This is a genomic window from Curtobacterium sp. MCLR17_039, from assembly GCF_003234745.1.
Classification (GTDB): domain Bacteria; phylum Actinomycetota; class Actinomycetes; order Actinomycetales; family Microbacteriaceae; genus Curtobacterium; species Curtobacterium flaccumfaciens.
The window spans coordinates 228,015-328,788 of sequence record NZ_QKTF01000005.1; the positions used below are offsets into that span (position 1 = coordinate 228,015).

At 70.3% G+C, this 100,774-nt stretch carries 86 protein-coding genes, 1 tRNA gene and 1 riboswitch; of the genes, 60 read left to right on the forward strand and 27 right to left on the reverse strand.

Translation table 11 applies throughout. The annotated features are described in order from the left end of the window. The first annotated feature begins 141 nt into the window (after window positions 1-141). On the forward strand, window positions 142-597 hold the full coding sequence (locus tag DEJ00_RS08415) for a hypothetical protein (protein ID WP_146247911.1): 456 nt from the start codon (window positions 142-144) through the stop codon (window positions 595-597). A 61-nt stretch (window positions 598-658) separates the two neighbouring features. On the opposite strand, the gene DEJ00_RS08420 is transcribed toward DEJ00_RS08415, so the two are convergent. Next, on the reverse strand, window positions 659-1,168 hold the full coding sequence (locus DEJ00_RS08420; protein ID WP_146247912.1) for a hypothetical protein: 510 nt from the start codon (window positions 1,166-1,168) through the stop codon (window positions 659-661). A gap of 22 nt (window positions 1,169-1,190) precedes the next feature. After that, entirely contained in the window at window positions 1,191-1,712 is a 522-nt protein-coding gene (locus DEJ00_RS08425; protein ID WP_146247913.1) for a hypothetical protein, read from the reverse strand. 69 nt (window positions 1,713-1,781) lie between these two features. Between DEJ00_RS08425 and DEJ00_RS08430 the strand changes: the two genes are divergently transcribed. The 4 genes from DEJ00_RS08430 (at window position 1,782) to DEJ00_RS08450 (ending at window position 9,275) form a co-directional block, all read left to right on the forward strand. Further along, on the forward strand, window positions 1,782-2,528 hold the full coding sequence (locus DEJ00_RS08430) for a DUF6414 family protein (RefSeq protein ID WP_111057084.1): 747 nt from the start codon (window positions 1,782-1,784) through the stop codon (window positions 2,526-2,528). Then, window positions 2,518-3,675: an AAA family ATPase gene (locus tag DEJ00_RS08435; protein WP_111057016.1), complete on the forward strand. Its 1,158-nt coding sequence runs from the start codon at window positions 2,518-2,520 to the stop codon at window positions 3,673-3,675. Before DEJ00_RS08430 ends, DEJ00_RS08435 begins: the two co-directional genes overlap by 11 nt. 451 nt (window positions 3,676-4,126) lie before the next feature. Then, a complete protein-coding gene (locus DEJ00_RS08445) occupies window positions 4,127-4,975 on the forward strand; it encodes a hypothetical protein (protein ID WP_146247914.1) in 849 nt (282 codons plus the stop codon). A gap of 610 nt (window positions 4,976-5,585) precedes the next feature. Continuing rightward, window positions 5,586-9,275 carry a hypothetical protein gene (locus tag DEJ00_RS08450; protein WP_146247915.1) on the forward strand — a complete coding sequence of 1,230 codons (3,690 nt, stop codon included), beginning with the start codon at window positions 5,586-5,588 and terminating at the stop codon, window positions 9,273-9,275. A gap of 96 nt (window positions 9,276-9,371) precedes the next feature. Here the strand turns inward: DEJ00_RS08450 and DEJ00_RS18930 are convergent, their stop codons facing one another. Next, window positions 9,372-9,635: a helix-turn-helix domain-containing protein gene (locus tag DEJ00_RS18930; protein WP_111057020.1), complete on the reverse strand. Its 264-nt coding sequence runs from the start codon at window positions 9,633-9,635 to the stop codon at window positions 9,372-9,374. A gap of 197 nt (window positions 9,636-9,832) precedes the next feature. Here DEJ00_RS18930 and DEJ00_RS08460 point away from each other — a divergent pair, with 197 nt between their 5' ends. The 4 genes from DEJ00_RS08460 (at window position 9,833) to DEJ00_RS08470 (ending at window position 12,422) form a co-directional block, all read left to right on the forward strand. Beyond that, window positions 9,833-10,120: a hypothetical protein gene (locus DEJ00_RS08460; protein WP_146247916.1), complete on the forward strand. Its 288-nt coding sequence runs from the start codon at window positions 9,833-9,835 to the stop codon at window positions 10,118-10,120. A 44-nt stretch (window positions 10,121-10,164) separates the two neighbouring features. After that, on the forward strand, window positions 10,165-10,353 hold the full coding sequence (locus DEJ00_RS18245; protein ID WP_146247917.1) for a hypothetical protein: 189 nt from the start codon (window positions 10,165-10,167) through the stop codon (window positions 10,351-10,353). Continuing rightward, window positions 10,334-10,936, forward strand: a complete 603-nt coding sequence (locus tag DEJ00_RS08465) for a JmjC domain-containing protein (protein WP_111057022.1) — start codon at window positions 10,334-10,336, stop codon at window positions 10,934-10,936. Before DEJ00_RS18245 ends, DEJ00_RS08465 begins: the two co-directional genes overlap by 20 nt. Window positions 10,937-11,282: 346 nt before the next feature. Then, window positions 11,283-12,422 carry a Shedu immune nuclease family protein gene (locus DEJ00_RS08470; protein WP_181440126.1) on the forward strand — a complete coding sequence of 380 codons (1,140 nt, stop codon included), beginning with the start codon at window positions 11,283-11,285 and terminating at the stop codon, window positions 12,420-12,422. A gap of 423 nt (window positions 12,423-12,845) precedes the next feature. On the opposite strand, the gene DEJ00_RS18935 is transcribed toward DEJ00_RS08470, so the two are convergent. Continuing rightward, a complete protein-coding gene (locus DEJ00_RS18935) occupies window positions 12,846-13,103 on the reverse strand; it encodes a helix-turn-helix domain-containing protein (protein ID WP_111057024.1) in 258 nt (85 codons plus the stop codon). 219 nt (window positions 13,104-13,322) lie between these two features. Between DEJ00_RS18935 and DEJ00_RS08480 the strand changes: the two genes are divergently transcribed. Beyond that, entirely contained in the window at window positions 13,323-14,162 is an 840-nt protein-coding gene (locus DEJ00_RS08480; protein ID WP_111057025.1) for a carbon-nitrogen hydrolase family protein, read from the forward strand. A 49-nt stretch (window positions 14,163-14,211) separates the two neighbouring features. On the opposite strand, the gene DEJ00_RS08485 is transcribed toward DEJ00_RS08480, so the two are convergent. Further along, window positions 14,212-15,420, reverse strand: a complete 1,209-nt coding sequence (locus tag DEJ00_RS08485; RefSeq protein ID WP_111057026.1) for an aminotransferase class I/II-fold pyridoxal phosphate-dependent enzyme — start codon at window positions 15,418-15,420, stop codon at window positions 14,212-14,214. Between the two features lie 191 nt (window positions 15,421-15,611). On the opposite strand from DEJ00_RS08485, the gene DEJ00_RS18770 reads away from it, so the two are divergent. The 5 genes from DEJ00_RS18770 to DEJ00_RS08510 all read left to right on the forward strand — a co-directional run bounded on the left by DEJ00_RS18770 (window position 15,612) and on the right by DEJ00_RS08510 (window position 21,819). Then, entirely contained in the window at window positions 15,612-17,570 is a 1,959-nt protein-coding gene (locus DEJ00_RS18770) for a S1C family serine protease (protein ID WP_258373596.1), read from the forward strand. 184 nt (window positions 17,571-17,754) lie between these two features. Further along, window positions 17,755-18,798: a glycosyltransferase family 2 protein gene (locus DEJ00_RS08495; protein ID WP_027464590.1), complete on the forward strand. Its 1,044-nt coding sequence runs from the start codon at window positions 17,755-17,757 to the stop codon at window positions 18,796-18,798. A gap of 4 nt (window positions 18,799-18,802) precedes the next feature. Further along, window positions 18,803-19,624 (forward strand): CDP-alcohol phosphatidyltransferase family protein, encoded by an 822-nt coding sequence (locus DEJ00_RS08500; RefSeq protein ID WP_027464591.1) that lies wholly within the window; start codon window positions 18,803-18,805, stop codon window positions 19,622-19,624. Window positions 19,625-19,668: 44 nt separating this feature from the next. After that, window positions 19,669-20,544, forward strand: a complete 876-nt coding sequence (locus tag DEJ00_RS08505; RefSeq protein WP_181440135.1) for a glycosyltransferase family 2 protein — start codon at window positions 19,669-19,671, stop codon at window positions 20,542-20,544. Window positions 20,545-20,586: 42 nt separating this feature from the next. Then, the gene (locus DEJ00_RS08510) at window positions 20,587-21,819 is read left to right on the forward strand and encodes a CDP-glycerol glycerophosphotransferase family protein (protein ID WP_111057027.1); all 1,233 of its coding nucleotides are present in this window, start codon (window positions 20,587-20,589) and stop codon (window positions 21,817-21,819) included. 47 nt (window positions 21,820-21,866) lie between these two features. Here DEJ00_RS08510 and DEJ00_RS08515 read toward each other — a convergent pair whose 3' ends face one another. The 4 genes from DEJ00_RS08515 to DEJ00_RS08530 form a co-directional block, all read right to left on the reverse strand. Next, window positions 21,867-22,169 (reverse strand): hypothetical protein, encoded by a 303-nt coding sequence (locus DEJ00_RS08515; protein WP_111057028.1) that lies wholly within the window; start codon window positions 22,167-22,169, stop codon window positions 21,867-21,869. A 116-nt stretch (window positions 22,170-22,285) separates the two neighbouring features. Further along, entirely contained in the window at window positions 22,286-23,056 is a 771-nt protein-coding gene (locus tag DEJ00_RS08520) for an ABC transporter ATP-binding protein (protein ID WP_051596509.1), read from the reverse strand. After that, window positions 23,056-23,880: an ABC transporter permease gene (locus DEJ00_RS08525; RefSeq protein ID WP_232536603.1), complete on the reverse strand. Its 825-nt coding sequence runs from the start codon at window positions 23,878-23,880 to the stop codon at window positions 23,056-23,058. The genes DEJ00_RS08520 and DEJ00_RS08525 overlap by 1 nt, the downstream gene beginning before the upstream one ends. A gap of 43 nt (window positions 23,881-23,923) precedes the next feature. Beyond that, window positions 23,924-24,619: an NTP transferase domain-containing protein gene (locus DEJ00_RS08530; RefSeq protein WP_111057030.1), complete on the reverse strand. Its 696-nt coding sequence runs from the start codon at window positions 24,617-24,619 to the stop codon at window positions 23,924-23,926. A gap of 297 nt (window positions 24,620-24,916) precedes the next feature. Here DEJ00_RS08530 and DEJ00_RS08535 point away from each other — a divergent pair, with 297 nt between their 5' ends. From DEJ00_RS08535 to DEJ00_RS08545, 3 genes are all read left to right on the forward strand, one after another. Then, a complete protein-coding gene (locus DEJ00_RS08535; protein ID WP_258373598.1) occupies window positions 24,917-26,173 on the forward strand; it encodes an ABC transporter ATP-binding protein in 1,257 nt (418 codons plus the stop codon). Continuing rightward, complete coding sequence (locus DEJ00_RS08540; RefSeq protein WP_111057031.1) at window positions 26,149-27,720, forward strand: ABC transporter permease; 1,572 nt, start codon at window positions 26,149-26,151, stop codon at window positions 27,718-27,720. The genes DEJ00_RS08535 and DEJ00_RS08540 overlap by 25 nt, the downstream gene beginning before the upstream one ends. A 76-nt stretch (window positions 27,721-27,796) precedes the next feature. Continuing rightward, a complete protein-coding gene (locus tag DEJ00_RS08545; RefSeq protein WP_111057032.1) occupies window positions 27,797-28,057 on the forward strand; it encodes a DUF3039 domain-containing protein in 261 nt (86 codons plus the stop codon). Window positions 28,058-28,262: 205 nt separating this feature from the next. Here DEJ00_RS08545 and DEJ00_RS08550 read toward each other — a convergent pair whose 3' ends face one another. Then, complete coding sequence (locus DEJ00_RS08550) at window positions 28,263-29,552, reverse strand: nicotinate phosphoribosyltransferase (protein WP_027464599.1); 1,290 nt, start codon at window positions 29,550-29,552, stop codon at window positions 28,263-28,265. A 194-nt stretch (window positions 29,553-29,746) separates the two neighbouring features. Between DEJ00_RS08550 and murI the strand changes: the two genes are divergently transcribed. From murI to rdgB, 3 genes are read left to right on the forward strand one after another with little or no spacing between them, the layout of a single operon-like run. After that, a complete protein-coding gene (murI, locus tag DEJ00_RS08555) occupies window positions 29,747-30,592 on the forward strand; it encodes a glutamate racemase (protein WP_027464600.1) in 846 nt (281 codons plus the stop codon). Beyond that, window positions 30,589-31,326, forward strand: a complete 738-nt coding sequence (gene rph, locus DEJ00_RS08560; RefSeq protein WP_027464601.1) for a ribonuclease PH — start codon at window positions 30,589-30,591, stop codon at window positions 31,324-31,326. Before murI ends, rph begins: the two co-directional genes overlap by 4 nt. Continuing rightward, entirely contained in the window at window positions 31,323-31,916 is a 594-nt protein-coding gene (gene rdgB / locus DEJ00_RS08565) for an RdgB/HAM1 family non-canonical purine NTP pyrophosphatase (RefSeq protein ID WP_111057033.1), read from the forward strand. Before rph ends, rdgB begins: the two co-directional genes overlap by 4 nt. Before the next feature lie 124 nt (window positions 31,917-32,040). Here the strand turns inward: rdgB and DEJ00_RS08570 are convergent, their stop codons facing one another. The 3 genes from DEJ00_RS08570 to DEJ00_RS08580 all read right to left on the reverse strand — a co-directional run bounded on the left by DEJ00_RS08570 (window position 32,041) and on the right by DEJ00_RS08580 (window position 34,496). Then, a complete protein-coding gene (locus tag DEJ00_RS08570) occupies window positions 32,041-32,748 on the reverse strand; it encodes a DedA family protein (protein WP_027464603.1) in 708 nt (235 codons plus the stop codon). Window positions 32,749-32,893: 145 nt separating this feature from the next. Continuing rightward, window positions 32,894-32,974, reverse strand: a tRNA-Leu gene (locus DEJ00_RS08575). A gap of 214 nt (window positions 32,975-33,188) precedes the next feature. Then, on the reverse strand, window positions 33,189-34,496 hold the full coding sequence (locus DEJ00_RS08580) for an MFS transporter (RefSeq protein ID WP_111057034.1): 1,308 nt from the start codon (window positions 34,494-34,496) through the stop codon (window positions 33,189-33,191). 56 nt (window positions 34,497-34,552) lie between these two features. On the opposite strand from DEJ00_RS08580, the gene mnmA reads away from it, so the two are divergent. From mnmA to DEJ00_RS08625, 9 genes are all read left to right on the forward strand, one after another. Beyond that, on the forward strand, window positions 34,553-35,659 hold the full coding sequence (gene mnmA / locus DEJ00_RS08585; RefSeq protein ID WP_111057035.1) for a tRNA 2-thiouridine(34) synthase MnmA: 1,107 nt from the start codon (window positions 34,553-34,555) through the stop codon (window positions 35,657-35,659). Window positions 35,660-35,725: 66 nt separating this feature from the next. Further along, window positions 35,726-38,056, forward strand: coding sequence for an NAD-dependent DNA ligase LigA (gene ligA, locus DEJ00_RS08590; protein ID WP_111057036.1), 2,331 nt, complete (start codon window positions 35,726-35,728; stop codon window positions 38,054-38,056). 193 nt (window positions 38,057-38,249) lie between these two features. Beyond that, window positions 38,250-39,671 carry an alpha/beta hydrolase gene (locus DEJ00_RS08595; RefSeq protein WP_111057037.1) on the forward strand — a complete coding sequence of 474 codons (1,422 nt, stop codon included), beginning with the start codon at window positions 38,250-38,252 and terminating at the stop codon, window positions 39,669-39,671. A 247-nt stretch (window positions 39,672-39,918) separates the two neighbouring features. After that, window positions 39,919-42,234: a transglycosylase domain-containing protein gene (locus DEJ00_RS08600; protein ID WP_111057038.1), complete on the forward strand. Its 2,316-nt coding sequence runs from the start codon at window positions 39,919-39,921 to the stop codon at window positions 42,232-42,234. A gap of 98 nt (window positions 42,235-42,332) precedes the next feature. After that, window positions 42,333-42,632, forward strand: coding sequence for an Asp-tRNA(Asn)/Glu-tRNA(Gln) amidotransferase subunit GatC (gene gatC, locus DEJ00_RS08605; protein WP_017887005.1), 300 nt, complete (start codon window positions 42,333-42,335; stop codon window positions 42,630-42,632). An 11-nt stretch (window positions 42,633-42,643) separates the two neighbouring features. Then, window positions 42,644-44,191, forward strand: a complete 1,548-nt coding sequence (gatA, locus tag DEJ00_RS08610; RefSeq protein ID WP_027464607.1) for an Asp-tRNA(Asn)/Glu-tRNA(Gln) amidotransferase subunit GatA — start codon at window positions 42,644-42,646, stop codon at window positions 44,189-44,191. Beyond that, complete coding sequence (gene gatB, locus DEJ00_RS08615; protein WP_035807593.1) at window positions 44,191-45,696, forward strand: Asp-tRNA(Asn)/Glu-tRNA(Gln) amidotransferase subunit GatB; 1,506 nt, start codon at window positions 44,191-44,193, stop codon at window positions 45,694-45,696. Before gatA ends, gatB begins: the two co-directional genes overlap by 1 nt. 110 nt (window positions 45,697-45,806) lie before the next feature. After that, window positions 45,807-46,982: a type III polyketide synthase gene (locus DEJ00_RS08620; protein ID WP_111057039.1), complete on the forward strand. Its 1,176-nt coding sequence runs from the start codon at window positions 45,807-45,809 to the stop codon at window positions 46,980-46,982. Then, window positions 46,979-47,701 (forward strand): methyltransferase domain-containing protein, encoded by a 723-nt coding sequence (locus DEJ00_RS08625; protein WP_111057040.1) that lies wholly within the window; start codon window positions 46,979-46,981, stop codon window positions 47,699-47,701. The genes DEJ00_RS08620 and DEJ00_RS08625 overlap by 4 nt, the downstream gene beginning before the upstream one ends. Window positions 47,702-47,866: 165 nt before the next feature. Here DEJ00_RS08625 and DEJ00_RS08630 read toward each other — a convergent pair whose 3' ends face one another. Next, window positions 47,867-48,916: a zinc-dependent alcohol dehydrogenase family protein gene (locus DEJ00_RS08630; protein ID WP_111046337.1), complete on the reverse strand. Its 1,050-nt coding sequence runs from the start codon at window positions 48,914-48,916 to the stop codon at window positions 47,867-47,869. Window positions 48,917-48,996: 80 nt separating this feature from the next. Between DEJ00_RS08630 and DEJ00_RS08635 the strand changes: the two genes are divergently transcribed. Together DEJ00_RS08635 and DEJ00_RS08640 are read left to right on the forward strand one after the other, a co-directional pair. Continuing rightward, the gene (locus tag DEJ00_RS08635; protein WP_111057041.1) at window positions 48,997-49,941 is read left to right on the forward strand and encodes a DUF3097 domain-containing protein; all 945 of its coding nucleotides are present in this window, start codon (window positions 48,997-48,999) and stop codon (window positions 49,939-49,941) included. Between the two features lie 70 nt (window positions 49,942-50,011). Continuing rightward, window positions 50,012-50,665 (forward strand): hypothetical protein, encoded by a 654-nt coding sequence (locus DEJ00_RS08640; RefSeq protein WP_017886998.1) that lies wholly within the window; start codon window positions 50,012-50,014, stop codon window positions 50,663-50,665. A 166-nt stretch (window positions 50,666-50,831) separates the two neighbouring features. On the opposite strand, the gene DEJ00_RS08645 is transcribed toward DEJ00_RS08640, so the two are convergent. Together DEJ00_RS08645 and DEJ00_RS08650 are read right to left on the reverse strand one after the other, a co-directional pair. Then, window positions 50,832-51,845, reverse strand: a complete 1,014-nt coding sequence (locus DEJ00_RS08645; RefSeq protein WP_027464613.1) for a LacI family DNA-binding transcriptional regulator — start codon at window positions 51,843-51,845, stop codon at window positions 50,832-50,834. Then, window positions 51,842-52,264: a DUF3054 domain-containing protein gene (locus tag DEJ00_RS08650; RefSeq protein WP_220038853.1), complete on the reverse strand. Its 423-nt coding sequence runs from the start codon at window positions 52,262-52,264 to the stop codon at window positions 51,842-51,844. The genes DEJ00_RS08645 and DEJ00_RS08650 overlap by 4 nt, the downstream gene beginning before the upstream one ends. A 263-nt stretch (window positions 52,265-52,527) precedes the next feature. On the opposite strand from DEJ00_RS08650, the gene DEJ00_RS08655 reads away from it, so the two are divergent. The 9 genes from DEJ00_RS08655 (at window position 52,528) to DEJ00_RS08695 (ending at window position 62,344) form a co-directional block, all read left to right on the forward strand. Continuing rightward, on the forward strand, window positions 52,528-53,340 hold the full coding sequence (locus DEJ00_RS08655; RefSeq protein ID WP_146247918.1) for a hypothetical protein: 813 nt from the start codon (window positions 52,528-52,530) through the stop codon (window positions 53,338-53,340). Window positions 53,341-53,759: 419 nt separating this feature from the next. Next, complete coding sequence (locus tag DEJ00_RS08660) at window positions 53,760-54,914, forward strand: extracellular solute-binding protein (RefSeq protein WP_111057044.1); 1,155 nt, start codon at window positions 53,760-53,762, stop codon at window positions 54,912-54,914. Then, the gene (locus DEJ00_RS08665) at window positions 54,911-55,945 is read left to right on the forward strand and encodes an ABC transporter permease (protein WP_111057045.1); all 1,035 of its coding nucleotides are present in this window, start codon (window positions 54,911-54,913) and stop codon (window positions 55,943-55,945) included. Before DEJ00_RS08660 ends, DEJ00_RS08665 begins: the two co-directional genes overlap by 4 nt. Then, window positions 55,942-56,754, forward strand: a complete 813-nt coding sequence (locus DEJ00_RS08670) for an ABC transporter permease (protein WP_017886992.1) — start codon at window positions 55,942-55,944, stop codon at window positions 56,752-56,754. The genes DEJ00_RS08665 and DEJ00_RS08670 overlap by 4 nt, the downstream gene beginning before the upstream one ends. After that, window positions 56,751-57,857, forward strand: coding sequence for an ABC transporter ATP-binding protein (locus DEJ00_RS08675; protein ID WP_027464618.1), 1,107 nt, complete (start codon window positions 56,751-56,753; stop codon window positions 57,855-57,857). The genes DEJ00_RS08670 and DEJ00_RS08675 overlap by 4 nt, the downstream gene beginning before the upstream one ends. 107 nt (window positions 57,858-57,964) lie before the next feature. Then, window positions 57,965-59,485 (forward strand): inositol monophosphatase family protein, encoded by a 1,521-nt coding sequence (locus DEJ00_RS08680; RefSeq protein ID WP_181440128.1) that lies wholly within the window; start codon window positions 57,965-57,967, stop codon window positions 59,483-59,485. A 161-nt stretch (window positions 59,486-59,646) separates the two neighbouring features. Continuing rightward, window positions 59,647-60,438, forward strand: coding sequence for a hypothetical protein (locus DEJ00_RS08685; protein ID WP_071246581.1), 792 nt, complete (start codon window positions 59,647-59,649; stop codon window positions 60,436-60,438). 59 nt (window positions 60,439-60,497) lie between these two features. Next, the gene (locus tag DEJ00_RS08690; RefSeq protein ID WP_111057047.1) at window positions 60,498-61,499 is read left to right on the forward strand and encodes an ATP-binding cassette domain-containing protein; all 1,002 of its coding nucleotides are present in this window, start codon (window positions 60,498-60,500) and stop codon (window positions 61,497-61,499) included. Beyond that, a complete protein-coding gene (locus tag DEJ00_RS08695; RefSeq protein WP_051596514.1) occupies window positions 61,496-62,344 on the forward strand; it encodes an ABC transporter permease in 849 nt (282 codons plus the stop codon). The genes DEJ00_RS08690 and DEJ00_RS08695 overlap by 4 nt, the downstream gene beginning before the upstream one ends. A 24-nt stretch (window positions 62,345-62,368) precedes the next feature. On the opposite strand, the gene DEJ00_RS08700 is transcribed toward DEJ00_RS08695, so the two are convergent. Both DEJ00_RS08700 and DEJ00_RS08705 read right to left on the reverse strand, forming a co-directional pair. Next, window positions 62,369-63,031 carry a response regulator transcription factor gene (locus DEJ00_RS08700; protein WP_111057048.1) on the reverse strand — a complete coding sequence of 221 codons (663 nt, stop codon included), beginning with the start codon at window positions 63,029-63,031 and terminating at the stop codon, window positions 62,369-62,371. After that, complete coding sequence (locus DEJ00_RS08705) at window positions 63,028-64,263, reverse strand: ATP-binding protein (protein ID WP_111057049.1); 1,236 nt, start codon at window positions 64,261-64,263, stop codon at window positions 63,028-63,030. Before DEJ00_RS08705 ends, DEJ00_RS08700 begins: the two co-directional genes overlap by 4 nt. 114 nt (window positions 64,264-64,377) lie before the next feature. Here DEJ00_RS08705 and DEJ00_RS08710 point away from each other — a divergent pair, with 114 nt between their 5' ends. The 4 genes from DEJ00_RS08710 to DEJ00_RS08725 all read left to right on the forward strand — a co-directional run bounded on the left by DEJ00_RS08710 (window position 64,378) and on the right by DEJ00_RS08725 (window position 69,167). After that, the gene (locus tag DEJ00_RS08710) at window positions 64,378-65,772 is read left to right on the forward strand and encodes a PspC domain-containing protein (RefSeq protein ID WP_181440129.1); all 1,395 of its coding nucleotides are present in this window, start codon (window positions 64,378-64,380) and stop codon (window positions 65,770-65,772) included. An 11-nt stretch (window positions 65,773-65,783) separates the two neighbouring features. Further along, window positions 65,784-66,107, forward strand: coding sequence for a hypothetical protein (locus DEJ00_RS08715; RefSeq protein WP_111057051.1), 324 nt, complete (start codon window positions 65,784-65,786; stop codon window positions 66,105-66,107). Between the two features lie 154 nt (window positions 66,108-66,261). Next, a complete protein-coding gene (locus DEJ00_RS08720; RefSeq protein WP_231495623.1) occupies window positions 66,262-68,163 on the forward strand; it encodes an amino acid transporter in 1,902 nt (633 codons plus the stop codon). Then, window positions 68,160-69,167, forward strand: a complete 1,008-nt coding sequence (locus tag DEJ00_RS08725; RefSeq protein WP_111057052.1) for a DMT family transporter — start codon at window positions 68,160-68,162, stop codon at window positions 69,165-69,167. The genes DEJ00_RS08720 and DEJ00_RS08725 overlap by 4 nt, the downstream gene beginning before the upstream one ends. An 86-nt stretch (window positions 69,168-69,253) precedes the next feature. On the opposite strand, the gene DEJ00_RS08730 is transcribed toward DEJ00_RS08725, so the two are convergent. Next, window positions 69,254-70,936, reverse strand: a complete 1,683-nt coding sequence (locus tag DEJ00_RS08730) for a long-chain-fatty-acid--CoA ligase (RefSeq protein ID WP_071246596.1) — start codon at window positions 70,934-70,936, stop codon at window positions 69,254-69,256. A 95-nt stretch (window positions 70,937-71,031) separates the two neighbouring features. Here DEJ00_RS08730 and DEJ00_RS08735 point away from each other — a divergent pair, with 95 nt between their 5' ends. Further along, window positions 71,032-71,958 (forward strand): oxygenase MpaB family protein, encoded by a 927-nt coding sequence (locus DEJ00_RS08735; protein ID WP_110864492.1) that lies wholly within the window; start codon window positions 71,032-71,034, stop codon window positions 71,956-71,958. Between the two features lie 82 nt (window positions 71,959-72,040). Here DEJ00_RS08735 and DEJ00_RS08740 read toward each other — a convergent pair whose 3' ends face one another. The 4 genes from DEJ00_RS08740 to DEJ00_RS18250 all read right to left on the reverse strand — a co-directional run bounded on the left by DEJ00_RS08740 (window position 72,041) and on the right by DEJ00_RS18250 (window position 75,869). After that, window positions 72,041-73,030 (reverse strand): aldo/keto reductase, encoded by a 990-nt coding sequence (locus DEJ00_RS08740; RefSeq protein WP_027464628.1) that lies wholly within the window; start codon window positions 73,028-73,030, stop codon window positions 72,041-72,043. Further along, window positions 73,027-73,593 (reverse strand): TIGR03086 family metal-binding protein, encoded by a 567-nt coding sequence (locus DEJ00_RS08745; RefSeq protein ID WP_111057053.1) that lies wholly within the window; start codon window positions 73,591-73,593, stop codon window positions 73,027-73,029. Before DEJ00_RS08745 ends, DEJ00_RS08740 begins: the two co-directional genes overlap by 4 nt. Before the next feature lie 697 nt (window positions 73,594-74,290). Next, the gene (locus DEJ00_RS08755; protein ID WP_027464630.1) at window positions 74,291-74,851 is read right to left on the reverse strand and encodes a YceI family protein; all 561 of its coding nucleotides are present in this window, start codon (window positions 74,849-74,851) and stop codon (window positions 74,291-74,293) included. A gap of 109 nt (window positions 74,852-74,960) precedes the next feature. Continuing rightward, window positions 74,961-75,869 carry a hypothetical protein gene (locus tag DEJ00_RS18250; protein ID WP_146247919.1) on the reverse strand — a complete coding sequence of 303 codons (909 nt, stop codon included), beginning with the start codon at window positions 75,867-75,869 and terminating at the stop codon, window positions 74,961-74,963. A gap of 417 nt (window positions 75,870-76,286) precedes the next feature. On the opposite strand from DEJ00_RS18250, the gene DEJ00_RS08770 reads away from it, so the two are divergent. From DEJ00_RS08770 to DEJ00_RS08805, 8 genes are all read left to right on the forward strand, one after another. Beyond that, window positions 76,287-77,291, forward strand: coding sequence for an aldo/keto reductase family protein (locus tag DEJ00_RS08770; protein WP_111057056.1), 1,005 nt, complete (start codon window positions 76,287-76,289; stop codon window positions 77,289-77,291). Between the two features lie 216 nt (window positions 77,292-77,507). After that, window positions 77,508-78,005 (forward strand): GtrA family protein, encoded by a 498-nt coding sequence (locus DEJ00_RS08775; protein WP_231495612.1) that lies wholly within the window; start codon window positions 77,508-77,510, stop codon window positions 78,003-78,005. Beyond that, on the forward strand, window positions 78,002-79,525 hold the full coding sequence (locus DEJ00_RS08780) for a glycosyltransferase (protein ID WP_111057057.1): 1,524 nt from the start codon (window positions 78,002-78,004) through the stop codon (window positions 79,523-79,525). Before DEJ00_RS08775 ends, DEJ00_RS08780 begins: the two co-directional genes overlap by 4 nt. Further along, window positions 79,522-81,510 carry a glycosyltransferase family 39 protein gene (locus DEJ00_RS08785; RefSeq protein WP_071246609.1) on the forward strand — a complete coding sequence of 663 codons (1,989 nt, stop codon included), beginning with the start codon at window positions 79,522-79,524 and terminating at the stop codon, window positions 81,508-81,510. Before DEJ00_RS08780 ends, DEJ00_RS08785 begins: the two co-directional genes overlap by 4 nt. 307 nt (window positions 81,511-81,817) lie before the next feature. After that, entirely contained in the window at window positions 81,818-82,642 is an 825-nt protein-coding gene (locus DEJ00_RS08790; protein WP_181440130.1) for a DUF4397 domain-containing protein, read from the forward strand. Between the two features lie 99 nt (window positions 82,643-82,741). Then, entirely contained in the window at window positions 82,742-83,896 is a 1,155-nt protein-coding gene (locus DEJ00_RS08795; protein WP_111057059.1) for a glycosyl hydrolase family 8, read from the forward strand. Further along, window positions 83,893-84,588, forward strand: coding sequence for a class F sortase (locus DEJ00_RS08800; protein ID WP_181440131.1), 696 nt, complete (start codon window positions 83,893-83,895; stop codon window positions 84,586-84,588). Before DEJ00_RS08795 ends, DEJ00_RS08800 begins: the two co-directional genes overlap by 4 nt. A 45-nt stretch (window positions 84,589-84,633) precedes the next feature. Next, the gene (locus tag DEJ00_RS08805; RefSeq protein WP_111057060.1) at window positions 84,634-85,428 is read left to right on the forward strand and encodes a polyprenol monophosphomannose synthase; all 795 of its coding nucleotides are present in this window, start codon (window positions 84,634-84,636) and stop codon (window positions 85,426-85,428) included. Between the two features lie 120 nt (window positions 85,429-85,548). On the opposite strand, the gene treZ is transcribed toward DEJ00_RS08805, so the two are convergent. Genes treZ through glgX form a run of 3 tightly spaced genes read right to left on the reverse strand, consistent with a single transcriptional unit; the run spans window position 85,549 to window position 92,029 of the window. Next, a complete protein-coding gene (gene treZ / locus DEJ00_RS08810; protein ID WP_111057061.1) occupies window positions 85,549-87,303 on the reverse strand; it encodes a malto-oligosyltrehalose trehalohydrolase in 1,755 nt (584 codons plus the stop codon). Then, the gene (gene treY / locus DEJ00_RS08815) at window positions 87,300-89,801 is read right to left on the reverse strand and encodes a malto-oligosyltrehalose synthase (protein WP_111057062.1); all 2,502 of its coding nucleotides are present in this window, start codon (window positions 89,799-89,801) and stop codon (window positions 87,300-87,302) included. Before treY ends, treZ begins: the two co-directional genes overlap by 4 nt. Beyond that, window positions 89,798-92,029: a glycogen debranching protein GlgX gene (gene glgX / locus DEJ00_RS08820; RefSeq protein WP_111057063.1), complete on the reverse strand. Its 2,232-nt coding sequence runs from the start codon at window positions 92,027-92,029 to the stop codon at window positions 89,798-89,800. The genes treY and glgX overlap by 4 nt, the downstream gene beginning before the upstream one ends. 128 nt (window positions 92,030-92,157) lie before the next feature. Between glgX and DEJ00_RS08825 the strand changes: the two genes are divergently transcribed. The 4 genes from DEJ00_RS08825 (at window position 92,158) to DEJ00_RS08840 (ending at window position 96,543) form a co-directional block, all read left to right on the forward strand. Further along, window positions 92,158-92,478: a hypothetical protein gene (locus tag DEJ00_RS08825; RefSeq protein ID WP_111057064.1), complete on the forward strand. Its 321-nt coding sequence runs from the start codon at window positions 92,158-92,160 to the stop codon at window positions 92,476-92,478. Between the two features lie 83 nt (window positions 92,479-92,561). Next, a riboswitch (TPP riboswitch) is annotated at window positions 92,562-92,673 on the forward strand. Further along, window positions 92,668-93,306 (forward strand): ECF transporter S component, encoded by a 639-nt coding sequence (locus DEJ00_RS08830; RefSeq protein WP_111057089.1) that lies wholly within the window; start codon window positions 92,668-92,670, stop codon window positions 93,304-93,306. Its footprint overlaps the riboswitch before it by 6 nt. Before the next feature lie 62 nt (window positions 93,307-93,368). Beyond that, complete coding sequence (locus tag DEJ00_RS18900; RefSeq protein WP_309148138.1) at window positions 93,369-95,966, forward strand: ATP-binding cassette domain-containing protein; 2,598 nt, start codon at window positions 93,369-93,371, stop codon at window positions 95,964-95,966. Next, window positions 95,959-96,543 carry an ATP-binding protein gene (locus tag DEJ00_RS08840; protein ID WP_258373604.1) on the forward strand — a complete coding sequence of 195 codons (585 nt, stop codon included), beginning with the start codon at window positions 95,959-95,961 and terminating at the stop codon, window positions 96,541-96,543. The genes DEJ00_RS18900 and DEJ00_RS08840 overlap by 8 nt, the downstream gene beginning before the upstream one ends. 56 nt (window positions 96,544-96,599) lie before the next feature. Here DEJ00_RS08840 and DEJ00_RS08845 read toward each other — a convergent pair whose 3' ends face one another. Beyond that, entirely contained in the window at window positions 96,600-97,985 is a 1,386-nt protein-coding gene (locus DEJ00_RS08845) for an MFS transporter (protein WP_111057066.1), read from the reverse strand. A gap of 102 nt (window positions 97,986-98,087) precedes the next feature. On the opposite strand from DEJ00_RS08845, the gene DEJ00_RS08850 reads away from it, so the two are divergent. Both DEJ00_RS08850 and DEJ00_RS08855 read left to right on the forward strand, forming a co-directional pair. Next, a complete protein-coding gene (locus DEJ00_RS08850) occupies window positions 98,088-99,539 on the forward strand; it encodes an LLM class flavin-dependent oxidoreductase (RefSeq protein ID WP_220038854.1) in 1,452 nt (483 codons plus the stop codon). Continuing rightward, window positions 99,536-100,774 (forward strand): acyl-CoA dehydrogenase family protein (locus DEJ00_RS08855; protein WP_111057067.1); only part of this gene is annotated, 1,239 nt, incomplete at its 3' end. The genes DEJ00_RS08850 and DEJ00_RS08855, both read left to right, overlap by 4 nt.

A 100,774-nucleotide genomic window follows, 5' to 3' on the forward strand; every position in this document is an offset into this window, starting at 1 on the left:
TTAGCTTCAACGTTAATTCAAGCGGCTCAGAGGGAAATAATGGACTGCATGGAATCTCGACGACAAGCCGAATCGAACAGCTGGACGCTTGCGTCAGAAGAGCTTCGCGTGTCGGCGATTGTCGACGCGCTAGGCATGCCCATGGACGAGAAGATCGTCCATCTCGTTTCCCTCTTGCGCCACCTCGGATGGGATACCACCGCTTCGTGCTCGGGACACGCGACGAGGGCGACGGCCGGGCCGTACGTGATCATCAGGTCGCCCGCCGCCCATTGGCATTACGCGAGCACCGATCCCCGCGACGAAAACCGGATGAGGGAATCTACGAACGTGACCATGAGGCAGGCGGCTCCGCTCTTGAAGATCGTCGAGTCGCACAACGCGTCGGCCCCGGCGGGCGCGCCCCTGCTGGAACTCCGCCACGTCGGCCACGCCCACGTCGGCCTGTGCTTCGTCAACTGCGACTTCGACAGGCTGCGGAGCGAATCCGAGATGAGGAAGGTCCTGGAGCAGCGGCGTGCCGAAATCGACCGTCTCGCCGCCGCCTTGGAGCGCATCGCTCTCTCGAGCGTCCCGCTGATCCCGGAACGTCGGTAAATTGCTGAAACGAAAGACCCCTCGGTGCCATACGGCGCCGAGGGGTCTTTCGTCGTTCGAACTACATGCAGTGGATGCCGCCGTCAGGGCTGAACGCGTGCAGCTTGCCGGAGGTCGTCGGCCCGCTGATGATTACGCCGGTGTCCCGGTAGGTGGTCGAGCGGATGTTGTACGAGAACGCGGTGCCGTTCGGATACGCGCTCCACCGCTCGCCCTTCTTCAGCTTGGGAGAGGTGCAGGAGACGGAGATCGCCACCGATGAGGATGCGCTGATGTTGAGCTTCCCCGCGACCTCGCTGCGGGTGATGCCGAGGTCGACGGCGATGGAACGCGTCGCGGTCGTCGACTTGCTGACGGTGCAGGTTGCCCCCGTGCGGCTCACGTCGCAGTAGCTCAGACGGTCCTTCTTGTTGTAGGCGTGCTTGCTGGTCTTGTTGATTACCGTGCGCTGCGTGTACGTCCCGATGTCGGAATCGGTGTGAACGGGAACGGCGGATGCCGTCTGCGCTCCCGTCAGCGCCAGCCCGACGGCCAGGGCCGCCCCCATCAGCGCCGCTACTGCCTTCTTCATGAAATCTCCCCAGTTTATTAAGTTACTTGCTCTTCTTGCCGCATTCCGAAAGGAATGAGTCGTAACCGTGATCGCGCATCTTCTTCTTCACTGAAGCCGTCACGTCGCCGGAGGGCACCACGCCGATCCCGATGCCGTTCGAAGCGGTGCAGTTTACTATCACGGTAAATCCGCCGTCGTTGCCGTTGTCGCTGTAGGTCGGTTCCTTGCCGAGGGCAGGCTTGCTGAGGTCGTACACGAGGGCGCGGTCCTGATCGACCCGGTCCTTTGCGAAAGCCAGCGTCTTGCCGACGTACGCGTTCGCGGCCGGAGACTCCTCGGCCTTGGGCTGCGAAGAACATCCGGCGACCGCGACCAGCGTCGCGGCCGCTGCGGTCAGCGCCAGAATTGACTTCTTCAAATGAACCCCTCTTCGAATGAAGCGATGGCGGAAAGCTACCAGGCGGCCACGGTCCGGAGGAAGAACCCTGTGCGATTCCACAGTGCGGTGAGCAGCCCCGAAAGATACCCGCTCGTCGTCTGCACGGATCGTCGAGATGATCACGTATAGGCACTATGCGATAACATGGAGCCGCAGTCCGTCGGTTTCTTACTGCGCAACGAGAGGGGTCGCATGGCGCTGGTCAAGGTCGTTTACTTCGACGAGGAATCGGCTTCCGACATGCTCGACATCGCAGCGGGCGGAAAAGAAGTCGCTTCCACGGAACAGTCGAGAGAGCGTATGGCGGCGATCGAGGCTGAAGCCGGCGCAAAAGCCGCCGCCAAATTCAACTGGCTGCCGTTTTTCGGCGGCTCGGCGGAACTCGGCGCTGCCGCGAGCGCGTCCGCCGTCGGGCGGAGCATCCTCAACAAGACGCTATCCAACACGATTTTGACGGACTACCTCCGGAAGCTCGACGCGCTTGGCGGCATTGAGCGGATCGACGCGCTGTCCGTGTCGGCTCCGCCGGACTCCGCGGCTTACGTGAAGATGTTCACGCCGTATCTGGCCATGCTGCGGCTCGACGATCTTCCCATCAACCTGGCGGAGATCGACAGCGCGCTGATGTCCGCGAAGGGCTACTACGAGATGGTCGGACGCAAGGGCGACGCGGCCGATTGCATCCTCCGGTTCAACATCGAAGCTTTCCGGAACAACTACGGCTTGGCCGACCTCGCACGCATGGACCTCGTCTTCCATGGGATCCGCGTCGGAAGCGCGTACGAGACCAGCCTGACCATGTCCGCGGAAATGAACGGCGGACAGCCGGAGCCCGCGGACGTCAGCGGACTCGACATAGTCGACGGCTCGGAGGAACCGACAGGGGACATGCTCGACGTCTACGACGTGGTGCTGGCCGGAGTCGAACATGCGGAGTGAGACGAAAGTCACCCTGTACTACGGGCCTACGTCCTGGTTCACGGAAGCGCTCGGCAAGGGCGCACGTACCTACCTCCTGGACGCGGTGAACGAACGCGACGAGGCGAGGCGGCGGCACCGCCATACCGTTGACGGGCAGGAAAAGCCATTCGAAGAGGAGCCGGCCGCCCGGCCGAAGCGGCTGGTCGCGATGTCGAACGATTATGCCAGCGTAAGCGAGCACGCGATCACCAACTTCGTGGGGCTGGTGCGGGAGATCGACCCGAAGCGGCTCGTACTCCACAACCCGCCGGAGCTCGTCCACGCCCAACTCGAACGCGCATTCCCGACGCAGACGGTGCGCTACGACTACCCCGTTCTGACGCGCGAAGCGCTGAGGGCGTTCCGAGACGGATTCGCAGATCGCATGGTTGGACAGACGGCGGTCCGGAACAGGATGCTCGCCGCGCTGTACCCCCTCACCACGACCCGGCGCGCCAAGCCGGTGGTCGTGATGTTTTACGGCCCTTCGGGCGTCGGCAAGACCGAGACCGCGCAATTCGTGAACGGGCTCATCGGCGGAAGGCTGCTCCGCAAGCAGTTCTCGATGTTCCACAGCGAGAAGTTCGCTTCGTACGTGTTCGGAGGCGAGTACTCCGAGGCGTCGTTCGCCCGGGACCTGCTCGACCGGTCTTCCAGCGTCATCCTCATAGACGAGTTCGACAAGGCGGCATCCGTCTTCCACAGCGCGTTCTATGAGACCTTCGACGAAGGCGTGTTCGAGGACAAGAACTACCGGGTGAGCCTCGGGCCGGCCCTGATAATCTGCACGTCCAACTACTCGTCCGAGGAAGAAATCCGCGGCGCTCTCGGCGAAGCCCTGTATTCGCGGTTCGACGCGCTCATCGCTTTCGAGGCGTTGTCGTCCGAAGAAATCAGCAGGGTGATCGACCGACTGGTCGACGCCCGCGTCGAGGCGCTCCCGACGGAAGAGTCAAAGGTTCTGAACGCGGCCGAAATCAAGGACCGCTTGAAATCGCGGGCCGGCAAGATCGGAAACGTCCGCAAGCTCGGAAAGCTGGTGGACGAAGTGATTTCTCTGAAGCTCGTCCGCGCGACGCTCGACGGGCCGGAAGGATCCGGATCGCCCGGCGGCGAAGTCCAGTAGGCGGCCGGCGAACGCTACTGCTGGAGCGAATACCAGACCGCGACTGCGATAGCGAGGACGCCGATCGCACCGGCCCCCCAGACCGCGCCGTCGTCCCTCCGGCGCTGGTCGTGGTGGGTGGAGCAGTAACCGCCCCGCGGCGTCGGTTTTTGGCAGAGCCTGTTGGGGCCGCGAGACCTGTTTGGCGCGAGACAAGAAAGGGCCGGTTCCCGATACGCGTGGCGGAACCGGGCATTCAGGTACGCCGATCCGGCGAACGCGACCGCGGCCGCTGCGACGATGAGCACGAGCATGGTTCCTCCGGACCTGCCTATCGGGTCGATCCCGGAAAGCGTTAGGGCGCCTCACCGCCGACTTTGGGGAAGCCGCCGACGCCATTGTCCCGGCGCGCGAAAGCGAGCGACTGTCAGCTGCCCGTGCGAGGATCGTCCCGACGACTGAGGGGACCGAGATGCGCGCCATACACGTGCCGACGGGGACGGCTTACAGCGCCAACAACGTGCCAGACGACCGCCGCGCCGGTCCGTGGAAGTGCGCTGCAGTCAGCTGCGGGGTTCCGGTGTTCCACGCGCGCGCGGGACGACGGCGCAACCCGTCGGGCGGAGATCCGATCGCCGTGTCCGCTAAGTTCTCGTGTTTCCACGGCCGGAAGCACGACACGAGCGTCCTGCACGACGCCCCCGCGCAACGTCCTCGACACGCCAGCCGGACCGAGGACGAACGGCGGCGGCACACCCATCTGCTGACGGACCTTCCGGTGGCCGATCGGCCCGTGACCGAGCCCAAGCCCCGAGGCGTTCGCGGACACGAGCGCGCGACGTACGAGTACGGCGAGCCCGTCCGCGGCGTCGCGGGCCTCGCCCGACTGTCCGTCGCGATCCGGCGGAACCCCGCGATCGCGACGGAGGAGCAGTTTCGCCACGACGGCGTTGACTACTGGTGGGATGAACTGGCGTACATGTCAGACTCCAACGATTACGACAAGCTGGACCGGCGCATCCGGGCCCAGTTCAACGTTTCCGCCCGAGCATATTACGTCGAAGGCGTAGCGAAATACCGCGCATTCCCGACCGACCTCGGCGGACGCTTGCAGATCCACCTGATGTCAGCGCTCGAGCCCGATGCCCGTGAGATACACGTCTTCATGCCCGACGAGGCCGAGTTTCGAGACGCGGTCGTAGGCATCAGGCGCGGCACTAACCTGGTGCTGTTCTCCCGCTCACCCAGCGTGCTCTCGAAGACCGACGAGCCCGCGCTCAGCATCGAAAGCGCTGACCAGCTGATGGCGTGGGAGGGGTGAACGCGTCGCGCTGCTCCGCCGTCGGGGGGACAGCGGATCGCGAATCCGCGGAGGCGCATGAGCATGCGGCTACCACTAATGGGCCCGCAACAGCCCCGCACGATCAGCGACCACCTCGTCCCGCACGTCGAGGTTGGCAGTTTCGCACACGCGTCACGAAGCGTCGGACGGCGATAACCCGGCCGTCTTCGCGCTGATACGTAACCTCCAGCTGGTCGCCGCCATCGACGAGCGCAAGCGCCCGCGTAAGTTCCGCCATGATGGTGTCGACGTCGCCCGTGACGTTGCCCTACGTCCGGTTCTTCACCTTCAGGTTCCAAGCGACGGGGCGGAAACGCGTCGTGCCGCGGCACTGGGACGCTGCCCTGCCTCACGGCTCGCGGGCTCCTGTGTCGCGCAGGAGAGGGCCGGCTGCGGCCCTGCGGAGGGAAAGGTCAGGCCCCTCCATCCACGCGAGTGTCGGGCGCAGGCGCTATCTTTGAGCCAGGCTCGGCTCTCCCTGGACGTCGGGCCGACGCGGTCGCGCTTGAGCTTGACCGGTTAATAGCGAGGTACTCATAATAAGCGCCACTTATGCGGCACGATATTGCAATGACGGGGTTATCGAAACGTGGAACCATCTCAGGCATCTGAGGATTATGAAGCGCCTGCGCTTCATCCCCTGACCCCCGAGTACGTGCCGGGCAAGCACGGGGTGTACTTCAACGCCATCAAAGACGCACTGGCCTGGACCGACGACAAGGAAGTGCGCAACGTCGCCCTCACGGGAAGCTACGGCGTCGGCAAGAGCAGCATCCTGCGCCAAGTGGCGGAGGACAAGTCGCTGAAGGCGATCCAGGTGTCCCTCTCGACGCTCGGATTCGAACCGGCCGCGGACGCCTCGAAGCGCACCGGCTCGGACGGGAAGGCGGATGGAGCCGAGAACCCGCTTCGGGACACGAAGACGAACCAGATCCAGAAGGAGATCGTCAAGCAGCTGCTCTACACGCAGATGCCGGACAGGATGCCGGGATCGCGTTACCGCCGCACGGCCGCGTTCAGCTGGAGGCGGGAGATCCTGATCGCGCTGGCCTCGGGCATCCCGCTAGCGATAGTGATCTTCCTGTTCGGTTGGACCGCGAAGCTCGCGACTCTCTTCACCATCCGACCCGACTGGGCCATCGCTGCCAACGGCGGCATGGCCGTCGTCGCGGCCGGTTTGGTGCTCGGGGTCCGCTTCGTGACGCACAACAAGCTCCGCATTGACAGCGTTTCGACCGGAGCGGCCACGATCACCCTGTCAGCGAAGACCGACACCTACTTCGACGAGTACCTCGACGAGATCGTCTACTTCTTCCAAGTCGTCGACGCGGACATCGTAATCTTCGAGGACATCGACCGGTTCGAGGACCCGCACATCTTCGAGACGCTCCGCGAACTGAACACGATCCTCAATGCGGCGAAGCAGCTCAATAACAGGACCATCCGCTTCATCTACGCGATCAAAGACAGCATCTTCGAAGAGCTGGGGGTGCGCGCGGCGCGCGAAGCGGCGGGGCAGCAGCCGGAAGCGAAGAAGCCGGCAGCCGACGCTGCGATCCTTGAAGTGGCGCGAGCGAACAGGACGAAGTTCTTCGACCTGGTCATCCCCGTCGTTCCATTCGTGACGCACCAGAGTGCTCGCCAGTTCATGTCGGACGAGCTGAAAGATATCAAGGGACACAAAGTAAGTGATGCGCTGATCGACATAGTAGCGCAGTACGTACCAGACATGCGGCTGATCAAGAACATTCGGAACGAGTTCGCGATTTTCAAGGAGCAGGTGATACGCAAGTCTTCGCTAGAGCTAGACGACGACGGGCTCTTCGCGATGGTGCTGTATAAGAGCACTCATCTGTCGGATTTCGAGCAAGTGAAGCTTGGCACGAGTCATCTGAACACGCTGTACAATGAGAGTCGCGAGATCGTGGCGCAACAAACCGCGAAGCTGAACTCCGAGCTACTGGGACTTCGACGCCGCCTGCGAAACGCGAATGACCAGGCGGCACGAGCGGACGAGCTCGGTGCGGCAGTAGAGGAGTACATCGCGCTGTTGATCGGACACATTGGCTATCCGCTCACTCACATTCAGTACGACGGTGCCGCAATTCCTGCATCTGACCTGCACACTGCTGAGTTCTGGCAGAAATATGTTGACGGCAGCGCATCGCTCGCCTTCCGTTTCGGAAACCCTTACCTCGGTAACCCTATCTCGGTGCTGGAGCCCGATGAACTCGAGCGCGCGGCCGGGTACAGTCTGGATCCGTCCAAGTGGGATCCGGTCGGTAAGAACGAACTCGATGAGCAGATTGCCTCGCTCCGAGAAGATATTGGCTTCTACGCCGATGCTGACATGAGTGACTTGGTGAAGCGTGAAAGCATCTCGGTGACGGTTGACGGAGCTGAAGTGCTGTTCGCCGAGCGCGTGCGGAGCCTCCTTGGCTCTGACCTCGCCGCGGACCTTATTGGCGGGGGCTACATCGACCGCTACTTCACGCTCTACACGTCGACGTTCCCGGGTGGAAAAGTCAGCGCGAATGCGATGAATTTCGTCCTCAAGAACGTTGATACGGGCTCGATGGACATGTTCTTCAAACTGACACCAGACGAAGCGAAGGGGGTTATCCATGAGCGCCCTCGGCTTGCCTTTGCGGGGAGGGCGGCTTATAACTTGGACTTCGTTGATTACCTCCTACAGGACGAGCCCGCGCCGGGTACTGCCACTGTTCTGCGGAATCTGCAGCGCGGCACCGATGACGAGAAGCAATTCTTACAGGCATTCGTTGCGAGTGATCACGACGCAACAGTGCTCGCAGGAGCGCTGGCAGAGACGTGGCCCCGTGTGCTGGTCGTGCTTGTTGGCGAGATTGAAGTCGAGGACGGTCTTCGCTTGGCGCTGGTCGACGCCGCGCTCAAGCGCCTCGAACCATCGGTCGAGTACGCCGTCAACGACAGCGTGAGGTCGTATTTGCTTGGAAACTACGGCGCACTCAGTGCATTCACGGGAGTTGGTGCGAAGCCTGAGGCGATCGGGAAGCTCATGACTACCGCCGACTTCGACATGCCGGACCTCTCCCTGCTCAGTGCGCCGATCCGGACCGCAATCGTGCGGGTCGGGAGGTTCACCGTCACGCGTGAGAACCTCCTGGCCGCGATCGCGCCGAAGGTGGGAACCGCGCTCGACGAGCTGCGGAGGGATGCGCCATCGGTCTACAAGCGCATGCTCGCTTCTCTGAACGACTATCTCGGGATATTGGTGGACGAAGAACACAGCATTGCCGCACCGGATGCTTTCGGTGACATCCTGTCCGACATCGACAGATCGGATCGCAAGTCGCTGGGCGCAGTCGTGGCGCGCTCCGTCCTAGGATGTGAGATTGACGATCTGACTAAGGTAGTTCAGGGCTCATGGCCGGGCCTTGCGCAGAACGGTCGATTCCCTTCATCGTTCGAGAACGTAGCGTCGTACGTCGAGCAATACGGCGTCGACGCCGCGCTTGCAGTGGTGTTATCAGCCGGAGAGATCTCCGAGAGTGAGGATCACGAGGAGGAGGTGAAGCTCGACCTCGCTCTGCAAATTGCTCGCGCTGGTAACGTATTGCCGGACCCGGAGATTCGCGCGGCGCTCATCGAGAGCCTCGCGCTCGAGGAGTCCATCGCGCTCGAATCTGTTCCGAAAGAACGAGGGGATTGGATCGGACGCCTTATCGCGCATGGTGTCATTAAAGACTCTGCAGCGAGCTTTGCGCTCATCGCGTCGGATGACTGGGTTGGCCTGGAATTCGCAATCAGTGCGTCGAGCGAGGTGCAATCATTTATCGCGCCGGATATCGTTTCGCCCAGTATCATGATCAGGTTCCTTGATAGCAGTGTGGTACCAACGTCGATCAAGGCAACCGTCGTGAGCCAATTCGTCGATTATTCTAACGGCGCCGACCGCGCGGTTGTCAACCGTATGCTCAGATATGCACTCGACAATGGCGTGACGCTGGAGTGGAGCGCGGTCGAACGTGCGGCCCGCGCCCGTGCGGACTCGTCACTCGTCGTGCGAGCGGTCCAACCGTTTATCAACTCGGTGACGCTCGACGATTTGCGTCCTGTGCTCACAGCTATGGGCGGAGACTACCCGAAGCTGCTCGAACGAAACGGTAAGCATCCGACGGTCCCGAACACCCCCGAACACGATGCGCTCTTGAACCGTCTTTATGACCTCGGGACTGTCAGTACTTTTACCCCACAAGGCGCGACTTTCAAAGTGAACATGGGTGCTAAGAAGCGCTGAGAGCCGACTTCTGTGGAAGTGCGGAAGGGCAGGGCCGGCCTCATCCCCCATGGGCGGCCGTCATCAGTCGAGTTCGGCATAAACTCACTCAGTCGATCATTGGGGTCCGCCCTTAGATCTAGTGGTCACTCCGGCTCTGCGCAGCTTCAGGATGACCGACTGACGCGAGATGCCGAATTTGCCAGCGATCGCGCGTGAGGTTTTGCCCGCTTCGTACATGCGGATCATGCGATCGGTCATGGCTGCTGTCACCCGGGCCACCGGCTTTCGCCTGATGGCGGGCCGGTGGACGTGCTGAGGCGTCTCGTTAAGGGTGTTGGCACTGACTGCCAGGACAACCAAGTAGACCCCTAATAGCATTTGTTAGAACCACAACGCCTCGGATACACGAGGCGTTGTGGTTTTCTGCGTCGGTCGTTGGTGGTCATTCCTAGTGTGCGATCGTACCTCCATCGTCCTCCTCGCCGGCGTTGTGATTTGCACAAGTCGGAGTTGCTGAAATGCTTCACGATTTGACTTATCATGGACTCTAGGAGGTAACGCATATAATTGATGAATTGAAATTAGGTCCGGGGTTTGCCGAGGCGCTCGACAAGATGGTGGAAGCAATCCACGGCATGCGGGCTGAAAAGGATCTGCTTGAGGCGCGAGTTACGGTGGGCTTCGCTACTGCGTCGCGAGACTCGCCGGTCGGCGAGGTGATGCATTCGCCTGAATTTGACGAGCAGCTGCGCGCTCGCGTCCCTGACATGTCAATCCAATGGCACGGCAACGGTTACCGCAAGGACTTTTACGTGGATGGCGAGGGCGCCACGATGATGATGCGCGCTAGTTCCTCTTCCTAGGCCGCTTTGGGCGTGCTACGCTCCGCCGAAAGGGAGGAATCGTCATGACAAGCCTTGCAGAACTCGCTGGCCTGACCTCGAGCGCGCCGATGCCGCCGGCATCGGTCGAGCTGGCGGAGGATCACCTCGAACCCGCTGTTCTGGCGGCGTCGAGGGCGCTGCTAGAGCGCGGCGACTTGTACCGCTATACGGGTGTGAAGCCGAATCACAAGCATGCCGCAATCAGCAGCTGACCCGGTCGCGCAGTACGAGCAGATCGGCAGGTTCGCTGCCGTCATCGCGAGTGTGCGGGATCAGCGAGAGCCGTGGTCGACGGCGACGATCGCTGCGGACGCTGTCGCGGTCCTCCGCGCGGAAGTAGAGCGGCAACTTGCCCATCCGATCTCGCTAGGAGTCCGCGAGCGGAGGCTCGCGTATGCCCAGCCTGACGCGCTCATCTATCCCACGTCGGAAGAGGAGGCCGCCGCCCTCTGGGCAGCCGGGAAGACTGCAATCATGCAGTCCCTTCAGACCGAACCCGGCCCGATCAATCAGCTTGCCGCGGAACTGCAGGTGGCCGTGAGCCGGAGAGTGTCGTGTTCCGTGTACCTATCGGCGGCAGACGCGGAGTCTTTCGATTTTCACGTCGACGAATGGGACGGTGCGTTGGTGCAGCTCTCCGGCACAAAGACGTTTGCCGTGCTAACGGACGCAGGTGAAATCGCTGAAGTTCGGATTGGGGCGGGTGATCTCCTGTTCCTTCCACAGGGGCGTAAGCACAAGGCGTTGTCGAGCAGTGGCTCGATGCATTTGAGCGTCAACTTCCTCCCGGATTGAAGGAGGTCCTTTCCGAGTTCCGGTAGCGATCAGGGCGTATCCATTGTTACTAAACCTTTCACTCTGATAGGGGTATGCATCTTCAACAAGGGCAGTTCCGGTACATGATTCCGATCGCTCGAAAGCCGATCGGGCACCCTTACCTCCGTGGAAGGGTGTTGGCATGAGTGAGAGAAGCACTCGTCGGTACACTGATTTTGCGCTAAAGGCCCCCTCTTTTCGCATGTACCGGTCGTGTTGTATGAGTCGCTACGATGGCGGCTGTAATTGATATAATGATTGCATGGAAGAAGCTGTCCGATAAATGGATCCTGAAAAGTTCGTTGTGCGTTCTGTGGCTCGTGACATGGCTGAAGTTAAGCCCGATCTAATCCTTGACGAAGAATTGCTTGACCAAGTGCTCACGGAGACACCTCTGACCCGCACTATCTTCCGAGCTGTGATACATGCCGCGGGCGTCCGGGGTTGGATCATCAAGCAAAAGAGAGCTCGCGGCGAAGAATGGCATGATAGTAAAGCGATTGACTTTCGAAGTCTGAAGTCGGGAGAGGGCGTCAAGGTCGAGCTTAGTACTAATGCCCTCGCTCGGCTCCTTGAAAGATACGATCGTCTCCGCGACATCGTTGAGGAGCATGGCGTTCGGCTGGGCGAACACGAGTACGTGAGCGGTGATGTGGAGCAAGTTATCGTCGCAGGATCTAAGACGATCGCTGCATCCATTAAGACGTTACTCGATGCGGGCGAAGGCGAAGATTTCTGGACCGAACTCGCAACAAACCATCCTAAGATGCTTCGGCGTCTCGCCGACGGCGCGGTCCACGAGGATCGTCGTGCGCAGCTGGAGCTATTCGAATCATTTCTAGTCAGTTCTACGAATTTGAAGACGTATGCTGCCGGAGAAGGAGTCGACTCTTCAAAGGATGAGAAGATTTGGCAATATTTCTTCGAACAGAATCCATGGATCTTCGGGTATGGCCTGGACTACCAGTATCTAAACATCTTGCAGCGAGAGGCGACGGTAGGGAGTCCGACGGTCGGCGGCAGCGAGCAAGAGTTGGTCGACTACCTGATGGGTGCGTCCGAATACACCGTCCTGGTCGAACTCAAAACTGCCGGCACTCCGTTATTCGCGACTAATCAAAATCGGTCCAACTCATGGCGTCTGTCGAACTCACTTATTCTGGCCGAGTCGCAAATCCTTGAGCAGAAGGCGAGTTTCCAAGCGTTTGCTGATAAGCAAGCGGGAGGGTTGTACGGCAAGCGCGGCAATAAGATCACGCAAGCGACTCTCAATCCCAAGGTTATTCTCGTGATTGGCAATAAAGCCGAGCTTGAGCAAGCGGACTCCGACCTTGAGAGGGAGATCAAGAGTCGAACACTCGAGCTTCATCGCCGCGATTCCGGCAGTATCACTATCCTGACGTTCGATGAGCTTCATGACAGAGCGCGTCATATCGTTGATATTGGGTCAGCACGCTTAGGCTAAGCGATTTAACGTCGCGTCTGTCTACCTTCACTTACCTCGCAACCCTCCCGCCTCCTTGCCGACTGGAACGAGGAGATCCCAGCTCTGCGGCAACTTTCATATCGGGAGCAGCTCGCCCGCCACGAGTTCTTCGCCTTCACGAAGCAGTTGAATGAGAAGGAAGCGCTCGCACACCGCAAAGCCGTCGTTGCCATACAATCTTCATTCCCGCATCGCGCCCGGCAAGATCATAAAGCGCTTTGAAGTGCTGTGCTCCATCGACTACGCGGCAGTACCGATACCGACCGGAAAGCCTCAGGCTCACCGTAAGGTGATCCGCGGATTGGCTCGCCCAGAGCCAGATCTCGAGAAGATCGCCCGCACTCTGTTCGATCAGGTCACGCGTGAGGTTGAGAACGACAAGCGAGCTGCCTGGCGCTCAGATCACGAACCAGACCTCCCGCCGCGTGGCCGTACCCCAACGTTTGTAAGACTGAGCGCTCGCAGCACCGTCGTCTTTGCAACGCCAGCTCGTTCTGCGACCGCTCGTGTACTGAGTCCAGACCGGTACAGCGCCACGATCTCGTCCTGCTGCTCTTGGGTGACTCGAGGCCTGGTAGGGCGAGGGAGATCATCCTTGCGACGGGAAGAGTCTGAAGCAACGGTAAGGGTGTTGGTACGAACTTGGGCCAGGACAACCAAGCGTCACATGAAGGCCCCGGTCCAACAGGACCGGGGCCTTCTTCGTGTCCCCGCCCGCAGGACGACCGAACGCAGGCCCGCCCGCAGGACGACCGAACGCAGGCCCGCCCGCAGGACGACCGAACGCAGGCCCGCCCGCAGGACGACCGAACGCAGGCCCGCTCGCAGGACGACCGAACGCAGGCCCGCCCGCCGCACACCCCCGGGTACGCTCACCGCATGGCCACCCTCACGATCGCGGCGGCGCAGTTCGCCCCCGTGGACGACCCCGTCGCCAACCTCGACACCGTGCGCACCGCCGCCGTCGACGCGGCCGCCCGGGGCGCGGACCTCCTCGTCACGCCGGAGTACACCTCGTACTTCACCGCCGACATCGACGATCGGTTCGTCGCCGCGGCGCAGCCCCTTGACGGTCCGTTCGTCTCGGGCCTCCGCGACGTCGCTCGCGAGACCGGCATCGCCCTGGTCGTCGGGGTCGCCGAGTCAGCGGACACGCCGGAGCGCTTCCGGAACACCCTGGTCGCGGTGCTCCCGTCGGGTGACGTGGCCGCGACGTACCGGAAGGTCCACCTCTACGACGCCTTCGGCTCGCGGGAGTCGGACCGAATCGAGTCCGGCGACCCGGAGCAGCTGCCGGTCTTCGAGCTCGGCGGAGTCCGCGTCGGGCTCGAGACCTGCTACGACCTGCGTTTCCCCGAGGTCACCCGGCGCCTCGCCGCTCCCGAGACCGGCGCGGCCGACGTCGTCGTCCTCCCGGCGGAGTGGGTGCGCGGGCCCGGCAAGGAGCACCACTGGCGCACGCTCCTCACGGCCCGCGCGATCGAGAACACCGTCTGGGTCGTCGGGGTCAGCCAGACGCCGCCCATCGGGATCGGTGGCTCGGTCGTCCTCGACCCGTCCGGCGTCGCCGTGGCCTCGGCGGGTGCCTCGCCGGGCACGCTCACCGCCACGATCGACACCACCGTCACGGACGCCGTCCGTCGGGTGAACCCGTCGTTGTCGCTGCGGCGGTACGACGTCGCACTGCGCACCCCGCCTGGAGGCCCGGGGCAGCGCTGACGCGTCCGTCGCGTCCCCGACGCGGTCGCGTCCCCGACGCGGTCGCGGCTCAGGCGCGGGGGCGCGTTCCGAGGGTCGCCAGGCGTGCGGCGGCGTCCTCCAGGACGCTCCGGCGCTTGCAGAAGGCGAAGCGCACCAGGGACCGGTAGCCGGCGACACGGTCCGGGCGGACGAACGCCGACACCGGGACCCCGGCGACCCCGGCCAGAGCCGGCAGTTCGAGGCAGAACGCGCGGGCGTCGTCGTACCCGAGCGGCGCGGCGTCGGCGAGCACGAAGTAGCCGCCGTCGGGGCGCATCACGTCGAAGCCCGCAGCCGTCAGTCCGTTCGCGAGCAGTTCGTGCTTCGCGCGCAGGTCGGCGGCGATGCCGGTGAACACCGCGTCGGGCAGGCGGAGTCCCACGGCGACGGCCGGTTGGAAGGGTGCGCCGTTCACGAACGTCAGGTACTGCTTGACCGTCGTGATCGCGTCGACGAGCGCCGGGGGAGCGGTGAGCCAGCCGACCTTCCACCCGGTGGTGTTGAAGGTCTTGCCGGCGCTCGACACCGACACCGTCCGTTCCGCGGCACCCGGCAGGGTCGCGATGGGAGTGTGCGGGACGTCGAAGGTCAGGTGCTCGTAGACCTCGTCCGTGATGATCACCGCATCGCGCTCGGTGGCCAGGTCGACGATCGTCTGCAGCACGTCGGTGGGCAGGACCCGGCCCGTCGGGTTGTGCGGGGTGTTCACGAGCACGGCGCGGGTGCGGTCGGTGAAGGCCGCACGCAGCGTGCGCTCGTCCGGCAGGAAGTCGGGTGCGGTGAGCGGGACCGTGACGTGCACCCCGCCGGCCAGCCGGATGAGCGCCCCGTAGGCGTCGTAGAACGGCTCGAAGGTGATCACCTCGTCGCCGGGTTCGACCAGCGCGAGGATCGTCGCGGCCAGCCCCTCGGTGGCGCCGGCGGTGACGAGGACCTCGCGGTCGGGGTCGACGTCGAGTCCGTACCACCGCTGCTGGTGCTCGGCGATCGCCGCCCGCAGGTCGGGGGTGCCCCGGCCCGGCGGGTACTGGTTCACGCCGTCGCGGATCGCCTGCACCGCGGCCTCGAGCACCTCGGCCGGCCCGTCCTCGTCGGGGAACCCCTGCCCCAGGTTGACCGCGCCGGTGTTGGCGGCGAGGGCGCTCATCTCGGCGAACACCGTCGGTGCGGGGACTCCGTCCGGTCCGAGCAGCATCGCTCCGTCGGCGGCTCGCAGCCACGGTCCTGCCTGGCGCATGTGGTTCCCTCCCGTGCGGGCGACGACGTGTCGCGCTGAACGGACCCCAACCTAGCTGTCCGTCCCGCGGCGGACCGGGGCACCGTGTACAGCGCACGCATAAGATCGCCAGGGGTGGCTCGCAGCCTCGCCAGAAGGACCGCTCAGGTGCTTGCGACAGACTGCACGAGCTTGAAAGGAGCACGTCCAGCATGACCGACACCACGCCCGACGGGCAGGGCGACGACCGCCGTCCGGACGATGCGGCTCCGCCTGCCGCCAGTGAGGACGCCGCAGCAGCGGCCACGAGAGGGAACACGTCGATGCCGAACGACTCCGACCAGCCGGACGAGACTCCTCGCCCGAACCAGAACGACGGGACGACCCCGGACCACACGGACGTGATCCCGTCGTCGACGGACCACCCGACCGACCGCTACACCGCGCCGTACCCGGCCGTCTCCGGTGACTCCTCGCGCGCGCAGCAGGGCGGCTACGGCCAGCAGACGTCGCCGTACGGCCAGCAGGCGCCGCAGGCCCAGAACCCCTACGGCCAGCAGTCGCAACAGAGCCAGAACCCGTACGGCCAGCAGCCGCAGTACGGCCAGCAGGCGCCGCAGGCCCAGAACCCGTACGGCCAGCAGTCGCAGTACGGCCAGCAGGCGCCGCAGGCCCAGAACCCGTACGGCCAGCAGTCGCAGTACGGCCAGCAGAACCAGAACCCGTACGGCCAGCAGTCGCAGTACGGCCAGCCGGGCGCCGAACGCCCCCGCTACGGCGAGTACGCCCAGCCGACGTCCTCGTCCGCTCCGAGCTCGTCCTCCGAGTACGCGAACGCATCCGCGCAGGCCCCGCAGTCCGCCACGAGCGCCTTCGGCGACGTCGACGGCGCGAACCAGCGCAACGGGCACTACTTCAGCGACGACGCCTCGGGTGCCGCGGCGACCACGACGACCAAGGAGCGCTCGGGCCGCAACAGGCTGCTCCTGCCGATCATCGCCGGTCTCGTCGTGGCCGGGCTCGTGGGTGGCGGTGCTGGGTGGCTCGCATCGTCGGCGGCGAACGACGGTGGCAGCGTGGTGTCCTCCGGTTCGTCGCAGGGCGGCAACCTGACCGTCAACGACTACGACTCCGCCACCGTCGTCACCGCCGTCGCGGCACAGGCGACCCCGTCCGTGGTCACGATCAACGTGTCGGCGAGCAACGAGGCCGGCACCGGTTCCGGTGTCGTGATGAGCAAGGACGGCTACATCGTCACGAACACCCACGTGGTCACCCTCGACGGCGACAGCTCGAACGGCCGGATCACGGTGACGACCTCGAACGGCAAGATCTACGCGGGCAAGCTCATCGGCACCGACCCGACGGTCGACCTCGCGGTCATCAAGATCGACGCGACCGACCTCAAGCCGATGGAGTTCGCGGACTCGTCCAAGCTCAACGTCGGGGACACCGCGGTCGCGATCGGTGCGCCGCTGGGCCTGTCGAACACCGTCACCGACGGCATCGTCTCGACCCTGAACCGCAGCATCCAGGTCACCTCGAGCGCCCCCAGCGAGGGTGGCGACTCGAACGAGGGCGGCAACGGCGGCTCGGGTCCCTTCGACTTCTGGGGCAACGGGGACAACGGCAGCAGCTCGTCCGCGAACACCACCGTCTCGCTCCCGGTCATCCAGACCGACGCCTCGATCAACCCGGGCAACTCCGGCGGTGCGCTGCTCGACTCGAAGGGCCGACTGATCGGCATCAACGTGGCCATCGCCTCGGCTGGCAGCTCGTCGTCGTCGGAGTCGGCCGCCGGCAGCATCGGCGTCGGCTTCTCGATCCCGGCCAACCTGGTCAAGCGGGTCGCGAACGAGATCAAGGACAACGGCTCGGCGACCCACGGGCTCCTCGGCGCAACGGTCGGCGACGCCACCGAGGACGCCAGCGCCACCCAGGTCGGCGCCCTCATCAAGTCGGTGTCCAACGGCGGTGCCGCGGCGAAGGCCGGTCTGCAGAAGGGCGACGTCGTCACGAAGATCGGCTCGGCGTCGGTCTCCGACGCCACCGACCTGACCGCGCAGGTGCGCTTCTTCGCGGGTGGTGCCTCGACGACGATCAGCTACGTCCGCGACGGCCAGACCCGCCAGGCCGACGTGAAGCTCGGAACGTACGACAGCAAGGGCTGACGCCACCACACGACGGACAGGAGGCCCGGGGCACGACGTGCGCCGGGCCTCCAGTCCGTCACGGGGGCGCGTCCCGCGCCGACGCAGGTGCGCGGTTCGGCCTCTTGATAGGCTCATGGTCGCTCTGCGGGGCGGCACCGCCCCGGTGCGTCCCGTGCCGCCAAGCCAGCACCCCGAGGTACGCATGCAGTCAGACGGACAGCCCCTGCCGGGCGTCTCGTACGTGATGCCCGTGCTGAACGAGGTCACCGAGGTCCGGGCCGCCGTCGGCAGTCTGCTCGACCAGGACTACGCGGGCCCGTTCGAGGTCATCCTCGCGCTCGGGCCGTCGATCGACGGCACGAACGAACTCGTCGCCGAGATGAGCGCTGCCGACCCGCGGATCCGCGCGATCGACAACCCCGTCGGCTCGACGCCCGCCGGGCTGAACGTCGCGATCCGTGCGTCCGTGCACCCCGTCGTCATCCGCGTCGACGCGCACTCGGTCCTGCCCACCGACTACACGCGCATCGCGGTGCGCACGCTCCTGGAATCCGGAGCGGACAACGTCGGCGGCATCATGCGCGCCGAGGGCCGGACCCCCTTCGAGCGGGCCGTCGCCCTGGCCTACGGCAGCCGTGTCGGCCTCGGCGGCACGCCGCACCACGTGGGCGGCACAGCCGGCCCGGCCGAGACCGCCTACCTCGGCGTGTTCCGACGTGAGCGGCTGTTCGACGTCGGCCTCTTCGACGAGGGCATCAAGCGCGGCCAGGACTGGGAACTCAACCGGCGGCTGCGCCAGACCGGCGGGACCGTCTGGTTCACGCCGGAACTCGTCGTCACCTACCGCCCGCGGCCGAGCCTGAAGCGCCTGGTGCGGCAGTTCGTCGCCACCGGGCTCTGGCGCGGCGAGCTCGCGCGTCGATTCCCGGCGAACAACGGCCTGCGCTACTTCGTGCCGCCGGCGATGGTCGCGGCGATGGCGCTGGGCGTCGTCGCCGGACTCGTCGGCATCGTCGGCGCGGCGCTCGGCACCCCGCTCGCCTGGGCGCTGCTCGGGTTCGTCGTGCCCGTCGTCTACCTGCTCTTCGTCGTCCTGGGGTCGATCGCGGTGGCGCGCCGCTCCGGGCTGCCGACGCTCCTCTGGTTGCTCGTCGTGCTGCCCTGCATCCACGTGGGCTGGGGGCTCGGGTTCATCATCGGGTTCCTGACCCGCACGTCCGAGCTGACCACCCACACGGGACGGTGACCGAATGACCGACCACCCCACGACCGGCCGCGGATCCGCACGGCCGACCTCGATCGCCGAACTCCGGGCCGTCGCCCAGCCGGACGAGGTCCGTGCGCGCGCCAACGCCGAGCACTGGACGGCCTCGCTGTACCTGCGCGACGTCTCGCCGTACCTGACCTGGGTGCTCCTGAAGACCCGCGTCAGCGCGAACCAGGTCACCGGCCTGATGATCCTGGTCGGCTGGAGCGTCGCCGCCGCCCTGCTCATCCCCGGCATCTGGGGCGCCGCCCTGGCACTGGTCCTCGGCCAGCTGCAGATGCTCGTCGACTGCTCCGACGGCGAGGTCGCCCGGTGGCGCGGCACCAAGTCGCCCGCCGGGGTGTTCCTGGACAAGGTGGGGCACTACACGACCGAGGGGCTGATCCCGGTCGCGCTCGGCATCCGCGCGGCCACCTGGCCCATCCACGGCGCCGACTGGATGTGGACCACCATCGGGTGCGCGCTCGGCCTGGTCATCGTGCTCAACAAGGCCCTGAACGACATGGTGCACGTGGCCCGCGCGAACGCCGGGCTCGACAAGCTGGTCGACCGACGGGATGCCTCCACCGCCCCGTCCGGCCGCAGGCTCGCCTCGCTCCGCCGCGTGGCACGGTTCCTGCCGTTCCACCGCCTGTACCACTCGGTCGAGCTGAGCATGCTCGCGTTCGTCTTCGCGCTGCTCGCCCTGGTGATCGGTGACCCGCTCGCCAGCCGGATCCTGGTCGGTGCGCTGTTGCCGCTCGCCGTGCTCGCGACGATCGGGCACTTCCTGGCGATCATCGCCTCGAAGCGGGTCAAGGCGTGACCGAGGACACGACCGTGCCCGGAACCCTGCGCCGGCACGCGGTGGTGCACCGCGGACGACCGCGCGTCGCCGTGGTGAGCCTGTCGCAGGGCACCCGGCCGGAGGACCTGCGCCGCGGCCTCGACAGCGTGCTCGCCCAGCAGGACGTCGAGCTCGACGTCGTCTGCGTCGGCAACGGCTGGGCACCCACGGGGCTGCCGGACGGTGTGCGAGCCCTGGCCCTGCCCGAGAACGTCGGGATCCCGGCCGGTCGGAACGCCGGGGCCGAGGTCGTCGACGGTGACTACGTGTTCTTCCTCGACGACGATGCGTCGGTGCCGTCGCCGACCTTCCTGCGCGACGCGATCGCGCTGTTCGAGCACGATCCGTCGCTCGGCCTCGTGCAGCCCCGGGTCGTCGACCCCACGGGTGCCGCGAACCCCCGCCGATGGGTGCCGCGGATCCGGAAGGGCGAGCCGGACCACTCGTCGCCGGTGTTCTCGGTCTGGGAAGGCGCCGTCGTGCTGCCGATGGACGTCTACCGTGCCGTCGGCGGCTGGGGGGCCGAGTACTTCTACGCCCACGAGGGCATCGAGCTCGCCTGGCGCGTGTGGGATGCCGGCCGTCGGACCTGGTACGCCGGCGACCTCGTGGCGCACCACCCCGCGATCGACCCGGCGCGGCACACCGAGTACTACCGGTTGAACGCCCGGAACCGGGTGTGGCTGGCTCGGCGCAACCTGCCCGCGGTGCTGCGCCCGGTGTACGTGGGGTCGTGGGCCGCGATCCAGATCACGCGCTGGTGGCGTCACCCCCGCCGACTGGCCACCTGGTTCGGCGGGATCCGTGAAGGATGGACGACCGACTGCGGTCCGGTCCGCCCGATGGGCTGGATCACAGTCGCACGGATGACCATCGCAGGGCGGCCGCCGGTCGTCTGACCCGCACGCCTCGTCCCACCAGAGCAGACCCGGAGAAGGACCATGTCGATCATCAGCGACCTGCGGACCGCGCTGCGGCTCGTCGAGCGACTCCTGACGTCCCGCCGCAGCCGGCAGCAGCTCGCACGGCGACTGCCGTCCGCGCCGAAGCCGGCGCCCGGTTCGGTCGAGATCGCCGTGTACTTCGCCGACGGTCCGGTCAACATGTACCAGGTGCGCCAGTGGTACGCGCCGCTGGCCGAACTCGCGAAGACGCACCCGGTGGCGATCATCTCGCGGAGCCCGGGCACCATGCTGACCCTGCTCGAGGAGTCTCCCGTGCCCGCGGTCTACGCCCGGCAGGTGGTCGACCTCGAACACTTCGTCGACACGCAGGCGCCGAAGGTGGTGCTGTACGTCAACCAGAACGCCCGCAACTTCCAGATGATGCGGTACGGGCGGATGTGGCACGTCTTCGTCAACCACGGTGAGAGCGACAAGATGTACATGACGACGAACCAGTTCAAGGCGTACGACTACGCCCTGATCGCGGGGGACGCGGCACGTGACCGTCTGGCCGAGGCGCTGTGGGACTACGACCTGGACGCCCGGACCATCGCGATCGGACGCCCGCAGGCCGACCACTTCGCCGGAGCGGCCCCGTACCCCGACGACGACCGGACCGTCGTGCTCTACGCCCCGACGTGGGAGGGTGACCGCGGTGCCGCGGCGTACGGGTCGATCGCGTCGCACGGCACGGTCATCGCCGAGCAGGTGCTCGCATCGCCCCGCCACCGTCTGGTGTACCGCCCGCACCCGCGCAGCGGTGTGCTCGACCCCGCCTACCGCGCGGCGCACGAGCGGATCGTCGCGGCGATCAGCGCGGCCAACGCCGCCGACCCGGCCGCGCACCACCTGTACGACGACGGCGGTGACCTCGGCTGGCAGCTGGCGGACGCGGACGTGGCGATCACCGACATCAGCGCGATGATCTACGACCGACTGGCGGTGGGCAAGCCGCTCATCGTCACGCGGCCGGTGTCGCCCGAGGCCGACGTCGACGAGCGGGGCTACCTGAGCGACGCGAACTGGCTGACCGCGGCGGACGCCCCGTCGGTGCTCGCCCGGGTCGACGCGGCCGCGAGCGACGCCGAGGAGCTCGCACGCCTGCAGCACTGGGTCGCCCGGTACTTCGGCGACACCACCCCGGGTGCGGCAACGGCGCGGTTCCACGCGGCAGTGGAGTGGTTGCTCGAGCGGTGGCGGACCGTTGCCGCCGAACGCGACGGGGCCTGACGGGCGATCGTCACCCCGCGGGCTCCGTGCCGGAGGCCGGTGCCGCGTCACGGCTGCATCCCCGGCCCGACGAGCGACATCCGCCAGAGGTACTCGGACCGGTCGGGCCGACGCCACCGGACGATGACGACCCCCGTGTCCTCGGGGTCGGCGCCGAAGACCGCCAGGGACAGCGATCGGCCGGGGTCGAGGCGGCGCACTGCGAGCGGCGGGCAGTACCCGTTGCCCAGGTGGGTGAGCGTGAGCCCGTCGACCGGCTCAGGGCCGATGTTGACGAGGTCGTACCGACGCGGTGCGTGCGATCGGTCGACGGCGAACGGGACGGCGTACGCGGTTGGTGGGTGGTGCATGGTGGGAACGCTAGGGGGAGGGTCCGACGGCGGGACCCCGGGGGCGGCCACGAGGGCCCGGGCTGTGGAGGGAGCCACTGACGCCCGTGTTGGTGCAGGGGGAGTACCCCGGCCGGTCAGGAGCCGTAGTCGGCCGCGTACCGGGCCAGCGCGGCCTCGATGGTGCCGTCGAGCTGCAGACGACCCTTGTCGAGGTAGAGCCCCCGGTCGCAGAAGCGGCGCAGGTCCTTGTCGCTGTGGGAGACGAAGAACAGCGTCCGGCCGCCGGCCAGGAGCTGCTCGATCCGCTTGTAGCACTTCTCGCGGAAGGCCTTGTCGCCCACCGCCAGCACCTCGTCGACCAGGATGACCGGCTCGTCGAGCCGCGAGATCACCGCGAACGCGATGCGGACCTTCATGCCGCTCGACAGGTGCTTGTAGGGGGTGTCCACGAAGTCGGCGATCTCGGCGAAGTCGATGATCTCGTCGAAGGCGTCGCGGATCTCGGCCCGGGACATGCCGTGCAGGCCCGCCGTCAGGTACACGTTGTCGCGCACGGTGAGGTCACCGACGAAACCTCCCGTGATCTCGATGAGCGGGGCGACGCCGGCACCCACGTCGACGCGGCCCTCGTCGGGCAGCATGACCTGGGCCACGAGCTTCAGCAGGGTCGACTTGCCCTGTCCGTTCCGCCCCACGACCCCGATCGCCTCGCCCGGGCGGACGTCGAACGACACGTTGCGGAGCGCCCAGAACTCATCGGCACGCTTGCGGCGCCCGCGTCCGGCGAACAGGTCCTTGAAGTTCCGGCTCGCGCGACGGTTCCGTTTGAAGCAGATGCCGGCGTCGCGCACCGAGATGACCGGGGTGACGGTCTCGATGCGTCGGGTCTGGTCGGTCGCGGTCATCACAGCTCCTTCAGCACGCGGTGCTCGCTGCGGCGGAACACCGCGAAGCCGATCACCAGGACGATGCCGGTCACGACCACCGAGGCTCCGACCTCGAGCCAGTCGAGCTGGCCGGGGAAGAACGCCGCACGGTACATGCCGAAGATGCCGGTGAGCGGGTTGATCGCGGCGATGTCCCGCAGGGCGGGAGGCAGTGCGTGCGTGCCGTAGATGATCGGGGACGCGTAGAACAGGAACCGCAGCACGAGCTTGGTGGCGCGCTCGAGGTCACGGAAGAAGACCACGAGCGGGGCGACGATGAGCCCCAGGCCGTAGACCAGTGCGCACTGCAGCACGATCGCCAGCGGGAAGAACACGACCTGCCAGTGCAGGTGGGCGCCCGTCGCGATCGCGAAGGCGGCCAGGACCGGCAGGCTCAGCAGGAACTCGATGCCCTTCGACGCGTCGATACGTGCCACCCAGATCGTGCGGGGGATGGTGGTCGAGCGGATGAGCTTCGATTCCTTGATGAACGCCCGGGTGGAGTCCGAGACGCCACCGGTGAACCACATCCACGGCAGCAGCGCGGACAGCAGGAACACGATGTACGGATCTTCACCGACCGAGCCGCGGTGGAAGACCTGCGTGAAGACGAACCAGTAGATCCCCGACATCACGAGCGGGTCGAGGATCGACCACACGTAGCCGAGCGCCGACGTCGAGTAGCGGACCCGCAGGTCGCGGACGGTCAGCAACCAGAGGGCCTGACGATAGCGCCGACCGGCGCTCCGGGCCTTCGCGGGTGCGGGAGCCACGGGCGCGGTCGGCGCACTCGCTGTGGTCACGGTTTCCCTTCGGGCGGAACCGCCGAGGGGTCCTGACGGTGGTTCAGGCGAACAGGTTGTTCGCGCGCTCGAGGTCCTCGGCGAAGTCGATCTCGACCGCGTACAGGTCGGAGATGTCGATCGGCGTCCAGCGTAGCCCGTCCTCGGCGATGGCAGCCTCGATGCCGCCCTCGAAGTACTCCTGGTCGTCGACGCGACCGAGCTGCCGGATGAGGGCCTGCTTGTCGGCTGCGGAGACGTAGTTGATCCCGACGGCTTCGCCGAGACCCCCGACGACCTGCTTGGAGAGCTTGTGGATGAAGCCCTCGGCGTCGACGGTGTACTTGACCTCTTCGTCGGAGACCTTGTCGGTGTTGATGCTGACGAAGGAACGGCCCTCGTCGATCATGTCGGCCGCACGGACGAGCGCCATCGGGTCGAAGACCACGTCGCCGTTCATCCAGAGGACACCGCTCTTGCCGGTGGCCTTGAGGGCACGCAGCAGGCTCTTCGAGGTGTTGGTGGAGTCGTACGACTCGTTGTAGACGAAGTTCGCGTCGGGGAACGCCTCGACGATGTGCTCCGACTTGTAGCCGACGACGATCGTCACGCGGGCGCTCGAACCGAACGCGGCGCGGATGTTGTCGAACTGCTGCTGCATGATGGTGCGGCCGTCACTGAGCTCCGTGAGCGGCTTCGGCAGGCTGCGGCCGAGACGGCTGCCCATCCCCGCTGCGAGGATCACGATCTGCGTGGTCATGCTGGTCCCTTCTGGTGTCCGCCCGCGCACCCTGGGGTACGGGCGGGCCTCGTCGAGTCTGCGCTTCCAACGTCCGAGTTGCCCGAGAACCGTTCGTGTCGACGTGGTCGTCGCTGCGAAGAGGCCGCCGGGATCGCCTGCTGGAGCAGGTTTCCAAGTGGTGAACACTCCTTCGTGCCCTGGTGAATGATACGGAAACACCCCCTCGCGGGGTACGGGTCTGCGCGCTTCGTACTCAATTCGTGACCCGGGCCGCGACGGTTCCCGACGGTCGGAGAGCGTTGGTACGGTGGGTCGATGCCAGCGCGAGCAGAGAACGAGGACGTGTACGCCACGGCCGACGCTGCCTGGATGACCGAGGCGGGGGACGCCGACGAAGCGGACACCGCCGCGGCTGCTGAGGGCGACGCAGCCGACGACGACACGGGGGACACTGATGCGGACGACGCCGCCACTGATGACGCGATGACCGACGCGACGACGGACACCCGTACCGACGCGACGACGGACACCCGTACCGACGCGACGACGGACACCCGTACCGACGACGCCACGACGGACACCCGCGCCGACGACACGACGGCCGCGGCGCCGCGCCCCGCGAAGGCGCGCAACGGCAAGGGGCGCACCAAGCGCCCGACGAAGGCCGCCCCGCGGACCGACGCCGAGCCTCCCGTCCCGACCGACGCGGACGACGTGACGGACGACGCCGGCCGGGCGACCACCGCCACCCCGCCCGCGACGAAGAAGCGTGCGCCGCGCAGCGCCGCACCGAAGCAGCCGCAGACGCTCCAGCCCGTCGTGCTCGCAGCGAGCGGCCTGGTCAAGCGGTACGGGCAGACCCTGGCCGTCGACGAGGTCGACCTCGAGATCCGGCAGGGCTCGATCTTCGGCGTGGTCGGCCCGAACGGCGCCGGCAAGACGACGACCCTGTCCGTGATCACCGGACTGCTGCGCCCCGACGCCGGCTCGGTGACAGTGCTCGACCACGACGTCTGGGCAGACCCGACGGCGGCGAAGCGCAGTCTCGGGGTCCTGCCGGACCGGCTCCGGCTGTTCGACCGGCTGACCGGTGCGCAGCTCCTGTACTACTCGGCCACGCTCCGCGGGCTCGACGGTGCCACCGCACGGAAGCGCAGCGCCGACCTCGCCGAGGCCTTCGGGCTGGGCGAGGCGCTCGGCCGCCAGGTCGCCGACTACTCGGTCGGCATGGCGAAGAAGATCGCCCTGGCAGCGACCCTGATCCACTCGCCGCGGGTGCTCGTGCTCGACGAGCCCTTCGAGTCGGTCGACCCGGTGAGTGCGGCGACGATCACGGACATCCTGCGCCGGTACACCCGGGGCGGCGGCACGGTCGTGCTCTCGAGCCACTCGATGGAGCTCGTGCAGCGCACCTGCGACTCGGTCGCCATCATCGTCGGCGGCAAGGTCCTGGCGTCCGGCACCATGGCCCAGGTCCGCGGGCGCAAGAGCCTCGAGGACAAGTTCGTCGAACTCGCCGGCGGTCGTGTCGTCGCGGAGAGCATGGAATGGTTGCACAGCTTCTCCGGCTGAGGGCGGACCTGCTCGCGGGCGAGGTCCGGGGCACCGCCCGCCGGTCCGTCGCCGTCGTGCTCGCCAGCCTCGTCGGACTCCTCGCCGCCGTGTTCGTCGCGTCGCAGACCATCGCCCTCGGTGACGCCGACCCGGACGTCGCCCGTGCGGTCATCGTGCCCGTCGGCACCCTGATCACCTTCGGGTTCACGGTCGTGCCGCTCGTCGTCGGCCGGAGCGACCAGCTCGACCCGCGGCGCTTCGCGGTGTTCGGCATCGAGCGCCGTCGCCTGGCGATCGGGCTCGTCGTCGCCGGACTCGTCGGCATCCCGGTGATCGGCGTGGTCGTCGTCGCGATCGGACAGGTCGTCGCCTGGGCGCGCGATCCCGGTCTCGGCCTGCTCGCGGTCCTCGGCGGGCTGCTCGGCGGCGCGACCTGCGCGCTCCTGATCCGCGTCTGCTGCACCGTCGGCTCCCGGCTGATCGGGCCGCAGCGCTCCCGCGACGCCGGGTGGCTGGTGGCCCTCGTCATCATCGCGCTCTCGATCCCGACGGTGGCGCTGCTGCTCCGCGTCGACTGGCTCGACCCGCAGGGCGCCGAGATGCAGCGCGTCGCGGACATCGCCGGCTGGACCCCCTGGGGTGCCGCGTGGGCTGTGCCCGCCGAGGTCGCGAGCGGCCACGTCGGCGCCGGTGTCGCGAAGCTCCTCGTCGCGGTCGCCGTCGTCGCGCTCCTCGCCTGGGCATGGTGGGCGCTCGTCGGCCGTGCGCTCGAGACCGTCGACGACCGCGCCCGCACCCGCCGCTACCAGGGGCTGGGCTGGTTCGACCGGTTCGGCTCGGCCCCGGTGTCGGCCGTCGCTGCCCGGGCGCTCACCTACTGGGTGCGCGACCCGCGGTACCGCACGTCGTACCTGATCATCCTGCTCGTGCCGATCGTCGTCATCCCGCTCGGCGTCGCCGGGGTGCCGTGGCAGTGGACCGCCCTCGTGCCGCTGCCGCTGATGGCCCTGATCGCCGGGTTCCTGCCGCACAACGACGTCTCGTACGACAACACCGCCGTGTGGCTGCACGTCGCGTCCGGTGCGCCCGGGTGGAGTGACCGGCTCGGTCGTGTCGTTCCCGTGCTGGTCGTGGGGGCGCCCGCGATCGTCGCCGGGGCCGCGCTGTCCGCGTGGCTGTTCGGCGACTGGGCCGCCTTCCCGCTGCTCATCGGCGTCAGTGCGAGTGCCCTGCTGTCCGGGCTCGGGTTGTCGAGCGTCCTGTCCGTGCTCATGCCCTACCCGACGGTGCGCCCGGGCGACCATCCCTTCCAGCAGCCGCAGGCCGCCGGCGTCACCGCCACGGTCGCGCAGGCGACCATGGTGATCGGCATCGTGCTCTGCACGGTCCCCGCTGTCGGCCTCGCGGTGCTCGCCGCCGTGCAGGGACCGGAGCCGTGGTCGGTGCTGACGCTCCTGGTGGGCATCGGGGTCGGTGCCGTCGTGCTCGTGATCGGTGTGTCCGCGGGCGGACGCCTGTTCGACCGCCGCGGCCCCGACCTGCTCGCCGCGGCGCAGCGCAACTAGCGGTGCAGCGCAGCGCAACGAGCGGCGCAGCGCAACGAGCGGCGCGCCCGAGGGCGGACCGTCGTACCCTGGACCCATGAGCATGACGGAACCAGGCGGCGGCCTCGACGTGATGGACCGGGAGCTCGAGAAGCTCCTCGAAGACGAAGCGATCGAACCCGGTGACCACGAGCGGTTCTCGCACTACGTGAAGAAGGACAAGATCCTGCAGTCGGCCATGTCCGGCAAGCCGGTCAAGGCCCTGTGCGGCAAGAAGTGGATCCCGGGTCGCGACCCGGAGAAGTTCCCGGTCTGCCCGGACTGCAAGGTCATCTACGAGAAGATGAAGGCCGAGTAGACGCGACCAGCAGACGGACGGGAGGCCCGTGGCGACGCCGCCACGGGCCTCCCGTCCGTCGTCTGCGTCAGCTGACCGCACATCGTGAGCAGAAGAGGTCGGGTCACCCTCGGACACCCGACCATTTCTGCTCACGAAGCGGCGACGCGGACGCGGACGCGAACGCGACGCGCGAGGTGCGTGCGTGCGTGCGCGCGCGCGGGTTCTAGATCACCAGGGTGGGGATGGCGGGGTCGCCGCGCCCGATGCGGGACGCGTCGGCGGGCAGCTCCGCCTTCGCGCGCTTGTGGTGCGCGCGTGCGGCCTCGACGCCCTGCGTGCCGAGGAACGCCGGGTCGACCTCGCCGCCGGTGACGACGGGGACCAGCAGCGGCCGCTCGTCCGGGCCGACCTGCGCGCCCGTGAGCACGATCTCGGCGGTCGCGACGCCGTTGCGGAGTCGTCGGCCCGCCTCCTTCCGGCCGCCGATCGACGCCTTGTCGGCCGACTTCTTGGCGACGGGGACCCAGTCGCCGCCGTCCGCGTCCCGGTGCGCGACGAGCTTGAACACCATGCCGGCGGCCGGGTGCCCGGAGCCGGAGACGACCGAGGTACCGACGCCGTACGAGTCGACCGGGGCGGCTCGGAGCGCGGCGATCGTGTACTCGTCGAGGTCGTTCGTCACCGTGATCTTCGTGCCCGTCGCGCCGAGGCGGTCGAGCTGCGCACGCACGGCGGCGACGACGGACGGCAGGTCGCCGCTGTCGATCCGGACGCCGCCGAGCTTGCCGTCGGTGAGGCGGACGGCCGTCTCGACCGCGGCCTCGATGTCGTAGGTGTCGACGAGCAGGGTCGTGCCGCTGCCGAGCGCGTCGAGCTGCGAACGGAACGCCTGCTCCTCGGAGTCGTGCAGCAGCGTGAAGGCGTGCGCGGCGGTGCCCATCGTGGGGATGCCCCAGGTGCGGCCAGCCTCGAGGTTGCTCGTCGCACCGAAGCCGGCGATGTACGCGGCACGGGCGGCAGCCACGGCGTTCCACTCGCCGGTGCGGCGGGAGCCCATCTCGGCGAGCGGGCGGCCGTCGGCGGCGGACACCATGCGGGCGGCGGCCGAGGCGATCGCGGAGTCCGCGTTGAAGATGCTCAGGGCGAGGGTCTCGAGCACGACGGCCTCGGCGAAGGTGCCCTCGATCTGCAGGATGGGGGAGTTCGGGAAGTAGACCTCGCCCTCCCGGTAGGCGCGGACGTCGCCGCTGAACCGGTAGTCGGCGAGCCACGAGGCGGTGCCGGCGTCGATGACGCCGCGGTCGCGCAGGAACCCGATCTCCTCGTCGCCGAAGCGGAAGTCGCCGAGGGCGGTGAGGAAGCGTCCGAGTCCGGCCGCGACACCGTAGCGGCGGCCGTCCGGCAGCCGCCGGGCGAACACCTCGAAGACGCATCGGCGGTCGGCGGTGCCGTCCTTCAGGGCGGCGTCCACCATGGTGAGCTCGTACTGGTCGGTGAGGAGCGCGCTGGTCACGTCTCCGACACTAGTGACGTGACCCTCGGGAGGCCCGGATCACCCCCGGCGCCCGGCGTCACGGTTCGGTCCGTGCGAGGTTCCGGACTCGGTGGTACCCGCCGAGGGTCGCACCGAGTCCGGAACCTCGCACGTCGCGTGGGCGGACCTCGCACGGTGCGAGGGTCCGGGGCGGGCATCGGTACGCTGGTGCCGTGACGGATGCACCGATCGGAGTCTTCGACAGCGGGGTCGGCGGCCTCACCGTGGCCCGCGCCATCATCGACCAGCTCCCGCGCGAGAGCATCCGGTACGTCGGCGACACCGTGCACTCGCCCTACGGCCCGAAGCCCATCGCCGACGTCCGCCGCTACGCGCTCGAGGTCATGGACGATTTGGTGGAGCAGGGCGTGAAGGCCCTGGTGATCGCGTGCAACACCGCCTCGTCCGCCGTGCTCCGCGACGCCCGCGAACGGTACGAGCAGGCGTACGGCATCCCCGTGGTCGAGGTCATCCAGCCCGCGGCCCGCGCCGCCGTCAAGCAGACCCGTACGGGCCGCATCGGGGTCATCGGCACCGTCGGCACCATCGCGTCGCGCGCCTACGAGGACGCCTTCGCGGTCGCCGCCGACGTCACGCTGACCACCGCCGCGTGCCCCCGGTTCGTCGAGTTCGTCGAGGCGGGGGACACCTCGTCGCCGTCGCTGCGCGAAATCGCGGCCGGGTACCTCGACCCGATCCGTGCCGCCGACGTGGACACCCTCGTGCTCGGCTGCACCCACTACCCGCTCATGTCCGCCGCGATCCAGTTCGTCATGGGTCCGGAGGTCACGCTCGTCTCCAGCGCCGAGGAGACCGCGAACGACGTCTACCGCCGGCTCGTGGAGCACGGGCTCGAGCGCACCGCGACCACCGCCCCGACGTACTCGTTCGAGGCGACGGGCGACGACAAGAACGGCTTCATCCGGCTCGCCCGGCGCTTCCTCGGTCCCGAGGTCTCGAGCGTCGGCCACCTCCAGACGGGGGCCATCACGCTGCCCCGCACCGAAAGGACCCCATGACCGACAACCTCCGCGTCGACGGCCGTACCGCCACCGACCACCGTCCCGTCACCATCGAGCGGGGGTGGAGCACGCAGGCCGAGGGCAGCGCGCTCATCTCCTTCGGCAACACCAAGGTGCTCTGCACCGCGTCGTTCACCAACGGCGTGCCCCGCTGGCTCGCCGGCAAGGGCACCGGGTGGGTCACCGCCGAGTACTCGATGCTGCCGCGGTCGACCAACGAGCGCATGCAGCGCGAGTCCATCAAGGGCAAGGTCGGCGGCCGCACGCACGAGATCTCCCGCCTCATCGGGCGTTCGCTCCGCGCCGTCGTCGACACGAAGGCCCTGGGCGAGAACACCCTCGTCATCGACTGCGACGTGCTGCAGGCCGACGGCGGCACCCGCACGGCGTCAATCACGGGCGCGTACGTGGCGATGGCCGACGCGATCGAGTGGGGCCGCGCCAAGGGCTTCATCGCGAAGAAGGCCACCCCGCTCACCGACAGCGTGCAGGCGATCTCGGTCGGCATCGTCAAGGGGGAGCCGATGCTCGACCTGGCCTACACCGAGGACTCCGCCGCGGACACCGACATGAACATCGTCACGACGGGGTCGGGCAAGTTCATCGAGGTGCAGGGCACCGCCGAGCACGCGCCGTTCGACCGAGACGAGCTGAACGTCCTGCTCGACCTCGGCCTGGCCGGCAACCAGTCGCTCGCGGCGATCCAGCGTTCGGTCCTGGGTCTGGCGTGACGTCCCGCGAGGTGGTGCTGGCCACCCACAACCAGGGCAAGGTCGTCGAACTGCGCGAGATCCTCGGGTCGGCGCTCGGCGAGGGTGTCGAACTCGTCGGGTACGACGGTCCCGAGCCGGTCGAGGACGGCGACAGCTACGCGGCGAACGCCCTGATCAAGGCGCGTGCCGCGGTCGCACACACGGGGCTGCCGGCGCTCGCCGACGACTCCGGGATCGCGGTCGACGCCCTCGGGGGCGCACCGGGCATCCACTCGGCCCGCTACGCCGGCACCCGCTCGGACGCCGACAACATCGCGCTGCTGCTCACGAACCTGCAGGGTGTCGTCGAGCGCACCGCCGCGTTCGTGTGCGCAGCGGCCTTCGTGACGCCCGACGGTCAGGAGCACGTCGTCGAGGCGGTCTGGAACGGCGAGGTGCTGACCGAGCCCGTCGGTGACGGCGGGCACGGCTACGACCCGGTGTTCCGGCCGGACGACGCCGACCGCTCGTCGGCGGAGCTCACCCGCGACGAGAAGAACGCCCTGTCGCACCGCAGCAAGGCGTTCCGGGGCATCGCGCCGATCGTGCGGGAGTACTTCGGCGTCTGAGCGCCCGCGCTCTTTCCGTTCCGCACGACCGAAGTCGCCCCGAACCACGTGATCACGTGGTTCGGGGCGACTTCGGTTGTGCGCGGTGCGCGGTGCGCCGGTGCGCGGTGCGCCAGCCCTGCGGCTAGAGCGTCGGGTCGACCGTCGGGGCCGTGGTGGCCTCGGCCTCGTTCGTGTGCTTCGCCTTGCGGGCGTTGCGCAGGTACGTCAGCGCCATCGGCACGACGGTCACGACGACCGCGGCGAGCAGGATGATGTCGATGTACTCGCGGACGATGTGCGCCACGAAGGGGATGTGCCCGATGAAGTACCCGAGGAACGTCACGCCGACGCCCCAGACCACGGCGCCGATCGCGTTGTAGAGCGAGTACTTCTTGTAGTCCATCCGGCCGACGCCCGCGGCGATCGGGGCGAAGGTGCGGACGACCGGCACGAAGCGCGCCAGGATCACGGCGAGGGGGCCGAAACGGTGGAAGAACGCGTTGGTGCGCTCGACGTTCGCCTTCGAGAAGAGCCCGCTGTCCTTGCGTTCGAAGATCGGTGGCCCGGCCTTCTTGCCGATGTAGTACCCGAGCTCACCGCCGAGGAACGCGGCGGCGCCGATCATCAGCGCCGCGACCCAGATCGGGATGCCGCCGATCTCGCCACCGCGGTCGAAGGCGAACAGGCCGGTGATGACCAGCAGGCTGTCGCCCGGGAAGATGAAGCCGATGAGGAGACCAGTCTCGGCGAACACGATCGCGCAGACCACGAGCACGGCGATGGCCCCGAAGTGGTCGAGGATGTACTGCGGATCGAGCCACGGGATCAGGGCGAGTGCGACGGAGTGCATGGTTCTTCCGGTCGTGGAGGCGGGAGTCACGGGGAGGACTCCCGCGGGATGAGGGTACCGCCCGGAAGTGACCGGGCCATCCCTCGCAGGGTTGACCTGCTCGAGGCGTGCGGATGACCGCAACGCTGCGCCTGGGGGGACTCGGTGCGGAAGGAGGGACTCGAACCCTCACGCCTGGGGCACAGGAACCTAAATCCTGCGTGTCTACCGATTCCACCACTCCCGCGAGCAGCGGCAGTCTACCGAGCGCGGCGTGCGGGGCGGACGTGCGCCGGGCCTCCAGGCCGTGGGACGCACCGTGCGCGGGACGTGACGTGGTGCGAGGAACCGGACGTGGTGCGGGGCGGGCCGAGTGCCACCGAGTGCGGAACCTCGCACGGGACGACAGCACGACAGCACGACAGCGCGGCAGCGCGGCAGCGCGTCAGCGCTACAGCACGTCAGCGCAGCGGGCGCGGCAGGTACCGGGGGACGTACCGCAGCAGGATGCCCGCGCCGACCAGGCCGAGCACGCCCATCACCCCGCTGGCGACCGCGATGGACGCGACGGCGGTCACGCCGGAGATGAGGAGCGGTGCCGCCGCCGACCCGAAGTCGCCGGTGAACCGCCAGGCCCCCAGGAACGGTGCCGGGGCGTCGCGCGGTGCGAGGTCGGCGCCAAGCGTCATGAGGATGCCGGAACCGACACCGTTGGCCAGGGACATGCCCATCGCGATCGCGACGAACCAGCCGACCCGGGCGTCCAGGTGGCCGCTCCAGGCGAGCAGGAAGTAGCTGATGCTCAGGCCGAGCATGCAGGGCAACGCGCTCGCGAGCCGTCCCCACCGGTCCATGATCTGCCCGCTCGTGTAGAACAGCGCGAAGTCGACGGCTCCGGCGATGCCGATCACGAGGGCCGCGGTCGAGTCGTCGAGGCCGACGCTCACCGCCCAGAGCGGCAGGATCACCTGTCGTCCGGCGCGCATCGCGCCGATCAGGCCGGCACCACTGCCGAGCCGCAGCAGGACCGCCCCGTTCGCGCGGATGGTGCGGAAGAGCCCCTGCGCCTCCTGCTGGACGAACTGCGCGCCGGTGTCGGCGGGCGGTTCGGTCGCGTGGTCGCTCGCGTCGGTCGCGTGGTCGGCCGAGTGCCGGGAGGCCCGTGGCGGCAACCGCAGGCCGCGTGTGCCCGTCGCCGGGTCGCGCAGCACCAGGAGCACGGTCGCCGCCGCCAGGCAGCAGACGACGTGGATCCAGAAGGCGCTGCTCGTGGTGCCGGTCAGGTGGATGACGCCGGCGGCGATGAAGGGGCCGACGAAGTAGCCGAAGCGGAAGACGCCGCCCAGGCTCGACAGCGCCCGGGCCCGGATCCGCAGGGGGATCGCGGTGGTCATGTAGGCGTGCCTGGCGAGCGCGAACACCGCGGTGGAGACGCCGACCAGGAACACCCCGAGCGCCAGGACCCAGGCGTTCGCGGCCGTCGTGGCGACGACGAGCCCGACCACCGAGACGAGCGCGGCGCCGATCATCGCGTTCCGCTCACCGATGCGGGCGACGACGATGCCGGACGGCACGTCGCCGATGAGCTCCCCGACCAGGATGAGCGAGGCGACGAAGCCCGCGAACGCCAGGCTGGCGCCGAGGGAGTCGGCGGCGATCGGGATGATCGGGATGATCGCGCCCTCGCCGATCGCGAAGAGCGCGGCGGGCAGGAACCCGGACAGCAGGACGGACCGGAAGTCGAATGAGTCGTTCCCCGTCGTGGCCATCGCCCGACCAACGGTACGCCAGCGGTACCGCTTCGTCGGCGGGTTACCCTGGACGCATGCGTGTTCTTGCGGCGATGAGCGGTGGTGTCGACTCGGCGGTGGCCGCAGCCCGGGCGGTCGACGCCGGCCACGACGTGGTGGGCGTGCACCTGGCCCTGAGCCGGATGCCCGGCACCCTGCGCACCGGCAGCCGCGGATGCTGCACCATCGAGGACTCGATGGACGCCCAGCGCGCCGCGTCGGCCCTCGGGATCCCGTACTACGTGTGGGACTTCTCGGCCCGGTTCAAGGAGGACGTCGTCGACGACTTCGTGGCCGAGTACCAGGCCGGCCGCACCCCGAACCCCTGCATGCGCTGCAACGAGCGGATCAAGTTCGCGGCGCTGCTCGAGAAGGCACTCGCCCTGGGGTTCGACGCCGTCGCGACCGGGCACTACGCCTCGATCGTCACCGGTCCGGACGGCTCCCGTGAACTGCACCGGTCGGCCGCCTGGGCGAAGGACCAGTCGTACGTGCTCGGCGTCCTGACCGCCGAGCAGCTGCAGCACGCCATGTTCCCGCTCGGAGCCACCCCGTCGAAGGACGAGGTCCGGGCCGAGGCCGCCGAGCGCGGGCTGACGGTCGCCCAGAAGCCGGACTCCTACGACATCTGCTTCATCCCGGACGGCGACACCCGCGGCTGGCTGGCGGACCGCGTCGGCACCGCCCCCGGCGACGTCGTCGAGCGTGACGGCACGGTCGTCGGCTCGCACGAGGGTGCCACCGGCTACACCGTCGGACAGCGCCGCGGCCTGGCCCTCGGCCGCCCGGCACCGGACGGCAAGCCCCGGTTCGTGCTCGAGATCCGTCCGAAGGACAACACCGTCGTCGTCGGCCCGAAGGAAGCCCTCGCCGTCACCTCGATGTCCGGCTCGCGGTTCACCTGGGCGGGCACGGCCCCGGCCGACCCCGCGACGCCGTTCGCCTGCGACGTGCAGATCCGCGCGCACGCCGACCCGGTGCCCGCGACCGCCCGGGTGCAGGACGACGTGCTCGTCATCGACGTCGACGATCCGCTGCACGGGGTCGCTCCCGGGCAGACCGCCGTGGTCTACGTCGGCACGCGGGTGCTCGGCCAGTGCACGATCGACACCACGGTCAGCGCCGTCCCCGTCGACGCCTGACCCCGCCGCTCCCGGGGCGCACGCTCGCTGCACGCCGCGTCGGTGGTGCACGGTAGAACTGATGCCATGAGCGAGACCGACGCGACGTTCGAGACCATCGACCCCGACGGGCTCGACGCCGCCCAGGCCGCGCGCGAGGTCGACCGGTTGCGCGCCCGCGTCAACGAGCTGCGCCACGACTACTACGAGGGCAACGCCTCGCCCCTGTCGGACGCCGACTACGACGCCCTGGTGCACCGCCTCGACGCGATCGAACGGCGGTTCCCGGAACTCCTGACGCCCGACAGCCCGACGCAGACCGTGGGCGGGCAGGCGCAGACGACGCAGTTCGCGCCGGTCGAGCACGCCGAGCGCATGCTCTCGCTCGACAACGTCTTCAGCCCCGACGAGCTCACCGAGTGGTCCCTCAAGGTGCAGCGGGACGCCGGTGCCGAGCGGGTGCGGTTCCTGACCGAGCTGAAGATCGACGGCCTGGCCATCAACCTGCGGTACGAGCACGGTCGGCTCGTCTCGGCCGCCACCCGCGGTGACGGCGTGGTCGGCGAGGACGTCACCGGCAACGTCCGCACGATGGGCACGATCCCGGACCGCTTGTCGGGCACCGGCCACCCGCCCCTGGTCGAGGTCCGGGGCGAGATCTTCTTCCCGGTCGCCGAGTTCGACGAGCTCAACGCGAACCAGCGCGAGGCGGGGGAGCGTGTGTTCGCCAACCCGCGCAACGCCGCCGCCGGGTCCCTCCGCCAGAAGGAAGAGGGCAAGTCCGAGGCGAAGCGTGCCCTGATGGTCGACCGGCTGCGGCGTCTGCGGATGCTCGTGCACGGCATCGGCGCGTGGCCCGTCCGCGAACTCGAGCAGGGCACCGACGTCCGCAGCCAGTCCGAGGTGTACGAGCTGCTGCAGACCTGGGGCCTGCCGACGAGCAGCCACTACCGGGTGTTCGACACCATCGACGAGGTCAACGGCTTCGTCCGGACCACGGGGGAGCGCCGGTCGGCCGTCGAGCACCAGATCGACGGTGTCGTCGTGAAGGTCGACGACCTCGCCCTGCACGAGGAACTCGGGTCGACGTCACGGGCGCCGCGGTGGGCGATCGCCTACAAGTACCCGCCCGAAGAAGTGCACACCACGCTCACCGACATCGTGGTCAGCGTCGGCCGCACCGGCCGTGCGACCCCGTTCGCGGTGATGGCCCCGGCCGAGGTCGCCGGTTCCGTCGTCCGCCAGGCCACGCTGCACAACCAGCAGGTCGTCAAGGCGAAGGGCGTGCTGATCGGCGACACCGTCGTGCTGCGGAAGGCCGGCGACGTCATCCCCGAGGTGCTCGGCCCGGTGGTCGAGCTCCGTGACGGCTCCGAGCGCGAGTTCGTGATGCCGACGAACTGCCCCGAGTGCGGCACCGAGCTCGCCCCCGCGAAGGAAGGCGACATCGACCTGCGCTGCCCGAACGCGAAGAGCTGCCCGGCGCAGGTGCGCGGTCGGGTCGAGCACATCGCCTCGCGCGGGTCGCTCGACATCGAGGGGCTCGGCGAGGTCGCGGCCGCGGCGCTCACGCAGCCGCTCCGCCCGGAGACCCCGCCGCTCGTCACCGAGGCCGGACTGTTCGACCTGACGATGCAGGACATCGTCCCGATCGAGGTCATCGTCCGCGACGCCGAGACCGGCATGGAGAAGGTCGACGACGACGGCGCCCCGAAGCGCGTCACACCGTTCAGTCGGGCGCGCAAGAAGACCGATCCGCCGTTCGACCCCGAGGCGCGGGGCGCCGAGTACACCGGTGAGCCGAGCCGCTACCCGTCGAAGAACGCGTTCGAGATGCTCGCGAACATCGACGCCGCGAAGACGAAGCCCCTGTGGCGGATCCTGGTCGGCCTGAGCATCCGCCACGTCGGACCGGTCGCCGCCCGAGCCCTGGCGAACCACTTCGGCTCCCTCGACGCGATCCGGTCGGCCTCGCGCGAGGACCTCGCGGCCGTCGACGGGGTGGGCGGCATCATCGCCGACGCCCTGCTCGCCTGGTTCGACGTCGACTGGCACCGCGAGATCATCGACCGCTGGACCGCGGCCGGCGTGCAGTTCACCACCCCGGGCCACCCCGGCCCGGGCGGCGCCGACGTCGAGGGCGGCGTGCTGAGCGGCGTCACCGTCGTCGCGACCGGCTCACTCGAGGGCTACACGCGCGAAGGGGCGCTGGAGGCGATCATCACCGCCGGCGGCAAGGCGGCGTCGAGCGTGAGCAAGAAGACCGACTTCGTGGCCGCCGGTCCGGGTGCCGGTTCGAAGCTCACGAAGGCCGAGCAGCTGGGTGTCCGGATCATCGACGCCGAGCAGTTCCACCTGCTCGTGACCGAGGGGCCGGCGGCGCTCGCCGAACCGGAAGCGCCGACGACCGAGGACTGAGGCCCGAGGACCGAGCGGGATGCCCAGCACGCCCGGTCGCATCCGCTGAGCGCGGCGCGCCGTCGAACGCGCCCAGTTCGGGGGACAAGTTGCATCGCGCATGGATGATCGGCGGACATCTCCATAGACTCGACCGAGCATCACCCGTCGTCTGCAGGGGGACGTCGGGACGGCCTTCCCGGGGGAGACCCGATTGCTGCTCATCGCTGCGGCTCTGCTCACCGCCTCGGTGCACTCGCTCGGAGTGATCGAGGCCCCAGGCATGCCCCCGGCGCCCCAGGTCACGGTCGCCAGAACCGCCGCGACCCGCATCGTCCCGGTCGCTGACCCCGCCGCCATGCTCCCGGCGGCACCGGCGGCACCGGCGGTACCAGCGGCGTCGTCGTCGACATCGACATCGACATCGACGACGGGGGTCGGGGTCGACGACCTCGCCGCCGCGCACGGACGAGCCTTCGTGGACGACCTCGGTGCACTCGGCGCCGCCGACCTGCGAAGCGCGGCCACCGACCGTCGTGTCGTGGCGACGGTGCAGGACGACCCGCCGCCCGCGCAGACCGTCGCGCAGTGGTGGTCGCACCTGCCGGCCGACGAGCAGGACCGGCTCCGGGTGCACGCACCCGCCCTGGTGGGGAACCTCGAGGGCGTGCCGTACGCCGTCCGCGACCAGGCCAACCGCGCGACGCTGACCGCCGGCCTCGCCGACGCCGACCTCGGTGCAGCCCGGGCCGCGATGCTCGGGCAGGTCCGCGACTCCCTGGTGCAGGAGCCGGGCGACCCGCGGCGCTTCCTGGTGGCGCTCGACACCCGGGGTTCCGGGCGTGCGGCGATCAGCATCGGCGACCTCGACACCGCGGCCGACGTCACCGTCGTGGTGCCGGGCATGTTCTTCACGGTCACCGGGCAGATGACCGACTTCACCAACACCGCCAACGACCTGTCCCGGGAGCAGGCCACCCTGGCGCCGCTCGCCGCCACCGGCAACGGGTCGGGTGTCGCCGTCGTCGCGTGGATGGGGTACCGCACTCCGGACCTGTCGAACATCCTGTCGCTCGGGCTCGCACGGACCGGGGCGGAGCGGCTCGAACGGACCGTCGCAGGGCTGCGCGTGATCCGCTCGGGCGACCAACCGCGGGTGAACATCGTCGCGCACTCGTACGGGTCGACCACGGCGATGACGGCCCTGGCGTCGGGGCGCATGACCGCCGACACCCTGACCGTGCTCGGATCGCCGGGCAGCGACGTGCGGACGGCGGACGACCTCGCCGTCGCCACCGGGCAGGTCTTCGTCGGCGGTGCACACAGCGACCCCATCGCGGGCTCCGGGTACTTCGGTACCGACCCGGGTGGGGCGTCGTTCGGCTCGACCGTGCTCGACCTGGCCGGGGGCGCCGACGCGCTGTCGGCCGGTGACGTGTTCCGGCGTCCCGTGGGGCACAACGACTACCTCAAACCGGGCACGGCATCGCTGCACGACGTCGCCCTGATCGGCATCGGACGTGGCGACCTGGTGCGCGAGCAGGTCCGACGCGGGAAGTCGGGTGGCGACGGCATCGTCGGCGCCTCGCCGGACATGTACCTCGTGCGCCCGCAGGATCTGCAGCCCCGTGACTGACCGGCCGTGCCCGACCGCCCCCTGAGCGACCCGGCGGACCCGCCGGTCGTGGCGACGCGGTGGGCGTGACCCGATCGTGACCGGCGGCCGACGTGCCGGAGCCGACGCGGGCCTCCCGGCCGGATCGGTGCGCCCGCGCGGATCGCGACCCGTCCTCGGAACGGGCTGGGTGGCAACCTGAACGCGACCGCAGCCTGCACTCGTTCCGGGGCAGAACCAGTACAGCCCTGCTGCCTACGGTGCCGTCATGCGTGTGGTGCGATGGCCTGGTGCTCTCCTGATGTTCGTGGTGATGTCCGTGCTCGCCGGCATGCTCGTCGCCGTCGCGGTGACCCCGGCGGTCGCCGTCGCGGGAGAGGGGACCTCCGGGGCGGTCTCGTTCTTCGAGGACCTGCCGACCTACCTCGACGTGCAGACCCCGCAGCAGGTGTCGTCCATGTACGCGGAGCAGGGCGGGAAGCAGGTCAAGATCGCCTCCTTCTACGCCGAGAACCGCACGAACGTCACGGCCGACCAGATGGCGGACACGCTCAAGCAGGCGGCGATCGACACCGAGGACCCGCGCTACTACGACGAGGGCGGCATCGACGTGCTCGGCACGCTCCGCGGCGTCGCCGCGACCGTCGTCGGCGGCGATGTGCAGGGCGGCTCGAGCATCACGCAGCAATACGTCAAGAACGTCCTGGTGCAGCAGTGCGAGGAGCTCACCGGCGCGGACCAGGCCGCCACCGAGAAGAAGGTCGAAGCCTGCTACGAGGACGCGGCCGGCGTCACGCCGCAGCGCAAACTGCAGGAGATGCGGTACGCCATCGCGGTGAACAAGAAGTACTCGAAGGACGAGATCCTGACCGGGTACCTCAACATCGTCGGGCTCGGCGGGCGGGTCTACGGCGCCGAGGCCGGGGCCGAGTACTACTTCGGCGTGCACGCGAAGGACCTGTCGCTCGTGCAGTCGGCCACGCTCGTCGCGATCCTCAACAACCCGTCGAACCTGCGCATCGACGTGCCGAGCGACAAGGATAACGGCAAGGCCAACGGGTACGAGCTGACGAAGGAGCGCCGTGACTACGTGCTCCGCCGGATGCAGGCGCACGGGTCGATCACGAAGGCGCAGATGACGAAGGCGATCGCGACGCCGGTCACGCCGAAGATCACCGAGACCGCCAACGGGTGCTCGACCGCCGCGACGAACCACGACGCCGGCTACTTCTGCGACTACGTCCGCGACCAGGTGCTGCAGGACCCCGCGTTCGGCAAGACCGCGGCGGCACGCATCGCCACGCTCGACACCAAGGGCCTGCAGATCCACACCTCGCTCGACCTCGACCTGCAGGGTCAGGCACAGTCCGCCCTGTCCACCTACGTGCCGGCCACCATGGCCGGCGTCGACGTCGGCGGCTCGAACATCACCGTGGAGCCCGGCACCGGCCGGATCATGTCGATGGTCCAGAACACCACCTACACGCAGGGGGACCACGCCGGGGCCGGTGCCACGGCGGTGAACTACAGCGCCGACTCCGGGTACGGCAACTCGGGCGGGTTCCAGACCGGCTCGACCTACAAGGTGTTCACCCTGGCCGAGTGGCTCGCCAGCGGGCACACCCTGTCCGACTCGGTCACCACCTCGGAGCACCAGTTCGAGAACGCCGAGTTCACCAACACCTGCCAGAACGTCGCGGGCGGCACCTGGAACGTCGCCAACGCCGAGAGGGTGCCGTCGTCGATGTCGGTCGAGGCGGCGACGGTCGAGTCGATCAACACCGCGTACGCCCAGATGGGCAAGCAGCTCGACCTGTGCAAGATCGCCCAGCTCGCGCAGTCGATGGGCATCCACCGCGCCGACGGCGGTGACCTGACGCAGACGCCGTCCTCGATCCTCGGCGTGAACGAGCTGTCGCCGATCGACCTGGCCGAGGCCTACGCGGGCTTCGCCAACGGCGGCATCGTGTGCACGCCCACCGCGATCGACTCGGTGACCGAGGCGGACGGCACGAAGATCACCCCGACGCCGTCGTCCTGCACGCAGGGCGTCTCGGCGGACGTCGCGGGCACGGTCGACTACGCGCTGCAGGGCGTGCTGTCCGGGTCGGGGACGGCCGCGAGTGCGAACCCCGGGGACAGCGTGGCGAAGTTCGCGAAGACCGGCACCACCGACGGTGACGTGCAGAACTGGCTGGTCGCGTCGTCGACGAAGTACACGAACGCCACCTGGGTCGGCAACGTGCAGGGGAACGTGAGCCTGGCGAACTGGCCATTCCTGCAGGGCACCACCGGGTACAGCGCGAAGTTCGGGGTCGGGAAGTCGATGATGGCGTACCTGGACCAGACCGTCGGCGGGGGAGCGCTGCCCGCGCCGAGCCAGGCGATGATCGGGCAGGCGAGCAAGTCGTCATCGTCATCGTCGTCGGGGTCCTCGTCCGGGCAGGGGACGGCACAGGACGACCAGACGACGCCGACGGCCGCGCCAGCCGCTCCGGCTGCACCCGCTGGTCCGGCTGCTCCGGCGCCCGCCGCGACGGTGGCCCCGGCGGCGCCGGCTGCGAGGGACCAGAACGGGAAGTGACCCGACAACCCCCGCGGGGCGTTGTCCACAGCCGCGCCTGCGCGCCCGACGCAGCCAATAGACTGTGGGGCATTCCACGAACCGATCGACGGAGCACCATGCCTGACATCACGAGCGAGCAGGTCGCGCACCTGGCGAACCTCGCACGTATCGCACTCACGCCCGACGAGATCGAGAAGCTGACCGGGGAGCTGTCGCACATCGTCGAGAGCGTCGCCAAGGTCGCCGAGGTCGCGACCGACGACGTCCCGGCGACGAGCCACCCCGTGCCGCTCGGCAACGTCACCCGACCCGACGTGGTCGGCACGACGCTGACGCAGGAGCAGGCGCTCTCCGGGGCGCCCGACTCCGACGGCGAACGGTTCCGCGTGACCGCCATCCTCGGCGAAGAACAGTAGGGCGAAGAACAGTGACTGACGACATCACGAAGCTGAGCGCCGCGGCGCTCGCCGACGCCCTCGTGGCGCGCGACGTCTCGAGCGTCGAGGCCACCCAGGCCCACCTCGACCGGATCGCCGCCGTCGACGGCGACGTGCACGCGTTCCTGCACGTCAACCAGAACGCCCTGGCAGTGGCGAAGTCGATCGACTCCCGCCGTGCCGCCGGTGACGACCTCGGGCCCCTCGCCGGTGTGCCGATCGCCGTCAAGGACGTCCTGTGCACGCAGGACATGCCCACGACCGCCGGGTCCAGGATCCTCGAGGGCTGGGTGCCGCCGTACGACGCCACCCCCGTCGCGAAGCTCCGCGCCGCCGGCCTCGTGCCGCTCGGCAAGACCAACATGGACGAGTTCGCGATGGGCTCGACCACCGAGTTCTCGGCGTACGGTCCGACCCGCAACCCGTGGGACCTCGACCGGATCCCCGGCGGGTCCGGCGGTGGCTCGGCCGCCGCGGTCGCGGCGCACGAAGCACCCTTCGCCCTCGGTTCGGACACGGGTGGCTCCATCCGCCAGCCCGGTGCCGTGACGGGCACGGTCGGCGTGAAGCCGACCTACGGCGGGGTGAGCCGCTACGGCGCCATCGCGCTGGCGTCCAGCCTCGACCAGATCGGCCCGGTGTCCCGCACCGTCCTCGACGCCGCGCTCCTGCACGACGTCATCGGTGGGCACGACCCGAAGGACTCCACGTCCATCCCGGACGCCTGGCCCTCGATGGCCGCCGCCGCACGCGAAGGGCTGCAGGCGGACACGCTCCGCGGCCTGCGCGTCGGCGTGGTGAAGGAACTCGCCGGGGGCGACGGGTTCCAGGCCGGTGTCACCCAGCGCTTCCAGGAGACGGTCGCGCTGCTCGAGTCGGCCGGTGCGGTCGTCGTCGAGATCGACGCTCCGTCGTTCGCGTACGCGATCAGTGCGTACTACCTGATCCTCCCGGCCGAGGCGTCGTCGAACCTCGCCAAGTTCGACTCGGTGCGCTTCGGCCTCCGGGTCACGCCCGAGAACGGCGCCACCGTCGAGGACGTCATGGCCGCCACGCGTGAAGCCGGCTTCGGACCCGAGGTCAAGCGGCGCATCATCCTCGGCACCTACGCCCTGAGCGCCGGCTACTACGACGCCTACTACGGCTCGGCGCAGAAGGTCCGCACGCTCGTGCAGCGGGACTTCCAGGCCGCCTTCGAGCAGGTCGACCTGCTCGTCAGCCCGTCGGCGCCGACGACCGCGTTCCCGATCGGTGAGCGCATCGACGACCCGCTGGCGATGTACCTCAACGACCTCACCACGATCCCGGCGAACCTCGCCGGCGTCCCCGGGATGAGCATCCCGAACGGCCTCGCGCCCGAGGACGGCCTGCCCGTCGGCGTGCAGCTGATGGCGCCCCAGCGTGAGGACGCCCGGCTGTACCGCTACGGTGCCGCCCTCGAGCGTCTGCTCGAACAGCAGTGGGGCGCGCCTCTCATCGCGTCCGTCCCGGACCTCGACCAGAGTCAGCAGTCCGCTGCGCAGGAAGGTGTGATCTGATGGCGCAGAAGGACGCGCTGATGGACTTCGACGAGGCGCTCGAGCGCTACGAGCCGGTGCTCGGCTTCGAGGTCCACGTCGAACTCGCGACGAAGACCAAGATGTTCTCGGACGCCCCGAACTTCTTCGGCGGCGAGCCCAACACGAACGTCACCCCGGTCGACCTCGGGCTGCCCGGGTCGCTGCCGGTCGTCAACGCACAGGCCGTGCGGTACTCGATCCAGCTCGGGCTCGCGCTCGGCTGCTCGATTGCCGAGTCCTCGCGGTTCGCCCGGAAGAACTACTTCTACCCGGACAACCCGAAGAACTACCAGGTCTCGCAGTACGACGAGCCCATCGCCTACGAGGGCGAGGTCGAGGTCGAGCTCGCCGACGGCACGATCTACAACATCCCGATCGAGCGCGCCCACATGGAAGAGGACGCCGGCAAGCTGACGCACGTCGGTGGTGCCACCGGCCGCATCCAGGGCGCCGAGTACTCGCTCGTCGACTACAACCGTGCCGGCGTGCCCCTGGTCGAGATCGTCACGAAGCCGATCTTCGGCGCCGAGCACCGTGCCCCCGAGCTCGGAGCCGCCTACGTGCAGGTCATCCGCGACCTCGTCCGGGCGCTCGGTGTCTCCGAGGCCCGCATGGAGCGCGGCAACCTGCGGTGCGACGCGAACATCTCGCTGCGCCCCCGCGGGCAGGAGAAGCTCGGCACCCGCACCGAGACCAAGAACGTCAACTCGTTCCGCGCCGTCGAGCGTGCGATCCGCTACGAGATCCAGCGTCAGGCCGCGATCCTCGCCGCCGGTGGCACGATCACGCAGGAGACCCGCCACTGGCACGAGGACACCGGCCGTACCTCGGCAGGTCGCCCCAAGTCGGACGCCGACGATTACCGGTACTTCCCGGAACCCGACCTGCTGCCCGTCGTGCCGGACCCCGCCGTCATCGCGGAGCTCCGTGCCTCGCTGCCCGAGGCCCCCGTCGCACGCCGCCGTCGCCTGAAGGGTGACTGGGGCTTCGCCGACCTGGAGTTCCAGGACGTCGTCAACGGTGGCCTGCTCGACGAGGTCGAGGGCACCGTCGCCGCCGGCGCCGCACCCCAGGCCGCCCGCAAGTGGTGGACCGGTGAGATCAGCCGCGTCGCCAACGCGCAGGACGCAGCCCCCGGTGACCTGGTGTCGCCGAAGCACGTCGCCGAGGTCATCGCGCTCGTCGAGTCCGGCGACCTAACCGACCGTCTGGCGCGCCAGGTGCTCGAGGGCGTCATCGCGGGCGAGGGCTCGCCGGCGCAGGTCGTCGAGGCCCGCGGGCTCAAGGTCGTCTCGGACGACTCCGCCCTGACGGCCGCGGTCGACGAAGCACTCGCGGCGCAGCCCGACGTCCTGGCGAAGATCCAGGACGGCAAGGTCCAGGCGGCCGGCGCGATCATCGGTGCGGTCATGAAGGCCATGAAGGGCCAGGCCGACGCCGCACGCGTGCGGGAACTCGTCCTGGAGCGCGCACAGCAGTCGTAGGCAGTCCCACCACGCAGGGCACGGTGCCGGTCGGTGCCGTGCCCTTGCGTGCGTCCCGGTCGCCGTGGGCATCCTGGGGACACGTCAGCGATCGGGTGACAGGATGAGTCGTGTCCGCAACGATCCGCGCCATCGGAACCGCCGTCCCCGAGACGACCCTCGACCAGCCCAGGGTGCGTGACCTGTTCTCCGCCCAACCCGACCTCGGGCGGCTCGGCAAACGCCTCGTCCCCGCCGCGTTCGACGGGTCGGCGGTCGACCAGCGGCACACCGTCCTCGAGGAACTCGACTCCGCACGTGCCGGTGGTGCGTTCCGTGACGACGACGGCACCCTGCGCTCGCCGTCCACCGGCGCACGCAACGACCGGTACCGCGAACTCGCACCGCCGCTGTTCGTCGCCGCCGCCCGCGACGCCGTGGAACGTGCCGGCATCGCGCCGGAGTCCGTCACGCACCTGGTGACCGTGTCGTGCACCGGGTTCACGCAGCCCGGGCCCGACATCGACGTCGTCGAGCAGCTCGGGCTCCCCGGGGGCGTCTTCCGGCACCACATCGGTTTCATGGGGTGCTGCGCCGCGTTCCCCGCGCTCCGGATCGCCGCGGCGTTCGTCGACCAGGACCCGGATGCCGTCGTGCTCGTGGTCTGCGGCGAACTCTGCACCCTGCACGTCCGCGCCTCGAACGACCCCGACCAGATCGTCGCCAACAGCGTCTTCGGCGACGGTGCGGCCGCCGCGGTGGTCGCCCGCGACGGAGCCGGTCTGCGCTTCGACGACTTCACGACGGCCGTGGTGCCCGAGGGAGCGTCCGAGATGGCGTGGAACATCGGGGACGAGGGCTTCGAGATGGTCCTGTCCACCGCCGTGCCGAAGCTCGTCGGCCTGCACGTCCCGAGCGCCGTGCAACCGCTGCTCGCCGGCGGGGCCGCCTCGGACGTGCCGGTGTGGGCGGTCCACCCGGGCGGCCGGGCCATCCTCGACCGCACCCAGGAGTCGCTCGGCCTGCCGGACAGTGCGATGGAGTCGAGTCGGCGGGTGCTGCGTGAACACGGCAACATGTCGAGCGCCACCGTGCTCTTCGTCCTCCGCGATGCCGTCGACGCCGGCCTCGACGACGGCAGCGCCGTCGTCGCGCTCGCCTTCGGCCCCGGACTCACGGTGGAGAGTGCGCGGCTCACCGCTGTGCGGACCGAGGCGTCGCCCGCGGCAGAACCCGCGGTGTTGTCCGCGGCGGAACCCGCCGTCGCAGCCGACCGCGTGCCCGTCGCGACCACGGGCGCGGCGTGAGCCGTCAGGGCGGCGGCACCACGGGCCTCCCGGCCGTCGACCTGCGCACCCGCGCGCTCAGCCTGACCGAACTGATGGACGACCCGGACTGCGACCCGCGTGCGCTCGCACGCACCTTCCGGCGCTTCGCCGTCGTGAACGCGCTCGTGAGCGGTTGGCGTGCGGCCTGGCGCTCGCACGTCGTGCCGGCCCTGCCCGCCAGCGGCCGTGGCCGGGTGCTCGACCTGGGGTGCGGCGGCGGCGACCTGGCCCGCTCGCTGGTGCGGTGGGCGGCGAGCGACGGGTTCGACCTCGAGGTCGTCGGGGTCGACCCGGACGAACGCGCCATCGCCGCGGCACGGCGGTCGTCCCCGACCGGTGTGACGTTCCGGCAGCAGTCGAGCGGTGACCTGGTCGCGGCTGGTGAGCGGTTCGACGTCGTCGTGTCGAACCACGTGCTGCACCACCTGGGTGCCGAGGAGCGGCGGGGGTTCCTGGCCGACTCCGAACTGCTCGCGAGCGGGCGCAGCCTGCACTCCGACATCCGGCGGTCGCCGGCGGCCTACCGGGCTTACGCGCTGGCGTCACCGCTCGTGGCGGCGGGGACGTTCATCCGGGTCGACGGCCTGCGGTCGATCCGCCGGAGCTTCACCGTGCCCGAACTCCGCGACGTGCTGCCCGGCGGGTGGCGGGCCGAGGCGGCTGCCCCGCACCGGGTGCTGGCGATCCGCGACGCGTGAGCGGGCGTGGCCGCGGGCCGCGGGCCGCGGGGCCGCGGGTCGCGGGGCCACGTTTCGGGCTCAGCGACAGTTCACGCGCGGGCACGCCCGTGAACTGTCGCTGAGCGCGAACGACCGGCCGGCGGCCCGGCGCGACGCGGGACGCGCGACGCGCGCCGCGCGCCGCTACGGGCGCAGCAGCACCTTGATGGCCCGGCGTTCGTCCATCGCGCGGTAGGCCTCGGCGGCCTCGTCGAGCGGCAGCTCCAGGTCGAAGACGCGACCGGGGTCGATCGCGCCGGACAGCACGTCGGGCAGCAGCTCGGGGATGTACTTCCGGGCCGGGGCCATGCCGCCCGCGATGGCGATGTTCGTGTCGAACAGGTAGCGCGTGCCGATCGTCGGCACCCCGTGCGGGACCCCGACGAAGCCGACGTTGCCACCGGGGCGCACCGAGTGCAGCGCCTGGTCCATGCTCTCCTCGGTGCCGACGGCCTCGACGGCGCAGTCGGCCAGGTCGCCGCCCAGGAGCTCCCGGACGGCGTCGACGCCCTCGGCTCCACGGGCGGCCACGATGTCGGTCGCGCCGAACTCGCGGGCGAGCGCCTGGCGGTCCGCGTGCCGGCTCATCGCGATGATGCGGTCCGCGCCGAGCCGCTTCGAGGCGAGCACGGCGGACAGGCCGACCGCGCCGTCGCCGACCACGACGACGGTCTTGCCGGGGCCGACCGCTGCCGACACGGCGGCGTGGTGCCCCGTCGAGAAGACGTCGGACAGGGTGAGCAGCGACGGCACCAGGGCCGGGTCGACCGGGCCGGGGACGACGACGAGCGTGGCGTCGGCGTCCGGGATCCGCACGTACTCGGCCTGTGCGCCACCGACGGGGTCGCCGTAGGCGTCCGTGCTGCCGAAGCCGGACAGGTGGTCGCAGCCGGTGGTCATGCCGTTGCGGCAGGCCTGGCAGGTGCCGTCGTTCATGGTGAAGGGGGAGATGACGAAGTCGCCCTCGTGCAGGCCGGTGACGTCGTCACCGACGGCGACGACCTCGCCGACGAGCTCGTGGCCGATCGGCCGCGGCTGCTTCGTCTCGGTGACGCCGCGGTAGGGCCAGAGGTCCGAGCCGCAGACACAGGCCGCGAGGACCTTGACGACGACGTCCTTGCCGGACAGGAGCCCGGGTCGGTCGCGCTCCTCGACGCGGATGTCGTTCGGGGCGTGGATGATCGCTGCGCGCACGGGCGGGCCTTCCGTCGAGATGATGGGGAACCGGCGCGGTCGACGTCGTCCGGGCCGTCGTCGACAGTACCCTCGTGCGGGTGGACGACGACCGGTACGGCGGCGATGTGCTCTCGGGGGACTGGCGCTCGCGCGGGGTGAAGAAGGTGCGGCAGGTGCCGCTCGAACGGGACATGGTGCTCGAGGACCCGGACTCCGGGTGGGCAGGTGCCGTGGTGGGGCTCGAGGCCGGCAACATCGCGCTCGAGGACTGGAAGGGCCGCACGCGCTCCTTCCCCTTCGCCGGGCAGTTCCTGCTCGAGGGTGAGCTGGTGACGCTGGGGCGGCCGTCGGCGCCGGTCGGCCGGTCTTCCGCAGCCGCTGCCGGCTCGCCGGGTTCGCTGGGTTCCGTTCATTCGGACTGGAGGCCCGGGGGCGCGCCCGCAGTGCGACAGGCGTCCGACGGTGGTCGCCTCCGCACCGCGTCCGGATCGTTCGCCGTGGAGTCGCAGCGTGCTCGGGTGGCGCTCCCCAGCCGCATCATGGTCGAGGGCAAGCACGACGCGGAACTCGTCGAGAAGGTCTGGGGCGCCGACCTGCGCGTCGAGGGCGTCGTGGTCGAGGAGCTCTCCGGCGTCGACAACCTGGCCGCCGTGCTCGACGAGTTCCAGCCGACGCGGGAGCGCCGGGTCGGGGTTCTGGTCGACCACCTGGTGCCCGGGTCGAAGGAGTCCCGCTTCGCCGACGCCGTGATGCGTGGCAAGTGGGGAGCGCACGTGCTCGTCGTCGGGCACCCGTTCGTCGACGTCTGGCAGTCGGTCAAGCCGGCGCGGGTCGGGCTGCGGGCGTGGCCGACGATCCCGCGCTCGATCGAGTGGAAGGCGGGCATCTGCCAGGCGCTCGGCTGGCCGCACGCCGAGCAGGCCGACATCGCTCGGGCATGGCAGCGGATCCTCGGGCAGGTGCGCACCTTCGCCGACCTCGAGCCGGAGCTGCTCGGCCGTGTCGAGGAGCTGATCGACTTCGTGACGGAACCACAGGCCTGAGAACCGGTGGATTGCCCGACCGGCGCGGTGTGCCGGGGGTGATCCGCGCCTCCAGGCCTACTGTTGAGGGATGGACGGCATCGACGGTCGCGTGCGGGGCGCGGTCGACCTGTGGCTGCGCTGGCTGCCGCGCTGGCAGATCGGTACCGCCCGCCCGCGCACGCGCATCTGCCGGAAGTGCACCGGGTCCCCGATCGCCGCGGCCGCAGGGTTCGGACCCGACGTGCCGCACGCCGTCCAGCACGCGCTGATCGGTCGGATCTCGACGATCGTCGAGGACGCCGTCGACGACTACACGGCGAAGAACCTGCCGCTGCTGCAGCGTGAACTCGAGCGGGCGGCGGCCCGGAAGCGGCACGCGGGGTACCAGCCGGCCGAGGGGTTGTCGCCGGAGTTCCAGGGCCTGGACGTGGACCCCGAGCCGTCGCCGGGGTCGCCGTTCCTGTTCACGCTCGGCGAGCTCGCCGGCACCGGTGCGGGGGAGCAGACGCCGCGCGAGCCGTTGTCCGACGAGGCGAAGGCTGCGCTCCGGCACGAGATCGCGCTGTCCGACGAGTGTGCACGGTCGACCGGTACCGCGGTGTGCCTGGCGCTCATCGACCACCGGCCGCGGATCGCCGAGGCCGTCGAACGGCTCGTGGAGCCGCAGATCGAGGCGCTGGTGTCGGACATGTTCCGCGGGTTCGACGGGCCGGAGGACGGCCCGCGCAGCGGGTTGTTCTAGGCGCGGGCGTGGGTGCGGGTGCGCGCGGGTGCGGCTGCGGCTGCGGCTGCGGGTGCGTTCGGTGCGAGGTTCCGTACTCGGTGCGAGCGTTGTCCGGCCGCACCGAGTACGGAACCTCGCACCGTTCGCATGACGCCTCGCACGGTGCGAGGTCGGCGGGTCGGCGTCAGCGGGGGAGCAGGGTGCGGCCGGGGATCACGGTGCCGCGCAGTGAGCGGTGCTCGACCGGGCGCGTGGGGTCGTCGATGCGGCCGATGACGAGGTCGATGGCCTCGCGGCCGATGCGCTCGATCGGTTGTTCGAGTGTCGTGAAGCCGATCCAGTCGCTCGCCAGCGGGTAGACGCCGTCGAACCCGGTGACGGAGAGATCGCGCGGGACCTCGACACCGCGGCGGGCGAGCGCCTCGCACACGTCGAGCATGAGCCGGTCGGTCGGGCACATCACCGCGGTCACGCCCGACTCCTGCACGGCGTCCACCAGGTCGGCGGCGAGGTCGTCGGGTGGCCGCACGAAGCTCGCGTCGATGTCGATCACCCGGACGCCACGTGCTCGGAGCCGCTCGAGCATCGCCGAGGATCGCGCGTGCTGCGTGATCGCGTTGTCGAGCGGGACGGTGAACACCACGGCCGTGGTGTGGCCGGCATCGGCGACGGCATCCGCGATGGAAGCCCCACCGTCGACCTCGTCGCAGTAGACGCTCGAGAGCGCCGGGTGCAGCTCGGGCCGACCCGCGACGACGGTGGCGATGCGGGGCGCGAACTCGGCGATGTCGGCGGACGGCATCAGGCCGCTGCACACGACGAGTCCGTCGACGCGCATCGACACGAGTGCGGCGAGGGCGGACTTCTCGTCCTCGACCCGACCGACGCCCGTCGTGGTGACGACGCGGTAGCCGAGCTCCGATGCGCGGCGCTCCATCACGGCGTGCAGTGCGGTGTAGACCATGGAAGAGGCGTCCCGGACGAGCATCCCGATCGTGTTCGTGCGCCCGCTGACCAGTCCGCGAGCCATGGCGTTCGCGACGTACCCGAGCTCGGCTGCCGCTCGTTCGACGCGTTCGCGGGTCTCGTCCGAGAACCGGCCTGTGCCGGAGAGCACGCGGCTCACCGCCGACTTCGAGACCCCCGCACGTGCGGCGACGTCGAGGATCGTCGGCTGGGAACCGCGGCTGCCGTTCACGCTTCGGACGCTGCGGCGTCCCGTCGCGACCGCGACGCGGTGAACCGGAGCACGCCGCGGGCGATCGCGCGCCAGCCGAGCAGGAACACCCCGAGCACGATCGTCGCGACGATGACGAACGAGATCGGCAGCGGGTTGCCGTCGATGTCGCCCTGCCCGGTGGCGACGCGGATGGCCAGACCGACGAAGACCGTGAGGATCCAGACCACGACGGCGGTCGGCCAGAAGCGCAGCGGTCGAGCCCAGGCTCCGCTCGTCACGTACCCGATCGCCCAACCGGCCAGGAACGGGTACGCGGTGGTCCAGAGCGCCAGCGCCGTGTTGGCCTCACCGTGCGACGAGCGCCCGATGAGAGCGAAGACGACGATGAGGACGACGTCGATGACGGCTGCGAGCCAACCCCAGGTGCGTGCGTTCACCCGCTCATTCTCGCAGGCCCCCGACTGCTCGCTCATTCCTCCACAAGGTGTTCGGCGGGGCTGGCCCTCCACAGCACGCCCACGCGGTGGTGCTCCGTAGGCGGAGGATCCGGAGCATCACCAGTATGTCGATGAACCTCAAGCTCGCACCGGTCCCCGAAGTCCTCACGTTCCGAACGTCCGCTCAGCGCCCCGAGGAGTCCGATGTCATCAGACGTCGGGCGGCTGCGGGGGAGCTCACACGGGTAGCACGCGGACTGTACGTGGAGTCTGCGGGATGGGCCGCACTCCGCCCCAGCGAGCAGCACCACGTCCGGCTGCGCTCGTTCGCTGACCGGATCCGCCCCGGAGACCTGATCTCACACGTCTCCGCTGCCGTCGTCTTCGGTGTGCCCCTGCTCACCCCACCACCGACACGGATCCACGTGACCTCACGTGGTGCCGACCGGCGCACCACGAACGCGACCTTCGTGGTGCACGCCGACCTCGATGCTGAACGGAACGAGCGTCCGGTCGCCACGCCCGACGGGTTGCTGTTGTGCGGACTCGATCGGCTGGCGACCGACCTCGCACTCACACTGCCGTTCACCGACGCGGTCGTGTCCCTCGATGCGCTCCTCCGTCGCGAGGTCGAGCGCGAAGACGTCCGGTCGGCGATCGAGCGGCGCGGGCAGAAAGGACGACGTCGCGCTCTCCGGGCGATCGGGTTCGCCGATGCCGCATCGGACTCACCGGGGGAGTCGTACGCACGAGCGCGGTTCGACCAGTTCGGGACACGACCGCCGGTCCTCCAGCACCGCTTCCGAGCGCTCGGCGAGCCGGACATCGTCGTGGACTTCTGGTTCCCGGATGCCGGGGTCGTGGTCGAGTTCGACGGAGCCGTGAAGTACCGGAGCAGTGCGTACCTGCGGGGACGGACGCCGGAGGAAGCGCTGTTCGACGAGAAGGTCCGGGAAGACCGGCTCCGCGCGTTCCCCGAGGTGCGAACCGTGGTGCGGCTCACCTGGTCGGACCTGCGCAACGAGTGGGTCCTCCGCGCGAAGCTCCGACAGGCCGGAGTCCGTATGTCGCGCTGAGGGGTGTAAGTAGCGCACCGTGCGAGATTGTTCGGCCTCTTGCCGGTGCGCACGGTGCGCGGTTCGTCGCCCATCGCGGACCTGGCTGCTCGGTGCGGGGTCGTCGACAGCGAACCGGGCCGCGCACCGTGCATCGTTCGCCGGTCGGGGGCGAGCAGCCCGCTCGGTGCAGGGTTGTAGCCGGGCACGAAGCCGTCAACCTCGCACGGGTCGGCGGAACTCGCACCGTGCGCCGTCACCGCATCCGACGCGCAGCACCGCGCCCGCGCCCGCCGCCCGCGCCCCGCACGCCCGCACCCGGAGTTCACCCGGCGGCGACGCCGGAGGCACCCGGAGTTCACCCGGCAGCGCCACACTCGACCCCGGCGCGGGAACGTTCCCACACGACCCCACCGCACCACGGAACAGGGAGAACCCACGTGAAGACCCGAGTCCTCGCCGGCCTCGCCATCGCGGCAGCCGCGACCGTCGCACTCTCCGGCTGCGTCCAGAGCGCCAACGCCTCGAACGCCTCCGACACCGACGGCACCACCGACCTCACCGTGTTCATCAGCGGCGACACCAACGTCCAGGACCTCTGGGACAAGTCGCTCATCCCCGCCTTCGAGAAGGCGAACCCCAAGATCCACGTCAGCACGAGCATCGACCTGCATGGCGAGCACGACGCCCAGACCCAGGCGAACCTCGCCACCGCGGTCAAGGCCGGCAAGTCCGTCGCGTACGACCTCGTCGACGCCGGCTTCGTCACCACCGCCGGCAAGGCCGGGCTGATGGCGAAGGTCGGCGACAGCACGATCCCGAACCTGAAGGACGTCCCGGACGCCACGAAGCAGCAGGGCGGCGACAGCGCCATCCCGTACCGCGCTTCGAGCGTGCTGCTGGCGTACGACGCGAAGAAGGTCACGGACCCGCCGAAGACCCTCGACGACCTGCTCGCCTGGATCAAGGCCAACCCGGGCCAGTTCGCCTACAACTCCCCGTCGTCCGGCGGTTCGGGTGGCTCGTTCGTGGCCACGGTGCTCGCGAAGTACCTGACGCCCGCCGAGCAGGAGACGATGCAGACGAAGTACGACAAGTCGCTCGAGTCGAAGTGGGACAAGGGCTTCGCGGCCCTCAAGGACCTCGGCCCGTCGACGTACCAGAAGGGCGTCTACCCGAACGGCAACGACCAGGTCGTGCAGCTGCTCGGCAGTGGCCAGATCGCGATGGCCCCGGTCTGGAGCGACCAGTTCATCACCTCGCAGAAGACCGGCATCATCCCGAAGACCGTCAAGGCCGTGCAGATCGACGACCCGTCGTTCACCGGCAGCGCGAGCTTCCTCGGCATCCCCAAGACCGAGCCGAAGGCCAAGAAGGCGGCAGCCGAGAAGCTCGCCGACTTCGTGCTCAGCGCGAAGGGGCAGCAGCTCGTCGCGAGCGCCGTCTCCGGCTACCCGGTGATCCCGCTCGACAGCCTGCCGGCGTCGGTCGCCGAGCAGTTCGCCGACGCGAACCCCTCGCAGCTCCGCCTCGGGTTCCAGAGCGACTTCGCCGCGGACATGAACGCGGCGTGGGACGCCAAGGTCCCGCAGTGACCCAGACCGTCCAGGACGGCCCGGCAACCGGCCGGGAGGCCCGTGGTGACTCCGCCACGGGCCTCCCGCCCGTCCCGCCCCACGCGCAGGGCCCGGCGCACCCCGCCAGCGGGCGCACGGCGCAGGAGCGGCTGGCCCGCCGCCGGCGGTGGCAGGGCCTCGCCCTCGTCGCCGCCCCGGTGCTGGTCGTCGTCCTGTTCGTCGGCGTCCCGGTGGTGAACGCCGCCCTGTTCAGCCTCGGGTTCACCGGTGGCCTGAACCAGGCGCTCGCCGACATCGGCGGCGACACCGTGCGCGGTTTCTCGTTCGCGGTCTACGCCACCCTGCTCGGCAACGCCACGTTCCTGCGTGACCTGGTCGCGACGCTCGGCGTCACCGCACTGTCGACCGGCCTGACCGTGGCGCTCGCCGTCGTCGTCGCGGTGATCCTGCGACTCCGCGGAGGCTTCCTTGGCAAGACCCTCAGTGTCCTGGCCGTGGTACCGATCTTCGTGCCGGTGGTCATCGCCAGCTGGTCCATCCTGACGTTCACCGACGCGCAGGGGTTCCTCCGGAGCCTCGGTGCCCAGTTCGGCCTCGACGTCCCGGTGTGGGGCTACACCCTCGTCGCCGTGGTGTTCGGCAGCGTCTGGACCAGCCTGCCGTTCGCGGTGCTCATGATCGCCGGGGCGCTGCAGGGCACACCGGACGCCCTGGTCGAGGCCGCGAAGGACGCCGGGGCGAGCACCTGGCGCGTCGTCTGGCAGGTGCTCCTGCCGATGGCCGCGACCCCGCTCGTCATCGCGACGACGTTCACCGTGATCGGGGTCCTCGGTTCGTTCACCGTGCCGTACTTCACCGGTCCGAACGCCCCGACGATGCTCGGCGTCGACATCTCGAAGTACTTCCAGGCCTACAACCGCCCGCAGCAGTCGACGGCGATGGCGTTCATCGTGTTCGCGTTCGCCGCGGCCGCGAGCATCTTCTACCTCCGCTCGACGGTCCGCTCGAACGCGGGCGAGCTCGACAAGAAGCAGCAGGAGCAGCAGTGATCAAGCGTCTGACCGGCAACGCCCTCGTCTGGGCGACCGCGATCGTGCTGGCCGTGTTCATCCTCGGGCCGCTCGTCTGGCTGGCCGCCCGTGCCTTCGCCACGACGTGGACCTACCCGAACCTGCTGCCCGACGGCTGGACCCTGCAGTGGTGGGGCACCGTGTTCGAGGACCGCAGCCTGGCCGTCGCGGTGCAGAACTCGCTCGTCCTCGCCCCGCTCACGGTCCTCATCGCCGCGGTGGTCTGCCTGCCCGCCGCGTGGGCGATCAGCCGCATCGAGTTCCCGGGGCGGCGGCTCGTGCTCGTCGGACTGTTCGCCACGAACGCGTTCCCGAAGATGGGCCTCTTCGTCACGATGTCGGCGATGTTCACCGCGCTGAACCTCATGAACACGGTCACCGGCATCCTGATCGTCCACGTCCTGGGCTGCGTCGTGTTCATGACGTGGTTGCCCGCCGCAGCCTTCTCGGCCGTGCCGCGGTCCCTCGAGGAAGCCGCCCGCGACGCCGGGGCGAGCCGCTGGCGCACCTTCTGGAAGGTGACGTTCCCGATCGCCTGGCCCGGGATCCTCGTCGCGATGGTGATGTCGTTCCTGGCGTCCTTCGACGAGGCGCAGGGCACGTACCTGGTCGGCGCCCCGACGTACATGACGATGCCGACGGCGATGTACTCGCTCGTCCTGAACTCCCCACGCCAGGTCTCGGCGGTGTTCGCGATCGCGCTGAGCATCCCGTCCGTGGTCCTGCTGCTGCTCGCCCGGAAGCACATCATGGGCGGCCGCCTGGCGGACGGCTTCCAGATCCGATGACCCACACCAGTACGAAAGGCGACCAGATGACGGACAAGGCGCTCGTCGCGGAACGCGCACCGGGCCTCCAGGCCGACGGCAGCACGGCGGACCGGACCCGCTCCGGCGGACTCACCATCCGCGGACTGCGCAAGACGCTCGGTGGGCGCGACGTCGTCGCCGGCATCGACCTCGACGTCGCGAAGGGCGAGCTCGTCTCGCTCCTCGGCCCGTCCGGCTGCGGCAAGACCACGACGCTCCGCATGGTGGCGGGGTTCCTGCCCGCCGACGGCGGCGTCGTGACCATGGGGGACCGCGACGTCACGTCGCTCGGCCCGGAGCGCCGGCCGAGCGCGATGGTGTTCCAGAACTACGCGCTCTGGCCGCACATGACGGTGACGCAGAACGTCGCGTTCCCGCTGCGGACCCGACGGGTGCCGAAGCAGCGGGTCGCCGAGCGGGTGCGCGACGCGCTCGAGCTCGTCGGCCTGAGCCACCACGCCGGCTCGAAGCCGACCGCGATCTCGGGCGGTGAGCAGCAGCGCGTCGCCCTGGCCCGCGCCATCGTGCAGGAGCCGGACGTCCTGCTCCTCGACGAGCCGCTGTCGAACCTCGACGCGAAGCTCCGCGTGAGCGTCCGCGACGAGATCCGCCGCATCCAGCAGCGACTCGGCATCACGACCGTGATCGTCACGCACGACCAGGACGAAGCGCTCAGCATCTCCGACCGGATCGCCGTCATGCACGACGGCCGCATCGAGCAGATCGCGACACCGACCGAGCTCTACGCCCGCCCCGCCACGAGCTTCGTCGCGTCGTTCATCGGGTCGACGAGCGTCGTCACCGGCCGGTTCCTCGCCGGCACCTCGGTCAGCCCGACGGCGGCCGACACGGTGCTGGTCCGCCCCGAGCAGGTCGTGCTCACCGATGACTCGCCGATCCGTGCGACGGTCGCGCGGGTGCTCATGCGCGGGCACTTCGCCGAGGTCGTGCTCAGCACCGACGGCGCGGAGCTCCGCGCCTACGTCACCGGGCCGCCGCCGGCGGTCGGCACCGAGACCGGGGTGCGCCTGGGCGAGGTGCTCGTCCACCGCGACGGCGTGCTGCTCGAGGTCGCCCGATGAGCGCGGGGGCTTCGACGTCCACGGCTTCGGCTTCGGCTTCGGCTGCGCCTGCGCCTGCGCCTGCGGTCGACCCTGTGGTCTCGACCAGCGCGGACGCCAGGCCCGGCGTGCGTCCGCCACGCCTCGTCGCCCACCGCGGTGCGCCGCGCGTCCGGCGCGAGAACACGCTGCCCGCCATCGCGGTCGCCGAGGCCCTCGGCGCCGAGGTGATCGAGGTCGACGTCCGTCGCACCGCCGACGGCGTCGCCGTCCTGCTGCACGACGAGACCCTCGGCCGGATGTGGGGCGACGCCCGCCGGGTGTCCGACGTCGACTGGTGCGACGTCGCTCGGCTCGGCAACGGCCTCGACCGGATCCCGCGGCTCGACGGTGCACTCGAACGGCTCGACGGCTGCCGGTCGACCCTGCTCGTCGACCTGACCGACGCCGAGGACGCCCTGGTCGCCGCCCGCACCGTCGCGGGCTTCACCGGCTCCACCGCGGTGGCCTGGTGCGGGGCACCGGCGGCGATGGCGGCCGTCCGCTCCGTGCTGCCCGACGCCGACGTCTGGCTGGCGTGGGAGTCGCTCGATCCGCCCGTCGCCGCCGACCTCGAGGCGCTCGAGCCGTCGACGCTCAACCTCGACGTCGCGTTCCTCACCCCGCGCACCGTCGAGGTCGCGCACGCCCTGGGCCTGCGCGTCGCCGTCTGGACCATCGACGACGTCGAGCCCGCCATCTGGGCAGCCCGGCTCGGTGTCGACTCGATCACCACGAACGACGTCGGGTCCATCGGGGCAGCCCTGTCGGCGGCCGAGCGCGACGGCTGGCCCGAGCGCGACCGCGAGCCCACCGAGACCGAGGTCGCCTCGCGCGCCCAGGCCCTGGCCCACCGCATCGCCCACGAGGTCATCGCCTACACGCGCGAACACCCGGTCAGCGAGGTCCACACCAAGGCGAACCCCGCCGACCTGGTCACCGACGTCGACCGCCTGGTGGAGCAGCACGTCCGCTCCCGCGTGCGGATGGTGTTCCCGACGCACGGGTTCACCGGCGAGGAGTACGGCGAGGCCCCCGGCGACCGGCACCGCTGGTTCCTCGACCCCGTCGACGGCACCACCAACCTGGCGAACGGCGTGCCCTGGACCTCGATGTCGCTCTGCTTGACCCGTGGCGGCCGCCCGCTCGTCGGGGTCGTCGCGGACCCCTGGCGCGGCGAGGTGCTCGAGGCCCGACGTGGCCGAGGCGCCACCCTGCGCGACCGCCAGCTCCGACTCGACGACACACCCCGGCCGCTCGCCGGCGCCGTCGTCGGCACCGAGCTCGACGGACACCGCCCGTGGCCGGGGTTCGGGGCGTTCCTCGACGCCCTGGCCGACCGGTCGTGCACGCTCCGGGTGCAGGGATCGGGCACGTTGACGATCGCCCAGGTCGCGGCGGGGCGCGGGATCGGCGGCTGCGTCTCGGCGTTCAACCCGGTCGACCACGGCGCCGCGGTGCTGCTCGTGCACGAGGCCGGGGGCGTCGTGCTGACGCCGACCGGCCCCGTGGAGGGCTTCCCACCCGTGGGGGAGCCGTTCCTCGTGGCGCACCCGGGGGCCGCGGACGAGCTGCACGCGGTGTGGACGGCGGCGCTCGCCGCGGGGTGAGCTGCGGCGCACGGTGCGGACCGGAGGCACGGTGCCAGGCCGGCACGCGCCTCCCGGCCGACTCTGAGCGGGCGCTCAGTCATCCGACGCCGGGGGTTCGTAGTGTTGCAGTCCACGACGGGTCCGACCGGACCCACCGTGCACCCGAAGGAGCATCGACCATGGGATTCCTCGACCGCCTGCTCGGACGTCCGGAGCGTGACCGATCCGCTGACGCACAGCAGAACCAGTGGGGGCAGCCGCCGCAGCAGCAGGGCTACCGGTACGGCCAACAGTCCTACCAGCAGCCGGCACCGTCCGCGCCGCAGGGCGGCCAGTACGGCGTCCCGCAGTGGGGCGGTGCACCGACGCAGCAGCAGGGCGCGACGACCGACGACGAACGTGCGGTCGAGCGTTACCGCTACCTGCTCCGCACGGCCCCGCCGGAGCGCATCGAGGAGGTCCACGCCGAGGCCTTCGCCAAGCTGACCGACGAGCAGCGCCGCATGGTCTACGACGAGTTCACCCGGACCGCGCCTCCCGGTGAGGCGCCCCGTGGCGACGACCCGCGCTCGCTCGCCCAGTCGGCGACCCGCTCCGAGATCCGCCAGCCGGGCTTCATGGAGCGCTCGCTCGGCGGCGTCGGCGGTGGCGGCGGACGCTTCGGCGGCCAGCGCGGGGGCCCGTCGTTCGGCAGCATGATCGGCGCCTCGATCCTCGGGACGGTGGCCGGCTACGTCATCGGTTCGGCGATCATGAGCGCGTTCCTGCCCGACCCCGGTTCGTTCGATGGCGGTACCGACGCTGCGGGTGACGGTGGTTCGGAGGACACTGGTGCTGAATCCGGCGATGCCGGGGCGTCCGACGGCGGCGCATCCGACGGCGGCGGCTTCGACAATGCGGGCTGGGGCGACAGCGGATCCGACTTCGGCGGTGGCTTCAGCGACTTCGGTGGTGGTGACTTCGACGTCTGAGTGACGTCCGTCGCTCCACCGGACCCTCGGGTACCCACCGTGTCCGACGAAGGAGCGACATGGCCATCATCGAAGCCTCCGGGCTGACCAAGACCTACAGGTCGAAGTCCGGGCCGGTGCACGCGCTGGCCGGACTCGACCTGTCGGTGCCGCAGGGCACCGTGAAGGCACTGCTCGGGCCGAACGGCGCGGGCAAGACCACGGTGGTGAAGGTGCTCACCACCCTCATCACGCCCGACTCGGGGACCGCGACGATCGACGGCATCGACGTGATCGCCGACCCGCAGGCCACCCGGCGGTCCATCGGGGTGTCCGGGCAGTACGCGGCGGTCGACGAGAACCTGACCGGGTTCGAGAACCTCGAGATGATCGGGCGGCTCTACCACCTGGGCCGCAGGACAGCGCGCGATCGTGCCCGGGAGCTCATCGACGTCTTCGACCTCTCCGAGGCGGGCGACCGTCCGGTGAAGGGCTTCTCCGGCGGCATGCGGCGACGCATCGACCTCGCCGGGGCGCTGGTGATGAACCCGCGCGTGCTGTTCCTCGACGAGCCGACGACGGGCCTCGACCCCCGCAGCCGATTGGCGCTCTGGGGCATCATCGAGGGCCTCGTGGCCGAGGGGGCGACGGTGCTCCTCACCACCCAGTACCTGGAGGAAGCCGACCGGCTCGCCGACGACATCGCGGTCATCGACGACGGGGCGGTCATCGCCGAGGGCACCGCGGACCAGCTCAAGGCGCAGGTCGGCGGGCACCGGGTGGTCGTCACCCTGGTCGACGAGGCCGACGGCGACGCGGCGACCACCGTGCTGCGCCGCTACGGGGTCGGCGAGGTCGAGACCTCGGGCGACGGCCGCACCCGTGCCATCGCGGTGGAGGCCGGACCGGCAGCCCTGCAGCGCGTGCTCGCCGACCTGGGCGAGGCCGGCATCGAACTCCACGACGCCGGCATGCGACGCCCGACCCTCGACGACGTCTTCCTCCGCCTGACCGGACACGCCGCGACGGACGACGACGCCGACGAACCCGCGGCCACCAAGCAGAAGGAGACGGCACGATGACCACCACGTCCCTCGCGCCGGGCCGCCAGCTGCCCGTCGTCGTCACCTCGCCGCTCGCCGTCTGGGTCGAGGACGGCTGGACCGTCACCAAGCGGAACCTCATCAAGCTCAAGCGGTCGCCGGACATGCTCGTGTTCGCCGTGCTGCAGCCGATCATGTTCGTGCTGCTCTTCAGCCAGGTGTACGGCGGCGCCATCCAGGTCCAGGGGACCGACTACACGCAGTTCCTGATGGCGGGGATCTTCGCGCAGACCGTGGTGTTCGGTGCGACGTTCTCCGGATCGGCGATGGCGCAGGACCTGAAGGAAGGGCTGATCGACCGGTTCCGGACGCTGCCGATGTCGGCGTCCGCGGTACTGGTCGGGCGCACCAACTCCGACCTTGTCCTCAACTCGATCTCGATGGCGATCATGATGCTCACCGGCCTGGCGGTCGGGTGGCGGGTGAACTCGTCGCCGCTCGAGTTCCTGGCCGGCATCGCCCTGCTGCTGCTGTTCAGCTACGCGTTCAGCTGGGTCATGGCGCTGCTCGGCATGAGCGTCAAGACGCCCGAGGTCATCAACAACGCCTCGTTCATGATCCTGTTCCCGCTGACGTTCATCTCGAACGCGTTCGTGCCGAGCGACACCCTGCCGCTGGTGCTGCGCGTGTTCGCGGAGTGGAACCCGGTGTCGTCGCTCGTGCAGGCCGCGCGGGAGCTGTTCGGCAACGTCGGGTCCGCACCGGTGCCGGACATCTGGACGATGCAGCACCCCGTGCTGACGGTGCTGATCGGCATCGCCGTGATGCTCGTGGTCTTCGTCCCGTGGGCGGTGAACAAGTACACCCGCATCAGCGCGAAGTGAGGCCGGTCCGGCCGGCGTGGACGCTCAGAGCAGCTTGCGCTGCAGCGCCCACGCGGTCAGCTCGTGCCGGTTCGACAGCTGGAGCTTCCGCAGGACCTTCGACACGTGTGTCTCGACGGTCTTCACCGAGATGAACAGCTCCGTCGCGACCTCCTTGTAGGCGTACCCGCGCGCGATGAGCCGCATGACCTCCTGCTCGCGGGCGGACAGGCGGTCCAGCTCGGCGTCGTGCTGCGCCGTCTCGCCGCTGACCGCCCCGAAGGCGTCGAGCACGAAGCCGGCCAGGCGCGGCGAGAAGACCGCGTCACCGTCCGCCACGCGGGCCACGGCCTCGGCGACCTCGGCACTCGACGAGCTCTTCGTGATGTATCCGCGGGCGCCGGCCCGGATGACCCGCACCACGTCGTCGGCGGCGTCCGACACGCTCAGCGCGAGGAACCGGGTGTCCGGGTTCCCCGGTGCGGACCGCGTGATGACCTCGGCACCGCCGCCGCCGGCGCCGCCCGGTAGGTGCACGTCGAGCAGGACGACGCGCGGGCGCGTGGCCGCGACGAGCGTCACGGCTTCGTCGACGGTCGCCGCCTCACCCACGACCTGGAGGCCCGGTGGCAGCCCGGCGCGCACGCCGGCTCGGAAGATGGAGTGGTCGTCGACGATCGCGACCGTCAACGGGGCGGGTCCGGTCATGCGTGCTCCTCGTCGTGGGCCGCGGGTGCGAGCGGCAGGGTCAGCCGGACCTCGGTGCCGGTGCGGCCCGGCCCCGGCGCGATGGTCGCGTGGCCGCCGAGGCGCTGCATCCGGCCGATGATCGACTCGCGGACGCCGTACCGGCCCGCGGGCACGGAGTCGACGTCGAAGCCCGGGCCGCGGTCGCGGATGCTGAGCTCGACCCGGTCGCCGGCGGTCTCGGCGTACACGCTCACGGTCCCGCCGGCGTGCCGGGCGGCGTTGAGCATCGCCTCGCGGGCGGCGGCGACGAGCCCGTCCGGCAGGTCGCTGCGGGCGGGTCCGACCGCGATGACCTCGATGCGGGCGGGGTACTCGGCCTCGATGTCCACGGCAGCGTCCCGCAGCTGCGTGCCGAGGTCGCGCGCCGGTTCCGCCTGCTCGGTGAAGAGCCAGGACCGCAGCTCGCGCTCCTGCGCCCGCGCCAACCGCGCCGCGTCCGAACCCGGCTCGGCCTTCTGCTGGATGAGGGCGAGGGTCTGCAGCACCGAGTCGTGCAGGTGCGCCGCGAACTCGGCCCGCTCGAGGTCGCGGACGCGGGCGGCGCGTTCCTCGGCGAGGTCGCGGACGAGCCGGACCACCCACGGGGCGACCACGACGGCGACCCCGACCAGGACGGCGACCGCGGCGGTGAGGACGGTCCAGACGTTGGGGCGGCTGCTCGTCGTGAAGAACAGCAGGATGCCGAGCACGACGAGCACCAGGGCCCCGAGCGCCCGGACGACCAGGGCGGAGGACCCGGCGGTGCGGACGTTGCGGAGCGCGTCGAACTGCCGCCAGGCGAGTGCGGTGCCGGTGACGACCACGACGCCGGGCACGACGACCTCGAGGGGGACCGCCGCGCCCATCCGCGCTGCGACCACCGCGCCGGCGGCGGCGAGCAGGGCTACGCCGAGCAGGATCTCGACGACCGGGGCATGCCGGGCGGAAGCGGTGGGCTCGTCCTGGTCGACGTCGGTGGCAGGGGTCAGCACGGACTTGAGCGGTGCGCTTCCGGCGGCTGCCCCGGCGGCTGCGCTCGGCACGGTCGCCCAGAGCCAGGCGTAGAGCAGCAGCCCGGCGCCGCCGCAGACCACCAGGACCGCGGTGGCGAGCCGGACGGCCCCGACCGGCAGCCCGGTGTGCACCGCGAACCCGCTGCAGACCCCGCCGACGACCCTGGGGGTCGGGCGCGTCATCGTCGCGGTGGCCATGGGGCAATCCTGGCACCCGGACGGCGGTCCCTGCAGGGTCCGGGGCAGGGATCAGGGACCGGTCAGGGGGAACCCCGATGGTGTCGGCGCAGCACTGCCGGGATGCTGGTGGCCATGACCGATCACCAGCACGACTCCGCTCCCGGCACCGCCGCCGGCAGCGCCGACTCGACGACCCGGTTCTTCGACTGGGTCCGTGGCCTCGGCATCGCGCGCACCGACGACCGTTGGCTCGCCGGCGTGTGCGGTGCCGTCGCCCGCCGCACCGGGCTCGACCCGCTCGTGGTCCGCGGCGTGACGATCGTCGTCGCGCTGCTGGGCGGACCGGTCTTCCTCGCCTACGCCGTCGGTTGGGCGCTGCTGCCCGACACCGCCGGACGCATCCACGTCGAACGGATGATCCGCGGGGTCCTCGACCCGGCGCTCATCGCGATCGGCGCGCTCGTGGCACTGACCTTCGTGCCCGCGGCCCGCGGTCTCTGGTGGCAGGGGGTCCCGGACGCCTGGGGGATGCCCGGCTGGCTCGAGGCGACCCTCGCCACCGCGTGGAGCATCGTGCTCGTCGGCGGGATCGTGTGGCTCATCGTGGTCCTGGCCCGACGCGGGGTGGACGGTGATCGGACAGCGGGCACCGGCACCGGCACCGACCCGGCCGCCGCACCGCGGGGCGACTTCTGGACCAGCCCCGAGGAGCCGCGCCCGGCCCGGAATGCGTGGACCGCGGAGGCGACCGGCGCGCCGGACCCGGGTCGGGCCTCCTGGCAGTGGGGTGCACCGGTGAGCCCCGAGGACCGTCGACGGCAGCACGAGGAGCGGCTGCGCGCCGAACGCGAGCGGACGGCCGAACGGCGGGCGGAGCGGGCCGAGCGACGCCCCGGGGCGGCGTACGTCGCCGTGTCCCTCGGACTCGCACTCGTCGCCGGAGCCGGGGTCGCGTTCTGGGCGCAGCAGGCCGGGTGGTCCGTTCCGGTCCTCGGGATCGCTGCCGCGCTCGCGGTGCTGGCCATCGCCACGATCGTCGCCGGGGTCCGCGGCCGTGACGACGACGTGCTCGGACTGTTCTCGACGGTCGCCGCGGTGGCCCTGGTGGTCACCGGGGTCCTGCCCGCCGGCACCCGGGTCTCGCTGATCGGCGGCACCACGTGGCAGGTCGAACGCGTCGCCTCCGGGACCGAACGGGACTTCGCGATGCTGGCGGGCGGTCCGACGCTGGACCTCCGCGAGCTCGAACCTTCGGCGGTCGGGGGCGACGTGAGCCTCTGGCTGGGCGCTGGCGGAGCCGAGGTGCTGCTGCCGACCGACCTGCCGGTGCGGGTCGAGGTGAGCGGTGTCGGCTACGGGATCGACACCGGCGGGGGCGACGACGACGGCACCGGTGGGGTGCTCCGGACCACCACGCTCGAGAACCGTGCGGCACGCACGGCCGACGCGGACGAGACGACGACGGTGCACCTGTGGATCCTCGGCGGTGGCGTCGAGGTGCCGCGGGCGATCACGGTCGGCGAGTGAGGAACGGGACGATGACGACAGACAGCACGACCAACGACAACACGACGAACGACGGCGCGACGAACGACGGCGCGACGAACGACGCGGCGACTGCACCGGTGGCCTCCCCGGTGGCTCCGGACGGGCCCGCCTGCCGGCCCCGACGCGGTGGTGCGCGCTTCGGCACGATCCTCTGGGGCGTGCTGCTCCTGGTGTTCGCCGGAGCGATGGCCGTGAGTGCGCTGCCGATGTTCTCAGTGGACACCACGACCCTGCTGTTGGCCGCCTGCATCGCCGCCGGTGTGCTGCTGGTCGTGGCGGGGATCGTGGCGGCCCTGTCCCGCACACGGCGCTAGTCGGACCGCTCCGTGCGCCGGGCTGTCCAGGTGTGCACGGGGGTCACCCGGACGGCTTAGCATCATCCACGTGACCGCGACAGACGCCGAGCGGGCCGCCCAGCGCGACGCCACCGAGCAGCCCCTCGACCGCAGCACCCGCCTGCGCCGGTGGATGCTGCACGGGGCCGACCAGGGCGCCTCGCACCAGGGCCCGCACCAGGTCGAGGTCGAGAAGACCCACCCGTGGTGGCGGGTCATGTGCCTGACCGGCGTCGACTACTTCTCCACCCTCGGGTACCAGCCCGCCATCGCCGCGCTCGCCGCGGGTCTGCTGTCGCCGATCGCGACGATCGTCCTCGTGCTCGTCACGCTGTTCGGGGCACTGCCGGTCTACCGCCGGATCGCCCACGACAGCTTCCGGGGCGCCGGGTCGATCATGATGCTCGAGAAGCTCCTGCCGTGGTGGGCGGGCAAGCTCCTCGTGCTGGTGCTGCTCGGGTTCGCCGTGACGGACTTCATGATCACGATGACCCTGTCGGCGGCCGACGCCACGGCGCACATCGCCGAGAACCCGTACACGCCGCACTGGTTCACCGAGATCCCGGTGCCGCTCACCCTGGCGCTGCTGCTCCTGCTCGGCATCGTGTTCCTGCGCGGGTTCAAGGAGGCCATCGGCATCGCGGTCGGGCTCGTCGCGGTGTTCCTCGCCCTGAACGCCGTCGTCATCATCGTCGCCCTCTGGCACGTGTTCGAGAACCCGATGGTGGCGAGCGACTGGTGGTCCGGGCTGACGGCACAGCACAGCAACCCGCTCGTGATGGTCGGCATCGCCCTGATCGTGTTCCCGAAGCTCGCGCTGGGGCTCTCCGGCTTCGAGACCGGCGTCGCGGTGATGCCGCAGGTCCGCGGCGACGCCAGCGACGACACCAGCGACCGACCCGAGGGCCGGATCCGCGGCACCAAGCGACTGCTGACCGTCGCGGCGCTCATCATGAGCTCGTTCCTCATCACGTCGTCGATCGTGACGACGTTCCTCATCCCGCAGCGCGAGTTCCAGCCGGGCGGCGGTGCGAACGGCCGTGCCCTGGCGTACCTGGCGCACGAGTACATGGGCGGGGTGTTCGGGTCGATCTACGACTTCTCGACCGTCGCCATCCTGTGGTTCGCCGGCGCGAGCGCGATGGCGGGGCTCCTCAACCTGGTGCCCCGGTTCCTGCCCCGCTACGGCATGGCACCGCAGTGGGCGCGTGCGGTGCGTCCCCTCGTGATCATCTTCACGCTCATCGCGTTCGTCATCACGATCATCTTCCAGGCCGACGTCGACGCCCAGGGTGGCGCCTACGCCACCGGCGTGCTGGTGCTCATCACGAGCGCAGCGGTCGCGGTGACGCTGTCCGCGCGCCGCAAGCAGCAGCGCAAGCGCACCATCGCGTTCGGTGTCATCTCGGTCGTGTTCGTCTACACCACGGTCGCCAACGTCATCGAGCGGCCCGACGGCGTGCGGATCGCGGCGATCTTCATCATCGCGATCGTCGTGGTGTCGCTCATCTCGCGCGTGCGGCGTTCGTTCGAGCTCCGGGCGTCGTCGATCGAGCTCGACGCGACCGCCCGGCAGTTCGTCGAGGCCGACGCCGACCAGTTCAGTTCGGTCTGCATCATCGCGAACGAGCCCGGTGCCGGCACGGCCGAGGCGTACCGGGCGAAGGGGCGCGAGGAACGCCGCGACTCCGGCATCCCGGCCCGCGTGCCGACGATGTTCCTCGAGGTCCTGCCCGCCGACTCGTCCGACTTCGAAGAGGACCTGGTGGTCGAAGGCCACGTCATCCACGGGTTCCGCGTGCTCAAGGTCCGCTCCGGCAACGTCCCGAACACCATCGCTTCGACGCTCCTCGCCATCCGGGACCTCGCCGGGGTGGTGCCGAGCATCTACTTCGAGTGGAACGAGGGCAGCCCGATCCGCAACGCCCTGCGCTTCGTGTTCACCGGCGCCGGCGACGTCGCCCCCGTCACGCGCGAGGTCCTGCGCGAAGCGGAACCCGAGGTCAACCGACGGCCCAGCGTCCACGTCTCGTGAGTCACGGACCGGGCGCGGGGCGTGCCTCCAGGCCCGTCGGCGGCCTGGCGGCGATCGCGGTCGCCGCTGCGGTCTGGGGCACCACCGGGACCGCGACGCACTTCGCGCCCGGTGTGCCGGCGTTCGTGTTCGGTGCGGTCACCTTCGGGCTCGGCGGCCTCGTGCTCGCCGCGACCGCGGGCCGGGGCACGCTGCGTGCCGTCACGCAGGGCCGGACCCGCGGCTGGGCACTGCTCGGGGCCGCATCGCTCGTGGTCTACGCGGTCGCGTTCTACGCGGCCCTCGCCGACGCCGGGGTCGCGCTCGGCACCACCCTGGCCATCGGGTCCTCGCCCGTCTTCGCCGGCCTGGTCGAGTGGGTCGCCGACCGCAGACGTGTCACCCGTCGGTGGGTCCTCGCCACCCTGGTGAGCGTGGTCGGCATGGTCGTCGTCACCCTCGCGCGCTCCGAGCTCGGCGGCGGCGGGCGGTCACTCGCGGTCGGCGTCGGCAGCGCCCTGGTCGCCGGTCTGACGTACGCGCTGTACTCGTGGGCGGTGGCGCGGGGGATGCACGCCGCGACGAGCCGGATGCCGATCGCCGTCGTCCGCGCGGAGTCCGACAGCATGCGCGTCGGCGGGGACGTCGGGGTCGCGGCCGCACGGGCTGCCCGCGGACCGAACGAACGCGGGCTCGTCGGCGCGGTGTTCGGGGTGGCCGCGGTGCCGCTCGTCGTGCTCGCCGTGGTGGCGGGCGGGCCGTTCCTGACCGACGCCGACAACTGGCCGGTGTTCCTGTACCTGGCGCTGGTGCCGACGGTCATCGGACACTCGCTGTACGCGCTCGGGCTCCGGACGGTGACCGCGTCGGTCGCGACGCTGCTGTCCCTGCTCGAGCCCGTCGTGGCCGCGGTGCTGGCGGTGCTCGTGGTGGGGGAGCGCCTGGGGACCGGCGGATGGGCCGGGATCGTGCTGGTGGTGGCCGGGCTGTCCGTGCTGGCGCTGCCCGCGCGGCGCGCCAGCTGACCAGCAGCGGCGCGCCAGCTGACCAGCAGCGGCGCATCCGTTGACCAGCAGCGGCGCCCGCGTGTCAGCCGACCCGGAGCCGCCGGTCAGCCGTCCAGGATCTGGTCCCGCACCTTCCGCCGCAGCACCTTGCCGATCATCGAGCGCGGCAGGTCCTCGACCACGACGACCCGGCGCGGCACCTTGTACGCCGCCAGGTGCTCGCGCGACCAGGCCCGGAGCGCGGCCCCGTCGAACGTCGCGGGGTCCTTCGGCACGACCGCGGCGACGACCTGCTCGTTGCCGCCCTGCGTGATGCCGACGACCGCGACCTCCTTGACGCTGGGGTGCTTCAGCAGGGTGTCCTCGACCTCGGACGGCGACACGTTGAAGCCGCCGGTGATGATGAGTTCCTTGAGACGGTCGACGATCCGGACGTACCCGTCGGCGTCGATGGCCACGATGTCGCCGGTGCGGAACCAGCCGTCGGGCGTGAAGACCTCGTCGGTGGCCTCGGCCTTGCCCCAGTAGCCGCGGAACACCTGCGGGCCACGGACCTGCAGTTCGCCGGGCTCGTCGATTCCGAGCACCTTCGTGTCGTCGTCGGGGTCGACCACCCGCGCCTCGGTGGAGGACAGCGGCAGGCCGATCGATCCGAGTCGACGCTCGGGGGAGACCGGGTTGGCCATCAGGACCGGGGAGCACTCGGACAGGCCGTAGCCCTCGACCAGGTAGCCGTCGGTCCGGGCCTCCCACGGTTCGACGATGTCCTGCGACAGCGGCATGGCACCGGAGATGCCGATCTCGATGCCCTTGAGCGACACCTTCGCCGAGTCGGCCGCGTGCTGCAGCCGCGCGTAGATCGGCGGCACGGCCGGCAGGAACGTCGGCGGATGGCGCTTGATCGCCGTCAGGACCAGGGCGGGGTCGAACGCGGGGAAGAGCACGAGCCGCGAGGCCATGCTCATCGCGAAGGTCAGGCAGAGCGTCAGGCCGTAGGCGTGGAACATCGGCAGCACCGCGTACACGACGTTGTCGCCGCGGCGGATCTGCGGCACCCACGCCCGGGCCTGCGCGGCGTTCGCCAGCAGGTTCCGGTGGCTCAGCACCGCGCCCTTCGGCGTCCCGGTGGTGCCGGACGTGTACTGGATCAGCGCGACGTCGTCGGTGGCCGGCCGCGGGTGCCGCTTCGACAGCTTGCGGGTGTCGGCGAGGTCGTCCCACTTGACCGTGCCGCGCACCTTCGCCGTCAGCTTCGCGCGGGACTCGCGGGCCTTCGCGACCGGCAGCGCCAGGGCGAGCCGGGTGCTCCGGGGCATGGCCCGGGTGATGTCGACCGAGACGATCGCGTCGAGGTGCACGTCGGCCGGGAAGTCCTGCAGCGTCGCGACGGACTTGTCCCACGCGATGGCGACCTTGGCGCCGTGGTCCTCGAACTGGTGGCGGAGTTCCCGCGGCGTGTACAGCGGGTTGTGCTCGACCACGATCGCGCCGAGCCGCAGCACCGCGTAGAACGCCACGATGTGCTGCGGGCAGTTCGGCAGGACGATGGCGACGCGGTCACCCGCGCCCACGCCGAGCTTCCGCAGGCCGTTCGCCGCGCGGAGGATCTGCTCCTCGAGGTCGGCGTAGCTCGTGGTGCGCTTGAAGAACTCGAGGGCGACCTGCCTGGGGAACTTCCGGGCCGACTGCTCGACCAGGTCGTACAGGGAACCACTCTGTTCCTCGATGTCGTGCGGGACCCCCGGGGCGTACGAGGCAAGCCAGGGACGAGGCGTGTCGATGCTCACCCGACCCAACCTAGTGGGCCACCCCCGTGCACGCTGGGAGGGCCACTTTGCGCGATGGCACCCCCACACCCAGGTGACGGACGGAACATGACGACATGTCCACTGTCTCCGACGTCTTCCGGTCCCGCCTCAACCAGACGTTCACGGGCGGTTCGACCGGCACGGAAGCCTGGATGGACGACCTGGAACACGGCACCGACGCGGGCTTCTTCGGTCCGGGCTCCGCCACGTGGGCGGTGCACGGCGGGAGCCACGGCATCGTCGCCGGCGTGCGGGCACTGCTCGTCCAGGCGCTGCACCCCGGCGCGCTCGCCGGCGTCGCCGACCACTCCCGGTACCGCGAGGACCCGTTCGGTCGCCTGGCGGGCACCAGCCGGTGGATCGCCACGGTCACGTACGGCGACCGGCAGACCGCCCGCAGCGGCAGCGACTGGGTGCTCCGGCTGCACGAGCGCGTCCGTGGGCAGTACGTCGACGCGCACGGCACCACCCGTCCCTACGCGGCCAACGACCCGGACCTGGCACGCTGGGTGCACCTCGCCTTCACCGACGCGTTCCTCCGCGCCGCCCAGCGCTGGGGCGGCCCGATCCCCGGAGGCGCGGACGCCTACGTGCGCGAGTGGGCCGAGGCCGGACGGCTCATGCGCATCGTCGACCCGCCCGAGTCCGAGGCGGAGCTCCGTGCCCAGATGAACGGGTACCTCGACCGGGGCGAACTCCTGGTCGACTCGCGCACCCGAGACGTCGTCCGGTTCATCAAGGACCCGCCGCTGTCCCGCCTGCTGCGACCCGGCTACCGCGCCGTCTTCCAGGGAGCGGTGTCCACGCTCGACCCGCGGCACCGCTCGCTCCTCGGCCTCCGTGCGCCGATCGTCGGCCCGGTGGAGCTGCCGGTGGTCCGCACCACGAAGCTCGTGCTCGACGGGATCGGTGCGGTGCTCGACGACCAGACCGGGTCCGAACGAGCCGCGCGGCGGCGCATCGCGCGCCTGCAGCGCGCTGACGGCAGCGCGGTCGCCTGACCACGGCCGTCACCGCGACCACCTGACGGACGGGAGGCACGGTGCCAGCTGGCACCGTGCCTCCCGTCCGCTCGTGGGGGCGTCAGAAACCCGACGGTACCCGGGGCGTGTACGCGGACTCGAGTCGCGTGACCTCGTCGTCGGTGAGCGTCAGCGACGCTGCGGCCACCGCGTCGTCGATGTGGTGCTCCTTCGTCGCGCCGACGATGGGCGCGGAGACCGCGGGCTTGCCGGCGACCCAGGCCAGGGCGACCTGCGCCATCGGGACGCCGCGCTCCGTGGCGACGGCCTCGACCGCGTCGACGATCGCGCGGTTGGCATCCTCGTCCTGCTTGTAGAGGGTCTTGCCGAACTCGTCGGTCTGCGCGCGCGAGCCCGACCCGGAGGCGTCCCAGGGGCGGGTGACGCGGCCGCGGGCGAGGGGGCTCCACGGGATCACGCCGACGCCGGTGTGCTCGCAGAAGGGGAGCATCTCGCGCTCCTCCTCGCGTTCGAGCAGGTTGTACTGGTCCTGCATGCTCACGAACTTCGTCCAGCCGTGGCGCTCGGCGGTGTGCTGCATCTCGGCGAACTGCCACGTCCACATGCTGCTCGCGCCGATGTAGCGCGCCTTGCCGGCCTTCACGACGTCGTGGAGGGCCTCCATGGTCTCCTCGATCGGCGTCACCGGGTCGAAGCGGTGGATCTGGTACAGGTCGACGTAGTCCGTGCCGAGCCGGGTCAGGGAGGCGTCGATCTCGTGCATGATCGCCGCGCGGGACAGCCCGGCGCCGTTCCGGCCGGGACGCATCCGGTTGAAGACCTTCGTGAAGACCTGGACGTCCTCGCGCGGAGCCAGCTCGGCGAGGAGCGTGCCGGTGATCTCCTCGCTGCTGCCGTCCGAGTAGACGTTCGCGGTGTCGAAGGTCGTGATGCCGGCCTCGAACGCGCGGCGGACGAACGGGCGGGCCTCGTCGATGCCGACGCTCCAGGCGTGCGAGCCCCGGTCCGGGTCGCCGTACGACATCATGCCGAGGACGACGCTGCTGATCTCGAGCCCCGAGTTGCCGAGGCGTTTCGTGTCGGTGGTCATGCCGTCACTCTGGCATCGCGGCCTGTGACGGCGAGCAGGCGGACCTGGAGCGGGGAGTCCTCGGTGACGTCGACCGGGGGTGCGTACAGACCGGTCGCGGCCAGGTCCTCGATCTGCGGCTCGAAGTACTCCCACACGGCGCGGACGAGCTCGTCGGGCAGGGACTCCTCGGTGCCGGTCGCCCGGGCGAGGTCCCACGTGTGGATCGTGATGTCGCTCGTCTGCTCGGTGAGGTACTGCGCGGCGGGCACGACGTCGGTGCTGAGGTGCACGGGGGTGTCCTGCGGGGCGTTCCGCCAGGCGTCGGTGGCCGAAGTGGCGAACCGGTGCCACTCGGCCACCAGGTCGTCGCCGATCGGCTCGAGGTCGGCCTGGGCCTGGGCGTAGTCGCACCCGGTCAGGAGCTTCGGGATCCAGCGCTGCTCGTCGACGACGTGGGCGACGAGGTCGCGGGTGGTCCACTCGGAGTCGGGGGTGGGGGCGTCCCAGTCGGTGACGGCGGCGACGCGGCGGCCGAACTCGGCTGCCGCGAGGGCCTGCATCGCGATCCAGTCGGTGGCCATGGTGGTGCTCCTGTTCGTCGTGCGGGCGTGTGCGCTTGGTGCAACTCGGGGTCGGGAGTGTGGATTCCCCTCGCTGTTGTCGTACGTGCCAACGTTACGCGGGGGCGGCGCTCGGCCGTCGCTCGTCCGCTCGTCCCCGCTGGTGCCCTTGCTCTGCCTCTGCCTCTGCGTCTGCGTCTGCCTCGCGCTTGGTGCCCCTCCGCGCGCCCCTGCGCGCGAGCCCCTGCGCGCGAGCGCCCCTGTGCGCGAGCCCCTGTGCGCGAGCGGGCGAAATGCCGCACTTCGTCCCCGCCGTGTCCCGGGCATTCCGCCCGTCCGGCCGCGCTTCCGATCTCCGCCGGGGTCGCTCGCACCCGGCGCTCGGGTCCTTGCGCCAGCGGGCAAAATGTCAGGCGCGCCACGGGGGCCGACATGGTGTTTCGCCCGCTCGCGGGCGTGGGCGTGGACGTGGGCGTTGGCGTGGGCCTGGATGTGGGCGTGATTGCTGGGATCGGCCTCGACTTCGGCCCCGGCATCGGCGAGCGGGTGGAATGCCCGACGAGCCAGGACGAAGCTCCGGGGTATTTCGCCCGCTCGTGGTCGGGGGACCGGCGCGGGCAACGAAGAACGCCCCGACTCCGTGCGGAGTCGGGGCGTTCTTCTCGGGTTCGGGGAGTGACGCTCGGTACCCTCAGTCGGGCATTGCGTCAGAGGTGGCTCAGGCCGCCTGGAGGACGAACTGGACGTCGAGGTTGATCGTGACGTCGTTGCCCAGGGTGAAGCCGCCGGCCTCGAGCGCCGCGTTCCAGTTCACACCGAACTCGGTGCGGTCGATCTTCGTGGTGGCCTCGGCGCCGAACTTGACCTGGCCGTAGCCGTCCGTGGTGAAGCCGCCGAGCTCGGCCTTGAGGACGACCGGCTTGGTGACGCCGCGCAGGGTCAGGTCACCCGCGATGTGCAGGTCGTCGCCCTTCGCCTCGATGCTCGTGGAACGGAAGGTCAGCTGCGGGTGCTCTTCGGTGAGGAAGAAGTCGCTCGTCTTGAGGTGCTGGTCGCGCTGCTCCTGGCCGGTGTTGATCGACGCGACGTCGATGTTGGCCTCGACGGTCGACTCGAGCGGGTTCTCGGCGGTGACGACGGTGGCGTCGAACGTCTCGAACTTGCCCTTGACCTTGCTGATGGCGAGGTGGCGGACCGAGAAGGTGACCTCGGAGTGGGTGGGGTCGATCTTCCAGGTGCCGGTCTTGTAGCCGGGAACGGTGTCAGCGGTGAGCGTCATGGTGGTCCTTCTTCCGAACGAGAGTCTGCGGTGCGACGCGTTCCATGCGCCTGCATCGAGTTGATACTACGACAGTGTGCACCGTTTTGGTTGAAGCGTCAACCATTGTTCACCCAAGTGTCGCAAACCGCGTGTCGTGAGCTCCTCTGGCACCGACCTCGAGCAGCCGCCGGACGCGGTGCACGAAACGCTCGACCCCATGACCGAGGTCGTCTGCTGTTGCTCTGACGAGCCACCAGTCGACGTCCTTCAGATGCTCGCCGCGCGTGAGGTCCTTTCGGAAGCTGGCTGGATCGGTGCGGTGTAGATCGCTCTCGTACTCGATCGCGACCCTGGCATCGGGGTAGGCGAGATCCACACATGCGATCCACTGCCCGTCGACGACGACATCGTGGTTGAGCGCCGGTTCCGGGAGTCCGCGGCGGATGAGTGCCAGCCGTGTCCGGGTCTCTCCGGGGGACCGAGATCCCCTCCGGATCTCATCGAGCGCGAGGCGGAGCTTCACGATCCCGCGGATGCCACGTCGTCGTCGGACGGCCTGCGCGAGTTCATCGAGCGTCGTCCAGCCGAGCCACCCCACGAGTGCATCGCCCGCGACGATGAGTTCGTCGAGCGTCAGCATCGAGCCCAGCGCGACGAACGTGTCGGCCGGAGTGGTCAGTGGCACTCCTCGTGCGATCGTCGCGCGGACTGATCCGTACCGAGCCCGGTGGCCGACCGTGCCGCGAACCCGGAGCGCTTGATCGGTCCCGATCGTCGTGACGTGCAACCGCTGGTCGCGTTCGAGACGTCTGGGCAGCGGGACGCCGATGATCGCTGCGGCGGTGACGTGGCTGAACACCTGATCGGGGCGGAGCCGAGGAGCGAGCGCTCTCGCACGTTCATCCACGGACACCGGTGGGAACGCTGATCGGATGCCGTGGAACGGTCGGATGAGATCGCGAGCGTCGAGTCGGCCACGCGAAACGCCTCGGTGCAGCGCATCGCGTACTCGGAACGAAGCGTCGCGGAGTGCCATCGGGAGTCGCCGTCTTGCGGTCATCTCCACAGCGTGACGGCGAGCCGGTCTTGCGGACGTGAGTCGGGCCTCCTTTGTGGATGGCTGGCCCGCTTTCACCGCTGTGGAGGGATGGTTGCTTCCGCCAGCGGGCGAAACACCGTGCCGGCTGCCTGGCTGCACGGCGGTGTTTCGCCCGTTCGCGCGGCCCGCTCACCGACAGCTCTGGACCCGCTGTTCCGGACCCGCTGCACGGAAGCCGATGCCGGGGTCGCCCGAGGCGAGCAGGCGAGCGGGCGACATGTCCGGGTGTGCCGTCGGCGGCACTCTGGCATTTCGCCCGCTCGCGCGCCCAGCCCCGCGCCCCCGCCCACCCCGGCCCCGACAGGCACTCGCGGGACCCCTCACGTGCGCGCTCACTCCAGTAGCGTCGGGACCATGGAATTCAGGTACCTGGGCAACTCCGGACTCAAGATCTCCGAGATCACCTACGGCAACTGGCTGACGCACGGCTCGCAGGTCGAGAACGACGTCGCCACCCAGTGTGTGCGGGCAGCGCTCGACGCCGGCATCACCACGTTCGACACCGCGGACACGTACGCCAACACCGCCGCCGAGACCGTCCTCGGCGAGGCGCTCAAGGGCGAGCGGCGCCAGTCCCTCGAGGTCTTCACGAAGGTCTACTGGCCGACCGGCCCGAAGGGGCACAACGACGTCGGCCTCAGCCGCAAGCACATCATGGAGTCGATCAACGGCTCGCTCGAGCGACTGCAGACCGACTACGTCGACCTCTACCAGGCACACCGCTACGACTACGAGACCCCCCTCGAAGAGACGATGCAGGCCTTCGCCGACATCGTCCGCCAGGGCAAGGCGCTCTACATCGGCGTCAGCGAGTGGTCCGCCGAGCAGATCCGCGCCGGTGCCGCACTCGCCAAGGAGCTCGGCTTCCAGCTCATCTCGAACCAGCCGCAGTACTCGATGCTCTGGCGCGTCATCGAGGGCGAGGTCGTCCCCGCCTCGAAGCAGCTCGGCCTGTCGCAGATCGTCTGGTCGCCCATCGCGCAGGGCGTGCTGACCGGCAAGTACAAGCCGGGGCAGCCCCTGCCCGAGGGCTCGCGAGCCACGGACGAGAAGGGCGGCGCGGACATGATCAAGCGGTTCATGCGCGACGAGGTCCTCGAAGCCGTGCAGCGCCTGCAGCCCGTCGCCGACCAGGCCGGCCTCACGCTGGCGCAGCTCGCGATCGCGTGGACCCTGCAGAACGACAACGTCGCGAGTGCCATCGTCGGCGCCTCGCGTCCGCAGCAGGTCACCGACAACGTCAAGGCCGCCGGCGTCAAGCTCGACGCGGACGCCCTCGCGGCGATCGACGAGGCACTCGGCGACATCCCGGAACGGGACGCGTCCAAGAACGTGTCCCCGTCGTCGCGCCCCGCGTAGACGCAACCGACCGACGGACGGGAGGCCCGGTGCCAGCTGGCACCGGGCCTCCCGTCCGTCGTGCCCGCCCCATGACCACCGCAGCTGACGGATCGTCAAGATGAACGGCATGTGTCGCGCATCTGGCAGGGGCCTGGCAAATCGCGTACCCCGCCCAAACCACCCGTCCGCGTCCCCCGAATCGGGGGCATGACCCGAACTCATACCCCCGTTCTGGTGTCACCCGACACCGGTGCGGTGCGGACCGTGCGCCCTGGCACGGTCCCGCGCCTGCTCGCCACCGCGAGGCAACTCGCGTCGTTCGGCACCATCGGTGCCGTCTGCTTCGTCATCGACCTGGGCGTCTACAACCTGCTCCGCGCCACCGTCATGTCGGACGGTCCCATCGCCGCGAAGATCGTGTCGGCCATCGTGGCGACCTCGATCGCGTGGATCGGCAACCGCTTCATCACCTTCCGTGCCCAGCGCCAGACCGGCCGCCGCGAGACCGTCCGCGAGGGGTTGCTCTTCGCTGCCACGAACCTCGTCGGCCTCGGCATCGCCGCTGCCTGCCTGTTCGTCTCGCACTACGTCCTCGGCTTCACGTCCACCCTCGCCGACAACGTCGCCGGCAACGGCGTCGGCCTCGTCCTCGGCACCGCGTTCCGGTTCGCCGCGTACAAGGCCCTCGTCTTCCGGTCCACCGACACACGTCCGAAGGGGTTCCCCGAATGACCATCTCAGCCGTGTTGCTGACGGCCGCAGGGCCGCTGCTCCAGCCCGACAACGACACCGGGACGACGGGGGACGTCCCGAACCGAGGAACCACGGACGTGCCGACGGGAGGCTCGGGGCAGCTCCCACAGGCCGCCTGGTCGCTGGGCGAGTGGCTCGGCTACTCGACCCTCATCGCCCTCTCCGTGCTGCTCACGATCATCGCGTTGACCACCCTCTGGTGGATGCTGCACGCCTGGCGCTCCCGGGACGCGCTGAAGTCCACCAGCTTCAGCCAGACCCCGCGTCCGGCGACGCACCGGTTCACGCTCCTGGTGCCCGGTCGGCACGAGCAGGACGTGATGGGGCAGACGCTCGACATGCTCGCGACCCAGGACCACCCCGACTTCGAGATCATCGCGATCGTCGGGGAGGACGACCCGGAGACCGACGCCGTCGTGCGTGCGGCGGCGGCTCGGCACCCCTCCCTGATCAAGGTCGTGGTGGACGACACCCTGCCGAAGAACAAGCCGAAGGCGATGAACCTGGCGCTCCAGCACGCGACGGGTGACATCGTCGGGGTGTTCGACGCCGAGGACGAGGTCTACCCGCGGCTGCTCTCCCTCGTCGACTCGCGGTTCCAGGAGACCGACGCCGACGTGGTGCAGGGCGGCGTCCAGCTGATGAACTTCACGTCGAGCTGGTGGTCGCTCCGGAACGTCCTGGAGTACTACTTCTGGTTCCGCTCGCGCCTGCACTTCCACGCCGGGTCCAAGTTCATCCCCCTCGGGGGCAACACCGTCTTCGTGACCCGCTCCCGCCTGGAGTGGTCGAACGGCTGGGATGCACACTGCCTCGCCGAGGACTGCGAACTCGGCGTGCGGCTCTCCGCCGACGGCGCGAAGGTCGTCGTCGCCTACAGCCCCGAGGCCGTCACCCGCGAGGAGACCCCGCCGACCTTCGCCTCGCTGCTCAAACAGCGCACGCGGTGGAACCAGGGCTTCCTGCAGGTGCTGGGCAAGGGGGAGTGGAAGAAGCTGCCGTCCTTCCGGCAGCGGTTCTTCGCCCGCTACATGCTCACGATGCCGTTCATCCAGGCGGCCACCGGGCTGCTCATCCCGCTGAGCGTCCTGATGATCCTGTTCGTCAAGGTGCCGACGGCGATCGCCCTCGTGTCGTTCGTGCCGGTGGCGCCGACGCTCATGCTGCTCGCCGTCGAGATCGTCGGGCTGAACGAGTTCGGTCGTCTGTACGGCGAGAAGGTCCGGTTCCGCGACTACGTGCGGCTCGTGCTCGGCCTGGTGCCGTACCAGGTGTTCCTCGCCGCCGCGGCGGTCCGGGCAGTCGTCCGGCACGCCAAGGGCCAGAACGGGTGGGAGAAGACCGAGCACACCGGCCAGCACCGCACCGGACAGGTGGTCGGCTTCGCCTCGGACCTGGACGGATCGGGCGCAGCGTCGTCCGCGGGCGCAGCGTCGTCCGCGGGCGCAGCGTCGTCCGATCGTGCGTTCGCCGGCACCACCACGGGAGGCACCCGATGACCGCCAGCATCACCGACACCACGGGCATCCCGATCCGTGGTGGCACCACCGCGCACCGGGCCGGCGTCGGGGCGTGGTTCCGCCGGCACGCGGCCAGCCTGACGTGGTTGCTGCCCGTCGTCGCGGTGACCGTGCTCGTCCAGGCCTGGAACATGTCGGGCACACCGCAGCGCATCGACGACGAGGGGACCTACACCGCACAGGCGTGGGCGATCACGAACCTCGGCGAGCTCACCCACTACACGTACTGGTACGACCACCCGCCGCTCGGATGGATCCAGATCGCCGGGTACACCGGGTTGACCGGGGCGTTCGCGCGGTACCCCTTCGCGGTGGAGGCCGGGCGCGAGGCCATGGTGTTCTTCTCCGCCGTCTCGAGCATCCTGCTGTTCGTCCTGGCCCGCCGTCTCGGTGCCGGACGGATCACGGCGGCCGCGGCCGGACTCGTCTTCGCGCTGTCACCGCTCGCGCTGCAGTACCACCGCACCGTGTACATCGACAACGTGGCGACGCCCTGGCTGCTCGCCGCGTTCGTCCTCGTGCTGAGCCGTCGCCAGCAGCTCGCCGGGTTCGCCGGTGCCGCTGCCTGCCTCGGCATCGCCGTGCTGTCCAAGGAGACCTACCTGCTCGCACTGCCGTTCCTGATCTGGATGGCCGTGCGTCGCGCCGACAAGAGCACCCGCCGGTACACGCTCAGCGTCGCCGGGGCCGTGCTCGTGCTGATCGGCGGCGGGTACCTGCTGCTCGCCGCGGTGAAGGGCGAACTCGTGCCGGGCAACGGGCGAGTCAGCCTGTGGGAGGGCGTCACTTACCAGCTCGGGTCGCGGACCGCTTCCGGATCCGTGTTCGACGGGGGCAGCCTGGCGAACGAGGCGGCCGCGCAGTGGTGGGCACTCGACCCGGTGTTCATCGTGCTCGGCTCGGTCGCGGCCGTCGTCGGGCTGTTCCTGCGACGGGTCCGACCGATCGCCGCGATGCTCGTGTTCCTGCTCGCGGTGATGTTCCGGCCGAACGGGTACCTGCCGGTGCCCTACGTCATCATGCTCATCCCGTTCGCAGCGCTCCTCGTCGCGTACACCGTCGAGCGTGCCGTCCTGACGATCGCCGGTCGGGTCCACACCCGGGGCCGGTTCGGCCCGAGGGCACGGCGCGGCCTCGGCATCACCTGGGCCGTCGTCGCGGCTGCGGCCCTCGTCGTCGCGGTGCCGCTGTGGGGGACGCAGCTGCGGGGCTTCCTGCTGGGCAACCTCGACCTGCCCATGCAGCAGGCCGAGCAGTGGGTGGGCGACAACGTGCCGAAGTCCTCGCGTCTGCTGGTCGACGACGCCATGTGGGTCGACCTCGTGGACGACGGCTTCGCCCGGAACAACGTCGTCTGGTACTACAAGCTCGACACCGACGGAGCAGTGGAACGGCAGTCCCCGAACGGCTGGAAGGACTCGGACTACGTCATCACGACGGACTCCATGCGCACCGGCGGCAACTCGTCCACCGACGTCCGACAGGCGATCGAGAACTCCACGGCCGTCGCGACCTTCGGCACCGGTGACCAGCAGGTCGAGGTCCGCCGGATCCATGCCGAGGGAGCCAGCGCCGCCGAGACGGCGATCACCCGGGCCACCGACGTCCGGAAGACCCTGGGAACCGAGCTCGCGTCGAACCCGGCCCTGCGTGCGGACGACGGCACGAAGTCGCAGTTCCGTGCCGGACAGGTCGACTCGCGGGCGATGATCGCGCTCGGACAGGTGCTCGCCGACCAGGACGTGCGGGTCGACCGGTTCACCCCGCGCACCGGGGAGACCGGCCAGCCGTTCCGCACCGTCGTCCTGCACACGAGCGACGACGCGTCGGCAGCACGGGTCGCTCGGACCTTCGACGCCATGTCCCAGGCGTTCCGGCCGGACTCGGTCGAGCGTGAGGGAGCACGGCTCACGGTGACGTACACCCCGGCCGACCCGACGACGACCGCGACGAGCGCCTCGTGACCCCCGATCGCTCGGCCGCGCCGGGGCTGGAGCTGGTGCTGTTGCTGGGCGAGCGGGCGAAATGCCCGGAGGGCTCCGGCGCTCACCCCGGCATTCCGCCCGCTCGCCGGATCGGCCGCGGAACCGCTCCCCGCGAACACGTCGGGGCGGAACGCCCGCTGGACGAGCGGGCGAAATGCCCGGGGGACTCCGGCGCACACCCTGGCATTCCGCCCGCTCGCGCGGCGGCCCGGATGACAACCCCACGAACCACACCTCGACACGACGACCGCACGCCAACCGCACCTCGACCCGAAGGAGCACCATCATGACCGCACACACCACGAACCGCCGCCGCACCGTCGTCATCGGAGCGCTCGCCGCCACACTCGTCGCCGCGACCGTCGGGCTCGCCGCCCCCCAGACCGCTTCCGCCGCGACCGCCGACCAGGGCTGGCTCCGCGTCGGACACCTGTCGCCGGACACGAAGGGCGTCGACGTCGAACTGTCCAGCCTCGCCGGGGGGAAGACCGTCTTCGAACTCGACGACGTCACCTACGGCCAGGTCAGCCCGTACGAGAAGCTGCCGGTCGGCACCTACGTCCTGTCGATGCGCGCCGCCGACGCGCCGGGTTCCACCCCGGTCATCTCCACCGACGTCACCGTGCAGAAGGGCGACGCCAGCACCGTCGTCGCCTACGGCAAGAACGACGGGCTGAAGACGACCGCGTTCACCGACGACCTGCAGCAGCCCGGCGACGGCAAGGCGAAGCTCCGGCTCGTGCAGGCCGCCACCACCGCGAAGCGCGTCGACGTGCAGACCTCCGACGGCACCCCGATCGCCGAGGATGCCACCTTCGGCACCGCCACCAAGTACGCAACGGTCGACGCCGGCAAGTGGTCGCTCGACGTCTCCGGCAGCGGCCAGCGGGGCACCGCGAAGGTCGACCTCGCCGGCAACACCGTCTCGACCCTGTTCGTCCTCGACGACAGCAAGGGCAACCTGACGGTCGTGCCCGTGACGGACGCCGCCGCGACCGCCGCCACCCCGTCCGGCGGGGTGCAGACCGGCGGTGGCGGCACAGCCGCTGACCGTCCGGTGACCGAGGCGGTCCACGCGGCCGTCGCGATGCTCCGCTCGCTGTTCCGCTGACGCCCCGGACTGGAGGCGCGGATCACGTGCGCTGCACGGCCCACGCGATCCGCGCCTCCTCTTCGACCCCCCCCACCATCCCCGGAGAGGCAGGCCAGCATGACCCGCAGGACCTGGATACCGGTCGCCGCCGCGGCGGCCGTCATCGTCGCCATCGTCGTCGCGATCGTCGCGGTCCGCCCCTGGTCGTCGAGCACCACGACCGCCGCTCGCGGCACGGCGACCCCGACCTCGACCACCGCGCCCGACGCGGCGCGCTCGCCGCAGCAGCTGCGGTCGGCGTTCCTGGACCGCTACGTCGAGGACGGTCGCGTCGTCCGCACCGACCAGGGTGGTGACACCGTCAGCGAGGGGCAGGCGTACGGCTTGCTCATCGCCTACGCGAACGACGACCGTGCGCGCTTCGACGCGATCTGGGAGTGGACGAGGGACCACCTGCTCACCGACGACGACCTGCTGGCGTGGCGGTGGACGTCCGACGGGGGCGTCGCCGACGAGCAGTCCGCGAGCGACGCCGACCTCGACGCCGCCCGGGCCCTCGTGCTCGCGGGGAAGGCCTGGGACGACGACCGGTACACCGCCGCGGGGAAGCGCATCGCGGCGGGGATCCTCCAGCACGAGACGGCCCGGACGGACCTCGGCACGATCCTGCTGCCCGGACCGTGGGCGGATCAGGAGCCCTACCGGTACAACGCCTCGTACGCCTCGCCCGTGGCCTTCTCGGTGCTGGCGGACGCCACCGGGGACGACCGCTGGAACGCGCTGAACCGGGGTTCGCGCGCCGCGACGGCCGCCGTGCTGGACGCCTCCGACCTGCCCAGCGACTGGTCCCAGGTCCACGCCGACGGATCGGTGGACCCGATGCCGCCCGTCGGTGGGGACGGGCGCGTGCTCTACGGGTACGACGCGATGCGGACGCCGCTCCGGTACGCCGAGGCGTGTTCGGCGCCCGACCGGGAGCTCGCGGCGGCCCTCGCGCCCACGCTCGGACGGACGACGCGGCTCGCCTCGCAGCTCGACCTCGGTGGCACCCCGGTGACGCAGGACACGAACGCGCTGGCCTACACCGCGCGGGCCGCTGCCGAGCAGGCCGCGGGTTCCTCCCGTGCGGCTGCCGACGACCTCGAGCGGGCCGCCCGGACGGCGGCGACCACACCGACCTACTACGGAGACGCCTGGCTGGCCATCGGTTCGACGATGCTGACCTCCGACGTGCTCGGGGGCTGTGCCAGCGACGTCGGAGCCGGCTCGTGAGCGGCCGTCGGAGCGCCGGGCGCGTCTCGGCCGTCCGGCGCCGAGGCGTGGTCATCGGTGCCGTGGTCGCCGCCGTCGTGGTGGTCGGGGGCGTGGCCGGGGTGGCGGTCGCGTCGACGGTGGGCGGCGGCGCGGGGGAGCGTGCCGCGTCGTCGGCGTCAGCGTCCCCGTCGCAGTCGTCTTCTTCGTCCTCGGGTTCCGGCACCGACGGGTTCCAGGATCCGGCCGCACCCGAGGCCCGCTCGACGGCCACACCGGTCAGCGTGTCGATCCCGGCCATCGGCGTGCGGTCCTCGCTCGAGGACCTGCACCGCGGCGCTGCCGGAGAACTCGACCCGCCCGTCGACTGGGACAGCGCGGGCTGGTTCAGCGACGGGATCGTCCCCGGCGAGGTCGGCCCCGCCGTCATCGCCGGTCACGTCGACAGCCCCACGAGCGCCGCGGTGTTCTTCCGGCTCGACGAACTGGTCGCCGGCGACGGGGTCCACGTCCGGATGTCCGACGGCAGCACCCGCACCTTCACCGTGGACCGTTCCGAACGCGCCGCCAAGTCGGCGTTCCCGACGAGCGACGTCTACGGCCCCACCCCTACTCCGCAACTCCGACTCATCACCTGCGACGGCACGTTCGACACCGCCACCGGGCACTACACGGACAATCTGATCGTGTTCGCAGACCTCTCGTCGGATTGACCCACCAAGCCAGCGATACATTCGACTGCGAGCACGAGGAGCACCATGAGCGAGACCCTGGTCATCATCCCGACCTACGACGAAGCCGAGAACGTCCGGCCGATCGTCGAGCGCACGTTGGCCGCGACCGACGACTCCGTGCACGTGCTCGTCGTCGACGACAACTCACCCGACGGCACCGGCGACATCGCGGACGCCATCGCCCGCGAGACCGATCGGGTGCACGTCATGCACCGCACCGTCAAGGACGGCCTGGGCGGCGCGTACCTGTCCGGCTTCGCGTGGGGCCTGGAACACGGCTACGCCAAGCTCGTCGAGATGGACGCCGACGGCTCCCACCACCCCGAGTACCTGCCGTGGATGCTCGAGCTCGCGGACTCGAACGACCTGGTGCTCGGCTCCCGGTGGATCAAGGGCGGCAAGGTCGAGAACTGGCCCTGGTACCGCCTCCTGCTCTCGCGCGGTGGCAACCTGTACACGCGTCTCGCCCTGGGCATCGCGGTGCGCGACGCCACCGGCGGGTTCCGGGTCTTCACGTCGCGGGCGTTCGAGCGGATCGACCTCGCCGGTGTGGCGTCGAAGGGGTACTGCTTCCAGGTGGACCTGTGCTGGCGTGCTCTTGAAGCGGGTCTGCGGGTCGTGGAGACGCCGATCACCTTCACCGAGCGGGAGTTCGGCGTCTCGAAGATGAGCGGCAACATCGTGCGCGAGAGCCTGGCGCTCGTGACGAAGTGGGGCATCGACCGCCGGATCCGCGAGACCCGGTCCCTGCTCAAGGACCACCGCAAGCTGCCCTCGGTGCGGAAGAACGCGCACGCGGTCTCCGACCACGCCGCCTGAGGCGGGGACACACGAACGCACGAACGGCGACGGACCCGGTGGGTTCGTCGCCGTTCGTGCGTGCGGAGTTCGTGCGTGCGGAGCTGCGGCTCGCGGTTGGCTCGCGCAGCACGCGGTTGGCTAGCGCAGCACAACCACGCCGCGGCCGCGGAACCGGACGACGCCGGCGTCCACCTCGGTCGCGCCGAAGCCGTAGAGCTCCTCGCCCACGGCGTCGGGCACCGGGACCTCGGCTGCGTCGTCGGCGAAGTTCACCACGACGTGCACCGGAGCCACATCGGGGCCGAGCAGCCCGCGGGTGAGCACCAGCCAACGCCGGTCCTCGCTGAAGCGGACGGCGTTCGCCTCGTAGCGGTGGTCGACGAACGCCTGGTCGGTGCGCCGCAGGGCGATGAGCACCCGGTAGGCACGCAGGATCGCCGCACCGCGCTCCGAGCTGACGTCGGCCCAGTCGAGCTTGGAGTTGGTGAACGTCGTCGGGTCCTGCGGGTCCGGCACCGCTGACTCGTCCCACCCGTGCTCGGCGAACTCGGCGATGCGCCCTTCGGCGGTGGCCTTGCCGAGCTCGGGCTCCGGGTGCGAGGTGAAGAACTGCCACGGTGTCGAGGCCGCGAACTCCTCGCCCATGAACAGCATCGGCGTGAACGGCCCGAGCAGCGTCAGGGCCGCGGCGATCACGAGCCCCTCGTCGTCGAGCGTCGCGGCGAGCCGGTCGCCGGCGGCGCGGTTGCCGATCTGGTCGTGGTTCTGGTTCGCGACGACCAGGGCCGTCGCGGGGGAGGTCCCGCGGTCGATCGGCCGGCCGTGCCGCTTGCCGCGGAACGACGACCAGGTGCCGTCGTGGAAGAAGCCGTCCTCGAGCACCTTCGCCAGCGCCGACAGCGGAGCGAAGTCGGCGTAGTAGCCGTTCGTCTCGCCGGTGAGCGCCACGTGCACGGCGTGGTGGAAGTCGTCCGACCACTGCCCGGCGAGGCCGTAACCGGCGGCCTCGCGCGGCCGGAACATCACCGGGTCGTTGAGGTCGGACTCCGCGATGAGCGACAGCGGACGCCCGATGAACGACGAGTAGGCGTCGGTCTCGTCGGCCATCGAGGCCAGCACGTGCGGGCGCGTTGTGTCGCGGATCGCGTGCACGGCGTCGAGCCGGAGCCCGTCGACGTGGTGGTCGCGGAACCACATGCGCACGTTGTCGAGCACGTACCGGCGGACCTCGGGGTGCTCGACGTTCACCGAGTCACCCCAGGTGTTGCCGAGCCCGGCCAGCAGGTACGGGCCGTACAGCGGCAGGTAGTTGCCGCTCGGACCGAGGTGGTTGTAGACGACGTCCTGGATGACCCCGAGCCCCAGCGCGTGCGCCGTGTCGACGAACCGGTCGTAGGCGTCCGGGCCGCCGTACGGGGCGTGCACGGAGAACCAGCCGACCCCGTCGTAGCCCCAGTTCCACTCGCCGTTGACGGCGTTGACGGGGAGCAGCTCGACGAACTCGACCCCGAGCTCGACCAGGTGGTCCAGCTTCTGGGCGGCAGCGTCGAGCGTGCCCTCGGGCGTGTAGGTGCCGACGTGCATCTCGTAGATCACGGCGCCGCGGGCCGAGCGTCCGGTCCACGACTCGTCGGTCCACGCGAACCGTGCGGGGTCGACGACCTCGGACGGGCCGTGCACGCCCTCGGGCTGGTAGCGGCTGCGCGGGTCCGGTCGGACCGCGTCGTCGTCGCCGATGCGGAACCCGTACCGTGCGCCGACGACCGGCATCACGGCGTCGGTGGACCACCAGTCGTCGTCGCCCTTGGTGAGCGGGTACTCGACGTCGTCGACGACGAGCCGGACCCGGTCCGGCTCGGGCGCCCAGACGGCGTAACGGTCAGGTGCGGTCATGCGTGACCCTCCAGGATGTCGATCTCGGCCTGCGCGTCGGTCTCGGTGGCGTCCGGCGTGCGGCCGGCGGCGGGCCGGGAGGCACCGCTCGCGTCGGACACGGCGGTCACCGCGTCGGCGTGGCCGGCTGCACCGACCGCGTCGGCGGGCACGAGGAGCGCGACCGGGTAGGTGGTGAGCAGGTCGGCCAGCGCGATCCCGCGGTCGGCGGGGACGCGTCGGCCGGTGAGCAGGTCGATGCGCTCGACGGGGACGGCGTGCACCAGCGTGTCGCCCCAACCGCCGACGCGGCCGAGGCCGATCGGCAGACGCGTCGCGATCGTCACGGCACCGCCGCGGTCGAACGCGATGACGTGGTCGGCCGCGCTGCCGGTGGCCTCGAGCTCCAGGTACCGGGTGAACAGCTCCGGGTGGTCCCGACGGATGCGCAGTGCGCGGGTCGTGACCAGGAGCTTCGCGGCACCGTCGATGCCGATGGTCGGCAGGTCCTCGGGGCCGTCGTCGTCCGGGCCGTCGAGCTCGGCGAGCACGCGACGCCGCTCGGCGTAGTCGACCGGACGACGGTTGTCGGGGTCGACGAGCGAGCGGTCCCAGAACTCGGTGCCCTGGTAGACGTCGGGGACGCCCGGGGCGGTGAGCTGCACGAGCTTCTGGGCGAGACCGTTCGACCACCCGGCGGCGTCGATCTGCTCGTCGAGGGCGTCGAGCACGGCGACCACGTCCGGGTCGTCGAACGCGGCGTCGACGATCGCGTGCATCTGCTGCTCGAACGCCTCGTCGGGCTCGGTCCAGGTGGTGCTGTCACCGGCTTCGCGGGAGGCCTTCTCGGCGTACGCGTGCAGACGCTCACGGCTGGCGGGCCGGGCGCCGACGATCGCCTGCCAGAGCAGGTCGGCGAACACGCGGTCCTGCAACGGCACGAGCGACTGCAGACGCTCGAGCGTGGCGGCCCACTCGTCGCCGAGCTCGGCCAGCACGGCGATGCGGGCGCGGGTGTCCTCGCTGCGCTTCGTGTCGTGCGTGGTGAGCGTCGTCATGGTGTGCGGCCAGCTGCCGAGCCGTTCGCGCTGGGCCTGGTGGAAGTCCGCGACCGAGACCGCGAAGACGCTCGGGTCGCCGCCGACCTCGCTCAGGGACGACAGGCGCGAGGTGCGGTAGAACGCCGTGTCCTCGACACCCTTCGCCATCACCATGCCGCTGGTCTGCTGCAGTCGGACTGCCGCGGCGTCCGTCGGGTCGACGAGTGCCGGTGCGATCCGGTCGATGACGTCGTCGAGGTCCGGGCGGGCCTCGGCGGCGCGCTCGAGCGCGGTGATGAGGTGGTGGGCGCCCTCGGGCAGGTACGTGCGGTACACGTCGAACGAGGCCACGATCTCGGCGACCGCGTCGACGATCCGCTCGTGCGTGATCGTCTCCGTCACGGCGCTCGGTGCGAGCAGGCGTGCGAGCCGCTCGACCTCGCTGCCGAGGATGCCGTCTGCGATGCCCCGTCGGGTGTCGTGCGTGAGCTGCTGCCAGTCGGTCGGTTCGGCGCCCGACGCCGCGGTCAGCGCCTGTTCGCCCGCGGGGTCGACGAACACGCGGTCGAGCACCCCGAGGGCGTCGTACCCGGTGGTGCCGTCGACCGGCCACGAACTCGGCAGCTGCTCGCCCGGCTCGAGGATCTTCTCGACGAGGGTGTAGGCCCCACCGGTCAGCTCCGCCAGGTCCTGCAGGTAGCCCGCCGGGTCGTACAGCCCGTCCGGGTGGTCGATGCGCAGGCCGTCGACGAGTCCGTCGCGGAACCAGCCGCCGATGACCCCGTGCGAGGCCGCGAAGACCTCGGGCTCCTCGACGCGGATCGCCGCGAGGGTGTTCACCGCGAAGAACCGGCGGTAGTTCAGGTCGTGGTCGGCGCGCTTCCAGTGCACGAACGCGTAGTGCTGGCGGTCGTGCACGGTCTCGACGGTGTCGCCGTCGTGCACCGTTCCGGGGGCGGTGGGGTAGGCGGTCTCGCCGACGCGGAGCACCGGACGCTCGGCGTCGGACGTGTCGAGCGTGACGGCGTCGAGCAGCCGGTCGTCGAGCACCGGGACGCGGAGCTTGCCGTCGCCGGCTTCCCAGTCCACGTCGAAGGCCCAGGCCACGGGGGAGCCCTGCCCGAGTTCGAGCAGGGACCACCACCACGGGTTCGACTCGGGGGTCGCGACGCCGACGTGGTTCGGCACCACGTCGACGATGACCCCGAGGCCGACGGCGTGCGCGGCCTCGGCCAACGCCCGCATCGCCTGGTCGCCACCACGGTCGGTGTCGACCCGCGTGTGGTCGACCACGTCGTAGCCGTGGTTCGACCCGGACTCGGCCTGCAGCACCGGCGACAGGTACAGCCAGTCGGCACCGAGGTCGTGCACGTAGTCGACCAGGTCGCGTGCGGCATCGAGGTCGAAGTCGGCCGAGACCTGCAGCCGGTAGGTCGACGCGGGGACGCGGTTCGCGGCGCCGGGCGTTCCGGCGGTCATCGGGCGGTTCCGCTCGGTGCGGTGGAACCGGCCGGGTTCACCGGTGTGACGGAGTCCTGCGGGGCGTCCGGTGCTGGGGCGCCGTCCTGCTCGGCGTCGACCGGGGTGCTGGTGACCTCGTGGTCGGGCTCGGCACGCAGCACGATCATCGACCGGGCGGGGACGTCGAGCGGGGTACCCGCGTCGAGCACCTCGTCGCGCGCGCCGGGGTCGGCGGTGTCGATCCGGACGGTCCAGCCGGGGGAGTACTCCTCGGGTGGGAGCGTGAAGGTCACGACGTCGTCGTGGGCGTTGAAGTACGTGATGAAGCCGACGTCGGTGACGCGCTCACCACGGGCGTCGCGTCCGCGGATGCCCTCGCCGTTCAGGTACATGCCGACGCTCTTGCCGAAGCCGGAGTCCCAGTCCTCGGGGTCCATCGCGTCGCCCGAGGGGGTCAGCCACACCACGTCGGGCAGCGGCTCGCCCTCGCCACGTCGGACAGGACGACCGTTGAAGTACCGGGTCCGGCGGAACGTGGGGTGGTCGTGCCGCAGCTTCACCACGTCGGCGGTGAACTGGATGAGGTCTTCGTCCGCGCTGTCCCAGTCGATCCAGCTGAGCTCGGAGTCCTGCGCGTAGACGTTGTTGTTGCCGGACTGCGACCGGCCGAGCTCGTCTCCGTGCGCGATCATCGGCACACCCTGGCTCAGGAGCAGGGTCGCCAGGAAGTTCCGGCGACGCTGCAGCCGCAGGGCGTTCACGGCCTCGTCGTCGGTCGGGCCCTCGGCTCCGGAGTTCCACGACCGGTTGTGGCTCTCGCCGTCGTTGTTGTCCTCGCCGTTGGCCTCGTTGTGCTTCTCGTTGTAGGCCACCAGGTCGTACAGCGTGAAGCCGTCGTGCGCGGTGATGAAGTTGATGCTCGCCTTGGGCGTGCGGCCGTCGTGCTCGTACAGGTCGGCCGAGCCGGAGATCCGCGAGGCGAACTCACCGAGCGTCGACGACTCACCGCGCCAGAAGTCACGGACGGTGTCGCGGTACTTGCCGTTCCACTCGGACCACTGGGGCGGGAAGTTGCCGACCTGGTAGCCACCGGGGCCGACGTCCCACGGCTCGGCGATGAGCTTGACCTGCGACACGATCGGGTCCTGCTGCACCAGTTCGAAGAAGGCCGACAGCCGGTCGACCTCGTAGAACTCGCGGGCCAGCGCCGAGGCGAGGTCGAAGCGGAATCCGTCGACGTGCATCTCGGTCACCCAGTAGCGGAGCGAGTCGAGGATGAGCTGCAGCGAGTGCGGGTGCCCGACGTTGAGCGAGTTCCCCGTGCCCGTGTAGTCCATGTAGAACTTCTTGTCGTCGTCGACCAGGCGGTAGTAGGCCGCGTTGTCGATGCCGCGGAACGACAGCGTCGGGCCGAGGTGGTTTCCCTCGGCGGTGTGGTTGTAGACGACGTCGAGGACGACCTCGATGCCGGCGCGGTGCAGCTCGCGCACCATCGTCTTGAACTCCTGGACCTGCTGGCCCTGGTCGCCCGACGACGAGTACGCCGAGTGCGGCGCGAAGAAGCCGATGGTGTTGTAGCCCCAGTAGTTCGACAGCCCCTTGTCCTGCAGGGTCGAGTCGTTCACGAACTGGTGCACCGGCATGAGCTCGAGCGTGGTGACGCCGAGGCGCTGCAGGTGCTCGATGACCGCGGGGTGGGCGACGCCGGCGTAGGTGCCGCGCTGCTCTTCCGGCACGTCCGGGTGGGTCTCGGTGAGCCCCTTGACGTGCGCTTCGTAGATGACGGTCTCGCCGTACGGCGTGCGCGGCGGACGATCCCCCTGCCAGTCGAAGAAGGGGTTGATCACGACGCCCTTCATCATGTGCGACGCGGAGTCCTCGTCGTTGGTCGAGTCCGGGTCGCCGAACGTGTACGAGAAGAGCGACTGGTCCCAGTCGATCTCGCCGCTGGTCGCCTTGGCGTACGGGTCGAGCAGGAGCTTCGACGGGTTGCAGCGCGCGCCGGAGTCCGGGTCGTACGGGCCGTGCACGCGGAAGCCGTACTGCTGCCCGGGGCCGATGTTGGGGAGGTACGCGTGCCAGACGTAGGCGTCCACCTCGAGCAGGCGGACGCATTCTTCGTTGCCGTCGGAATCGAACAGACAGAGTTCGACGCGCTCGGCGACCTCGGAGAACAGCGCGAAGTTCGTGCCGCTCCCGTCGTAGGTCGCCCCGAGCGGGTACGGGTTTCCGGGCCAGGTGTGCAAACGGTCCTCCAGGTGTGGGTGCGGCCAACATATCGGCGGCGCTCGTCCGCGTCCGCAGACAAGGCCCAGCTGTGGATGCGTGATGCGCCCCGCGGCCTGTGGAGGAACGGACGAGTAGCGTCGCGCGCATGGCCAACATCGTCTCGAAGATCGCAGACCAGGTCCGCCCGCTCGGGGTCTCCACGAACTACGGAGAACCCGTCGAGGTCGGCGACCAGACCCTCATCCCCGTGTCCGTCAGCTGGTTCGGCTTCGGAGGCGGCGGGGACGACGAGAACGGTGGTGGCGGTGGCGGCGGCCTGTCGGCCCCCGTCGGCGCCTACGTCCGCCGACCGGGCAAGGATCTGGAGTTCGAGCCGAATCTGATCTCGCTGATGGTCGTGAGCATCCCACTGGTCTGGGTGACCGGGCGTGTCCTCCGCAAGCTGGTGCGCGCGCTCAAGAAGTGAGCACCTGACGCAACGGGAGGCCCGTGGCGACGCCGCCACGGGCCTCCCGTTACGTCACGCGGTCGCGACCGCGTCTAGACTGCTGGCACACACACGGGAGTCCGGGACCGCCGGGCTGAGAGGGAGCGATCGGCGCTCCGACCGTCGAACCTGATCCGGATCATGCCGGCGCAGGGAGGAGTCAGCAGCATGCCTTCAGGCACGTCCACAACCGTCACCACCGCTCCGCGGCGATCGCTGCGTTGGCGGGTCGTCGACATCGTCGTCGCGAGTGTCCTCGCGGTGGCCCTCGGAGTCGTCTTCCGGCTCTGGGAGTTCGGCTACGAGCCCATCAGCGCCGTCATGGACCTCGTGCTCCCCGGCACGAAGGCCCTGTTCGGCGGGGTCTGGCTGCTCGCCGGTCCGCTCGTCGCGATCGTCGTCCGCAAGCCCGGCGCCGCGCTCTACGGCGAGATGGTCGCCGCTTCGGTGGAGGCGTTGTTCGGCACCCAGTGGGGATGGCTCACGCTCGAGGCCGGGCTCGTCCAGGGTCTCGGCGCCGAGATCGTCCTCGCGCTGTTCCTGTACCGCGTCTACCGCCTGCCGGTCGTCGTGCTCGCCGGTGCCGCGGCCGGACTCGCGCTCGGCATCAACGACACCGTCCTCTGGTACCCGGGGCTCGACGTCGCCTTCAAGGTCGTCTACGTGATCTGTGCGGTGATCTCCGGCGCCGTGATCGCGGGGGCGGGCTCGTGGCTCATCGTCCGGGCTCTCGCCCGCACCGGGGTGCTGTCGTCCTTCGCGGCCGGCCGCGAGCACAGCCGCCGCGAGCCCCGCGCCCTGGTGTGACCGTGCGCGCTCCGTCGGCGACGTCCCCTTCCACCGGCGGCGACGCCGGCGCAGGTGTTGGCGTGCGCGGGGCGCGGATCGTGTTCCGTGGCTGGGGCTGGCGGTACCCGGAGCGAGACGCCTGGGCCGTCCGTGACGTCGACCTGACCGTCGAGCCGGGGGAGCGGGTCGCCGTCGTCGGGCCGTCCGGTGCCGGCAAGTCGACGCTCCTGCGAGCGGTGGCCGGCGTGCTGCCCGACGAGCCCGACGCCACCGACGACACCGCTGCTTCGGTGCAGGGGACACTCCTGGTCGACGAGGCCGACCCCCGCGCGGTCCGCGGGCGTGTCGGTCTCGTCATGCAGGACCCCGAGGCACACACCGTGATGTCCCGCGTCGGCGACGACGTGGCCTTCGGCTGCGAGAACGCCGGCGTCGCGTGCGACGAGACCTGGGACCGGGTGCGGACGGCGCTCGACGTCGTCGGCCTCGACCTGCCGCTCGACCGTTCCACCGCGCAGCTCTCCGGTGGGCAGCGGCAGCGGTTGGCGCTCGCGGGCGTGCTCGCGATGCGGCCGGGTGCGCTCGTGCTCGACGAACCCTGCGCGAACCTCGACCCGGACGGCGTGGCGCAGGTGCACGACGCCGTCCGGGCACTGCTCGACGAGACCGGGGCGACGCTGCTCGTGGTGGAGCACCGGATCGGCACCTGGCTGGACCTGGTCGATCGGCTCGTGCTGCTCGAACCAGGCGGCGGCGTGGTCGCGGACGGTCCGCCGGCCCGGGTGCTGGCGGACCACGGCGAGGCGCTCACGGCGGCCGGGGTCTGGGCGCCCGGTGCCGAGCCGGCGCGTGGTTCGGCTCGGCGGCTGCGGCGTTCGCTCGGACGAGCGGGCGAAATGCCCGGAGCGTCCAGCGGGGCGACCGCGGCATTCCGCCCGCTCGGCGAGGGAGAGCGCGGCGAGGGGGAGCGCGGCGAGGGAGCGCGTGAGATGACGTCGCGCGGACGAGCGGGCGAAATGCCCGGGGCGTCCAGCGGGGCGACCGCGGCATTCCGCCCGCTCGGCGAGGGAGAGCTCGGCGAGGCGGCGGTGGTGCTGCTCGAAGCCCGGGGGCTCGGCACGGCACGGGGGAAGCAAGCGGTCGGGAACGGCATCGACCTCGGGCTCCGGGCAGGGCAGGTCCTCGCGGTCACCGGCCCGAACGGCGTCGGCAAGTCGACGCTCGGGCTCACCCTCGCAGGCCTGCTGGCACCGGCCGCCGGCGAGCTCGACGCCACCGACACCCTCGCCGACGGTCTCGGCGCAGCGCCGCACACCTGGACGAGCCGCCAACTCGCCGCCCGGATCGGCACGGTGTTCCAGGACCCCGAGCACCAGTTCGTCGCCCGCTCCGTCCGCGAGGAGATCGAGGCCGGCCCCCGAGCACTCGATGCGCCTGACGCCGCCGAACGAGCCACAGCGCTGCTCGACGAGTTCGGGCTGGCACACCTGGCCGACGCCAACCCCTTCACCCTGTCCGGGGGTGAACAACGACGACTCGCGATCGCTTCGGTCATCGCCGCCCGGCCGCCGGTCGTCGTGCTCGACGAACCGACCTCCGGGCAGGACCGAGCCACGTGGCAGGCCGTCGTCGGGCGACTCGGGGCCCTGGCTGACGCCGGCACCGCGGTGGTGGCGGTCACCCACGACCGCGACCTCGTCCGGGCACTCGACGCCGACGAGGTCGTGCTCGGGCCGGACGGCGCCCGGACCGTCGGGCGCGACCAGGGGCCGTCGGTCGCGACCGCCCCGGAGACGGGACCGACAGCCGGACGCCGCCCCGGGCCTCCAGACCGGACCGACACGGACGACCGGACGGACGCGGCGGATGGGGCGGACGTGGCGGACGGAACCGACCGAACGGACCCGGCGCGACGACCGCTGCCGGCCCGCGCGACCGGCATCCCCGGCGTCCAGCCGGTCGCCTCCCTGGTCGGTGTGCTCGCCCTCGGCGTCTGCCTGGTGCTCAGCCTCGACGTCGTCTCGGCCGCCGTCGCCCTGGCGCTCGAACTCGCTCTGCTGCCGCTCCTGCGCCTGCCGGTCCGGACCCTGCTGCTCCGACTCGCACCGGTGCTCGTCGCGGTGCCGCTGACGGCGGTGAGCATCGCGCTGTACGGCAGGCCCTCGGGTCGGGAGTGGTTCGACCCCGGGTTCGCGCACGTCACCGACGGGTCGCTCACGCTGGCGTTGGCGACTGCACTCCGGGTCCTCGCGGTGGGCGTGCCGGCCATCGCGCTCTTCGTACGGGTCGACCCGACCGACCTGGCCGACGGGCTCGCGCAGGTGCTCCGGCTGCCCGCGCGGTTCGTGCTCGGAGCGCTCGCCGCCGTCCGGATGATGACCTTGCTCGTCGACGACTGGCGACAGCTCGCGATGGCCCGGCGCGCCCGAGGACTCGCCGACTCCGGACGGCTCCGCCGCGGAGCGACCATGGCGTTCGCGCTGCTCGTGCTCGCGCTGCGCCGGGCGACGACGTTGGCGGTGGCGATGGAGTCACGGGGGTTCGGTGCTCCCGGACGGCGGACCTGGGCGCGGGTCGCACGGTTCGCCGGGCCGGAGTGGGCGATGGTGGCGGTGCTGGTCGGCATCGGCGTGGTGTCGATCGCCGTCGCTGTGAGCGTGGGGACGTGGCGTGCCTGACGCGACGCCTGTAGCCGGCACGACGGACGGCGAGCGCGCGACGGGTACGACCGCCGGTGACCTCGCCCCCGGCCTGGCCGCTGCTGCTGCCGGTGTCGCCGCTGCCACGAGTCGGCGCGCCGTCGTGCTCATCGACGGCCGGTCCGGCACGGGCAAGACCACCCTCGGAGCACAGGTCTCAGAGCAGCTCGGTGCGCAGCTCGTGCACCTGGACGACCTGTACCCGGGGTGGGACGGCCTGCGTGCGGCTGCCGATGCCGTGGTGACGGACGTCCTCGGAGCGCCGAGCGGGTTCCGACGCTGGGACTGGGCGGCTGACGCGCCCACGGACTGGGCGTCGGTGGACCCCGACCTGCCGATCGTGGTCGAGGGGTGCGGGGCGTTGTCCCGGGCGTCGGCACCGCTGGCGTCCCTGCGGGTGTGGCTCGAGGCCGACGACGCCGTGCGGTGGGACCGGGCGATCGGACGCGACGGCGAGGTCTTCGCACGCGAGTGGGACCGCTGGGCCGCGCAGGAACAGGCCTTCATCGCCGCCGAGGACCCGGCCGCCCTGGCCGACGTGGTCCTGCGGACGTAGGGCGCGGGCCCGAGCCGCCCCGCGGCGAGCACCGAGGTTTCGCGCTCAGCGACACCTCACGGCCTCCGGAAGGCGAGAACTGTCGCCCAGCGCGAAACGTCAGCCCGCCGCACCCGCCGCGCCACCGCCCGCGGATCCACCGCGAACACCGCCGCCACGATCGTCAGCACCGCGTACACCCCGAGGTACCCGCACAGGATCCACGGCGACCCGCCCCCGAGCTGCACGAACACCGCGGCCAGCAGCGGCGTCAGCCCCACCGAGAAGATCGACCCGATCTGGTACCCGAGCGACATCCCCGAGTACCGCCGCCCGGTCGGGAACTGCTCCGCGAACCAGGCCGCCTGCGGCCCGTAGATGCTGTCGTGGAACACGCACATCCCGATCAGCGCCACGAGCGGCAGCAGCACGAGCGGCCCGGCGTCGAGGAACGCGAAGAACGGCCAGATGAGCACCGCGATGCCCACCGCCGACCAGATCGTCAGCACCCGCCGCCCGACCCGGTCCGACAGCCACCCCCAGAACGGCGTGGACACGAGCGACACCGCCGAGATCACGAGCACAGCCTGCAACCCCGCGTCCGAGCCCGATGGCCCGCGCACGTTGCCGAGGTAGGTCAGCGAGTACGTCGTCAGGATCGAGTACAGCGCCGGCTGCACGAGGCGCAGGCCCGCCGTCACCAGGATCGACCGCGGGTGCTGCCGGATCGCCTGCCACACCGGGAACCGTTCGACCCCGCCCGAGGCGCGCAGCTCCTGGAACACCGGGGCGTCCTGCACGCCGAGCCGGATGACGAGCCCGACCGCCACGATCACCGCCGAGAACAGGAACGGCAGCCGCCAGCCCCAGGCCAGGAACGCCTCGGTGCCGAGCAGGGACCGCACGAGCGTGAAGACCCCGGTCGCCAGGAGCATCCCACCGGCCGACCCCATCTGCGTGAACGCCCCGAACAGCCCCCGGTGCCGCTCCGGCGCGTGCTCGACGGACAGCAGCGCCGAGCCGCCCCACTCCGCGCCGGCCGCGACGCCCTGCAGCAGCCGCAGGAACACGAGCGCCACGACGGCACCGACCCCGATGGTCGCGGCGGACGGGATCACCCCGATCAACGTGGACGCGATGCCCATCAGCACCAGCGACGCGACGAGCAGCTTCTTCCGCCCGATCCGGTCACCCAGGTGGCCGGCGATCACACCGCCGAGCGGCCGCGCCACGAACCCGACGCCGTAGGTCGCGAACGACGCGATGACCCCGACGGCCGGCGTCACGGACGGGAAGAACGTCGGTGCGAACACCAGCGCCGAGGCCGTCGCGTAGAGGTAGAAGTCGTAGTACTCGACGGTCGTCCCGACGAACGACGCGAGGGCGACCCGACGACGGGTCGCGGTGGTCGACGGTGCGGCGGGACGGCCTGGAGGCGCGGTGACGGTGGTCTGGCTCGGCATGCCTCAGGAGCATGGTCGCGTCCAGGGCCGCGGGGAACACCGCGCGTAACGGGAGGTCACGTCGTTGTCGTCGGGCGGTGCCCGCCGACCACCATGGGACGCATGAGCGATGCACCGAACCGCCCGCTGCGCTTCGCGGCCTTCGTCATGAACACGACCTCGCACATCCAGCACGGCCTGTGGCGGCACCCCGACGCCCGGCAGGCGGACTTCGACGACGTGACGCTGTGGACCGACCTGGCGAGGACCCTCGAGCGCGGCAGGTTCGACGCGATGTTCTTCGCCGACGTCGTGGGCACCTACGGACCCGGTCGCGGCGACTACTCGACCAACCTGCGCGAGGGGCTGCAGATCCCCTCGAACGACCCCTCCGTGCTGCTCTCCGCGCTCGCCGTGTCGACCGAGCACCTCGGGCTCGCGTTCACCTCGAGCGTTATCCAGGCGCACCCGTTCGACTTCGCCCGCAAGGTCTCCACGCTCGACCACATCAGCCGGGGCCGCATCGGCTGGAACGTCGTCACGAGCGCCCTCGACAGCGCCGCCCGGAACTTCGGGGCCGACCGGCTCGAGGAGCACGACGAGCGCTACGTCTGGGCCGAGGAGTACCTCGAGGTCTGCGCGAAGCTCTGGGAGGGATCGTGGGAGGACGGCGCCGTGCTGAAGGACCCCGTCCGTGGCTACGCCGACCCCGACAGGGTCCACCGCATCGACCACCACGGCAAGCGCTACGACGTGCAGGGGCCGCACCTGTCGGCACCGTCACCACAGCGGACCCCGGTGCTGTTCCAGGCGGGGTCGTCGCCGGCCGGCCGTGCCTTCGCCGCACGGAACGCCGAGGCGCAGTTCATCCTGACCTCGAACCGGGACGCCACCGAACATCTCATCCGCGAGACCCGCGACCTGGCCGAGGCCGCCGGCCGGCAGCGGGACGACATCGCGTTCTTCCTCGGCCTGACCTTCGTCACCGGCTCCACCGAGGCCGAGGCGAAGGCCAAGGAAGCGGAGATCGACGAGTACCTGGCCGCCGACGGGTTCCTGGTGCACTCGAACCTCGGCTTCGACCCCGACACCGGGGAGCCCCTCGACCCGGACACCCCGCTGTCCGAGGTCCGCACCCACGCCGGGCAGTCGCACCTGCAGTGGCTCCGCGAGGCCGCCGGGGACCGCGAACCGACCATCGCCGACCTCGCCCGGCTGTCCGCCAAGCTCCGCGCCCGGGTCGTCGGGACGCCGGAGCAGATCGCCGACGAGCTCGCCGACTGGCAGCGCGTGGGCGTCGACGGCGTCAACGTCATCAACTGGACGCTGCCCGGCTCGTACGAGGAGTTCGTCGACCACATCGCGCCGACCCTGCAGGAGCGCGGGCTGATGCAGTCCGAGTACCGCGAGGGGACCCTGCGCGAGAAGCTCTTCGGCCACGCGCAGCTGCCGGACTCGCACCCCGCCAGGCGGTGGCGCGGAGCGTTCTCGGGCGGTGCCGGCGCGACCGCGACCCACCCCGACGACGCGACCCACCCGGACGACGCGACCCGTGCGGTGGAGGTGCCCGCATGACGGCCGCGACGACGACCGACGGAGCCGTGACGGGCCTCCCGGCCGACCGTCTGGCGACCCTGCGCGAACGCTTCGCGCCCGTGTTCGCGACCATCCGCGACGGCGCGGTCGAGCGTGAGCTCGCGTCCGGCACTCCCGGCGACCGGCCGCTGCCGCACGCCGAGGTCCGGGCGCTCGCCGACGCAGGGTTCGGGCGGCTGCGCGTGCCGGAGGACCGCGGCGGCTTCGGCGTGACGCTGGTCGAACTCGCGCACCTGGTGGCGGACCTGGCGGCGGCGGACTCGAACATCGCGCACCTGTGGCGGGGACACTTCGGGTACACCGAACTGGTGCTGCTGCGACCGCACTCGGCGTCGCGGGACGAGTGGCTCGACCGGATCGTCGGCGGCGCGATCGTCGGGAACGCGACCTCGGAGCGGACCGGGACGACCCTGGCCGACATCTCGACGACGGTGACGCCGTCTGGTGGTTCCCTCCGCCTCGACGGGCGGAAGTTCTACTCGACCGGCACGCTCTACGCGGACTGGATCTACCTGGCGGCGGACCGTGACGGCGAGCGCGTGACGTTCGCCGTCGACGCCTCCGCGCCGGGCATCAGGAGCATCGACGACTGGGACGGGTTCGGGCAGCGGTTGACGGCGTCCGGCACCACCGTGTTCGACGGGGTGTCGGTCGACCCCTCGGTGGTGTCGGCGTACCGGGACGCCCCGCTCTCGCACATCCAGGCCTTCTACCAGCTGTACCTGCTGGCGGTCCTCGCCGGGATCGGGCAGGCCGTGTCCGACGACGCCGTGGCCTTCGTGCGACCCCGGACCCGCACGTACATCCACGCCAACGCGGCCGTGCCGGGGGAGGACCCACAGGTGCTCGCGGTGCTCGGGCGGCTGTCGGCCGGGGCGTTCGGCGCCCGGTCACTCGTCGTCGCCGCTGCGGGGCTGCTCGACGGGGTCGTCGCGACGAACGAGCCCGGGGTCGGCGTCGACCGCGTGGTGCTCGACGCGGCCGAGAACGCCGTGTACCAGGCGCAGGTCGAGATCGGGCCGCGGGTGCTGCGGTCGGCGACCGAGCTCTTCGAGGTCGGCGGGGCGTCCGCTGCCGACCGGACGCGTGCGCTGGACCGGCACTGGCGGAACGCCCGGGTGGTGGCGTCGCACAACCCGGCGGTCTACAAGGAGCGGATGGTGGGGGAGTACGCGCTGCACGGGCGGGGGCCGGTGGGGGCGTGGGAAAAGTAC

Excerpts from the sequence above, each read along its gene's own strand:
- DEJ00_RS08415 (WP_146247911.1), top strand. The coding sequence starts at position 142 with ATGGACGAGAAGATCGTCCATCTCGTTTCCCTCTTGCGCCACCTCGGA.
- DEJ00_RS08420 (WP_146247912.1), bottom strand. The coding sequence starts at position 1,168 with ATGAAGAAGGCAGTAGCGGCGCTGATGGGGGCGGCCCTGGCCGTCGGG.
- DEJ00_RS08430 (WP_111057084.1), top strand. The coding sequence starts at position 1,782 with ATGGCGCTGGTCAAGGTCGTTTACTTCGACGAGGAATCGGCTTCCGAC.
- DEJ00_RS08435 (WP_111057016.1), top strand. The coding sequence starts at position 2,518 with ATGCGGAGTGAGACGAAAGTCACCCTGTACTACGGGCCTACGTCCTGG.
- DEJ00_RS08445 (WP_146247914.1), top strand. The coding sequence starts at position 4,127 with ATGCGCGCCATACACGTGCCGACGGGGACGGCTTACAGCGCCAACAAC.
- DEJ00_RS18930 (WP_111057020.1), bottom strand. The coding sequence starts at position 9,635 with ATGCTATTAGGGGTCTACTTGGTTGTCCTGGCAGTCAGTGCCAACACC.
- DEJ00_RS18245 (WP_146247917.1), top strand. The coding sequence starts at position 10,165 with ATGACAAGCCTTGCAGAACTCGCTGGCCTGACCTCGAGCGCGCCGATG.
- DEJ00_RS08465 (WP_111057022.1), top strand. The coding sequence starts at position 10,334 with ATGCCGCAATCAGCAGCTGACCCGGTCGCGCAGTACGAGCAGATCGGC.
- DEJ00_RS08470 (WP_181440126.1), top strand. The coding sequence starts at position 11,283 with ATGGCTGAAGTTAAGCCCGATCTAATCCTTGACGAAGAATTGCTTGAC.
- DEJ00_RS08480 (WP_111057025.1), top strand. The coding sequence starts at position 13,323 with ATGGCCACCCTCACGATCGCGGCGGCGCAGTTCGCCCCCGTGGACGAC.
- DEJ00_RS08485 (WP_111057026.1), bottom strand. The coding sequence starts at position 15,420 with ATGCGCCAGGCAGGACCGTGGCTGCGAGCCGCCGACGGAGCGATGCTG.
- DEJ00_RS18770 (WP_258373596.1), top strand. The coding sequence starts at position 15,612 with ATGACCGACACCACGCCCGACGGGCAGGGCGACGACCGCCGTCCGGAC.
- DEJ00_RS08495 (WP_027464590.1), top strand. The coding sequence starts at position 17,755 with ATGCAGTCAGACGGACAGCCCCTGCCGGGCGTCTCGTACGTGATGCCC.
- DEJ00_RS08500 (WP_027464591.1), top strand. The coding sequence starts at position 18,803 with ATGACCGACCACCCCACGACCGGCCGCGGATCCGCACGGCCGACCTCG.
- DEJ00_RS08510 (WP_111057027.1), top strand. The coding sequence starts at position 20,587 with ATGTCGATCATCAGCGACCTGCGGACCGCGCTGCGGCTCGTCGAGCGA.
- DEJ00_RS08515 (WP_111057028.1), bottom strand. The coding sequence starts at position 22,169 with ATGCACCACCCACCAACCGCGTACGCCGTCCCGTTCGCCGTCGACCGA.
- DEJ00_RS08520 (WP_051596509.1), bottom strand. The coding sequence starts at position 23,056 with ATGACCGCGACCGACCAGACCCGACGCATCGAGACCGTCACCCCGGTC.
- DEJ00_RS08530 (WP_111057030.1), bottom strand. The coding sequence starts at position 24,619 with ATGACCACGCAGATCGTGATCCTCGCAGCGGGGATGGGCAGCCGTCTC.
- DEJ00_RS08535 (WP_258373598.1), top strand. The coding sequence starts at position 24,917 with ATGCCAGCGCGAGCAGAGAACGAGGACGTGTACGCCACGGCCGACGCT.
- DEJ00_RS08540 (WP_111057031.1), top strand. The coding sequence starts at position 26,149 with ATGGTTGCACAGCTTCTCCGGCTGAGGGCGGACCTGCTCGCGGGCGAG.
- DEJ00_RS08545 (WP_111057032.1), top strand. The coding sequence starts at position 27,797 with ATGAGCATGACGGAACCAGGCGGCGGCCTCGACGTGATGGACCGGGAG.
- rph (WP_027464601.1), top strand. The coding sequence starts at position 30,589 with ATGACCGACAACCTCCGCGTCGACGGCCGTACCGCCACCGACCACCGT.
- DEJ00_RS08570 (WP_027464603.1), bottom strand. The coding sequence starts at position 32,748 with ATGCACTCCGTCGCACTCGCCCTGATCCCGTGGCTCGATCCGCAGTAC.
- DEJ00_RS08580 (WP_111057034.1), bottom strand. The coding sequence starts at position 34,496 with ATGGCCACGACGGGGAACGACTCATTCGACTTCCGGTCCGTCCTGCTG.
- mnmA (WP_111057035.1), top strand. The coding sequence starts at position 34,553 with ATGCGTGTTCTTGCGGCGATGAGCGGTGGTGTCGACTCGGCGGTGGCC.
- ligA (WP_111057036.1), top strand. The coding sequence starts at position 35,726 with ATGAGCGAGACCGACGCGACGTTCGAGACCATCGACCCCGACGGGCTC.
- DEJ00_RS08600 (WP_111057038.1), top strand. The coding sequence starts at position 39,919 with ATGCGTGTGGTGCGATGGCCTGGTGCTCTCCTGATGTTCGTGGTGATG.
- gatC (WP_017887005.1), top strand. The coding sequence starts at position 42,333 with ATGCCTGACATCACGAGCGAGCAGGTCGCGCACCTGGCGAACCTCGCA.
- gatB (WP_035807593.1), top strand. The coding sequence starts at position 44,191 with ATGGCGCAGAAGGACGCGCTGATGGACTTCGACGAGGCGCTCGAGCGC.
- DEJ00_RS08640 (WP_017886998.1), top strand. The coding sequence starts at position 50,012 with ATGGACGGCATCGACGGTCGCGTGCGGGGCGCGGTCGACCTGTGGCTG.
- DEJ00_RS08675 (WP_027464618.1), top strand. The coding sequence starts at position 56,751 with ATGACCCACACCAGTACGAAAGGCGACCAGATGACGGACAAGGCGCTC.
- DEJ00_RS08685 (WP_071246581.1), top strand. The coding sequence starts at position 59,647 with ATGGGATTCCTCGACCGCCTGCTCGGACGTCCGGAGCGTGACCGATCC.
- DEJ00_RS08690 (WP_111057047.1), top strand. The coding sequence starts at position 60,498 with ATGGCCATCATCGAAGCCTCCGGGCTGACCAAGACCTACAGGTCGAAG.
- DEJ00_RS08695 (WP_051596514.1), top strand. The coding sequence starts at position 61,496 with ATGACCACCACGTCCCTCGCGCCGGGCCGCCAGCTGCCCGTCGTCGTC.
- DEJ00_RS08700 (WP_111057048.1), bottom strand. The coding sequence starts at position 63,031 with ATGACCGGACCCGCCCCGTTGACGGTCGCGATCGTCGACGACCACTCC.
- DEJ00_RS08705 (WP_111057049.1), bottom strand. The coding sequence starts at position 64,263 with ATGGCCACCGCGACGATGACGCGCCCGACCCCCAGGGTCGTCGGCGGG.
- DEJ00_RS08710 (WP_181440129.1), top strand. The coding sequence starts at position 64,378 with ATGACCGATCACCAGCACGACTCCGCTCCCGGCACCGCCGCCGGCAGC.
- DEJ00_RS08715 (WP_111057051.1), top strand. The coding sequence starts at position 65,784 with ATGACGACAGACAGCACGACCAACGACAACACGACGAACGACGGCGCG.
- DEJ00_RS08720 (WP_231495623.1), top strand. The coding sequence starts at position 66,262 with ATGCTGCACGGGGCCGACCAGGGCGCCTCGCACCAGGGCCCGCACCAG.
- DEJ00_RS08735 (WP_110864492.1), top strand. The coding sequence starts at position 71,032 with ATGTCCACTGTCTCCGACGTCTTCCGGTCCCGCCTCAACCAGACGTTC.
- DEJ00_RS08740 (WP_027464628.1), bottom strand. The coding sequence starts at position 73,030 with ATGACCACCGACACGAAACGCCTCGGCAACTCGGGGCTCGAGATCAGC.
- DEJ00_RS08745 (WP_111057053.1), bottom strand. The coding sequence starts at position 73,593 with ATGGCCACCGACTGGATCGCGATGCAGGCCCTCGCGGCAGCCGAGTTC.
- DEJ00_RS08755 (WP_027464630.1), bottom strand. The coding sequence starts at position 74,851 with ATGACGCTCACCGCTGACACCGTTCCCGGCTACAAGACCGGCACCTGG.
- DEJ00_RS18250 (WP_146247919.1), bottom strand. The coding sequence starts at position 75,869 with ATGGCACTCCGCGACGCTTCGTTCCGAGTACGCGATGCGCTGCACCGA.
- DEJ00_RS08770 (WP_111057056.1), top strand. The coding sequence starts at position 76,287 with ATGGAATTCAGGTACCTGGGCAACTCCGGACTCAAGATCTCCGAGATC.
- DEJ00_RS08780 (WP_111057057.1), top strand. The coding sequence starts at position 78,002 with ATGACCATCTCAGCCGTGTTGCTGACGGCCGCAGGGCCGCTGCTCCAG.
- DEJ00_RS08785 (WP_071246609.1), top strand. The coding sequence starts at position 79,522 with ATGACCGCCAGCATCACCGACACCACGGGCATCCCGATCCGTGGTGGC.
- DEJ00_RS08790 (WP_181440130.1), top strand. The coding sequence starts at position 81,818 with ATGACCGCACACACCACGAACCGCCGCCGCACCGTCGTCATCGGAGCG.
- DEJ00_RS08795 (WP_111057059.1), top strand. The coding sequence starts at position 82,742 with ATGACCCGCAGGACCTGGATACCGGTCGCCGCCGCGGCGGCCGTCATC.
- DEJ00_RS08805 (WP_111057060.1), top strand. The coding sequence starts at position 84,634 with ATGAGCGAGACCCTGGTCATCATCCCGACCTACGACGAAGCCGAGAAC.
- treZ (WP_111057061.1), bottom strand. The coding sequence starts at position 87,303 with ATGACCGCACCTGACCGTTACGCCGTCTGGGCGCCCGAGCCGGACCGG.
- treY (WP_111057062.1), bottom strand. The coding sequence starts at position 89,801 with ATGACCGCCGGAACGCCCGGCGCCGCGAACCGCGTCCCCGCGTCGACC.
- DEJ00_RS08825 (WP_111057064.1), top strand. The coding sequence starts at position 92,158 with ATGGCCAACATCGTCTCGAAGATCGCAGACCAGGTCCGCCCGCTCGGG.
- DEJ00_RS08830 (WP_111057089.1), top strand. The coding sequence starts at position 92,668 with ATGCCTTCAGGCACGTCCACAACCGTCACCACCGCTCCGCGGCGATCG.
- DEJ00_RS08845 (WP_111057066.1), bottom strand. The coding sequence starts at position 97,985 with ATGCCGAGCCAGACCACCGTCACCGCGCCTCCAGGCCGTCCCGCCGCA.
- DEJ00_RS08850 (WP_220038854.1), top strand. The coding sequence starts at position 98,088 with ATGAGCGATGCACCGAACCGCCCGCTGCGCTTCGCGGCCTTCGTCATG.